This window comes from Alteromonas sp. H02 (assembly GCF_059682525.1).
Map to the genome: position 1 here is coordinate 5413540 of NZ_CM185021.1, position 115343 is coordinate 5528882.

The window sequence follows — 115343 nt, forward strand, 5'->3', positions numbered from 1 at the left end:
TTCGGCGCTCTTCAAAGTAATCGTGGCGGTCGTAGATACCCTCAACGCCTTTTAGCTTATGGTTAAGACAGCGTTCGGCTACGTTGCCTGCAATGCCCAAAGAGGCAGCAAGGCTGCGAAAGGTGCGGCGTAAATCGTGTACGGTGAAGTGTTCAAGCTTGCCCATTTTATTGGGAGGCTGTTTTTTGCGCCCAGGCTCGCGACCAAAGAGTTTAGAAATGGCGCGGTTTAGCGTATCTGGCCCCATATGTGGACGATGGCTTGCTCGTCTGGCTGGGAAAACATAAGGTGAGCCACAAGCGCGGATTTGCAGCTCGTTAAACCAGGCAATGGCTTGGCGCGGTAAGGGGATGCTGATCGGCACGCCAGTTTTACTTCGTTCCTTGGGTAGATCCCACACGCCTGTGGTTAAATCCATTTCACGCCACATGGCTTCGCAAAGTTCGCTTTTGCGCACGCCCAATACCAAAAACAGGCAGCAAGCGAGGTAATTGTCGCGGCCAAAGCTATTGATATGGGTATGAAACACGCTAAAGGCGTAGTGAATTTCCTCTTTGCTGAGCATCCTGTCTTTACTAGACTCCACGCCACCGGCATCGTCTACGGTAAATGCTGCGGCTGGGTTGTTCAGCGTTAAGTCGAGCTTTATCGCATGCCGAAACAGCTGCTTCATGTACATCAAGGTATCGTTGGCAATGGTAGGGCGGTTACTTTCTCGAATGCGCTCTAATACTTCGCGCACATGTGTGGGGCGCACAGCTTGGATAGGAAGTTGACCAATCACTGGTGCAATCTCTTTGGTAAAAACACGTTTGAGTATATTGGGGTGCTTTAACCGGCGACTTAAGTCTTTGGCATACCAGTCTTGAAACAACTGACTGACATTTTGAATCTCAGGTATGGTTTCAATAGCACGGATTGCTAATGGGTCTTCACCTTGCTGAAGTTGTAGCTGCATTTTAGACGATTCAAGTCGAGCCTCTGCTAAGGTCATGCTTGGATATTGACCGAGCGTGGCTTCTCGTCGTCCGTTTAGGCTGGTATACCTTAGCATCCAATACGGCATGCCAGATTTTCTTACGCAAAAATATAGGCCATTACCATCACTGTATTTTTTGTTTGCTGCTGCGGTGCGAGCATAAGATTGCACCTGAGTTGCGGTTAGTTTTGCCATCGTTTGTTACTCTATATTCCTAAGAAATCGTTAAAATTTGCTCACCATTGCCCACCACTGTTTGTTTATCGATTGGTTCGATAGTTGAGTGATTGAACAATCTGCAAGCAGCACGATAAGTGGAGATGGCATAAGGCGGTGGTGAGATAGATGCAAAAATCTGCTCACCAGATACCTTGACTTTTTGCTTATTGAGTCAAAAAAACAGGTCTTGCCCACCACTTAAACAGCAACTGGTAACGGACATCTGCAAACCGATTTGGACGGGGGAAATAAAAAAGCCCTTTATTTACAAGTAAATAACAGGGCTTCTAAGACATTCTTGGACGGGTGAAAAAACTATTCGATGTTTTGCACCTGCTCGAAGAATAATAATTTAAAATTCTTTAAAAACAGACGCTTGTCTTAGTTTTTGCATCGATCTTCGCCCAATACTACCCATTTTACTACCCATGGATAGAAACTTTATCTCTGATTGGCCCAATCGGTTACAACCCATGATTATAAACTGGGATAAGTGGGAAAATGGGAATTTCTGATCCTTTTCCGATTTACCAACACCTCGTCTAAACCGAAAAAAACCTTCTGGCAAGTCTAGCAAGAGCGTCACTCCCGATGCACCACTGCTGATACATCGAAGTTTGTACTGACAGAACAAACCTTTGATTTTATTAGGTATTTTTTTATTTTCTTCTTGCATATTTGAAACTTCGTGCGAGTATTTTAGAAAACGCAGGAGTTCAAAATGACCAAGTTGAAGACCATTTGTTTTGCTGTAACTACAGCCGCGCTCGCGGGTTGCGCTGCCATGCCTCGACACTATGACGACGAATCATCCCGCGCACTGAATCTGGCCCGCGCCGGCGGCGTCTACGATCAGGACCTGCGGGATTCACCAGACGGGACGCGCTCGTATCGAAAGGGTTTGTTGGTAAGCGCCCTCGACCTGGCCAGTCTGGCCACCTCATTAGATGCGCCGCTTCGTCATCTTACGGGCACCCAGACACTGTTATTTAACGCCACCGATATCATGATGACGCCGAGCAACCCCTCCGCAAGACCCAGCCTGATGGGCTGGATGCCGGAATCACTGGCGGCGAACGAGGATGACGCCTATGACCACTATGTTGCGGTCGTAGATGAGGCCATCACCCAGGCCGCCGAATCGATGGCAATTACGGCAACGAAACTCGCAGACGTGAAGACGCCGGAGATTGACGGGCACCCGCTCATGCTGTGGTCGGTAACAGCCGAGCGATATGGCTGTGCCGATAGCAACTGCATCATCGCCTACAACATCCAACAACCGAATCACTGGAAGACACCAAGCTATGTAATCGGCGGTGAAGCAGCCAGTTACAACATCGCTGCTAACCACCCCGAGAAATATTCCCGACTGGTATTTCGGCAGTCCGGCCATGAACTCACCTTTCCTGTAGATGAATTCTATGGCGCTGTCAGCGCCGGCATGCCTCCCTGGATAGTGATGTACTTTCCACCGAACACCGTGATCCAGGACGGCGAGCCGCTCCCCTATCCGGTGTTGTATGAAAAGGGCCAACAGCTGATGTTCAGGGAGCCCGACCATGAGTGACTGGCACGATGAACTTGAGTTGGCACTGCTGCCGCTGGAGGACCTTAGAGTCGATAGCGTCTACATGACTTTTGTGATCAGCAATGCCCTGAGCGAGCGAGGCATCTTCCATCAATGCCGGATCGGATACGCGGAGGACCGACTGAGCCGAATGACCACTGCTCCCCATTGCTGGGTCGAGCTCGAACAGGGTTGGTGTATCGATCTCCGGCTCAGACAGTGGCTGGGCGATGAGGACGACCTCCCTCATGGCGTATTCCAGCCATCCGACTACCCGCGAGCTCGATACCAAGGCACGGCGTTGCTGGTTCCACGCCTGGACGTGGAAGATTTGAAGGCGATGACGAATGATGCCTACAGCAAGGTGAAACTGCCGTGGCTGGCCGGGCAAGCCACAGCGGCCTGACGCCGGGCAAAACTTGCATTTTCTCAGGTTCTGGTAGCTTCGAAGTAAAGAACTATCGGGGACTGATGCCATGGTGAGAGTGGCAAAATCAGTAGCAGTGGGGCTCGCCGGGATCGGCGTTGTGGAGCTCGCCTTTAGGGGTACCGATGCTGCGCTTTACGCATGGTATCTATTGTTCGCGCTCTGGATGGTCGCACTGTTCACTCGCTTCACACTGGCCGCAGTCGATGCTTACAAGACGGTTTCCGCCAAGGGACCCGATGGGGAAATGACGTTTCCTGAATTCGAACAAAAGATGGCGTCGTTCAGTCGAGGCAGTGATGAGGAGGCAACCGGCGCGAGCAACAAGGCAACTTCCGGCAATGGGAGCAATGGCGGTACAGAGGGCTTCTTCGATGACGACAGAATCAACCAGATTTATCGAGCGGACGATCCGTTCGGGGAGTTTCTCGACTCTTGAGGTGGTTCCTTATGGGTACAGATTAGGAGAACCAGAGGTTCGAACCCGGTAACGGCCACCAGAACCACCTAAACCAGACCGGCCAAAGAGAACCACTTATAACAGACTGAGGAACCGACGATGTTTATTCGAGCCTACCTTCGGGCATCCACGCAAGAACAGAATGCGGAGCGAGCCCGGGAGTCACTGGTGCAATTCGCCGCTAACCACGGTCAGCGCATTGCGGCTTTCTACGTGGAGAACGTGTCCGGCGCTACACTGCACCGCCCCGAGCTGATGAAGCTGATCACAGATTCCGGTGAGGGCGACATCGTTCTGGTCGAACAAATTGATCGGCTGGCTCGCCTCAAACAGAGTGACTGGGACTCCCTCAAGCAAAAGCTGGCCACCAAGCGGTTGGCCATCGTCTCCCCGGAATTACCGACCAGTTGGCTCGCCCTGGAAAAGAAAGACGAGACCGGATTCACCGACTCCATTCTGCGAGCGGTCAACGCCATGATGCTCGACATGCTGACTGCCGTGGCCCGCAAAGATTACGAAGACCGTCGGCGTCGGCAGTTCCAGGGCATCCATAAAGCAAAAACGGAGGGTAAGTACCAGGGGCGGCAGCCAGACCTGAAGCGCAGGCAACACATCGCCAGCCTTCTCAAGAGCGGCCACAGCTACAGCGAAATCCAGGAGATGCTGAGCTGCTCCCGGCACTTGATTGCGTCTGTCGCCAAAGAACAAAGACTGGCCGATGCTGCGGCCTGAAACCAACAAAGCGCCCTGAAAGGGCAATCAACCATTGGAGACCTGAATATGCTGAACCTATCTGCCACACTGATTGCATTCCTGAGCTTTGTCGCGGTCGTACTTTTTATCTGCGGTATGGCCTACCGCAACGCCGATCGGCTGGAAACGTTCCTGGAGCGTAAGTTCCGGAAAAAAGCACCCCGCCAGAGCGGCGGTCAGAAATAAATCAGAGGCAAACCGGTGTTCTTGCCCAAAACGGGCAGTTTGAGAGCCGTGCCTACCGCGTCGTCCATGGCAGCATAATCGTGAGGTCGATATGAGGTTATGCACATGATGGACAAAACAGCCATGCTTCCCGACAGCTTTCTCCATTTATTGGAACAGGAAGAAAAGCGGAGGCAACAGCGGGAGGAGTCGGGGCTTCCTGCGTTAAAACTACTGATTGACGCAGCCCACAGCGGTGGTGGCCAGGCCCGGCATATCCGGCGATTCCTGCTTGGCCTATATAACGCCAGCCGCTGGCCATTCGAGCTGAACCGGCTGAGGGCCTTGGATACCGAACTGCAACAGGCTGCGTTGCAGGTTCTGGCGCTGGATTGGAATGGCCGGGAGGTTCACACCTATGCGCCGGGTGGTGATGAGTTGTTTCAGTCCTGGTGGGAGTGGGAATCGGGAGCTTGAAAACCCTCTGCCTGTTGCAAAGTATTGCGCTCCAGCTCGCCCAGCATCTCATTCGCTCGCCGAAAGGCGCCTAAGACCACCTCTGGCTTTTCCTCGTCTAGTATTTCTTCCAGCGTCTTCGCCATACCCCTCCCTTCACTCATCTATTTCAGCCGGCGTTTGATGAGTACCAAAAGCCACAAATAATACCGAAACGACAATATAATTACTTGTTATTCAACAACATAAACCATTATTGCAATCTTTTTGATGATAACCTATATGCAAAATCGTCGCAATATGGCACACTTTTTACCATTACGTATTTGAAATTCCTTTTATACCTCATTGACTGATAGGTGCGTAGATGGCCAAGGCCAAACTGGAAGACATCAGCCAGGCCCAGAAGGAACGCCTGTTTCACATAGACTTCCGGCTCCGCTTCCTTGGTGCGGTGTCCCGTGCTGACTTGGCTAGTCGGTTTGGCGTCAAGGCGGCTGCGGCAACAAGAGATTTATCGCTATATAAAGAATTGGCGCCTGACAATCTTGAGTACGACACCAAAGCTAAAATCTATAATCCATCTCAAAAATTCACGCCTCTATTCGGTTGTTCCCAAGGCCAGGTACTAGCCGCGCTCGGCCAGGGTTTGGGCGATGATTATGTCGGCACCCACCGCCCACTGATTACTTCGGAGTCCCCCACCCAGCTCAATCCTCCGCAACTTGATGTTCTGGCGACCGTTAGCCAGGCAATTCACCAGAAAAAAGCACTGCACATACAGTATCGCTCGCTCTCCAGTGGCCCAACCAGCCGAGAAATCGCACCGTTTGCATTAGTCGACAACGGCCTTCGATGGCATGTCCGAGCATTCGATCGCAAACGAGGACGGTTTACCGATTTCGTTATCAATCGCATTACCAAGCCGCGTCTACTGAAAGACAAGCTTCTAGGCAGCCACGAAAGCAAAGAAGCGGATATCCAGTGGAACCGCATCGTCGAAATGCACCTGGTACCCCACCCGCAACTAAAGCATGCGGAAACCATCGAGCATGAATACGGGATGCACCAGGGCATGCTGAAAGTGCAGGTGCGGGCAGCGGTCGCTGGCTATGTGTTGCGCCGGTGGAATATCGATTGTTCTGAAGACCATAGCCTGAAGGGTGCCGAGTACCATCTGTGGCTGCGTAATCACCAAACGCTCTACGGCGTCGAGAACCTGGTCATTGCGCCTGGCTTTAAATCTCCATCGACAGACCAAGTCCACACCAAAGACCAGGCTGTGATATCCACCATGGAATGGGGAGACGTTGAATGATCAAACTGGAAGACATCAAAAAAGACGCCCAAATTCGCGGCATCCAAGGCAGCGAAATTGTCCGGGTCGTACAAACTGAACCGGTCGGTGAGCATGCTCTCACCATCTACTACAAGGACACTCAGGGCCGCCTGAACGAACAGATGCTTTTCCGTTCCGACGAAGCACGCCTGGAACTGGCTGAAGCAGGCCGACCTTGGGCCTTTGATGCTCCGGGCGCTGACTTTAAGCTCGGCCTTGAAGCCTACCGTATCACTCAGGCCGCGCTGTTCGACCCCATGATGGCTGTGCATACATCCAACGTCGAGCCATTGCCGCACCAGATTTCAGCAGTGTATGAGGCCATGCTGCCCCGTCAGCCCCTGCGCTTCGTACTGGCAGACGACCCCGGGGCGGGTAAAACCATCATGGCTGGCTTGCTGATTCGTGAGCTGCTCATGCGTGCGGATGCCAAACGGATCCTCATCGTCTCTCCTGGCGGACTCACCGAACAGTGGCAGGATGAATTGCTGGAGAAATTTGGCGTCCAGTTCGAGATTTTCAGCCGTGAAAAACAGGAACAATGTGCGTCGGGCAACTTCTTTGACGAAGCCAACCAGCTTATCTGCCGTCTGGACCAGCTCTCCCGCAATGAGGATTTCCAGGAGAAGCTCAGAAACACCGAGTGGGATTTGATCATTGTCGACGAGGCACACAAGCTCTCAGCCAATTACTTTGGCAACAAGGTCAACAAAACCAAGCGGTTCCAACTCGGTGAAATGCTGGGCTCCATAACCCGGCACTTTCTACTGATGACCGCAACGCCCCACAACGGCAAGGAGGAAGACTTTCAGATCTGGCTCTCCCTGCTGGATGGTGACCGCTTCTACGGCAAATTTCGTGAAGGCGCACATAAGGTCGATGTCTCCGACATGATGCGTCGCATGGTCAAGGAAGAGCTGCTCAAGTTCGATGGTACTCCGCTCTTCCCTGAACGTCGGGCCTATACCGCCAACTATGAGCTGTCTGATGCCGAGGCCGAACTTTATGCCGAAGTGACGAACTACGTCCGTAACGAAATGAACCGTGCGGACAATCTTGATGGTAAGCGTAAAGGCACCGTTGGCTTCGCCCTCACTCAGCTCCAGCGCCGACTGGCGTCCAGCCCCGAAGCCATTTACCAGTCGCTGAAACGGCGCCGGAAGCGCTTGGAAGCCCGTTTGGACGAAATGAAGCTGGTCGCACGGGGCGAAGGGCTTAAAAAGGCTGGCCGGAATGGCGTGGCGGAAACCCTGGGCGAATATCAGGTCACCAAACAAATTGATGTGCCTGACAACATCGATGAGATGGATGAAGAGCTGAGCGCCGAAGAGTACGAAATGGTGGTCGATCAGGTGGTTGATCAAGCCACTGCCGCCGAAACCATTCCGGAACTGGAAGCCGAAATCGTCATCCTGAAAGATCTGGAATACCAGGCTATGACCGTGGTGCAGTCTGGCAACGACAAAAAATGGGAAGAGCTTTCCCATCTGCTGCAAGACCAGCCCGAGATGTATACCGCCGGTGGTAGCCGCCGCAAGCTCATCATCTTTACCGAGCATAAGGACACATTGAATTACCTTGTCCAACGCATCAGTGGGCTACTGGGTGACCCCGGTGCCGTGATTACCATTCATGGCGGTACCAACCGTGACGAACGCCGCAAAGCTCAGGAAGAATTCCGAAACAATCCCGACGTGCTGGTACTGGTGGCGACGGATGCTGCCGGCGAAGGTGTAAACCTGCAAAACGCCAGCCTCATGGTCAATTACGACTTGCCCTGGAACCCCAACCGGCTTGAGCAGCGCTTTGGCCGTATTCATCGGATCGGCCAAACCGAGGTTTGCCATCTGTGGAACCTGGTCGCCAATGAAACCCGGGAAGGCGATGTATTCCAGAAGCTGTTTGACAAGCTGGAAATCGAAAAACAAGCGCTGGGCGGTAAGGTCTTCGATATTCTGGGGGAGGCATTCGAGAACAAATCCCTGAAAGACCTGCTTATCGAAGCGATTCGTTACGGTGAATCGCCCGAGGTTAAGGACAGGCTCAATCAGGTGATCGACGGAGCGCTGGATACCGATCACTTGAAGGAAATCCTACGCCGTAATGCCCTCGTCGAGCAGCACATGTCATTGGAAGACCTTTATGCTGTTAAAGAGGAGATGGAAAAGGCCGAAGCACGTAAGCTCCAGCCCTATTTCATCCGCGCTTTCTTTACTGAGGCGTTTCAGACGCTGAGCGGAGAAATGCGTCCCAGAGAGGCAGGGCGTTACGAGGTCCGCCATGTGCCGGCAGCTATACGTGAGCGGGACCGTATTATTGGCGAAAGCCGTACTCCCGTACTGAAAAAGTACGAAAGAATCTGTTTTGAAAAGCAGCTTGTCCGAGTGCCGGGCAAGCCCATGGCCGACTTAATCCATCCAAGTCATCCGCTGATGCACGCCGCGACGGACCTAATTCTTCAGGCGCACCGCAGCAAACTCAAGCAGGGTGCCGTGCTTGTAGACCCGAACGACGAAAGCACTGAGCCGAAAATTCTGTTCATGGTGGATCACACCATTCGCGAGAGCATGAGCGACGGCGGCGATAAAGACAGCGGTAAATCCACCGTTGCCTCCCGTCGACTGCAGTTTGTGGAGATTGATCAGCATGGTAATACCACCCATGCCGGCTGGGCGCCTCACCTCGACTTACAGCCCATCGACGATTACGACCATAAGCTGATTCAGGACGTCCTGAACGCGCCCTGGATCACTGGCAACCTCGAAGGCCTGGCCCTGAACCACGCCTCCCAACACTTGGTGCCGGAGCACTATCAGGAAGTTAAAAGCCGTCGGGAGGCGCAAGCCGACAAGGTTCTGGCTGCCGTACACGAGCGACTGGTGAAGGAAATCAGCTACTGGTCTGACCGGTACATCAAACTCACCGACGATGTAACTGCAGGCAAACAGCCCCGCATGCAGCCAGAGATGGCCCGTCGCCGAGTCGATGAACTCACCGAACGCCTGAACCAGCGCAAGAGAGAACTAGAAGCCATGAAAAGCGTGGTCTCCAGTACGCCGGTCGTGATCGGCGGTGCTCTGGTCATCCCTCAAGGGTTACTGGCCATGCGCAAGGGCGAAACTACCTTTGTCGCCGATGCCCAGGCTCGCGCGCACATCGAACAAATAGCCATGAAGGCCGTTACAGATTATGAGCGGGCATTGGGGCATACAGTTAAGGATGTCTCCGCCGAGAAGTGCGGCTGGGATCTTACGGCCAGGCTCCCGGCGAAGCCGGACGGTTCATTGCTGCCTGATCGGCATATCGAAGTCAAAGGTCGCGCCAAAGGACAGGAAACCATTACTGTCAGCCGTAACGAGATCTTGTACGCCCTTAATCAGGCCGACAAGTTCTGGCTCGCCATCGTCATTGTGGATGGCGACAGCCACGAAGGGCCGTTTTACGTGAAAAACCCCTTCACAACCGAACCGGATTTTGGTGTGCCTTCGGTTAATTATGAACTCAAATATCTGCTATCGAAGGCAGAGCCAAAGGAGTCAAACGCATGAAAATCAACAGACTGCGTTTAAAAAACTTTCGATGCTTTTCTGAGCTTGAATTAGATCTCAACGAGAAGCTGACCGTACTGGTCGCCGAAAACGGTCAAGGTAAATCCACATTGCTCGATGCCATTCGTATAGCACTGTGGCCGTATGTGGCGAGTTTCGATCTGGCTCGCCCTGCTTTCAACGATCCAGGTAACGGCATAACCGTTAATGATGTACGAATGGTGCGAATGTCAGACAACGATATGGCGCGCCAATTACCCACCGAAGTGGCAATCAGCGGTGATTATGGAACGGGTGACAATCAAACTTGGATTCGTTATCGGGATAGTGAAGCTAAATCCACCAAGACCAAAGATAGTGGTGCCACGTCGAAACTGAAGAAGTGGGCCAGTCGTATCCAAACAAAAATACGGGAACCGGGGGAGTCAACAGTAAATCTCCCTGTCTTTGGGTACTACGGAACTGGACGGTTGTGGGCACAAAAGCGCCTGATGGAGAAAGTTAAAGGTAAAGACGACACCAAGGATCCAGACTTCTATATTCGCACCTTTGCCTATCAAAACTGTTTGGATCCGGCCTCTACTTACAAGCACTTTAAAGAGTGGTTCATATGGGCCTCAGAGAGCCTGAACGAACAACTACTGAAAGAACTGAAAGGCAAACATCAACCGGAGGATCTTCAACAAGCGCAAGACAGGGTGCGTGTCGTACAAGAGGCGGTCGATACATTTTTAAAGCCGCTTACCGGCTGGCACACGCTTGAGTACAGCATTACGAGAGAGAAGTCCCTGATCTTGCACCATGAAGACCAAGGCATTCTTGATGTGGAGCAACTCAGCGATGGAATAAGAAGCGTATTGGCTATGATCGGAGATATCGCTTACCGGTGTGTCAAGCTCAATCCGCATTTGGGAGCAGATGCGGCCCGGCACTCTGATGGTGTGGTGATGATTGACGAAGTGGACATGCACCTCCACCCGCGCTGGCAGCAAGTGGTGCTAGGCCAATTGCAGGAGGCTTTCCCTAAGGTGCAGTTCATCGTCACTACACATAGCCCTCAGGTGCTGACAACCGTCGCCCGTGGTTTCATACGTGTATTGAAATCCGTTGAAAGCGGGATAGCGGTTGAAATACCAGAATTCAGTCCGCTTGCTCACGAATCCGGTGATGCATTGGCTCAGATTATGGGTACCCACAGAGAACCTGAGCTCCCACTACAGGACGATATCCGGGCCTTTGAGCAATTGATAAGGGCTGGGCAAGAAGCCTCCACAGAGGCGCAGGAAATCCATGCCAAATTGGAAAACGCAGGCTACGAGTTCCATCAAAGTGACCTGACCACATGGCGCTTTCTGGCAGAACGAAAAAAGAGTAAGGAGTCTTAACTGTGGTTGAGCTGCAACATCGCCGAGGAGGTCTACCTACTCTGCATCTCTATTTAACGAAAACCCCTGGTGCTTCAGTAGCAGATTGGGATAGTCAGGCTTTCCACCCGATTAAACGAAAGGTAAAAGAGGCCCTGAACCAAGACCAACAGGGGCTGTGTGCCTACTGTGAGCGCAAACTTTCAGAAGAAGAAGGTCAAGTCGACCATATCAAACCCAAAGCCGGTCCTCACGCACACCCGTCACTGTGTTTTACCTATTCGAACTATGCCCACAGCTGCATTAACCCCAAAACCTGTGGGCAGAAAAAGAAGGATGGCCTGCTACCCATAGAGCCTGCGCCAGGCTGCAATGCCCACTGGTCACTGTCTACCGACGGGACAATCGAGCCAGTCGCCGCATTAACCCGCAAGCAAAAACATAACGTCAATCAGACACGGGATATGCTTGGCCTGAACAAAGACTCATCCCTGGTGGACGAACGCCAAAAATGGTTTGCCGGTGCTTTGGAAGTGCTGCACACATCGCCCAGCGATCTCGCTGATTTTCTGAACCGTTCACCCTTTCGCCATATTCTGGCGACGGCGCTTTAACACCGGATGATATTATGACTGCGATCAAAACGCCCAAAAAACTTATCGAAGTGGCCCTCCCGCTGGACGACATTAACGTCGCCGCCGCCCGCGAGAAGTCTATTCGGCACGGCCACCCCAGCACTCTGCACCTGTGGTGGGCACGTCGTCCACTGGCAGCGGCTCGGGCTGTGTTGTTTGCTCAATTGGTGAACGATCCCGGCTACCAGCGCGAGCTGGGTTATGGGGTAAACAAGAAAGAGGCGGAGCTCAAGCGCGAGAAGCTGTTCCAGATCATCCGTGACCTAGTGAAGTGGGAAAACACCAACAACGAAGAAGTGCTTGGTCGTGCCCGTGAGGCTATCTGGGAGAGCTGGCGTGAAACCTGCCACCTCAACCGTAACCACCCACAGGCAGCGGAACTGTTTAATCCAGACAAACTTCCTGCCTTTCACGACCCCTTTGCGGGGGGCGGTGCCATTCCGCTGGAAGCCCAACGCTTGGGATTGGAAAGTTATGCCAGCGATCTGAACCCGGTAGCGGTGATGATCAATAAAGCGATGATCGAAATCCCACCCAAGTTTGCAGGGCAGAAGCCGGTTGGGCCAAGGCCAGAATCCGACAAACAAACCAAAAAGTCAGCGACCAGCGACGCCTTTGAAGATTGGACCGGTGCCAAAGGCTTGGCCGAAGACGTGCGCCGCTATGGGTACTGGATGCGCGAGGAAGCCTTTAAACGCATTGGTCACCTCTACCCCAAGGTTAAAGTCACCTCGGAAATGGTTTCCGAGAGACCTGATCTGAAAATTTATGAAGGCGAAGAACTGACGGTCATTGCATGGCTTTGGGCCAGAACGGTAAAAAGCCCTAACCCGGCATTCAGTGATGTGAATGTACCGCTGGTACGTTCATTTGTGCTGTCAAGTAAGAAAGGCAAAGAAGCATGGGTCGAGCCGGTAATCGACGGTGGTGATTACCGCTTCGAAGTGCGAATGGGTAAGCAGCCTACTAACGCCCTGGAGCGCACAGTCAGACGAACAGGTGCAACTTGCATCATGTCGCAAACCTCCATGCCATTTAAGTATATACGTGAAGAAGGTAAAGCTCGCCGTATTGGTGAACGACTGATGGCTGTCGTTGCTGAAGGCTCTCGTGGTCGTGTTTACCTGTCACCAACAAAGGAAATGATAGAAGTTTCTCGGTCCGCTAAACCAGAGTGGAAGCCGGAGCACGCTCTACCAGTAAACCCGAGAGACTTCAAAACCCCAAACTACGGACTCAATACCTTTGGCGACCTTTTCACCTCCCGCCAACTCGTGGCGTTGACTACCCTATCAGGTCTTGTGGAAACGGCGCGGGAAAAAGCTATTGCCGATGCCAAAGCCGCCGGCCTACCGGATGACAGCCAGGGCCTAGCCCAAGGCGGTACTGGAGCTACAGCATATGGAAACGCTATAGCAACTTATTTAGGTATGGCCGTGAGTCGAAGTACGAACACCATCAATGCATTAGCGGTATGGTCTCAGAGTCGAGAGCAATCAGTAAATCTGTTTAGTCGGCAGGCGATCCCGATGAATTGGGACTTCCCGGAAGTTAATCCATTCGCCGGAGCAGCAGGAGACTTCGCATTAACTACCAACTCAATGAGCAAATCTTTGGCCAATGTCCCCGCTACTGGGTTTGGGAGCGTGAACCAGAAGGATGCTCAAACACAAACGATAAGTGCTAATAAAGTTATCTCTACGGATCCGCCGTATTACGACAATATCGGTTATGCAGATCTAGCGGACTTTTTTTACGTATGGATGCGCCGGTCTCTCCGAAATACGTTTCCAGAGCTTTTTGGAACTATGGCTGCGCCAAAGGCTGAGGAGTTGGTTGCTACTCCTTATCGGCATGGATCATCTGAACAGGCGGAAGAGTTTTTCCTCAATGGCATGAGTCAAGCTATTAGCAACATAGAAAAACAAGCTCATCCCGCCTTTCCCGTAACTATCTACTACGCCTTCAAGCAGGCTGAAACTAGCGCAGACAGCACATCAAGTACTGGTTGGGAAACGTTTTTGGAGGCAGTAATTAACTCCGGGTATGCAATTGATGGCACTTGGCCTATGCGCACAGAAAGACCAACAGGGGTGAAAGTAGCTATGAATGCTCTAGCCTCGTCAATAATTTTGGTCTGTCGAAAGCGCGAAGCTAGCAACGATTCCATTTCCCGCCGAGACTTCCAACGCCAGCTCAGGGAAGAAATGCCCGAAGCCTTGGAGACCATGATTGGCGGCCAGACCGGCCAAACACCGATTGCCCCTGTGGATCTCGCTCAATCCGCTATTGGCCCAGGAATGGCCATTTACTCCAAATACGAGGCTGTGCTGAATCAGGATGGCACCCGTATGAGCGTGCACGACGCTCTAGTGCTAATCAACCGCGCTATTACTGAATACCTGAGCCCGGATTCCGGCAGCTTCGATGCCGACACTCAGTTCTGCTCCAGTTGGTTTGAACAGTATGGCTGGAGCGCCGGTCAGTTTGGCGAAGCTGATACGTTGGCACGCGCCAAGGGTACCAGCGTGGATGGCGTCAAAGCAGCTGGCGTGGCCGAATCTGGGAGCGGCAAAGTACGCTTGCTGAAATGGTCTGAGTACGAATCCGACTGGGATCCCAGCAAAGACGATCGTACCCCCATCTGGGAAGCCTGCCACCAAATGATCCGCCGCCTGAACAATAGCGGCGAATCCGTCGCCGGTGAGCTGTTGGCCAAAATGCCGGAAAAAGGCGAAGCAATCCGCCAACTGGCCTACCACCTGTATACCTTGTGCGAACGCAAGAAGTGGGCCGAAGAAGCCCGCGCCTACAACGAACTGATCGGCTCCTGGCACGCCATTGTTGTAGCCTCTCATGATGTGGGGCACAAAAATGAACAGCGCGGTCTGGACTTTTGAGGAGGCATTCCATGACAAACACTGACTGGCCCTATCCTGGCTCTCGCTGGTGGAAGTTTGACTTTCACACCCATACGCCTGCCTCAAAGGACACAACCGCGTGGCAAAGGGCTATCGGGAGCCCTGATGAGTTAACAGCCGAAGCCTGGTTGCTAAAGTATATGGCAGCTGGGATCGACTGTGTGGCAGTCACTGATCATAACAGTGGTGCTTGGATAGACGAACTCAAAGAAGCCTATAGAGCCATAAAGGACCAAAGTGACCTGGGGCTTGCGCCAGAGGGGTTTAGAGAGCTGACATTGTTTCCCGGTGTTGAAATTTCTGTCAGCGGTGGCTTTCACCTGTTGGCTATTTTTGGTCCGGAAGCCTCTACGCGCACAATAACCGATCTGCTATCGGCAGTTCGTTATCAAGGCACGGACGGCGATAGTGATGGTGTCACGCGGGAAGGTCCGGAAGCGGTCATTGAGGAAGTTCTGAAAGCCGGCGGACTTCCAATTCCAGCCCACGCAGATCAAGAGAAGGGCTTGCTGAGGTGCCAGCCAGAGTCCAAACGAAGTCAGGTTGACGCCAATACACTTCGCCAGGCCATTGGCGTAAAAGGACTGTTGGCCGTGGAATGGTGTGACGGCAGCAATCCCTGGCCGGAGTGTGTGGCGGATGTAGAAAATCGTCTCGCCCGTGTGGTGGGTAGTGACTGTCACAGTTTCCAGGGCAATGCCGTGCCGGGCAGTCGGTTTACCTGGGTCAAAATGGCTACTCCCACCCTCGAAGGGCTACGTCTGGCGCTGCTTGATGGTAATGGTGTGTCGATTCGACGCAGCGATGAGGGTGAGTTTAACCCGTTCCGGGTTCCTCCCCACGCCATTACTGCCATAGATATTGAAGGGGGCCGCTATATTGGCAATGGCCGGACGGCACGACTTGAGTGCTCGCCTTTCTTCAATGCCATTGTCGGTGGGCGGGGTACGGGTAAATCCAGCGTGGTGCATGCTTTACGCCTAGCCGCACGCCGCGAACAGGAATTAACGCAACTCGGGCCAGACAGCGAACCCCGTGCTCAATTTGAAGATTTCCGCAAAACCGCCAGAGGACGTGATGACAAAGGTGCGCTGCGGGATGGCACCGAGATTCGCGTGGAATGGGAGCACGATGATACCCGGTTACGGCTGCGCTGGCGTGTAGATGGTCAAGGCGTCGTCGTTGAAGAGTGGGATGACAACCAATGGCTCGAATCTAGTAGCCAAAGCGTGAATGCGGCGCGCTTTCCGCTGCGCATTTTTTCCCAGGGACAAATTGCTGCAATGGCCGGAAGCGGTCGGCAAACCTTACTGTCGATCATTGACGAGTCAGCTAATGTCGAGCCATTGAAGCAGTCCTTTGAGGAGGCAAAACGCACATTCTTTACCCAACGCGCCCGGCTACGGGAGCTCGATGGCAAGCTCGCCGGAGAGCCTGAGGTGAAACGCAAGCTGGAGGAAACCAGCAGGAAGTTGGCCGCTCTATCCCAGACCGACCAGGCATCCGTACTACGGGCTTATGGTCAGTCGCAACATCAGTCAAGGGAAGTGAAAACTCTGTTTGAGCAGTTGCGGAGCGATGCTGGCCGTATTTCCGATCTGGCCGAACAAATCATGCTGGATGACTGGCCAACTCAATACTTCTTAGAACAGGACGCGGATATTCTGGCTTTGCGCAAAGAAATTGACGGCCAGGTCGAGCAGGTTCGAACCGGATTGCAGGAGCAGGCGAAAAAGCTCAATGCCATTGTCGAGTCCGTTCAGAAAGACTCCCGCTATTCACAATGGAGCGCTCGTGTTCAGGCTGCTCAGCAGGCCCATACCGAGTTACAACAAAAGTTGGCAACCCAGGGTGTCAGCGATCCGCAGGCATTCGCCCGTCTGACGCAAGAAAAGCAGCAGCTTGAAACGCAAAGCAAAGCTTTTACCAGGATGCGTAGCGATCGGGAGGAACTCTCCCGGCAGATCGATGCGCAGCGGAAATTGATAGGACAAAGGCGGCAAGATATCACCCAAGCGCGAAAGGACTTCATACAGCAGGCGCTCGCTAATAATGACCATGTGCGCATAACTGTTGTGCCTTTTGGCTACGATCCCAAACAAACAGAGCGCGAGCTACGCGAGCTGATAGACGTCATGGATGACCGTTTTTCAGACGACATTCTTAATGACGAAGCTACCGAAGGGATGGCTCTTGAATTAGCTCAGGCCAATGAATCGGATAAATCTGCGGCGCTGAAACTGCTTAAGCGAAAACTACTTGAGATGGACGACAGTCTGGGCGGACGCTTTCGCAACTACCTGCAGCGTAAGCATGAAAAGCCAGAGTTTGCAGATCATATTCTAGCTTGGGCTCCAGAAGACGACCTAAGTATTCAGTACAAACGCGAGAGTAATTGGCATGATATTCAGACTGGTTCGCAGGGCCAGCGTTCTGCGGCGTTACTGGCGTTTTTGTTGGCTTTCGGTGAGGAACCCATTGTTCTCGACCAGCCTGAAGACGATCTCGACAACCACCTTATCTACGACCTGATCGTGCGGCAGATTCGCGAAAATAAGTTGCGTCGCCAACTCATTATTATCACCCACAATCCAAACGTCGTTGTTAATGGCGATGCCGAACTGGTGCATGTGATGGAGTTCGGGCGCGGGCAGTGTTACGTGCAGCAAAGCGGTGCTCTTCAGGAAAACGACCTGCGAAATGAAGTATGCAGGGTGATGGAAGGTGGGCACGAAGCTTTTTCCCGGCGCTGGAAGCGATTAGGAACGGAGTTTTAGTATGTTTGGTACACGTAGCGAATTGCTTGAAAAAATCCGGCTGGGCGAAGACGGCTTTCTTGAGCTTAAAGAGGTCCGCTTTGCAGGCGACAAAATTCGGGGGCCTTCTCAGGTAGATCTCGCCGACGAAATGGCGGCCTTTGCTAACAGCGCCGGTGGCGTGCTGGTGCTCGGCGTTGAAGACAGAAGCCGTGAAGTCGTGGGCGTCCCTCTGGAACGGCTGGATGCACTGGAATCCTTGGTGCGTGAAGCGTGCGAGCAATCCATCAAACCACCATTGGCGCCTATTATTGAACGCATGACGTTGCCGGATACCGGCGGTAGCGAACAGCCTGTCATTCGTATTGATGTTTCTCGCAGCCTGTTCGTGCATCAGAGCCCTGGCGGTTATATGCAGCGGGTGGGGTCATCGAAACGCCCGATTCCGCCGGACCAACTCGCGCGACTGTTTCAGCAGCGGAGCCAGTCCCGTCTGATCCGTTTCGACGAAACACCGGTGACCAAGGCAGCAATGGCGGACCTAGATGAAACTCTGTGGAAGCGGTTTGTACCGTCGCAACATCACAGCGCGCCGGAGACTGTGCTGGACAAGCTGGCTATGGCGGCTCGTGATGATCAGGAAGTATGGCGGCCCACAGTTGCGGGGTTACTGATGGCCAGTCGTGAACCACAGCGCTTCTTGCCGGGGGCTTTTATTCAGGCCGTGGCCTACCAGGGAACACGCGCCCTGCCTGAAGCTGAAAAGGCTTATCAGCGGGATGCTCAAGACATCACTGGACCTCTGGACCAGCAAATATTGGGAGCCTGCGCTTTTGTGCGGAAAAATATGCAGGTTGCAGCTCGAAAACGCGCAGCAGGCGGGCGTGAAGATCTACCCCAGTTCGATCTACTCGCCATCTTCGAAGCGGTTACTAATGCCGTCGCCCATCGGGACTACTCAATGGGTGGTGCCAAAATACGGCTCCGTTTGTTCGATGACCGGCTGGAGCTGTACTCACCCGGTATGCTGCCCAACACCATGACACCGGAGAGTTTGCCATTCCGGCAGGCGGCACGAAATGAGACACTCACCAGCCTACTGGCTCGCTGCCCTATCGAAGATGACGCTTTGTCTGCTCACCGTCAGCACCTGATGGATAAGCGCGGTGAGGGTGTCCCCATTATTCTTGAAATGAGTGAGCGCTTGTCCGGCAAACGCCCGGAATATCAGCTCAGTGACGAGAGTGAACTGAAGCTGACGATATACAGCGCACAGACGGAGAACGAACTATGAGCCTGAAGCCATGGCGCGAAATCGCCCGCCCACACAAAGATGTTCTGGAAGGCTCGTTCAAGCAGTCTGAATTTGCCGCCGACATCTCACAGGTAGCCGGTGGAACCGCACCTGATGAGTACCAGAACGCCGAGAAATTTTTCTCACGGACCTACATCACCGAGGGGATGCGCCTTTTGCTGATTTCCGTTGCCCAGCGTCTGGCAGGTCATGGCGGTGATCCAGTTATTCAGCTTCAAACGGCATTTGGTGGCGGCAAAACACACACCATGCTGGCCGTATACCACTTGGCCAGCCGTGAAGTCAGCACCGACAAACTGATGGGCATTCCCCCAGTGCTGGATGAAGCGGGTATCAGTGAGTTACCCCGAGCGCGTATGGCAGTGATTGATGGCATTCGCCTGTCGCCCAGTCAGGCCCGAACCTACGGCTCGACAACCGTCAATACTCTATGGGGAGAGCTGGCCTGGCAGTTGCTCGGCGAAGAAGGCTTTGCGCTGGTCGCCGACAGTGATGCTGACGGCACTTCGCCGGGCAAGGAAGTGCTGAAAGAACTGTTAAGCCGCGCCGCGCCCTGCGTAATCCTGATCGACGAGCTGGTAGCGTTTACCCGGCAACTGGAGTTGGGCAAGCAATATAAAGCGGGTACTTTTGACAGTAACATCAGTTTTATTCAGGGGCTAACGGAAGCGCTAAAGGCCGTACCTAATGCGATTCTTCTTGCCTCATTGCCAGAATCTGAGCTGGAGGTGGGCGGCACCATGGGCCAGCGCGCTCTGGAATCGCTGGAGACATATTTTGCACGTGTAGAGTCTGTGTGGAAGCCCGTGGGCTCCCGTGAAGCTTTCGAAATTGTGCGCCGCCGCCTGTTCGAAAGCTCCGGTGAGCGTGCCGAGGTCGAAGGTATCAGCCGACAATTTTCGGACTTCTACCGGAAGCACGCGGATAAGTTCCCCGTGGAGACCCAATCCAACGAATACTTTGAGCGACTGTGCTCTTCCTACCCGATTCACCCGGAAGTGTTCGATAGACTTTACGAAGACTGGTCCACTTTGGACAAATTCCAGCGAACCCGTGGTGTACTTCAGTACATGGCCATTGTGATTCATCGCCTTTGGAACTCCGACAATCGGGACGCGCTTATCATGCCCGGTTCGTTGCCGTTGGAAGACACCAATGTACGCAACAAGAGCATTCACTACCTGCCCCAGGGCTGGGAGCCAGTTATTGAAAAAGAAGTAGATGGCCCGCGCTCTATTCCCGCTGACATTGATGGCCACCACACTTTGTTCGGTGGCGTCCAGGCCGCTCGGCGCACTGCACGCAGCATTTTTCTGGGCAGCGCCCCTTCAAGCCAGGAGCAGATGATACGCGGCATCCAGGCCGAGCGGGTCTTACTGGGTACTGTACAACCGGGACAAACTATCGGTGTGTTTGAGGATGTACTCAAGCGACTGCGAGATCGCTTGCACTACCTGTACGCCGAACTGGACCGTTATTGGCTGGATACCAAGCCCAATCTGCGACGGGAAATGGAAAGCCGAAAACAGAATATCAGTGAGCGCGATGATCTGATTCCCATGCTGAAAGAGCGCGTGAATCGGTCGTTTGGTAAAAATCACCACTTCGGTGGCATTCATGTGTTCACGCCGTCCGTGGATGTGCCCGATGATTACGGTTCTGGCCCTCGCCTGGTGGTACTGCCCACTCAAGCGGGTTACAGCCGAACCGAGACAAACCAGGCCTTTGGCGAGGCAGAAAAAATTCTGCGCAACCGTGGCGAGCAACCCCGTCAGAAGCAAAACCGCCTGATCTTCCTGGCACCGGATTTTGACGTTGTCAGCCGACTGAAGGAGCAAGGTCGGATTTTCCTGGCCTGGCGTTCAATCGTGGCAGATATTGAAAGCGGTACGCTCAATCAGGACCTTTCGCATCTGAACCAGGCCAAGCGTAATCGTGACGGCGCAGAACAATCGCTTACCCAGCTCATCCGGGAAACCTGGAAATGGCTCTTGGCGCCTGTTGAGGATTTTGTTAAGGGACGCCCCGAATTGAACTGGGAAGTGGTGTCTATTCCGCCAACCGCTCCGAACCTCATTCAAAGCATTGAGGATAAACTGCGTGAAGAAGAATGGTTGGTCTACGAATGGTCGCCGATTCACCTACGCAAGGTGCTCAATGACTGGTACCTGAAGGATGGTGTGACAGAAGTCAGTGCGCTGAAAGTCTGGCAAGACAGTTGCCACTATCTCTACCTGCCCCGGTTGGTCAACGACCAAGTGTTTCGCAACGCCATAAGCCAGGGTGTAGAAACTGAAGACTATTTTGCGTACGCCTCCGGAAAGGAAGGGGACCGCTACCTTGGTTTCAGCTTCGGGCGAGGATCCATTGCCCCGTTAGACGATTCATCGCTGCTGATAGAGCGTGAGGCGGCAGTTGCCTATGCTGAGAAGCAGCGTCAAGCGCAGCAACCCCAACCTCAGCCCGGAGTAGACATGGGCGGCCCTACAGGCGTTACTGGCGGAATAGGCGGCACACAAGGCGGTGGCGGCTCTCCGGTCAATACTCCACCCGGGATTATCGACGGTACCGATGGTGCCGGAAGCAGTGGTTCCAGAGTGGTAAAAACACATTTTTATGGAATCACATCGCTGGACCCAGTAAAGGCTAAAATAGACTTTGCCACCATCATGGATGAAGTAGTTCAGCAGTTCACAGCACAACTCGGTGTTGAGGTGACAATCTCGGTCGAAATCGAGGCCAAGAAGAAGGACGGTTTCGACGAGTCATTGCAGCGCACCATTAAGGAAAACTGCAATGTGCTGAGGTTCAGCTCTTCGGAGTTTGAAGAGGACTGATTGGACCCGCCAGTGAAGGCCGTAACTTGAGCTCGGTTGCGGCCTTCGTGCCTCCCTGACACTACTTTTTCGAGGTACCCGCTGTTTTGGCGGCCTTGGCGAGAGGGCCCAGTGTTTCCTCCAGGTAGACTTCCAATTCAGCCAGTAAATGGGCACTGGATTTCAACACCCTCCTGAGTTGCGTCAGATTAGCATTAAGCCTGCGAATCAACTCAAAGCCATCTTCGATATCTGCGATGACGGGCTTTTCCCAGTCCTGGGCGCGAGCGAATGCCGACTTGAAATGACGGTACCGACCGTCTTTGGAAATATGTTCACTGTAAACGGCGTGTCCGGTTCCGCGTTCTTTTGGCACGAATGAATTGTAATACCAGGACAGTTCCAGTTTTCTTCCCCTTAGCCTGGCTCGGCATCCATGATGGCCAGGGTAACCCTCCGTCTGATCGGTTCGGTGAGCAATATTGTGCTCCCAATGTACATCACAAATACGTTGGGCTAAGTATCGATATCTGGCCTGTTCAACGTCAATCAAGTCCATAAGCGTTTGCAAAAATGCTTTAGATTGCTGAGTCGCTGCCTGGGTGCCCCGTGTGTGATCAACCCCTTCAAGTCGACTTGCATGACACCAGTGGTCGACTACCTGCTGTTTGTTCAATCGCGTCATTCACTTACTCCTCTCGTTCTGAATGCACGAATGATGCTAACCGGATTTGATCATTACGGTGGCCCGTGCTTTTGCCCTTTTTGGGCGCAACGGCGAACTTGGGATGAAAAAGTCATAAAATGCCAAGGGACCTTCCAGTTCCTTTCCACATAACTATCTGATTTGGGACTTCTGCGCTATGCTCCCATCCCTCAAGGCATAGGAGGCATGGGCTAAAAGCGTGGATCTCCGTTATTTATTTGGGACCTACCGCCCCATTTGCTGGGAAGACTCAGGTATGCAACGGCCTGATGTAACCGGGCTGACTGTCGTCGCTACAACAATTCCCGCTACTTCCTCGGGGCACTTACAAGGGGCTTGGAAGAGGCCTTTTGGAGCCCCGGTGTGATACGGGGATAACCCGTGAAGTAACAGGGCCTCGAAAAGGCTCTTTAAGAGGCTGTTTTGATCACGTCCAGCATTGACTTTCACATGTGAAAGTTAATGAGCATTACCGCCTCACAAAATGATGCCGTGATGGTGGCGGGTGACAGCGGCCGTTCACATTTTCACCAGATTTTGCCCGTAAACCGATGAGATTCACATGAAAATCGCCCGAATAACAAAAAATAATCTTTAAGTTCCAATGGTTATAAAGTTTTTTTCTTTGCGCCCAAAATAGCCAATTCCACGGTTCTGGTCCCGACTTCTGATTACTAATAATCACTCCTGCCGTTAATCAACGAACCAGGAGTAGATAATGAAACACATGTTTTCTAGCGAGACCAACGAGCGCTTGCTCACATACGAAGAAGTGTGCGCCGTCACTCAGCTATCGCAAGCCACGCTGCGTCGGTACGTCCGATCAGGTCGCTTCCCCGCCCCCATCAAGCCAAACCCGCAGGGTCGAGCCGTCAGGTTTCGGATCCAGGATGTTAGAAACTGGCTGGATCGGTTGTGACGGAGGGACAAATGAAATTTCAATTGAGAGACTCTGGCCTGTACTGCCTCAGCACTGATGAATGGCAAAGGGTTGGTGGGTGGATTGAGGTTGTTGCCCGAACCCGCCTTTCCAATAAAAAACACGGCCACGGCGCGCTTCTGCAGTGGAAAAATATGGACAACGTCCTGCTGCGCGAGGTGGTGTATGCGAGGACTCTGAACGGCGATAACGCCCGACAGATACGAGAACTGCTCGTGGACAGCGGCTATCTGCTGGAGCCTGGCAATATCAGTTGGGCGCGACTACAACGCTACCTGCTTGAGGAAATGGCAAAGGCACCGCCGGCCACCACCGTCGACCGCACCGGTTGGCATGGCCCGGTGTTCGCGACGAGCAACTGGACGGCAGGTCAGGCGGATGAGCAGCACTATTTCGTCGGGCAGCTATCGACATCCCCTCTGCTACAGGAAAGCGGCTCTCTCCAGGATTGGCAAACTCAAGTGGGGAAACTGTGTGAGGGCAACCCGCTAGCGATGTTCAGCATTGGGGTAGCCCTTGCGGCACCCCTGTTGAAACATGCTGGGTTAGAAAACGGGGCTTTTCATCTTGTCGGCAATAGTTCCACCGGGAAAACGACACTATTGCAGGTGGCCGCCAGTGTTTGTGGGGCTCCAACCTTCGTACGAAGCTGGGTAGCGACTGCCAATGGACTGGCAGCGGTGGCTGCCGAGCACAACGATATAGCGCTCATGCTGGACGAAATCGGCTTGGCTCGGCCCGAGGATGTCGACGTCTCGATTTATCACATCATGAACGGTGCCAGTAAGCTGAGGGCGAATATTTCCGGAGATCTGGCGGCACAAACGCATTGGCGGACGCTGGCCTTGAGCACCGGTGAGATTTGGCTATCGGAAGTATTTCAGCAGTTGGGGAAACCAGTCAGGGCCGGCCAAGAGAACCGTTTGGTTGAAATCCCAGCGTTTGGGCGATTCGGCGCATTTGAGGAATTGCATGGGTTTGCCAACTCTCAGGAGCTGGTCGATGCGCTGAAAAGCCGCACCAGGCACTGCCATGGCACATTGTTCCGGCACTGGCTCGAGCGTCTTACAGAAGATGTGGATGACTTGCCCGAGTATATCCAGAGGGAGACGGCTCGGTTGACAGATCAGTGGACGACGTCGCACATGGCTTCGCAGGTCATCCGCGTGGTCAAGCGGTTTGCATTGATTACCGTTGCGCTATGTCTGGCGTGTCGAAATTATCTGCTGCCCTGGACGGAGGAAAAATCTGAGCGAGCAGTGCACCAAGTGGCCGACGCCTGGATAAAATCGAGAGGACATATATTCAATAAGGAAGAGCACCGGATTCTATTGAAGCTCAATGAATATATGAACTCACGGAGGTTCAGATTCGCTGATATAGAGAAGGGTATAGCTGAATCGCCCTACGACGGATTCAAGCGCACGGTGAACGGTGAAAAGCAGCTACTTGTGAAGAAAGCCAATTTCCTGCAGTTTTTCGGGCTCCAATCTCGATATATGCGTGAAATAGAGTTCCTGATCCAGAAAGATCTGCTCGAAACCAATGAAAGGAGTCGTGGCACACTGAGAGTTAAAGTAAATGGCAGATTTGAACGATTCTTCGCCTTATGGCCTGATCGCATCAGAAACTATCTGAATTCGCTGTCAGAACTTGATGGGTTATCCCAGTTTCCCACCTTTCCCTGCGGTAATCCGGAGGTGGCAGAGGATGATTGATAAAACCTTCAGTCCGCCTTCGGAAGAGGTGCGCACCAAGCTTCTGGCTCGTTCTGGACAGTGTGAGCGACTGGTCCGGGAGTGGGATCGCCGCGCGATTACCGGCGTCAGCCGAACTCAATGGTGGTCGCTGGAACGAAGGAAAGTTGCTCCGGCACGACTAAGGCTGGGTTGCAACTCGGTGGCGTGGCGGTTATCGGATCTGCTGGCCTGGATCGAGCAACAAGGGGCCTGATCTGGCCCCTTTACTCTCCAGAGCTGACTTCACCTCTCACGATGGGCGCCAGCCACTCGCAGAGCGCCTCGTGAGCCTCTTTTCGTTCTTCAAAATACGCATGCCGATTATAGATTTGATCAACCCGGTTGCCGGCCTGCTGGTTCAGGCAGCGCTTGGCCAGGTCATCATCGAATCCCAGCTTTCCAAGCATAGTTCTCGCGGTGCCACGCAGGTCATGGACCCGCCTTTTATCAAATGAGAAGAACCTCTCCTCGAACAGTTTCTTGAGTGCGTGGTTTAATGTGTTCTCGCAGACGTGAGGGGTGCGAGCCTTCTTGCTGATCCGCCTAGCCGGGAAGACCCACTCACTGCCACAAGACCGTACTTTCAGCTCCTCAAGCCATCCCATTACTGGCTCGGTCAACGGGATGTCAATCGCCCTGCGTTTCTTGGTTCGCTCGGCTGGCAAGTGCCAGACTTTGTTATCCAAATCGAATTCCGACCAAGGTGCTGCGAGAAGCTCCATCTTCCTTGTGCATGTGCCAATGAGCAGTGCACAAGCCAAGTAATTCTCCCGGGAGAACTTGGCGGGGATGTCTCTGAGCTTGTCGAAGAACTCTTTCACCTCGAAATCTGTCATTGGGTAGTTGGCCGCCTTTTCCTCTCCACCCGCATCCCTGGGGCGAAACGGAGTGGCCGGATTGAACCGCGTGACATCCAGCTTCATGCCGTGATCAAACACCCGCTTCAGCATTCGCATTACGTCGTTTGATATAGTTGGCCGAGGCGGGTTGTCATCGTACCCATTAGCGATATCCCGCAATATTTCACTAACGTCGACAGGCCGAATCCGTTCCAGGTCCGCCTTCCCGATGCGCCAAGCGACCTCACGATCGTAAAGGCTCTTCTCTTTTTGATGGGTCGCAATCTCCCGCTGGCGCAGCTGGTGATAGTCTGCATACAAATCATTCAAGGTCTTAAAGGGGTTTTGGTTGACCTTCTGCCGTTCCTGAACCGGGTCAGCACCCTCACGCTTGATCGCCAATCTCAGCTTCGCCGCCTCATCGCGGGCGTCGGCCAGTGACCAGTCGTCCACCTTGCCGATGGTATATTCGCGCCGGAGCTTGGTAGCTGGGGTGGTGTAGCGCAGCATCCAGTAGGCATCGCCGCGCTTCGGGGTCATGAGGTAGAGACCATTGCCATCGGCATGCCGCACGGATGGCTTCTCTTTGATCAGTTTCTTGACGGTCTTGTCGTGTAGCTTGCCCACTTTCCTGCCTTAAAAAAATTGGGGAGTACAATCTCGCCGATACAATATAGCGAGAAAATACTCCCCAATCTACTACCCACCACTACCCAAACTTGCCTGAATTTACACGAACGCCATGACCGCCAAAATTACATAACTCTTTGATTTATAATTCCATTAATAACAACGTCGAACACCCAAGAACATCATTCAATATTCTGGATCTGCTCGCGCATTTGTTCAATAAGCACTTTAAGCTCTACTGCAGACTGGGTGATCTCGGTGTTAATTGACTTTGAGCCCAGCGTGTTCGATTCGCGGTTAAATTCCTGCATCATGAAATCCAGTCGACGCCCACAGGCACCGCCTTTGTTCAGGATCTTGCGGGTTTCACCTACGTGAGAATTGAGGCGATCGAGCTCTTCAGCCACATCTACTTTTTGCGCTAACAGGATCATCTCTTGCTCAATTCGCGCGGCGTCCAGTTCCAGCTTGGCTTCTTCAAAGCGGGTCAGAATGCGTTCACGCTGCCAGTTAAGGATTTCCGGCATACGCTCGGCAACTTTCTTTGCTTCTACTTCGATGGCTTCGAGGCGCTGCTCAATCAGCGATTTGAGGTTTTCGCCTTCATCGCCCCGGGCAGTAATAAAGTCATCCATGGCTTTATCCAGGCCGGCCAGTAAGTCGGCCTGAATGGTGTCTGTATCGGCCTCTTCGGCAGCGATAACGCCAGGCCATTTTAATACATCGAGTGGGTTTACGCCGGTCGATTGACCGTGCGACTGTACCCAGTCGGCAGCATGCAATACCTGTTTGGCCAGCTCTTCGTTTAGGGTTAACTTAGTGACGGCTGCATCGTTGGCGGTAAAGCGTAAGGCGCACTCTACTTTGCCTCGTTGCAAACGCTTTCTGAATCGGTCGCGAAGCAGTGGCTCTAAACTACGAAACTGTTCCGGTAAACGAAAATAGGTTTCCAGGTAGCGTTGGTTAACTGAGCGAATTTCCCATACTGCGGTTCCCCAGTCTTTCTTTACTTCGCTGCGTGCGAAAGCCGTCATGCTGTAAATCATTGTATTGTCCGTCGGCATATTGCTTGTGTTGTATCCTATTGTACTACAGTCCGCATCTGAACCCTATGCCTTTGCTTTGTTGCCACAGTCGGGTTTCACATGGAACATTGCTTAGTCTGGAATGATTCAACGTTCAACTTATGCCATTAATTACGCTATACTAGCGCCGTTGAATTAGCCGAGTACCCAATTTCAGGAGATTACCATGCGCCCAAGTGGCCGAACTGCCAGCCAAATCCGCCCCGTTACTATTACCCGTAACTTTACCTGCCATGCAGAAGGTTCTGTGCTGGTGGAATTTGGTAACACCAAAGTCTTGTGTAATGCCACGGTTGAGGAAGGCGTACCGCGTTTTATGAAAGGTCAGGGCAAAGGCTGGATCACGGCTGAGTATAGCATGTTGCCACGCTCTACCCACACCCGCTCACAGCGTGAAGCGGCACGCGGCAAGCAAGGTGGACGTACCCTGGAAATTCAGCGTCTGATTGCCCGCTCTTTACGTGCTGCGGTGGATCTTAAATTACTGGGTGAAAATACCATTACCTTTGATTGCGATGTAATTCAGGCCGATGGTGGTACCCGCACAGCCTCTATCACCGGTGCATGCGTGGCGCTAATCGATGCGCTTACCTACATGCGAAATAAAGGCATTATTAAAGCCAACCCGCTTAAGCATATGATTGCCGCACTGTCGGTAGGTATTTACGAGGGCACTCCTATTGCCGACCTGGAGTACATCGAAGACTCTGCTGCTGAAACCGATATGAACGTGGTAATGACCGAAACTGGTAAATTAATTGAAGTGCAGGGCACGGCTGAAGGCGAACCCTTCTCCTTTGAAGAAATGCATGAACTGCTGGACATTGCCAAGCATGGTTTACGTGAATTGTTTGATATTCAAAAAGCGGCATTAAATTAAGTTTCGGAGATCCCATGAAAGCATTCCAACAGGCGTTTATTGAGTTCGCGATTGCCCGTGGCGTTCTGAAATTTGGTGAATTTACCCTGAAATCTGGCCGTAAAAGCCCGTACTTCTTTAATGCGGGGTTGTTTAATCGCGGTGGTGATTTGGCCAAATTGGGTCGTTATTATGCCGATGCATTAACCGATGCGGGGATCGACTTTGATGTATTGTTTGGTCCTGCCTACAAAGGGATCCCAATTGCTACCACTACCGCGGTGGCACTAGCCGACCATCACGATATGGATGTGCCGTATTGCTTTAACCGTAAAGAAGCCAAAGCCCATGGCGAAGGCGGCAATCTGGTGGGCAGCCCGCTGGAAGGCAAAGTGATGCTGGTGGATGACGTAATTACTGCTGGTACTGCGATTCGTGAATCCATGACCCTGATTGAAGCCAATCATGCTTCGCTGGCCGGTGTGCTGATTGCACTGGACCGTCAGGAGCGTGGTACCGGTGAGCTTTCGGCAATCCAGGAAGTCGAGCGCGACTACAACACTAAAGTGGTATCGATTGTTTCATTGAATGACGTGGTGACTTACCTCAAGTCTGCCGGTGGCTATGATGAAGCCATTACCGCTATCGAAGCCTATCGGGAAAACTATGGCATCTGAGCCAACGGTTAACTGGCAGGACGCCGATCATCAACTGGATGCGCTGGGCCTGCGGTGTCCGGAGCCGGTAATGATGGTGCGTTTGCAAATGCGTAAGCTCGAAGATGGGCAGACGCTGTGCATTACCGCCGACGATCCGGCAACGGTCAGAGACATCCCCAGTTTTTGCCGTTTTATGCAGCACACCCTGGTGGCGGCTGATACCGAACAACTTCCCTATCGATACTTATTGAAAAAAGGCCTTTAGCCTTCTGAGGCTGCCTGTAACACCAGTTGTTGCAGGCAGTGCTTGTGTTCCGGTGACGTGCTGTGAATATCACTCAAATGAATCTTCTGACCCTGCAGTAACTGCTTGAGCACTGATACCCTCAAGTGCACATTAACGAACTCCGGTTGTGGCTGAAATGTTTTCATTGGCACTTCCTTCCTGATCAATGCAGATGGGTTGAAAACTGCATAACATCATCGTGACGTAACCATTCCTTTAACTGGTGGATGGTCGACAGTAGTTGTGGCTCGGATGCATACAACGGCATAAGCGCTGTGAGCTGTTGCTGAGTGTCATTGAGCACATCCTTGCTGAACTCAGGCTGCGCTTTACTGCAGTCACTTACCGCCATAGCGGCCGCTACGAAACTCACCAGATCCTGATGGTAAATTTGCGATGCGCTGTCTGGGCGGCGCAGCGCAAATAATATGGACTGCGCAATTTCCCAGACCTGAGTGTAGAGCTTTCTGGCTCGTGATAGTTCGCCATCTCGCCGGAGTTGTAGTGCCTCAAGTTTAAGCTTTTGTCGTTCGAACCGGGCCTGCTCCGGATGCAGTTGTAACCATTTCCGATAGACCGGGCAAAGTAATGAGCTGCGCATAAACACTATCTCCTTTTATCCAGCAATGCATAAGAGTCATTACTAAGTTAATCTAAATGAGAATTATTATCAACAGTGGTTTTTAAGCTGGTTTCTAGCTGAGAATCAGCCACAGTCCTGCAGCCACAACGGTAATGCCGATCATGGCTTTGGTTTTGTAGCGACGAATAAAGCGTTCCGCTTTGTTGCCAAATACTTTTACTATCAGCGCCAGGCCAAAGTACCTTAGCGAGCGGGCGATAACAGTCGCCAGTAAAAACAGCCAGATAGAGTATTTGGTGGCGCCAGCGGCGAGCATAGCTATCTGAAAAGGTACCGGCACAATGCCCAGGGTCAGCACAAACCAAAAGCCCTGAGCCTCCATTTTCTGCGTAACGCGCTCAAACTGTTGTTCTGAGCCAAACCAGCTAATCAGGTCCTGGCCCACGGCATCAAACAGAAAATAGCCAATGGCATAGCCAAACAGCGCGCCGATAATACAGCCCACCGTGGCCATTAAGGCAATCAGCCAGAGTTTTTCCCGTTTGGCCTGCATTAACGGAATAAGTACCGCTTCCAGTGGGATGGGAACAATGGTGGATTCCAGAAAGGAGGCAATCGTGATCCCGCGCAGCATATGCTGAGAGTCCACGAGCGCCTTGGTCTTACGTTTTAGTGTCTCTTTCACCAAGGGAAAACGCCCCTATTGTTTGTAAATTTTTCCGCCTTTCATTACAAACTGCACGTTTTCCAGTGTCGTAATATCTTGTAGCGGATTGCCCTTAACCGCGACGATATCCGCGAATTTACCGGCCTCCAGGGTGCCTAGCTTATCTTCAATGCCGAGCATGGTGGCTGCGTTTATCGTAGCGGCTTGTATAGCTTTTGCAGGGGGCATGCCAGCTTCTACCATCAAACCAAATTCCTGACCATTATCACCATGAGCTGAAACGCCGCTGTCGGTACCAAAGGCTATGTTTACGCCGTTCTTATATGCCTTGCCAAATGTTGCCTGAATCAGGGGGCCGATTGCCGCGGCTTTAGGGCGAACGATGTCCGGGAAGTAGCCGTCAATTTTTGCCTTTTCGGCCACAAACTCACCGGCCAGAATGGTTGGCACATAATAAGTGCCGTGCTTTTTCATCAGGGCCATCACTTCTTCGTCCATATAGGTGCCATGCTCAATGGAGGTGACGCCGGCTTTGATTGCTCGGATCATGCCTTCTTTACCATGGGCGTGTACCGCAACCGTCATACCGTAGTCTTTTGCGGTAGCGACCACAGCTTCGAGTTCATCGTTCATAAACTGGGGGTTCTGGCCGCTTTTGGCTACGCTTAACACGCCACCTGTGGCGGTAATTTTAATCGCGTCGGCACCATCCTGATAACGCTGACGAACGGCCTGGCGAGCTTCGGCCACACCATTAATAACGCCCGCTGCCGGGCCGGTATCCGGACGAATTCGTTTAGCCATGCCATTGCTGGGATCGGCGTGACCGCCGGTGGTAGCCAGTGATTTGGCCGCAGTGTAAATACGCGGGCCGGTTGCCATGCCCTGATTAATCGCGTTACGCAGTGATACCGTTTCGTTATAGCTGTCGCCCAAATTGCGCACGGTCGTAAAGCCCGCCATCAGGGTTTTATTGGCGTAATGGGCCGCCGCCAGGGCGTAATCGGCTTCGTTGAGGGTAAACCGCTTCATGTACGACGAGGTGCCACTTTGCTGGGAGCTTAGATGAACATGCATGTCCATTAAGCCTGGCAATACTACGGAATCAGAAAGATCGATAAGCGTGTCGCTTTTGGCTACCTTAATATGACCTTTGCGGATCTCACTGATGGTGTGGTTCTCAATGATCAGCGATACCGGGCCGGTTAGTTTGTCGTCGGTGCCGGTAAAGGCGTTGCCCGCATGGATCACCGTGGCGGCCTGTACATAATTCACAGGGAGCAGGACTGCCGCCAGCAGGATGGATTTGATTGTATTCTTCATTACTCTTTGCTCTTGTTGTTGTGAAGTCACTTCACTTTATGTCATGACTGGCGCTCTTACAAAATACCCTGCACACTGACTGCAACTTACAATGCTCGTGGAAGAGCTACAGGAAACCACCAATAAATAAAAGGAACTCCCGCTATGCAACAAAGATTAAAGAAAATATCGGCGCATTCACTGGCTATTCACCTGGCACTGGTGTTTGCCATTCTGTCACTGATTTTTATGCTGCCGTTTACGTTTTTGATGACCTCAATGGTACCGAATATGCCTGAACAAAATGCCATGCCGTTTATGTTCACCGGCGCGATGACTTTTGTAATGCCGTTTTTCTATTTTGTTTTCACTTATATCTTCACACTGATTATGGCGTTTATTTATAACCTGCTGGCTAAACTGACCGGCGGTGTAAAGGTTACGCTGGAAGCGAATGACTAAGCGCTGATAAATAACAGCCAATAAAAAAGCCACCGTCAGGTGGCTTTCTTTAATACCATTTTGCAATGCGGGCTTACTGGGCCATCAGACTGTCTTTAAGCTCACGTAGCTTCGCTTTTATACGGCGCATGTTATCCGGACCAGTGCGCAGGAGTTGTTTCTGCGGGTCGGATAACCCTTCCAGACGTTCGTCAGCATATTTGTACATAACTGAATCGGTGTACACTTCCACTGGCATTTTCACTTCTGGTGTATCCAGCAGCGTGTCAATGGCTTCAATCAGTACCTCGGTGAAAGGCTGATCCGGGTCGCCAATTTCAGCATACTTGGTCTGAATCTCGTCCTGGTAGGTTTCGTACAGGGCAATCAGGTCTTCGTTGCTCATTGACTCCAATACGTCTACATAAGGGGTGTAACGCTTGTAACTGGCAGAATCAATCCACTCGCGGTCAGCCTGGGTATACACCCGGAAATCCTGATCCGGTGGTGTGAGTAAACGGTGGTTAGGAGCAGTTTCATCATCAGCCAGGTTAGTCGCCGTTACAACAAAGCGCTGTAATAACCCATCGTTAACCAGCAAGCGGCTAAGCGTTGGTGATGTCGCAATAGTTTCAAGAGCGGCTTTAATAGCGGTGTCGCTAACGTCCAGCGGCTCGGGCTCTGGCGCAGGTTCAGGCATGGGCTCAACGTCCTGATCCGGATCGATTTCTACCGGCTCTGGCGGAGGCGTCGCTTCAAAAGTATCGGCTGGCTCAGGCTCAATTGGTTCAGGTTGGGCAACTGCTGGCGTTTCTGGTTCAACAACTGGTTGCGGCTCTGGTTCGCTCGATGGCCACATCAGTACCACCAGCAACACAACAACGACTACGCCAATTACGATGGCATAAGGTAACCAGGATCGTTGTTCAGTATTTTCGCTCATATTTGTCTACCTTGATCATTGGCTGCGGAATTCCATACTATCAGAGTTAATGACAATCCGCTGAAAATCAATGCACTTTTGCAAATCTTTTCGATTATGAAAACTCACTTGCTGCGCTCATATTTATTGAATACAGGACTTGGCAGCAAGAGTAAACCGTTAACAGGTACGATTTATACCAATCCCCATAGGAGTTTACTCTCTCAGAGTGAGTCAAAACGACTTAGATCACGACGCGTTCTCTGTGGCATAGTCAATCTATGTCCAAAGGGCGCAACACAGATGTAAGTCGTTTTGGCCACTCCCTTCGGGCAAGGCTGGCAGGCTTTCTGGCGTTGTTACGCTTGCTTGATTTGGAGCCACCAAACCTGTGCAACCAAGCCTAGCCAGAAAGCCTGACAGTCTTGCTGAGTGGACAAACTCCTATGGGGCTTGGTATTTATAGATGCTTTGGGGGTAATTTGGTTCACTTCATCCTTTCTTTACTTTCCTGCGTACTAAAAGACGAATTACTGATTTCGGAGTGTTTATGCACAAGTTTATGAGTAGCGATATTGAAAAAGGCCCGCTGGAAATCGAGAACCTGGAAGTTCAGTCGTACGAAATGAATGTCTATCTGGTCCAGCTAACCATCGATGGCAATACCGGCCTGGTGTTTAGTGATAAGGACCAGCCCATGCGGTTTTACAGTGCCGGCCATATTCGTGAATTTTTCGCCCATTGTGAGGTGGACCACTCATTTATGACCCACGATACGCCGTATGATGAAATGATCGGCAACCCGCCAAAAGCCAAGCACTCCATGGCACTGCCCTTTAGTATGGATTTACCTTATTAAAGCCACTTCGCGGCGGCCTCGCGCAAATCCACCTGCGTATTCAGGCGTTTAGCCAGTAAATACAGGCCGCCAAGTTTGCGATGGATAAACACCGCGTCTATGGGCGGTACATGCCAGAAGTCCTGCTCGAAGCTAAGCGCCATGCCTGCTGATTGTAAACGTCCCAACAGGTCGCTGTTGCCAAAGTCATAGGCCCCGTCACAGTACAATGCCTCACAAGCCAGACGCCCCATGGCCAGCACGCTGGCTTGTTGTTCCTCGGTGTGAGTCTCCTGCATTAAGCCAATAGCTAATGCGGCTTCGGCCACACCAGGCATATCCTCTTCGGCCATACAGCGAAGTAGCTGTAAGTAGCCGTCAGAAATAGCCGCTGGGATTTCCCGGCAGGCTCCGAAATCCAATAAGGCGATCTGCTGCGAGTCGGGCATGTAGCGATAGTTTGCCATGTTCGGGTCGCTCTGGATAAGCCGGAAGGCAAACACCTCATCAAAGAACAGCCTGAACAGCTCCGTCATCAGATGATTACGCACTGTCTGTGGTTGTTCGTTAAGTGCTTCGACAGGGCTACTGATAATATGCGTCATCGCCAGTACAGTAGGCGTGCTGAGCGCTGCATACACCTCGGGTACCACAAAACTGTCAAAATCTGCTGCTGCCTGCTGGTAGCGGGTCATCATTTCCGCTTCGCGAACATAGTTAGCTTCATCATGCAGTTGCAGTTTGGCTTCGGCCAGCAGCGGCCTGATATTAAAGGAGCCAGGCAGCAGGCCGGAAAGTTTAATAATACTGGCGACATTGTCTACGTCGCTGTCGATACTATTACCAATGCCCGGATACTGCACTTTGACCGCCAGCGTTTCACCCTGCATGGTAATCACCTTGTGAACCTGGCCAATGGAAGCCGCCGCAATGGGCGCATAGGAAAAATACAGCAGCTTGTCGAACCAGCCTGTGCCCCAGGCTTCGTCGAGCACTTGTTGCAATTGCTCTTTGGGCATCGGGTCGGCGTCTTCCCGCAGGCGAGCTAAAATGGCGCTGAGTTCAGGCGGTAGCAGCTCGCCGCTGTCCATGGAAATGAGCTGGCCCAGTTTCATGGCGGCCCCTCGCAAAGACGCCAACTGGTCGGTAATGCGCTGAATATTTTTAGGGGTGAGAACCAGATCTGATAAAACCGGCCGTTGGCCTGAAAGCAGCTTGGTGGTGCCGTTAGAAATAACGCTACCGGCAATTTTGGTGGCCAGCGTACCGATCCGCGAAAGCCTGGCTATGCGTGAGCTGGGAACGGGTTTATTTTTCGGGGGCTGGCTCATACACCCTTAAACGAATTGCGATATAAACTGGATCAGCATGCCGGCGGCGCTGCCGAAACCAAAACCAAACCAGCCGTTTTTGCCCAGGTAACGGGCCAGTGAGGCGCCGAAAATACCGCACCATAGCATGCTACCGTAAATGGCCATTAAGCCTGTGCCCATGCCACTGTCTGGTAAGAACATCATTACAATAATGGTAAGCGCCATGGCACCGGATAAAATTACCCAGATAACGTTTTTCTTTTTTGCTTCGGGGGTGTCGGCGTGGTTGGTGTCGGTCATTCAGATTGCCCTGTCATTGTTTTGAGCATCATGACCATTTACGCAGGTCAGGTCAAATGCGACCTTGGTCTGAATAAAAAGTACCGCAAAGGTTCCTGCGGTACTTAGAATTAATTAAAAGTGGACTTCCAGTAATTCAACACTGTCGGTAAAGGTCAGTGTTTTTAAATCGCCGTTGCCTTCCACATTAATAGTATTCACTTGCTCCGGCCATAAGTCCCGCAACGCATCGTGGCGAATTTGCAGGCCTTCCAGTGCAGGGGGTTGGGCAGTTTCCTGATATATCCAGAAATGCTTGCCTTCTACCTCAAAACCCACCAGGTTAAGCGGCAGTGAGTCATTCTGAGCATTAAACAGCACAAAGCGATTCGAGACATAGCGGGCAAACTGGGTTTGCGTTTCCTTGTCATCCAGAATATCGGCAGTTTTCCTGAACAGCGCTTTAACGGCGTGCTCTGCATCATGCAGGTTAAACCGGTGCATGATTTCGATGTTCTCAGTGCGCGGATTAAATAACACCGTTGTGATGGCGATTTTTTGCTGATGTGCCACAGCCTGACCACAGGCCATAAAGAACAGCAGGGCATAAAGCCCTGCCTGCATGACACTTTTTACTCGATTGAGTTTAGTTGTCATCACCTTCTTTCTTCTCGCCGTCTTCGTCTTCGTCGGTTTTCAGCTCAGTTTTGATATCCTGCATGATATCGCGACGAGCACCAGTTGTTGAGCGCTTAGACTTGTACGCTTCGATCCGTGAAGGAATGATTTGACGCGGGTAGTGGTTGTTTTCCACATCAACGTCAGCCGTTTCCCAGCGCGGGTCAACGGTTACGCTTACCAGCTCTTTATCTTTGTCGGTCACCACCAGTTTGCTAACAGCCTTAGGGGTACGACGCCAGATTTCAGCCGGAATACGCATCATTTCCTTGGTACCGTCGGCAAAGGTCATTTCCAGAATAATTGGCATTACCAGACCGCCCACGTTAGAGAACTCCATCACGTAGTAGTTTTTGTCTTCTTCGATAGCACGTTCAAAGGCTTTACGTTCCCACGGCTCAAGCTTTTTCAGCCAGCTTTGGTACTTATTACGCTCTTTGTTAGTTACCGTAAATTGATCGTTTTCGTCGTAGAAGTCGGTGATATCAGGGAAGCGTTCTACCCACAGTTTACGGCCTTCTTCTTTATTACGTTCAACGGTCAGCGACATAGGCTTGTCTTTTTCGAACTGACGCTCACGGGCATAATCGATATCCGGATCTTCAGTATCCAGACGCAGCTTGTACACTTTGTCCAGTGAGATATCCACGTGATCAGTAGTGTAGAACCAGCCACGCCAGAACCAATCCAGATCAACGCCTGACGCTTCTTCCATGGTGCGGAAGAAATCAGATGGCGTAGGACGCTTAAACATCCAGCGCTGGGCGTATTCTTTAAAGGCAAAGTCAAACAGCTCACGACCCAGGATAGTTTCGCGCAGAATGTTCAGGGCAACCGCTGGCTTGGTGTAAGCATTCGGACCTAAACGCAGTACCGAATCAGACTGGGTCATGATTGGTACCTGAGTTTGTGACTTCATGTAACCTGTCACGTCGCGCGGCTCAACTCCCCATGGAATGTCTGGATCCCATTCGCGACCGGCAACGCCGTCGAGGAAGCTGTTTAAGCCTTCGTCCATCCAGGTCCACTGACGTTCGTCAGAGTTTACGATCATTGGGAAGTAAGTGTGACCCACCTCGTGAATAACCACGCCGATCAGGAAGCGCTTCTCAGCCAGTGAGTAAGTGCGAGAGCCATCGTCCTGTAATTCAGTGCGTGGGCCGTTAAAAGTGATCATGGGGTATTCCATGCCGCCCACCGGACCATTTACCGACTGCGCTGTTGGGTACGGGTAGTTAAAGGTAAAGCGGTTGTACACTTCCAGCGTATGCACGATAGACTCAGTAGAATATTTCTTCCACAGATCGCCACCTTCTTTCGGCCAGAAAGACATCGCCATTACGTGCTTCTGTGGACCACCCTGCTTAACGCCTTTGGCATCCCACATAAACTTACGTGAAGAGGCCCAGGCAAAGTCACGAACGTTGTCGGCTTTGAAGTGCCAGGTCTTGGTATCGCTGGTGCCTTCTTTTTCGTTTTCCAGCGCTTCTTCTGGTGTAACGATGAAGACCGGACGGTCAGCATCTTCGGCTTCTTCCATGCGCTCGCGCTGTTCACTGGTCAGCACGTCTCTGGGGTTTTGCAGCACACCGGTTGAAGACACGATATGGTCAGCAGGTACGGTCATGGAGACTTCGTAATCACCGAATTCCAGGGTAAATTCACCGCGACCGATAAATTCTTTGTTAGTCCAGGCTTCGTAATCGGTGTAAGCCGCCAGACGCGGGAACCACTGAGCCAGCAGGAAAATATCGTTGCCGCCTTCACGTTCGTCATCCGGGAAATGCTCGTAACCAGAACGGGCTGATACTGCATCTTCTTCAACAATGTTGTAGCCAAAGTCGATGTTTAATTCGGTTTTCTTGCCCGGCTTTAATGGCTCGGCCAGGTCAACACGCATCAGCGTACCAACAATCACGTAGTGCAGTGGCTTACCACGACCGTCGGTGACTTTTTTGATTTGGTAGCCCAGTTCGTTGTCGTCAACAAACTGCTGGCGACGAATGGCGCCCATGGATAATTTGGCTGGCGAACTGCCAGAAGCGGCAGAAGTTGCTGGGCCACGGTTACCAATACCACCAAAGGTAGTGGTCAGTGCCGACATGGAGTCGTCACGGAATTTGTTCTGGTCCAGTTGGATCCACAGGTATTTCAGCGTATCCGGCGCATTGTTGTGATAAACAATTTCTTCGCTGGCATCAATGCGACGCTTTTCTTCGTCCAGCGTCACATCAATATCGTAGTCAACTTGCTGTTGCCAGTACTGGTGGCCCGGTTCACCGGCGGCGTTACGATAAACGTTTGGTGTGGGTAACACTTCTTCCAGTTGGCGGAACTTATCCTCAAAATCACCTTTGGTTTGCTTGATTGCACCATCAGCAAAAGCTGGCGTGGCTGACATAATCGACAGCACTGGCATCAACCAAACTAACTTCGGCATACGCTTACTCATAGGTATTCCTTCGTCGTTAAGTGGAAAATGGCTCAGATTGACGAGAAGGAATTCCTTAACGCATCGTCACCTATATTTATTAGAAGATACATAGTTTAATTCTAATACGGTGAAATTTGCCAGCGATTGACCGTAAATAGCCAAAAACTGAACGCAAACACAGCTTCACAGGGCAAGATATTCATGGTTTTTTTGTTTGTTTTGTGGGCGCGTTGTAATATTCTTAACACCCCGTTTATCTATCGATTTCTCCAGATGAGTACATTTTCCTGGCAACGCGCTGTTATCAAGATAGGAAGCGCTCTGATTGCGCCAGACGGACAGCGATGCAGTGGCCGGTACTTACTTCCCATAGCGCGATTTATCAATGCCAGCCGTGAGGCGGGAAAAGAAGTGATTTTGGTGTCTTCAGGCAGTGTTGCCGCCGGAAGAGCTAAAATTCCGGTCAATCACGTGGCATCCATCGCTGAAAAGCAGGCCATGGCGGCCATTGGCCAGATTGATATGATGGCTAACTGGCAGCGTTTTTTTGATTTTCCCTGTGCCCAGGTGCTGCTGACCTATGACGATCTGCACGACCGTACGCGCTACGTAAACATCAAAAATACCATTCGTGAATTACTCAATCACCAGGCACTGCCTATCGTTAATGAAAACGACACCGTGGCAGTCAATGAACTGAAAGTGGGTGATAACGACAATCTGGCGGCCTACACCGCACTGGTGGGCGGCGCCGATACGTTGATCATTTGTTCCGACATTGATGGCCTGTACAGCGCAGACCCGCGTAAAAATCCCGACGCGACGCTCATTCCCGAAGTGGAAAATATTACCCCGGATATTTATGCCATTGCCGGCGGCGCCGGTACGTCAGTAGGTACCGGCGGGATGCGAACCAAAATCGAAGCCGCCGATAAATGCACCCGCAGTGGTATTCAGACACTGATTGTTAACGGCCGCAATGGAACGGTTTTTGATGCCTTGCACGAAGGGCAACTACCGGGCACGCTGTTTAAAGCGCAGCAGTCGCAGAAAACCGCTCGCCGTTTATGGCTCGAACACACGTTAAAAACCCGTGGACGCATTGAGGTAGATGAAGGCGCCAAAAAAGCCCTGGTTGATAAAGGTGCATCATTACTGCCATCGGGTGTGGTGGAAGTAAGTGGTCACTTTAGTCCTGGCGACGCGATCGAAATTCACTGCGGAAAACAGGTGCTTGCTAAAGGTATTGCGCTGTATGGCGCGCAGGAATTGCGACAAATCAAAGGCGCTAAGAGCGCACAGATCAATACTATCCTGGGCTATGACAGTGGCGAAGTGATTGTCCATCGGGATGATTTAGTGCTATTTAAGCCCTGAGACATTGTGCAGCGTACCGCTAATGACTGCGCCCCAGCACTGCTACAATTAACTGATCTGTTAAGCAAAGGGAGTCGGTATGAGTTTTTCAATTCGCAAAGCCGCCAGTGAGGCAAAAGTGGCCGCCAGACAGGTTGCCCGTTTGAGTGGCGAGCAAAAACGCGCTGTTTTAATGGCCATCAGTAAGCATCTGGTGAGTCAGGTGAGTAATATCTTAAGCGCCAACCAACTCGACCTGGAACATGCTAAAACAGTAGGGCTGGATGCCGCTATGGTTGACCGCTTAACCCTTACCGAAGAGCGGGTGATGGGCATTGCCAGTGCGGTAGCCTCTATTGCAAACCAAACCGATCCGGTGGGCGAAATCAAAGCGCTTAAAACCATGGCCAGTGGTATTCAGGTGGGCAAAATGCGCATCCCGCTGGGCGTCATTGCGATGATTTATGAATCACGGCCCAATGTTACCATCGATGCCGCGACGCTGTGCTTCAAGGCGGGCAATGCGGTGATCCTGCGCGGCGGAAAGGAAGCGCTGCACTCTAACCTGGCGCTGGCAGCCTGTATTCACCATGTGCTGCGCGAATTTGATATTGATACGGCGGCAGTTACGGTGATCCCCGACCCGAATCGTGAGATCATGAATAAACTCATGACCTTAAAAGAGTATATCGACCTGATCATTCCCCGAGGTGGTGAAGGCTTAATTGAATACGTCAGCGAGCGCAGCCAAATACCGGTGATTCAGCACTATAAAGGGGTTTGCCATTTGTATGTCGACAAAGACGCCGACCTTGATCAGGCCCTGGGGCTGCTGGAAAACGGTAAAACCCAACGTACCGGCGTGTGTAACGCGCTGGAAACCTGTTTAGTCCATCGCGCAGTGGCCGATACGTTTTTGCCCCGGGCGGCAGCCATGCTCAAGCAACATAACACCATGATCCACGCCTGCGACTCGTCGATTGGCCATTTTGCCGAGGCGATTTCGGCTACCCATGCCGACTGGCAGGCTGAATACCTGGCCATGGAAATTGCCGTACGGGTGGTAGATAGTTACGAAGACGCCGTTGCTCATATTACCGAGTACGGCTCCGGTCATACTGAAGTCATTGCCACGCAAAACTACACCACGGCCAACGCGTTTATCCGGGATATTAATTCTGCCGTGGTGATGGTGAACGCGTCTTCGCGGTTTTCTGATGGCGGTGAACTGGGACTGGGGGCTGAAATTGGTATCTCGACCAGTAAATTGCATGCCTATGGTCCCATGGGCGCTGAATCGCTTACCACCGAAAAGTTTGTGGTACTCGGACAAGGGCAGACCCGGGCGTAAACGTGGTTTAATCTCAACCATAAATGGCGTAGTGTTATATTTTTCGCGGCAGACGTTGTGTCTTCGTTGCCAGACAGTCAATAAAGGATGAAAGAGTATTATGACGGATATTACCCCGTCCCTCAGCGATTACCCTTACCAGGTGACATTGCCAACCCGTTGGCAGGATAATGATATCTACGGCAATGTGAATAACGTGGTGTTCTACAGCTTTTTTGATACCGCGGTAAACCGCTTTTTATGTGATGAAGCGGGGATGGATTTTCGTACCAGTCCGGTAGTGGCTCACGTGGTGAGTTCACAGTGTCAGTTTATTTCCCAGGTTGCCTATCCGGAAGACGTGGATGTGGGTGTTCGGGTTGCTAAAATCGGCCGTAGCTCGGTAACCTACGGGGTGTCTATTTACGCCGGTACCAATGAGCGTCGGGTGGCCCATGGTCAGTTTGTGCATGTCTTTGTCGACCGCACGACCGGCCGTGTTGTGCCTGTTCCGGCGCGAACCAAGTCGGCTCTGGAACGCATTATCGAGTCGTTATAATGCGGGCGGTTGTACTCGACAGTGATTCGCTGGGATCCGATCTTACCCTCAACGAATTTGAATCATTACCCGTAACTCTTACCCGTTACCCGACCACCACTCCCGAACAGGTTATCGAGCGTATTCGCGATGCCGAAATTGTGCTGGTGAATAAAGTCGTTCTCAATGCTGACGCATTAGGTCAGGCTGAAAAACTGCGCTATGTGGGTGTGCTCGCCACAGGCACCAATAATGTGGATACCGAATACTGCCAGCAACACGGAATTACGGTTAACAATGTCGAAGGCTACGGCACCGATTCGGTTGCGCAGCACGCCATGATGCTGTTGCTGAATCTGGCCACCTCGTTTGTGCCTACCATGCAACAGGTTAAACAGGGAGACTGGTCGCGCTCACCGTTCTTCTGTTTGCTGGATAATCCGGTAATGGAACTGGCCGGTAAACATCTGATTATTGTTGGTTATGGGACGCTTGGGCAACGCTTTGCAGAGCTGGCCCGCGCGTTTGGGATGAAAGTCTCGGTAGCGGCAAGGCCGGGAACGACCTCTGCTGAGCGCAGAGCGCTGGATGATTTACTCCCGGAAGCGGACGTAGTGAGTTTACATTGCCAGTTAAGCGCCCAAACCGAAAAGCTGATCAACGCCGAACGACTGGCCTTAATGAAGTCCTCAGCCTTACTTATTAACACGGCCCGTGGCGGCCTTATTGACGAGGCGGCACTGGAAACAGCGCTCAATGAGGGGCAGATTGCCGGGGCCGCGCTGGATACTTTATCAGTTGAGCCCCCTCCGGCGGATCATCCCCTTTTACAGCTTGGTTTACCCAACCTGCTGATCACGCCACATTCTGCCTGGTCTGCCAAAGAGGCTCGCCAGCGTTTGTTACAAATTGCTGCTGAGCGTCTGCAAGGGTTTATCGAGGGTTGCTAAACGGTTATCAAACCTTGGCAAAGTATTAAGCTACATCCCGTTATACCGGAAAGTGCGAATGCGTCAATCCAGTATCTGACCCCCGTCTTACCGGAAGATGCGAATACATCTATCCGGTATCTCCCAAAAAGTTTTACACACTCAATAAGATTGTTTCAGGTAGCCAGGCGGTTAAGGAGATCCCGGCTCGAAGGCCGATGTATGGACTCCTCCCCCGAAGGAGGATAGGTTATTTCTTCCACAAAAAAACCGGAGTCCATACATGTATCAAGATAACGTAATTGCCCTGGATTTAGCAAAAAATGTTATTCAGGTTTGTATTTTAGATAAGCAAAACCAAGTTAAAACCAATCGAGAGTTACGCCGTCAGCAGGTGCCTGGCTGGTTAGCCAAACAAGCGCCATCTGTTGTTGCCATGGAAGCCTGTGGCAGTGCCCATTACTGGGCGAAGCAGGCGCGCGCTTTAGGCCATCAGCCCGTACTTATTTCAGCCCGCTTCGTGAAAAAGTTTGTTGAGGGCCATAAAACCGATAAAAATGATGCGGTAGCGATTGGTATTGCCGTGCGACAACCTAACGTAAAACCGGTGGCCATAAAAAATAATGACCAGTTGGCACTGCAAGCACTCGAGAAAATGCGTAAGCATTATCAGGATATCGCGATTGCCACCAGTAACCTTATCCGTGCCATCGTGTTTGAGTTCGGCCTTGTGATACCACAAGGAGAAAAAGCCTTCCGGGAGCGTATCCCCGATATCCTGGAAGATGCCGAGAATGAGCTACCCATGATGCTTCGGGGACCGCTTCATCAACAATATCAGTTCTGGATAAGTTTAAAGCAACAAGTCAGGGAGGCTGAAAAGCAGCTCCGTGCTCAACTAAAAACACATGAGCAATGTAATGAATTACAGAAGCTCGATGGCGTGGGCCCGGTCAATGCCTTAAACCTGTACCTCGCACTCGGAACGCGAGGTGAAGCCTTTAAGAACGGCCGGGAGGCGGCAGCCTGTATTGGCCTGACGCCCAAACAGCACAGCAGCGGTGGCAAAGTCGTCATGCTGGGGATTAGCCAACGCATCGCCAAGAAGCAGCTCAGGGCCAATCTTATTCAGGGCGCGCTGGCAAAAATAAAAGTCGTCGCCAAACGTCCACCGAAAAATACCCGCGAAGTCTGGATGAAGCAATTAATAGAGCGACGAGGACTACGGCGAGCCGCCGTGGCATTAGCCAATAAAACCGTCAGGATGGCCTGGGCCATGGTGCACTACCAACAGCCCTATCAAGCCCCTGACTCTGTAGCAATTTAGCCAGGTTCTGCAATACCAGTAATGCGACGTTAATCAGGTCAGACCGTCCCCCAAGCGCCTGTTCATCCCGGCGGTTGGAAAAACCTTAAAGCCGTAAAAGGCATGGGGGAGCGAGCACATCAATGGACAAGGCTAGCTACCTGATAAGAGTCCGAATATAAGCACGCATCTCACACCTGATAGCATCGCAAAATAGGTATTGCATGACAAGAGGAGTCCATATACGGGATGACGAGGTTAAATTTGGCCGGTATGACAGAAAAATGAGTGCCCTATGGGAATTTCCACCTTACCGTCTTCCCGGAAGTTTCGTAGAAACTATCCGGGATCTCCTGAGTAGTGTTGCTCACTCAACAAGGTTGTTTGAGGGAGCCAGGCGGTTAAGGAGATCCCGGCTCGAAGGCCGGGATGAAGAGGTTAAATTGGGCCGGTATGACAGAAAGGTGAGTGCCCTATGGGAATTTTCACCTTACCGTCTTCCCGGAAGTTTCGTAGAAACTATCCGGGATCTCCTGAGCAGTGTTGCTCACTCAATAAGGTTGTTTCAGGGAGCCAGGCGGTTAAGGAGATCCCGGCTCGAAGGCCGGGATGACGAGGTTAAATTTGGCCGGGATGACGAGGTTAAATTGGGCTGGGATGATGAGGTTAAATAGGGCCGTGATGACGGCTCTTTTTTACCGGCACAACTTACTTAATTCCTGATTTAGCTCATACGAAGGTTCGGTAACGATTTTCTCCAGCACTGCGATACGCTCTTTTAAGGCCGCAATTTCAGCGTCTTTTTGGGCGGAGGTTTGCGAGTTTGCCTGCTCTGTTTTCTTAAACGGATTTACTGGCTTGCCGTAAAACCAGGCGCTTAGCTGCCATTGATATTTGGCATCCAGGTAATGACAAAATAAACCCAGGCCAAGCATGGCTGTTACCAATAAAATTATCTCTGTATGTGTCATGGTGATTTCCTCTGTAAGTACTAACCAAATGGCGTTGTTACCGGTATAGTCATGAGCCATTAAAAAAAATTACACAACAGTGTTATTTTTTTTGCCTAGGGCAGACTAAAAGAAGTAAGCAAAGTCATTTAACCTTTCATACCAGGATTTTTGTGCACAAGGACTTTAAGCAAATACTCGCTGAACATCAGGCCCTGTTGAGTCGCGTAGCGTCGAGCTACGAGGCCAATGAGTCCGTGCGTCAGGAGCTGTTGCAGGAAATAGCGCTGGCAGTATGGCAAGGGTTAGAGCGCTTTAATGGCGACGCCAGTCTGAAAACTTACATCCTGAAAATTGCCCATAACCGGGCAGTGACTCACGTGAGTAAAGAAGTTAAGAATCGCGATCTGAGTCAGCCGGATGACGACGATATCGTTGGTACAGCAGGGGCGATTGATGAAGAACCTGAATATGTGGCGGCTCGCAGTCGGCAGGTGACCTCTCTGTTGGAAGCCATTCGTACCCTGCCGGTTACCATGCGTCAGGTAATGACACTCACCCTGGAAGGCCTCAGCTATCAGGAAATTGCCGAAGTGTGTGGCTTAACTAAGAATCACGTTGGTGTATTACTGCAGCGGGCGAAAACCACGCTGCAGCAGAGGATGAACCATGAATAACGAAAAACCAGAGCAGGATTTAACCGCACTCTGGCAACAGCAGCCAGTGAGTGAAATCGATCTGAGCGATGTAACCCGGCGCCTCAAGCATCAGCAACGCCTCCAGCGCTGGTACATTGTTTCAGATTTCACGGGCTTTTTAATTGGCCTTGGGATGCTTATTTACAGCTGGGAAAAGCTGCCGTTATATATGGCCCTGGTATTGTGCTCCGTTATGGTATGTGGCGGTATATATACTGGCTTTGTTATCTGGTTGCGTCGGCATGCCGTACTGGCCTCGTTTGAAGATACCAGTCATTACCGCGAAACGTTAAAAAAGCAATATATCAGTAATCAGAGAATTGCGCGGATCACCCTGCATTCTGCCTGGAGCAGTGAATTAATATTATTGGTTATATGGGGAATTGCTGCCGTGGTTGGCGATCTCAGCTGGGAGTCGTTTGTGGATAAAGGCGGTGTGGCCACCTTTATTATAATCAGTGTGCTGATGGCCGGATTTGGCTACTGGGCGTACAAGCGGGAGCAGAAATTTAAACAGGAATATGCGCGACTGGTCAGTCAGGAGCAAAACGACTTGTTCCCTTAGGCGTGCAGGCCTACACTGCCCGCTCTTTTCCCGTTTAAACAGGCCACCGGCTGCATGGATGATATTAAAAAATTACTCGATAACAACGCCCACTGGGCTGCCCGAACTCATCAGGCCGACCCCACTTTTTTCGATACGCTGTCTAAGCAGCAGGCGCCTGATTATCTTTGGATAGGCTGCTCAGACAGCCGGGTGCCGGCTAATCAGATTGTCGATTTACTGCCCGGCGATATTTTTGTGCATCGCAATGTGGCCAATATGGTTATCCACACCGACTTTAACTGTTTATCGGTGCTGCAATACGCGGTGGACGTGTTAAAGGTTAAGCACATTATTGTTTGCGGGCACTATGGTTGCGGTGGTGTGGAAGCGGCAATGAGTGACAAGCAGTTTGGCCTGATTGATAACTGGCTTGGCCATATTAAGGATATCTATCAGCAACACTACAGCGAAGTGCGGGCATTGCCAGAGAATAAACGTTCTGCGCGCTTGTGTGAGCTCAATGTGCTGGCCCAGACCGAGAATGTAAAGCGCACTACCATCGTAAAAGATGCCCTGGCCCGAAATCAGGCTTTAACCATCCATAGCTGGATTTACAGCCTTAATAATGGCCGGATCACCGACCTGGGCCTGAATGTGTCATCCGCCGACTAGTCTTTGTTGCCTTTTTCAGCGGTGTCTTTGGGCTTGTTATCTCCCAGCGTGAACTGGTAGTAAAGATCGACCGTGGTATACAGGCTGCGCACAATCTCCAGGTACAGGTTAGACAGGATTTGATAGCGTAATGCAACTTCCTGACCGCCGCTATCTTCGTCAGAAAACATCCCCACGCCGTAGCGAACGGTAAGGTTTGAGGCGATCTTGCCAGAAATAGCTACCTTGGTATCACTGCCCTGGCCAGTGGTACTGAGCGATAAATCCTCAATGCCCAGTGCGTTACCCACATTACTGGTGAGTGATTCGGAGCTGGATAAACCAAAACCTATCAGCATGGCAGCATAGGAGTTTTCATCCATCTGGCCGCCGCCGAGCCCGCCGCTGCCGTTTAACAGGTAGGCCAGGTTTCGGGCCTGATCCATACCAGGCTCAGAAAATAACGACACGCTGGGTTGATTGACCGGACCTTCAACCCGTACACCTGCAATCACATCGTCTTCAGTCAGATCGGGATCGCGAATGGCCTCTACCAGCAGAATGGGCTGGTCTAACGGGCCGTTAAACTGCACTTCTCCGGTGCGGATGATTAGGTTTTGACCATAGGCCGCGTAGCGCCCGTTAATGATACGCAGGTCGCCATACCCGGTAAGTGCTGGCTGGGTTTGCACATTCACGCCGCCACTCAGTGTCGCCTTTAAGCCAAAGGCATCGAGTCGCACTTCCTCGCGCTCGTCTTCATCGATGGTCACCATGATGTTGGCATTAATATTATCTACCAGTGCTTCGCTTGGCGGCTCACCACGCAAGTGAACATCCCGCGACGGAGACACCGCACTGGGCGGGAGTTCGTTAATTTTCACCCGGGCATAGGGAATATCAATGTCTCCTGAAATATCCACGTTTTGTGGGCTCAGGTTAATCTGTAGGTCCGGCGAGACTTTAACCCGGCTGTCGTCGTAATTCACGGTAAAGGCATCGCCTTTCACCGCCAGATCGACCAGCAGGCTGTCCTGCCAGTCTACCGAACCGTTCAGGGTACCCGGGCCGTCACCAAGCAGAAACTCCCCTTCAAAGTCGGCACTGGCACCATTGAGATTAATGGTTTGCTGCCACTGACTCACCGCTACCGGCAGGTCTTCACTGTTTATCTCACCCTGTTTAAGCGTTAACTGACCATTCACCTGGGGCAGGCTTAACGGCCCGTCCAGCTTAAGCTCACCATTGATATTGCCGTTAAGTTCATTCATGCGTGCAATCAGTGGCTTAAATGGCGCGAGCTGCCAGTCGGCAATGGTAATGTGAGCTTCGATGGAGGGCTGTTCGGTAAACGGAAATACCGTGGCCTGAGAAGTAATTGCACCAATTTGCGGACTGGTAATAGTGCCAGTCAGGGCCACCTGCTGCTCATCAAACTGGCCGTCAAAGCTTATCTCATCAAGGTCAATGGTGACTGGCTCATTACCCGCTAACTGCCATTTATCCGGGCTTACGCCTATTTGCAACTGACCGGCGACTTTTTCACTGGCCGGGTCGAATTTACCTTTGGTTGTGATCTTAAGTGTTGCACTGTTGCGCTCCACCAGTAATTCAGGCATCAGCTCATCAATCCACAGACCGATAGGCAACGCATTGGCCTGAACATCCCAGATGACCTGCGCTGGTGTATAATCCACCGCATTAATACACAGGTTGCCTTTTTCTCTGGCTTCCCAGCAATGCTGACTCACCGTGAAATGTTGCGGGCTGGCTTCATAACGTAACGCCACATCCGATTGTAATTCCCAGACCGTATTGAGCAATGCCAACTGCGTGTCTGATAACTGCCCCTGCCATTGCTGATTTTGCCACTGACCGTTCAGGTTCAGGGTGGTGGTGTGCTCAGGCAACTGCAGATTGGCATTAAGGGCATGCTCGGCTAATGAGCCAGTAATGGTGATTTCGCCATTCAGCGGGCCCTGATTAGCGGCAGCCTGACTCAGGCGGGTAGTGGCAAGGATATCGGTCAGTAATAGTTTTGTATCGATCACCGGTGCGTCCCAGGGACCTTTTACTGCCACTGTTCCAGCCAACTGGCCGGATATTTCGGGGTACAGAGCCGTCAGTTTCTGCAGATCGATGGCTACCAGAGCATCCAGATATTGTTGATTAAACACCTGTCCGACGGCTGAAAAATGGTTCGCAGCCAAGGCGCCGTTGAGGTTGGCGACCATAATATCACTGTTCGCCGAATACACCGCATCGCCGGTAAGGGTATACATCTCCTGGAGGTGCTCACCGCTTAAGCGAATATCCGATACCAGTACGTTAGGGCCTTTATCACTCAGGCTCACCTGCGCTTTTACCACCCCGTTAACATTGGTTGGGGCGAATTCAGAGAAGCCTTGCAAATCAACCCGCGTTAAGCGCGATATGCCCTCCCAGCTCAGTGAATCGCTAAAATAAAGCACGCCACTGTTGGTCAATTCGCCTTCAAGTAACTCGCTGTTAAGGGCCGAAACGGCCAGCGAACGTTCGCTTAACAGGGCTGTCAGACTGACTTTTACCGGTGAAACATCGGGGATGGTGGCACCACCGTCGAGCTGTATGACGTATTCTCCCATCTGGCCCTGCACCGACAAAACGCCGCTATCGAGTTCAATATCAGCCAGCGGGTTAAGGGCCTGTGCAGGCCATCGGCTATGTAATGATACCGGCAGGCTGTCACTCAGCAGGTTGGCTTTGCCGGTGAACTCTGCACTGACCAGTCCGCTGCTATTGATAGTAAGCCCAAGGTCGCTCAAATCCCCTTCGGCGATAAGCTCTATGTGCTGGGTAGTCTGCTCAACAGGAAGGTCTGCAATGAGAGTTAAGTTGAGCGGGTACTGACCGCTCAGGGTGACTTCACCGTCTAGACTCGCATTAACCTGCTCCATGTTCACACTGAGTGCCTGTAAGGCTATCCGGCTGTCCTGTATTTGGGTTTGTTGCACGGCTACATCCAGTGCGGCGATTGCCTGTTCACCCTGCACAACCCGGATATTTGAAATCTGTACGTCATTGGCCTGCAGGGTGAGCGGAATGTGCACTTCCGGCAAGGCTGGCGCCTGATAAGTGATTGCCACTGGCGACGGCGGCTGTGGCTCGCTCTCAGGCAACATCAGGGTGAGGCCGTTGAGTGTCAGATGGTTGATTTGTAGCGAGTCTATCCACTGAGCAGAGCTGGTTAACTGGTCGGCCTGCACAGTAATAGCAGGGCTCTCAAAGCGCGCGTCACTGATTTTCAGTTCATTCAGCGCGATGACCAGCGGCAGAGTAATTTCGCCGCTCGGTTCAGATGGCTCCTCATCGGTGCTTTCTGCACTAGCCAGTTGTTTTACATGCGGTGAGCTAACCTGCAGCGAGGTAATACAGGCTTTGCTGTTTAGCAGGCAGGTCCATTCGTGGGCCAGAATGACTTTGCTTACGGTCACCTGCCACTGTTCGTTCTGCCAGTTGACTTTCTCCAGTGTCAGCTCACTTAACGGGCTTCCTGATACCGAATCAACCGCCAGACCGGGCACATATTTGTTAGCGGCGTAGTTAATCAGCGGTGCGCCCAGCGGCGATAGCACAACCGCGATAATAAGCAGCAGAGTGAGCAGCAGTATTAAGAAGCCTTTTGCCAGGCGATTAATACTCATAGCTCAGGCCCCAGCGAGAAGTGGAAGCGCCATTGTGTTTCGAAGTCATTTTTACCCTGGGCAATGTAAAACCGTACCGGGCCAATCAGCGTTAACCAATGGGCACCAATGCCCAACCCCCGGGACAAGCCATCAGAGAAGTCATTGGTGGCGGTACCTACATCGGCAAACACCGCTGCCCGCCAGTTGTCGGCTACCGGATAAGCATACTCAACGCTGGCAGTTGCCAGATAGCGCCCCCCGGTCAGTACCGAATTGCCCTCTTCATTGAGCACCTGTGGGGAAATTTCCTGATAACGGAAACCCCGAATACTCTGATCGCCACCGGTAAAGAAACGCAGTGTCGAAGGTACCCGATCAAAGTCATCGGTACGAATGGCGCCGGCATCGGCGCGCAGGTAAATTCGGTGGGTATCATTGATAGTGGTAATTACCTTGGCGTTGGCGGTAATTTTAAACAGTGAGATATCACTGCCTGCACTTTCATGACCGCCCTGCACTGCCACAATATATTGTTGGCCCTGATTGATCGTGAGTTCCTGATCAGATTTGGTATATCCAATGGAATAACCGGGCATCAGCAAATTAATGGTTTGCGGGTCGCTGATACCCTGAGTAAACATTTCCCGTTCAAAGGTTAACGACACGCTGCGTTGCCAGGGCGAACCGGCCTCTTTCCAGAAACGATGCCCGGAGATACTTAAGGTTTCACTTTTAGTATCGCTTATGGAGTTGTCTTCAAACTCATAACTGGTTTGAACACTGGCGTAGTCGTTATTAACGTCTTCCAGTGGAATGCGGTAATCGAGGCTGGCTGCCTGTTCGAGCTTGGAGACAAACACCTGGCCGGTTACCGAGTGCCCGCGGCTATTGACCCATGGACGCTCCCAACGCGCTCGAACTCTGGGACCCTTATCGGAGTTGGCGCCGCCACCGACATTAAAAATATCCCGCGGCAGGTGGGTCAGTGTCACTTCGATGGGCACCCGGGCTCCTTCGGCGCGACTCACAATGGGGCGGGCAATGGCGCGGGCAAAATAGCCCGTTTCATTCAGGCGGCGGTTAAATTCAGTCAGTTTGGCGGAGCTGTACTTCTCACCGGCAGTGAAATTCCTCAGGCGGCCAATAATGGCTGCAGCCCGGTCGTCACCCACCAGTTCGACTTCGCCAAATTCATACTGACGACCACTTTGTGCAATAAGCAGAATATTGGCTTCGTTCTCTTCGCGTACCAGGTCAAGCCGGGTGGCCTGCCAGTAAAAGTCAAAATAGCCGTTTGATAGTGCATAGTTAAACATCTCTGACTTAAACTTTTCGTAGGTGGGTTGATGTAACACGTCGCCCTGTTTGAGCGGGAAGGCATTATACCGTTGCCGAAAAGCATCATCATTGCGCCCGTCACCAATGATTTCGCGGGTAACGTTACTTACCTTAAGCGGTGTACCAGGAGTAACGTCGATAACAAGCTCTTCGTCCTCAAAATAGAGAGTGACTTCAGCATTGTAAAAACCGAAAGGCTGCACGGCAGTTTTTACAGAGCGGATAATGCGTTCTTCGGTGGGTTCATCGAGAGTGTTGTTAGCCAGTTTCACCTGTGCCAGGTGCAGTTCTATGTTGTCTTCTAAATCATCCCGTTCCACCCCTTTTAGCTCGTAGTCCAGAGCCCATGCAGGATAGCAGGTGAAAAGCAACAGCGAGGTCAGCGCCAGCCAAGCACGACGGAAAAAGAAAAACATACCAACAGACATTAACGGACGGTGTGCTCCTTGCACTACATACAAACAAAAGGGTCAATTCTTAAAGCAGAATCTACGCCAAAAGTGTAACGCCTTAAGCGGTTTGGCTACAGCGTTTTTAGCTAATTTCCTGCTTGTTGCGACAGGTATCGTCTTTCGTTTATATTAAGGGCAAAATTTTATTATAAAAAACAAGGAACGTTGGATGTCTTGCCTGATAAAACCACTGGCAGTGCTGCTGTTCAGTTGGATGGTAATGCTGCCTGCTGCTCAGGCGGCAGAACCGCAACCTGTCGAAGTTTTTAGCCGCCTGCCGCAGTTTTACGGCGTATCGATGTCACCAGACGGACAACGTTTCGCGATGGAACGAAACTCTGCCGAAGACGATTTGGCTGTATTGATGACGCTGGACCTCTCAACCGGCGATGCTTTCTATCTGCTTAAAGCTGACAATAAGAAAGTCAAAATTAACTGGTATCGCTGGGCAAATAATGAAGACCTGTTAGTCAGTGCACGGTACGAAGTGAGTCGGGCAGGCCAGAAGTTTTTCCGCACCCGCTTGTACCTGATGAAGTACAACCAGCAAGGGGGCGACCCTGAAATGGTTATCGACTGGCGGCATATCCAACGTTACCAGAACGATGTGGGTTATGTGCCACAGTTTCAGGATGATGTCATCGATTATCTGCCTGATGACCCGGACCATATCCTGATGGCTATCGATATCTCCCGACCTTTTGAAAAATCGATTTTTAAAGTCAATCTAAAGAACCGTAAAATTAGCCGACTCATTAAAGGCAAGAAACGTATTCGTGATTGGGTAACCGATCGTCAGGGCAATGTGCGAATTGGTATTTCACTGAATTATGAAACCGGCGACCGCGAGATCTTCCTCCGCGATGAAGACGATAACTACGAAGAGCTGTATGCATACAATGTATCAAACGATAAACCGGTTTACATTTCGGGGTTTGCCGCCGATCCCAATATTCTGTATATCAAAAAATACCTTGGTGAATACAAGGCGTTGTATAAGCTCGATTTAACCACACGCGAAGAAACGCTGGTATTCTCTGATGAGAACTATGATGTGGATGGCGGTCTCATCTACTCCCCTGCTACGAATGATGCCATTGGTGTTTATCATCCACAGGCGCCAGGTGGCCGTTTCTATTGGAACGATCGTTATGCGCCGCTGCAGAAAGGACTCGATAAATTATTCAAAGATAGCCATAACTCGTTAAGGGCGTTTAGCCAGAACGAAGAAATTTACCTGCTTTATTCTGAGAGCGATACGCAACCCGGCCGTTATTACATTGGTAATCGGAAAGCGGTGACGATTGACCTTTTGTTTGCTCAATACCCGGATATTGACACCGCTGCGCTCAGTGATCACGAGCGGATTAGGTTCACGGCCCGCGATAAAACGGAGATTGAAGGCTACCTTACGTTACCCAAAAACGGCGAAGCGCCATACCCAACGGTAATCTTTCCTCACGGCGGGCCGGGTGTTCGTGAATACAGCGGTTTTGATTACTGGACAGCTTACTTTACCAGTCGTGGTTATGCGGTGCTGCGGCCCAACTTCCGTGGTTCTTCCGGCTATGGTTATTCGTTTAGTGAATCACAAATGCAAAACTGGGGCATGGCCATGCAGGATGATGTGGTAGATGGTACTCAATGGATGATTGACCAGGGTTATGCCGATAAAAACAAAATTTGTATTGTAGGCGCCAGCTACGGCGGGTTTGCCGCGTTAGCTGCAACGGTAAAAAGCCCTGAAGTGTATAAATGTGCAGTGAGCTTTGCCGGTGTGAGTGACTTGGATCGCATCGTTCGGCGTGCACGAGGCTTTTTAGGTTCGAAGTTAGTTAAAAAGCAGATCGGTGAAGACGATGATGACCGCGAAAGACGCTCACCCATTAACTATGTGGAAAATATCAAAACGCCTATTTTGCTGGTCCACGGCGAAGAAGACCGAGTGGTTCACGTGGAGCAGAGTCGCCTGATGGCCGATGAGCTTGATGACGAGGACAAGGAATACCGCTATGTTGAATTGCCTCTCGGTAACCATCATCTGGAAATCCAGTCGAACAGGATTAAGCTCTTCAAAGAAATGGATAAATTCCTCGCCGAATATCTCTAACCACAGACTGTAAAACCATGTCCGGGTGAGCGGCTCTAAGAGCGCCCGGACTGGTGCTGAATTAACCGGTTGATCCAGATCAGCCGAGCTTTGATTAAGCGGGGATTAGCCCCCTAGTTGTGGCTAATCGGCGTACAATAACTCCGTAACGAAGGAGAATTGAACGTGACCGATAGCCAAAAACTTACCGCTGTACCTACCCCTGAAGATGCCCACGAGCATCCGCATTCACTGTCTGAAATGCGCCACGACGAGCAGTATATTGCTGAGTCTTTCCGTTCCGGCGAATATCCTTACAAGCGCAAAGTAACGCGTCAGTTCTACGAACAGCATAAGCATCAGCTGCAAGTAGAGTTACTCAAGGTCCAGAAATGGGTTAAAGAGAGCGGCGAGCGGGTGGTCATGTTGTTTGAAGGGCGCGATGCGGCAGGTAAAGGTGGTACCATCAAGCGCTTTATGGAACACCTGAATCCTCGTGGTGCCAGAGTGGTGGCGCTGGAGAAACCGTCGGAAGAAGAAAAAGGGCAATGGTATTTTCAGCGCTACATTAAGCATTTACCTACCGCAGGCGAAATAGTTTTATTCGATCGCTCCTGGTACAACCGCGCCGGCGTAGAGCGGGTAATGGGCTTTTGTGAGCCCAATGAGTACCTTGAGTTTATGCGTCAGACACCTGAGCTGGAGCGCATGCTGGTAAACAGCGGCATTCGGGTATTCAAGTTCTGGTTTTCGGTCACCCAGGAAGAACAAACCCGCCGCTTCCAGAAACGAGAAACCGACCCGCTCAAGCAATGGAAATTAAGTCCGATTGATAAACTTGCACAAGCGAAATGGGATGACTACACCGAAGCGAAAGAAGCCATGTTTTTTTACACCGATACCAATGACGCGCCCTGGATGGTGATCAAGTCGGACGATAAAAAGCGCGCGAGGCTCAATTGTATGCAGTATTTCCTGCACAGCATGCCATATCCGAATAAAGACCGCCGTATTGCCAAAGCGCCGGATCCGCTGATAGTCGGCAGGGCCTCAACCGTTATCGACCGGGACAACCATATTCTGGGTAAATCTCTGCACCCCGACCAACAAAAAGCCTGAATCTTCAGACCCTGATAACCGTGTAAAAGTGTCTGCCTGAGCAGACACTTTTACCAGGGGAACCATCTCCATTCTTACATTTTTAATGCTAAGTTATTGTTAAGTATGACTATTTAAAAGCTGGCAAGGTATTCGCTATACCATGTTGTAAAGCCGCTGAAGCGGTGCAGTATTTAAAAAGGAATGGCTAATGATGATTGTCATCTTACTGGGACTCACCCTACTGGCAACGGTTATCAAATTTCAGGGCGCATCGCGCCTGATGAATCGCTTGGGTAAATTCATCATGATTGCCGGAATTTATGTGGTATTTTTAAGCAAAGTCGTTAAAGCATTATTGTTCAGACATCATTAAAAAAAGGGCGTACAACATGAAAAAAACTAAACATATTCTGACTCTGGTTTTTATTGGCTTATTTTCGCTGGTATTAACCGCTTGTAGCGAAGAAAAGAAAGAACAGGCTGAAGACTCTTTAAGTGACTTTAAAAATGCTGCCAGCCAGGCAATGGACGAAGCTAAGGATGCCGCCTCTGAAGCTGCTGATAAAGCGAAAGACATGGCAGAAGATACCGCCGACAAGGCTGAAGAAATGGCTGACGATGCAGGTAATGCACTCGAAGATGCCTGCGAAGACGCAAAAGAGAAAATGGACCTGGAAGATAAAGACTGCTAATCAGACTTTTTCTCTCGTCGATTCCGGTTTATCTTCTCCCAGATGATGGCGTTATGCCGGATAGCCGTTTTTGCGCTATCCGGTGTGCTAATCAATAAAACCTCAGGCGCTTTACTGCCCTTGCCAGCGACCCGGCTAAATTTTCTACGGCATTTTACTGTTAATTCACCCTTATCTGAGCGCAGTTGTCTCAATCTTCCGGTATAATCACCCGCTGAATTCGTTTTCTTCTCTGAGGCTGGCTTGTCCGGCCTGTAATACCCTTTAACCGGAATATCCTTTTGTTATGACGCAAAAAAGTACTCATGTGAAACCCGCTCTCGGCTTGCCGGAGTTTATTGCTCTGATGGCGTTAATGACGTCGTTGGTGGCGCTGAGTATTGATGCCATGCTGCCCGCGCTGGATGCTATCGGCTCGGCGATGGGTGCGAAGGATATCCACGAGAGCCACTTAATCGTGTCGTTGTTTTTTGGCGGCATGGCAATAGGCCAGCTATTCTTTGGTCCCTACTGTGATACCCGTGGTCGTCGTGAGGCGATTATGCTGGGGCTGGGTATATTTGCCGTTGGCACTGTGGTGTGTATGCTGGCCAGTGATATGCAAACTATGCTGATAGGCCGCGTGATCCAGGCCTTTGGGGTATCAGGACCGCGCATAGCTTCTACCGCCGTGATCCGGGACCAGTTTGCCGGCGAGGCGATGGCGCGGGTTATGTCGTTTATTATGATGGTGTTTATTTTGGTTCCAATGCTCGCGCCAATGGTGGGTCAGTGGGTGCTGAATATTGCCTCTTGGTTGCATATTTTTACGCTGTTTCTGCTGGTGGCGGTGTTCACCGGCGCCTGGTTCTGGATCCGGCAACCTGAAACCTTGCCCGCCAGTCGTCGCAAACCGTTTTCATGGGCGCAGTTTTTCCGCTCATCGCGGTTTATACTTACCCATAAGCCAGTGATTGGCCCGACGCTTGCCATGGGCTGTGTGTTTGGAGGCTTTCTGGCCTATTTAAGCGCTTCGCAAACTATCTTTCAGGGCTTCTATGGCGTGGGCGAAATGTTCTCCTATATCTTCGCTACCCTGGCCTTCTCGATCGGCCTGGCGTCGTTTATTAATAGCAAAATTGTTATGCGACTTGGCATGTACCGGGTGACTCAGGTGGCATTAATTGGTTCGGTAGTCTTTGCCATAACTTTTCTGGGGATTATTGAGCTGTTTAATGGTCTGCCGCCGCTGGTGGTTACCATTGGCTCTTTGTTTATCGGCTTTTTCTTTGTGGGTTTGTTGTTTGGTAATCTCAATGCCATGGCGATGCACCCGTTAGGCGATATGGCAGGGCTGGGCGCAGCCATTATTGGCTCACTATCGAGTATTATTGCTGTGCTGGTGGCCACCACTGTAGATTCTTACCTCACGGTAGACCTGTTCCCCATTGGCGCCGGCTTTCTGGTGTTCTTCACGCTGGCCTTTATTATTATTCGCCTGAGTCTGCAACGGCCGGACAAACCGGTACAATCGCTTTCTTAGCGAAAGCGATTGCCGTTAACCAACTGAACCACTGCCCGTGGGCGCTGGTTTTCAACGATTTCTACGTTGCGTGAATGGCGTTCACCATTACGTAATTTGTCGTATTGCAGCTGTTTCATTTCCAGCTGTTTGGCAAATTCGTAAAAGGCCATACAGTCTTCCCGACTCAACTCATTGTGCTGGCGGGTTAGCTGTGTATCGATATACATGCTTTCCCCGTTAGCGGTCAGTGTTGCCACTGCATCATAGGGCTCACCGTAATTTTCGACTCGCAGAGCTCTGACCATTTTGACTTCGAAGATCCAGTCGCCAATTTGCGTAAACCTGGAAATGCCTGACTGCATGAAATTCTCCCCTCAGGATGACATTAATTATTATGATTGCTTTTTTCAGATAACCAGTAGTTACTACAAGCATTGTGCCAACTATTATGTAAAGTATTATCAATTACTTAGCGTTCGCGAGACCAATTGGGGCAAAGCGATCTGTATGCAGTTGGTAACACATTTTCAAAAGCCAGCCCTGAGCAGTAAAACCAGTAAAGCTGAGGGAGTACGTATGACGTATGCTTTCGATCGGGCATGAGTATTTCAGAGGACCAGTTCTGTTTTTGGCAGGTTGCGTCGGTGGTCAGGAGGCGCTGCCTTTTCACAACAGTACATAGCTTCACAACGAACGTTCCACTTCGTTGTTGGTGGGCGATACACCAATGTGTTTGAGTTTCATTGCTCGCTTTTTATCCACCTGTAAATATGAGGTTTTTCTCGTGTAAAGCTTCTTGAGTTAAAGATGCACTAAAACCAACAATCATCATATTTTCAATTATTAACACAGGTATTTGATTTATGTTGTCTTCTCTTAGTGCTTCGAATGACCTTGGCTGTGTTTTAAGTTCGAGATATTTATATTTCACACCATACTTTTGTAAAACTGATTTCAATTCTTGGCATGCTGGACAGTAATCCGCACCATATAAGATGACTTTGTGTTCGTCTGTAACTCCATACTTTTCAAAATTGCCTCTTTGCACAATTGTAGAAACATCTTCATTTCTGTGTGTAAACCACGCTGTTGCAATAGCAATAGCAATAGCAGCGATAACACCATAAAGTATAACTTCACTTATGTACTTTTTTGATTTCATCGTCATTTTCTACTCTAATTAAATAAACCATCCAAATCTTCCGAAGGAACCATAATTGTTGTTGAATTTTTACTTGGAACCATAATAATTTGAACTGCGTTGATATTTTTATGAGCTAGTTTCTCATGGATTTTGAGTAGCATATCTTCATGCTTCTTACATGGTTTGCAAGCGTCATAGTTATCCAGTCTAATTAGCACAATTGTATAATCACTTTCATTAAAATCGTAATTTTCAGGTAAAAATGGACTTAGTGTTGTAATCTGTTCGTTGCTTGACTCTAAAACTTCTTTATTTTTGAGATGTTTCACTAAATCAGGAGCCAGGGAAGATGCGAATAAGTCCCCGATGTGAGATCATAGCTGCATAGTAAATCACAGCCATTACCGCCCATGAGCCAACAGTTAACTTTTGCCGATAGTGAGTTTTCCAGCAAGCGCCGTCAGACCCGTAAAGAGATTTTCCTATCCCGGATGGACAACTTGTTGCCGTGGACTCAACTGCTGGAAGTAATTGAACCCTTTTATCCTAAAGCAGGCAATGGCAGACGTCCGTATGCGCTTGAGACCATGTTTCGCATTCACTGTATGCAGCAATGGTATAGCCTTGGTGATGAGGCAATGGAAGATGCGTTATATGAAATTGCCTCGATGCGTCAGTTTGTGCAACTGTCATTGGATAAAGCCATTCCAGACCGCACTACCATTATGAACTTTCGGCACTTGCTGGAAAAGCACAAGCTGACTCGCAAATTATTCAAAACGGTCAACCAATGGCTGTCTGACTGCGGTGTGATGATGACGCAGGGTACACTGGTGGATGCCACGATTATTGAAGCACCCAGCTCCACTAAAAACAAAAAGAATGAACGTGACCCGGAGATGCATCAGACCAAGAAAGGCAATGAATGGCACTTCGGTATGAAAGCCCATATTGGTGTGGATGCCAAGAGTGGCCTCACCCATACGCTGGTGACCACCGCCGCCAACGAGCATGACCTGAACCAGTTGAAGAACCTGTTGCATGGCGAAGAAGAATTCGTTTCCGGCGATGCCGGTTATCAGGGCGCTTCGATGCGGGAAGAGTTGCAAGATACGAATGTGGAATGGCTGATTGCTGAACGCCCCGGAAAAGTCCGGGCACTGAAAAAGCATCCTCGCAAAAACAAAACGGCCATTAACATCGAATACTTAAAAGCCAGCATCAGAGCAAAAGTGGAGCATCCGTTTCGGATCATCAAATGTCAGTTTGGCTTTATCAAAGCACGTTATAAAGGGCTGATGAAAAATGACTCACAGTTAGCCATGTTATTCACCTTAGCGAACCTGTTTAAAGTAGACCAGATGTTAAGGCGACAGCCAAGATCTGTCTGAAATCCGGGAATAACCCGGAATAAGGCCGAAATCAGGCCTAAAAAGGTAGTATATTGGCCTAAATTGAGAATTTAGCGTTCAAAAATTAGGCGGCGAATGCAAAGGCTGGTTCAAGAACTAAATTGCAGGACTTATTCGCAGTTTCCCTAGCACCAGCATGACAATCAAAGACTGAGCTATCCCCACGAATAGTAAAATAAAGTCAAAGAGTTAGGGAACATTCATGGCATTTGGTGATCAGATCTTTCGCCTGCGTATTCTGATGTTCTCGATCGCTGATTCTGGCTAGCCCGATCAACTCTATTCCGGTCATTCGATCACAGACTTTTTCTTCACCACCCGATCAGTCTTTTATGCTTGTTAACTTCTTTTAATTTTAAAGAGGAAACAAGTATGTCAAAACCTACTGACATAGAACGCGTTAAAGCGGTTCTCTATCTTAAGCTTGATGAAAACCTCAGTAACCGGGACATCGCCAGGAGACTGAATGTGGGGGCTGCCACTATATCTGATATTCTCGGTAAATTCAGAACCCTGGATTGTGGCTGGCCGTTACCTGAGCATGCCTCCGATCAATGGCTACATCAGTCACTTTATCCTGACAGGAAAGCGGGCCGTATTAAACCTGATTATGGCCTGATGGATATTGAACTGCGGCGTAAAGGTGTAACTAAACTGCTGCTCTGGGAGGAATATCAGGCTAATTACCCTGATGCTTGCTATAGCTACAGCCAGTTTTGCGACAATTATCGTGAATGGAAATCCCAGCAAAAGCGCTCGATGCGATTTACGCATAAAGCAGGCGAGAAGCTATTTATCGACTTCTGTGGGCCGACATTACCGATTGTAAATCCCGGCACCGGAGAAGTGCGTAATGCCCAGGTCTTTGTTGCGGTACTGGGCGCGTCAAACTACACCTTTGCGATTGCCACAGAAAACCAGAAGCTCGAAAGCTGGCTGGAGGCGCATGTGGCTATGTTTGCCTTCTTCGGCGGCGTGCCGCAATTGCTGGTACCGGACAATCTCAAGTCAGCGGTCACCAGAGCCTGTCGATTTGAACCTCAGTTGAATACAGCTTACCAGTCATTAGCGAATCATTATGGCTGCGCCGTGATGCCTGCAAGACCTCTGAAGCCAAAAGATAAAGCGAAAGCAGAAAATGCCGTACTCATTGTGGAACGATGGATAATGGCAAAATTGCGGCATCAGGTCTTCCATACCTTATCAGGCCTTAATGTTGCTATTCGGGCGTTACTGCATGAACTGAATCAGAAACCATTCCAGCGATTACCGGGAAACCGACAAACCTTGTTTGAATCGCTGGATAAACCAGAGCTGGCCCCGTTACCCACAACACCATGGGAATACACTGAAATCCATATTGCCAGAGTCGGTATTGATTACCATGTCTTGTACAAAGACCATTTCTACTCAGTTCCTCACCTCTTTGTCGGCAAGTCAGTTGAAATACAGGCTTCTAAGCGGCTTATTCGGATTTACTACCAACGCGAGTGCATTGCACAACACATGCGTAGTGACCGAAAAGGTGGCTTTACCTGTGTTGATGAGCATATGCCTGCCAATCATCAGCATCAGAAATGGTCACCCGGAAGACTCAAGAACTGGGCAAAGCAGATCGGCCCTTCCACACTTGAAGTCACCGACGCCATTCTGCAAAGCAAACCACATCCAGAGCAAGGTTATCGGGCCTGCCTTGGGCTACTTAACCTTGCAAAGAAATACGGCGAAAGTCGCCTGGAACAAGCCTGTCGCCGGGCTATTGATATAGGTAATCCCTGTCGAGCCAGCGTGAAATCGCTGTTGCACACCCACCTTGATAATGCCCCGAAAGTGGATGACGTTGAAACGCCCAATCTCACTCATCACAACATCCGCGGCCCTAAATATTACAAATAAGGAACTCAAATGAACGATCTACTCATCCAACAATTACAGCAACTGCGCATGACAGGGATTGCGGATATGTTAAAACAGCAACGCGCTCAACCCAACACCTACTGTGAATTAGCCTTCGAGGAACGGTTGTCCCTGCTGGTTGACCATGAAATGAACCAAAGACGGACAAACCGCATCAACCGACTTCGTAAACAGGCACGACTCAGGTTAAATGCAACACCGGAAGAACTGTCATACGACAATGGCCGCGGATTACAAAAGCCAAGAATGGCCGATTTATTAAATGGCGGATATCTTAGTCATCATCAGAATATCATTGTTACCGGAGCCACAGGTGGCGGTAAAACCTATGTAGCTTGTGCGCTTGGTGAACAAGCGTGTCGCCAGGGAATACGTGTTGGTTACTGGCGATTACCACGATTAAACGAGCACTTACACATCGGCCACGCTGATGGCAGTTACACCAAGCAGCTAGCAACGATAGCGAAACAACAGCTACTGATCCTGGATGACTGGGGACTGGAAAAACTCACCGTCAAACAGGCAACTGTAAGATAAGCCAATAGATGCGATTATGACGACTATGAATCAGTAGGTTAGCGCTGTTTTAAATAAATATATGCAATGGAAATCATAGGAATAAGCGCAACGAGGACCAAAATGTATATGAATAACTGCAATGAAGCTCGGGTTAAGCAGGTTCGTAAGATCAATCCTACCCGCAGAAGTGTGTCTGGCGTTTACGCTTTTCGTGGGGAGTCATCCGTTGCATACGAATCCACGTTAGAGCGTGACTTCCTGATTCGTACCGAATTTTGTATTGATGTGCTGGACGTGGTGCCTCAGCCAACGGCTATTCCTTTTACTGGCATCAACGGCCAGTCGTACACCTACACCCCTGATTTTCTTGTCTATTATCGTCTTGGTAACAGACATTACGAGAATTACCCTAAGCCTATGTTGATAGAGGTTAAGCCTGAGCAGGAGTGGCGTAAACACTGGCGCAAATGGTTGCCGAAGTGGAAGGCGGCTTGGAGTCATGCCAAGCATCAAGGCTGGACGTTCCACATCCATGATGAGTCGCGCATTCGGGACCAGGTCTTCAACAACATCAGGTTTTTGGAGCGCTATAAGCGGATGTCGTTCCCGATGGAGGAAACCAGTGCAGTGTTGACAAGCGTTCGCGACATGGGGGCAAGCACACCAGACTACCTGCTGGCTCGGCATTTCATGGGGATGTACCGGGCAGAAGGTGTTTCACACATCTGGCATCTGTTGGCCACCCGCCAATTGGATTGCGACATGAGCCGCCCCCTCAACGAGTTCTCCGAGCTATGGATTCCTGATTATGACTGAAGACGACGACATCAAAATGCCGAACGAGGCCTTTGAGCCGAACCGCATGCAGGTCAAGGTTGATATAGGCTCCTTGGTGCAGAATGGAAATACGGTTTACAAGATCTCGCAGATTCTAGACTTCGACTCGCTTGTAGGGGTGGCGGTAGAAACAGGGCGCAGTGCTGTGTTGAGAGTCGGTGACCTACGCCCCGTTGCTGGAGCACCAGACTTGCCTGCAATGACTCAGGATCTGGATGAAATAGCTGATGAGGATTGGAAAATAGCTCAGCAGCGTTATGCAGCCATTAAACCGCTGCTTGGTCAGCATCAGATTGGCCGTGAGCAAGCAGAACACCGTGCGAATGAGCTGAATATTGACCCTGCTACGCTTTACCGCTGGTTAAAGCGCTATAACGCTTATGGTTCGGTTATAGCGCTCATCCCTCATAAACGCGGCTGGAAGGCAGGGAATAGTCGTATTTCTGCTGATGTTGAAGCTGTCATAGAGAAGGTCATACGCGAATTCTATCTCACACCTCAGCGCCCTACTGCCAAGAAGGCAATCATTGAGGTCCAGCGGATATGCGCTGAGCGAGGGATGACAGCACCGAGCCACATGACTATCCGTGCCAGGATCAAGAAAATCGCGGAGCGAGACCACTTACGTGGCCGGGGGTTTAAGGAAAAGGCTAAAAACCGCTTTCTTCCAGCGCCTGGACGTTTCCCCAATGCGGACTATCCGCTCGCTGTCGTCCAGATCGACCATACTCCGGTAGATATTATCCTTGTAGATGATGTCTATCGAAAGCCGATCGGTAGACCTTGGGTTACGCTTGCGATGTGCCTGAATACTCGGATGATAACCGGCTATTACTTGTCTTTTGATCCCCCCTCTGAAACCTCTGTAGCGATGTGTGTTGCTCACTCGATGTTGCCCAAAGACGAGTGGCTCCTGCTGCACAAGGTGGATGCGTCATGGCCAGTATGGGGTATGCCAAGAACTATTCATGTTGATAACGGCGCTGATTTTCGCTCGAATAATTTCCAGCAATCCTGCTTGGCATACGGTATCAATCTGGAGTTCCGGCCTGTCAGGCAGCCGCGCTACGGTGGGCATATCGAGCGAGTGCTGGGTACCCTCCTGAAAGAGATTCACAACCTGCCTGGCACCACCTTTTCCTCCATAAAAGATCGTGAGGGTTATGATTCCGAGAGGCATGCGGTAATGACCAAATCGGAGTTTGAAGCTTGGTTAGTCACGTTCATTTGCAAGGTTTATCACCAGCGACTTCACTCGTCGCTAGGCATGGCGCCGTCTAAAAAGTGGGAGATCGGGATCTTTGGAAATGGTGAGGAGCCTGGCGTAGGTGTTCCTCCTCGAACAGCTGATCGGCTTACCACCTTGCTCGACTTCCTTCCGTCATTTCGGCGGACTGTACAAACTTTCGGCGTCACTATTGATGGAATGAGTTACTACGCGGAGGCCTTGCGCCCGTGGATCAATGCCAAAGACTCAGAGACGGGGAAGAAGTTGGAACTCGTGTTCCGCCGCGACCCCAGGGATATCAGTGTTATCTGGTTTTTTGACCCTACGCTCAATCAATACTTCAAAATTCCCTTTGCGGACCAAGGGCTTCCGTCAATGAGCATATGGGAGTACCAGCAGGCCAAAGATAAGCTGAAGCGTGAAGGAGCTAAAAGCGTCAATGAGCACGAGATTCTTCGGGCTATCACTGAGCTGAGAGCGCATGTTGATGAAGCGCAGGAGCGCACCAAAAGGGCGCGTCGGCAAGCGCAGCGTCGGAAAGAGCATGAGAAGAAGGTTTCACCAGCAGCGCCTTTGCCAGCGAAGCCCGACAAAAAGCCGGTTGCCGAGCTGACTGCCTTTACTGAGCTAGTCGATGGAGATATTGATGGCTTCGGAGATATCGCATGAGCGCTTACGATCACGTCCATCCAGACTTCCAACACATTTTGCTGCTGTCCAATCAGGAGCGATTGGAGTTTCTCGATGAGCCCCGCTGGATTGGTTACCACACAGCGCTTCAGATAGTGGACACTCTGCAAGGCCTGCTGAGCAAGCCGGTACGACCACGCATGCCCAACCTGCTTCTCGTCGGCGATTCGAACAACGGCAAGACAACGATCATCCGACGCTTCGTTGAGTTATGCGGACAAGGTTACGTTAACGAAGAATCTGACCCAGTAAAGCCAATTATTCTCGCTGAAGCACCGCCCACCGCCGATGAGAAAGGGCTCCTTATTTCCATTCTGGAGCGCTTCTTCACTCCCTATCGAGCCAGTGACCCCGTATCCAAGCTGCGATACCAGGTGATTCATCTTTTCCGCGCCTGTCATGTGAAGATGCTGATTATTGATGAGTTTCATTCGTTACTCACTGGTTCCGGCGTAAAGCAACGGGAGGTGATGAATGCGATCAAACTGCTTTGTAATGAGCTGGCCATTCCTATCGTAGGCGTGGGTACGCGTGAAGCTGTTCGTGTTCTCCACACTGACCCTCAACATGCGAGCCGTTTTGACGTAATCAGCTTACCAGCGTGGGAGCTGAATCAAGACTTCCAAAGACTACTAGCTGGATTTGAGAAGGTACTCCCGCTGAAAGCCCCTTCACGCCTCCACCAGCCGGAACTGGCAATGCTGCTGCATGCTATTTCTGAGGGGAATATCGGTAACCTTCATCGGCTCCTGATCGAGTGCGCCCGAGAAGCGATAACCAGTGGTTCGGAGCATATTAATAAGGCGATTATTGAAAGTAAAAGTTGGGTCAGGCCGACTCGTGGCATCAGAGAAGTAATGACATGAAACCCGGCTGGGCCGTTCCTGTGCCGCTACAACCGAGCGAGCTGTTCTCGTCCTGGTTAGCAAGGGCCGCTCTGACTCAAGGTTGTGATCCACTGGTGTTGACGGGTGACGTTTGGCCCCGTTGGAGAGCGTGGATAAGAGATCTTGATCGTGGGGTCAGTGCGGAGCGACTTACGGCTTTGGAAAGCGCATCAGGTATCCCAGCCGTGATATTGGATGCGGCGAGCCTCCGGGGTACGGTCGAATCTATCTCGGCAGACTCGCTCGATAGTCGCGCTGTCTGGCCCTGGGTGCTCACACTGGGCAGCAAGAACAGAGTTCGCTTGGGTGGGCTGCAGTATTGCCCATCCTGCCTCGCTATCGGTCAAGTGCCTTATTACCGCCTGGAATGGCGGCTCGCTTGGCATGTGGGCTGCTCTGCGCATGGTGGACAATTATATGATCGCTGCTGGAGCTGTAAGCTCCCCGTGGAACCCCACCGACTGCAGGCGGAGGATAAGCATTTGGCGATATGTGCGCACTGTGGGCGGGATCTGAGGGATGCGAACTTAATTGCGTTCTCAGAAGCAGCAGTCGCGTTTCAAGAAGCGGCTGATCGGGTGATCCAGGATGGCTATGGGTATTACGACCAGGTAAAGATCACCAGCCACGAGTGGTTCCGACTTGCGCGGTATTTTCTTTTGGTTATACGCCGGGTTGCACAGGGACAAGCTGGAGGTCTTCAGGCGTTTATAAAGACCTTGGGGGTAGCTCCGAGCGCCGTAGTGTCTCCGTCCACTGGCTTGGCGTTTGAGCTCATACCCGTCCAGGAGCGGACTCCCTTGTTGTCGGGGGCTTGGCAAATGCTCAACGCAGGGTCTGAACGCTTCAGGGAAGCTGCTACTCAAGCTTCACTTACTCGCGCCACATTTTTCGGGATATCCCGGCCGTTGCCCCGAACGATTGCAGAGATGGTGGCGTCATTGCCCGATGGTTCTACTCCTCGGACGAAGGCCGCTCAGGCTAACGAAGTGCGCCGACCACGGTCGCGACAAACAGTTATGCGTATGTATGCGCGCTTGCAGCGTAAGTTAGCCAGAGTGCCTTGATGACTACCTACCGCTACATTTGTGATGAATGTGGGCGGCAGATGGTTAAAGCACATCGTTTCTATCGAAATCGGCGCTACTGCCCGCGCTGCTACAAGCGTGAATTCAGACCCCGGGTCTGCACTCGTTGTGGGTGCAGCGCGCCTATTTTGCGGACTGATGCCGTTGCAGTGTGCCGCAAGTGTGAGTATGACCGGCCTTGTGCTCGTTGTGAGAAGACGGACTACTCAATAGGGAAAATCACGCCCTATGGCCCAGTCTGTAACGCATGCAGCCCTTATTTCAGAAAGCCAGAGCCTTGCGAGGTGTGCGGCGCTCTTTCGTCCAGGCTATCCAGATCAACAGCTCAAGGACATGATTGGCGGATGTGTTCCAAGTGCTTCACTACAGACCATGGGACATGCCAGGCCTGTAAACGCCATCGGAAGCTGCAGTTGGCATCCAGCGGTCAGATGTTATGCCGGAAGTGCGTTATTTATGGGACGCACCCCTGCACCCAGTGCGGGCAGTCTATGCCTGCAGGGTATGGCAATAGGTGCGAGCGTTGCTACTGGCGGAGTTTGTTGGAGAAGCGGGTACGGCTGGACTGCGCTGCCTTCTCAACTCGGGTGATGGCAGAGCACTTTACTGCATTTGGGCAATGGCTACTGGCGGAAGTGGGAGGAAATAAATCGGCGCTGACTATTCATCGTTATCTCCCGTTCTTCATTGAGATTGAGCAGCAGTGGGGAGATATCCCTGAGTACGCCCCGTTGCTGGGGCGATTTGGGGCTGCTGGGCTTCGGCGAATGCTGTTGCCTATGCGCTGGATCGAGTCGGTTGGCCTTGCCACTCCTGATGAGGAGGCAAAGGCTGAAGATTCTGAGCGCAGGAGGATCGCCGCAATACAAGACAAGCTTGCCCCAAGGTCAAATGAACGAAAGCTGCTGGACAGTTATTTGCAGATGCTTTTGGGTCGCTTGGCGGCAGGTAAGACAACCTTGGTGTCTGTCAGATTGGCGTTGACGCCAGCGGCAGAGTTATTGAGCGGTTTCGCTGAAGGCGATCAGGGGTGTTGGCTACCGGGTCAGGAGCAGTTGAACGCATACCTAGCTAAGAAGCCAGGCCAAAGAGCAGCGATTTCGGGGTTTGTGCGGTATTTGCGAGAGGTGCACAGCGCTGAAGTTAGCTTGCCGAGCGCAAACCAAACTGAAGCAAAGCGCCTGCGCAGAAAGAACCTGGAAGCAGAGCTGCTGGCATTGATGCGATATGGTGACGGTAGCGAGCCCATCAGAAGACAGTGGATCTCTGCTGCGCTGGCATACTTTCATGGGCTGGACAGAAATATTGACAAAAAAGCTCTGGTTGGGGTTGCGCAATTCCATGGAGGGGTCGTGATTACCTGGCACGGCCAAGCCTTCTGGCTGCCCGTTCCTGCGTGGTGGGTATTGAAGTGCCCCCCCTGCGTATTCCGGCGAACGTGACCGGTCATTCCGGGGATCGTGACCGATTTGCACACGGCCATCACGCTGGAGTGAGTTTTGTACTCTGAGCGGTCACGATGGGTCAACCGATTCCGTATTTTGTGCTTTTGCTTTTCGCAGTGATTCCCCCTTCAGATTGAGTCGATGAGCGCCGTGCAGGAGTCGGTCCAGGATGGCGTCGGCGAGCGTGGCGGAGCCGATGTAGTCGTGCCAGTGTTCGGTTGGTAACTGGCTCGCGATGAGCGTTGAGCCTCGCCCGTGCCGGTCTTCGATCACCTCCATTAGGTCTTGCCGTTGTTGCGCCGTGACCTTCTGCATACCCCAGTCGTCCAGGATCAGCAGGTCGGTTTTCAGCAACTGGTTCATCAGCCGTGCGTAGCTGCCATCGCCGTGGGCAATGCGCACCTGCTCGAACAGGCGCGGTACTCGCAGGTAGCGAACCGAGAGCCCCTGCCGGCAGGCCTGGTTACCCAGAGCGCACGCAAGCCAGGTCTTGCCGCAACCGGTTGGGCCGGTGATGCACAGGTTCAGGGATTGGCGGATCCAGTCACAGCTTGCCAGACCCGCCATGCGGGAGCGCTCCAGCCCCCGTGGATGGCGGTAATCGACGTCTTCCACGCAGGCCGGGACCCGCAACCGGGCTGCCTTCAGCAGCCTCTCCAGCCGTCGGTTTTCTCGGTGCAGCACCTCCCGGTCGATCAGTAAGGCCAGGCGTTCCTCGAACGCCAGGTCGTGGGTGTCGGGTTGTGCCCGTTGTTGTTCCAGGGCATCGCACATGCCGGTCAGCTTGAGCTGGCGCAGGGTATCGAGGGTGTTTTGAGTCAACATCAGTGTCTCCGGGATCAGTGGTAGTAGCGGGGGCCGCGAACGTTGGTGTGAACAGGCAAATCGGTCAGTTCCGGTTCTTCCTCGGTCAGTGGCAGAGGCAACTGATCCAGACCCTGCTTCAGGATCGAGGTGATGCTCTGGTAGCTGGCCGAGTTGATGGACAACGCCCGGGCACAGGCTTGCTCCAGCCGATCACGGCTGTAACGTCGACTCAGGTTCAACAGCCCCAGGCAGGCCCGGTAGCCATGTTCGGGATGAGGACGGTCCTTGAGCTGGCGCTGCACCACGTCGAGCGTGGCGGGGCCGATGTCCGTGGCCCAGTTCAGGAAGCGGCCCGGTGACCAGTTCTGGTGGGCCTGATGGGACTTGGGCATATGCTCGGTCAGGGTGACGAAGCGGCCCTTGCCGTGACGGGAATGAAGGGCGACCCGCTGGCCCTTGTGCATCACCTCCACGGACGTATCGGTCACCCGAACATCCAGCTTCACGCCCACGAGTGCGTGAGGCACGCTGTACAGCCGTTTGTCGATCTCGATGTGGTAGTCGATGCCCGGTCGTGCCTTGCGCCACTCGGCGTAGACGTAGGGCGTTGCGGGGAGCGGCCTGAGCGCGGGTCGGTCCAGTGCCTCGAACAGGCTCTGGCGGCTCTCGGAGCGCCCCTGGAACGGGCGCTGGTTCAGCGCCGGTAACAGTCCGGCGATGGCTGCGTTTAGCTCGGCCAGTGAGAAGAACGTCTGATGCCGCAACCGGGCCAGGATCCAGCGTTCAACCAACAGTACGCCGGCTTCGGCCTTGGCTTTGTCCTTGGGCTTGTAGGGGCGTGCCGGCAGTACCGCCGTCTGGTAATGGGCCGCCAGTTCCGCATAGGTCTCGTTGATCTGGGGCGTGTATCGGTCTGCTTTGGTGACCGCTGCCTTGAGGTTGTCCGGAACCAGTAGTTCCGGTACGCCACCATAGAACGCCAGCATCCGCTGGTGAGAGGCGATCCAGTCCGGCAGGGACTGGCTCCAGGTGGCCTCGGCGAAGGTGTAGCTGGACGCCCCCAACACGGCCACAAAGACCTGGGCCTTGCGCATCTCGCCGGTGCTACGGTCCACCACTGGCACGGTGGGACCGCAGTAGTCGATAAAGATCTTCTCACCGGCCCGGTGGACCTGGCGCATGCTGCGCCGCTGCCGACCACGCCAGAGCCGGTAGTGGTGGCAGAACTGGCTGTACCGGCGAGCCTTGTCGCCGTGGCGTTCCACATATTCGGCCCAGAGCAGTTGCAGGGTGACGCCCTTGGTCTTTAGCTCCTGATGGACCTGGAAGTAGTCGGGCTCGGCAAAGCGTGAAGGCGGCGTCTTGGCCGGGAACAGCTGGGCCTCCAGCCGTGCTTCGTCCGTGCCTTCCGGCAACGGCCAGGTGATGCCCTGAGCGGTGGCCAGGCTGACGTACTTACCGATCACACCCTTGGAAAGGCCACAGGCGCGGGCAATGCGCTCATGGCTCAGGCCCGCTTCGTACTTGAGGCGCAAAACCTCGATGATCTGTCGCATGGAAATCCTCGCTGCCGGCATCCGCCTTTCCTCGTCGTAAAAAAGAGGCGGGTATGCCGGAAAAAGTTGCAGAATTCCAGCGAGTTGGGTGTGATTCCGGAGGAACGTGACCGATGATTCCGGCATCGTGACCGGCGATTCCGGAAAACGACCCGAAATCGGTCACGATAAAACGGAATGAGCGGTCACGATCGCCCGGAACAGGCGGTCACGTTCAAACGGAATGGGTGGTCACGATGGGCCGGAATATGCACCTGCTATAGACGTTAGGATGTAACCGTCCGGGGGCCCCATCTTGAGCGTAACGCTGGCGGCGTCAAAATAGTGTCCACTTATTTTTTAGTGGACACTATCCATGGGCTCCTTAAGCGTGATCACTTCTAAGCGGACATACCGCCGTTTTCTCCGAGGTATGCTCCTGGCTATAAACTGACCGTTTGAATATTGTATTTTTAGTGGCTTACGCTCTTTTAGCGAGAGCCTATTGGATGGCTGGGAGAGATAGACACGTTCCCGAACGGTTACTGCACGGGTAGATTTCATTACTCTATTGGTCATGCAAAGAACACTCCCATCTTGCCCAGCGCATTCCGTGCCGCTGATACACATGGAATGTAGTCTCCACTGGAAGGGGCGTGGTTAAAGCTGTCGGCCTTTCCTGGGCAGCTGACTGCTAAATGTTTCACGACACCCGTTTTATACCTAACCTCCGACAATAGGAGGGTAAGCCAAGGTCTGAGGTCATCCGGGGTGGAAAGTGCGAATATTAAACCTTGGAATGACTCTTCAGTATCGCTGACCAGCCCATCTTTATCTTTCTTTTTGATAGGGCGCCGCTGAATTTCCACGATGTGGACTTCTTTATCCCCGGCCTTGATACGCATAACCAGTGCTCCCCGCACCTCCAGCATGGTTTTGGGGTCGAGATATGGCCATCGCCAGATCTTGCTCGACATCCCTTCTTCACGGTCTTCGAAGGGCTGGATAGCGATAAGCTTGGGCTCCGTATCGGCTTGGTAGCCATCATCGAACGTAAACCACTCAACGGATTGGATGATATGTGGGTATGTTTTTTTGAAAAAAAGCATCGCATTCCACATGTCTCTCAGCGTGCCCTGGGACTCCAGCACTGGTTTTGCATGTATCGATGCATAACCGACCCCTTTCCCGCTTCCATGGGGATCGCCACTAGAAAAAGTCGACGCGTCCGTTGCCTCCACCCTTGCTTGCCCTGAGAAGTTATGTGGGTCTGATCTCCACAATTGGTGGATAACCCGAGGCGTCCCGAGTATCTCAAAGTCCGGGTCTTCAATTTCAACCAATGATGCGTCGCCATCAGGGGCTTCAGCATCCGTGAGGTCAATAATATCCGGTATTTTACTAAGCCGTTTGATCGGCGCACCAGATCCGGCCGGCCCGCCTTCACCCGCCGCTAGCGAGCCGGTGGTCTCCCTATCCTTCCAGATAGGAACACCTAGGGGATCGCTACTACCTTTAATCTCAAGTGCAAGAAAGGATCGGTTTTGATCGAACCATATTCCCTTCACTTTAAGTTTTGCCGGGCCATCGAACCAAGGTGCGATTTTTATAAAAGCAGGTTTTTTTCCCTCGGGATCATAGTTTACTTGTATATCAGAGTGAATTCTCTTAACTATCGATTGGGTATAGGGACTGTACTTCGCATGAGCGAGAAGAATGGAATCGCCACCAACAAGGCGCTTCCTGAGTTTTATTTTCCATTTCCCCTTTTCTTCCGGCTCGTTGAGAGGGGCGTACAGCCGATTCTTGGTGAGTTCCTCCCAGTCATAGGTAGCCAGACAGCGTCTTAACTCTGCTGACCTGCCATAACACCGGGTAAAGAATTCCAGGCATGGAACGATCAGTTTCCCCCCTGTCTCTAGCGAAAACTCCAGCAACCAATTTTTATCCCGCCCATAGTGGAGTGGGTGGATTTCGGACGGGTACGGTGGCGGAAGGTCTAAAACATGCCTCCGTTGGAACGAAGTTAGAGCCCAGCCATGTTGGGTAAAATCGACATCAAATACCTGAGATTCGAAACTCATGCTCATCCAGCATGCTCCATCTTCCCACACAGTACCGATTCTAAATTGGCCCAGTGCAGTAAGGGGGATGCGCTGATAAACGATTTCATCGGATAGACTCTGGGAGTCCATGAGTTTCCGGAATGCGACGAGCACTAGCGGCTGGGTGCTATCCTGCAGGTTTTTGTAGAGGCCGCAATACCACCAAACGACGAGAGGGCCCGGATAGCGAAGGTCGTATCGAACGACTTTGTTACGTTTGAGATGGGGTGTCAGGCTGATTGGCATGAAGTTCCCCGGACTTTGTGTTACCTGGGCCTGTTGTGGCGGATAAAACTTTATAGCATCTATTTCTATATTATCGCAACCAAGCGTTCGACCAACTGGGGCTGAGTTAGGTTGGCGGCATTGTGAACCGCCAGCATTTTCCTCAACTAATACCTCAGCACGCAGGGCGGTTTGTGACATATCGCCGATAAAACTGCTGTCCGGATTGCTGTAGCTATACCAATCTCTATGCTTCGATAGTAAAAAACGCTAGCTTTCACTATCTTTCGAAAAACGGAGGAGCCAGGATTCTGATTTTACTGCCATTTCCGGACTAGATCACTGCCAAAAGGCCAGCCATCTTGAAAATCCGGCCTTCAAAGACTCAGTTTTAGCAGTAATCAGCTGCGTCATTAATCATTCTTCGAGTTTAATTCAGAATCAACGGGGTCATTCTGGCTGTCTGTTGGCGGAAGATCGATCGAGAATAGCTGGTACCGTTTGTTCTCCCCCAACTTCTGAGCGTCAGTGGCCCGCGGACCAAGAACCTTATCTACCGCATCGTTTGGAATTGCGGCAAAGACCCTGGCGTACCCGTCAGCGTCCAGCAGACTGTCGAATTCTGTGGAGGTGATTTCGACAGCGTCGCCCAACGAATAAAAACGTGCGGAAAATGGCATCTTGCCAATGTAAAAGATTGGACCGTCTCCCGCTTGCTGAATGCTCTCATACCGGCCTATCAATTGCTTCTCGGTTTTTAGTGGTTTTACTCCGCTCACACCTATGAACACAAAAAGGGTAATGAGAACGGGTGCAAGTAATACAGCACCCGACCTGATTCTGGACCAGGGACGTAAATTGAGCTGCGACACCCATCCGGCAATCAGAATGGCCGAGAACGGCAGAGAAGGAAGTATGTAAGTCCAGAGCGTGTTGCCTGCCAGGGTAAAGAACAGCATTGGCGTTATCGCACAAAACAACAGATACAGCGTTGAGGCGTCTTGAACAGCACCAGTGAATATATCCTTTGTTTTGCCTCGCGCCGCAGCAAGGCCAAAGCCAACCAAGCCAATGATACCCCAGGGGAATGAAGCCCAAATCCAGAATATCCAGATCATGCCCTTGGGCCGGTCATGGGCACTACCGTACAAATCGCCGGCCCACCCGGGGTCCAGAAACCGGCTAAAGTGTTCGCCAATGATGAAATAGTTGAGGAACCCGGGCGTTTTCAATTCAGCGAGCACGTACCATGGCACGGCAATCGCCAGTGTCAGAAGTGAGCCAAGAAGCCAGGGTAATTTTTTTAACGGTTGTAACTGCTGCCTGAAAATAGCAGCCCATAGCACCAGGGGGGTAACGGTCAATACAACAGCCAACGGTCCCTTTGACAACAAGCCGATAGCCAGGCCCACGAAAAACCACCAGCGCCAATAGTCAGACCGGCCCGAAAGCACGAACCACATGCTCACCAGAGAGAGGGTCGTTCCAAAAACCAGGAATGTATCCGTCATGACTGCGCCAGCACTGATATAAGTGAGTGCCATCGTGGAAAGCACAAGAGTAGACCACCGAGCGACCGCAGCACCGCGCGCATGATTTGCGAGGCACCACGTCAGCCATACGATTCCAATCGTGGCGAACCATGCCGGTAGCCGCAATGAGAATTCAGACAGTCCAAATATCTTTAGAGAGGCCGCTTGAGCCCAGAATGACAGGGGAGGCTTCCCCCAGAACGGAACGCCGGGTTCAAACCAGGGCGTTATCCAGTCCCCGGATTCAGCCATTAACCGAGCGATTTCAGCGTATCGGGGCTCCGTTGTATCCACGAAGGGATACAGCGTCATTCCGATAAAGCGACTGAACAATACGGCAGCCAGTACCCAGAACCAGGGCTCAAATCGCTTTAGCATTCTTGACGCCTCTGAAGTTGCTGATTTGGTCTCGGCTTGATACCTCTTTGTTCTCGACCACTTCTTCGGTCAGATACAGTGGTCGCTGTTTCGATTCGATGTAGGTTTTGCCCACATACTCACCAACGATACCAACGCTCACCAGTTGTATGCCGCCCAGAAAACTGATGAGGGCGATTAACGATGGGTAGCCGTCAGTCGGATCGCCGAGCATTATTGCCTTCGCTACAATCCAGACACCGAACAATCCACCAACGGAGGCGGTCAGCAAGCCGACAAGCGTTGCCCATCTGAGAGGTGACACTGAGAAGGAAGTCAGGCCTTCAAGGGCCAGGCCGACCAGGCCCGGGTAGTCCCACTTACTCTCGCCAGCCACTCTCAATGCCCGGTCGTATTCGATGATCGTCGTTGGCATACCAACCCAGGCAAAGAGTCCCTTCATGTAGCGGTTGCGCTCTCCTAACCGGAGAAGGGCATCAACTGCCCGCCTGCTCATCAATCGGAAATCACCCGTGTCGACCGGGATTTCAGTGCGACTGGTCTTATTCAGCAAGCGATAGAAAAGGTGCGCACTCCAGCGCTTGAGAAAACTCTCGCCTACACGTGATCGACGTTGCATCAGAACGACATCAAAGCCGGACTTCCAACTCTTGACCATCTCGGGAATGTATTCAGGTGGATCCTGAAGGTCCGCATCCAGAACGATCACCGCATCCCCCTTGGCATGCTCCAGCCCTGCTGTTACCGCTGCCTCTTTGCCAAAGTTGCGGCTTAGCTTGACGAGACGGATGCTCGATTTCCTTTTAATGAAAGTCCTAACAAATTCGGCACTGCCATCCTCGCTACCATCGTCCACAACCACGATCTCCGAGCGAATATCGAGGCTCGCAAGGATCGGCAATACATGCTCAAAGAATAGGGGAAGCATCGAACGCTCATTGAACACCGGAACCACCAGGGAAAGCAGCTCTGATTCATTCGGCGCACGGGAAGTCTCAAGAGGTTTGTTCATGAAATACCAGCCTTTGGTAGACAACATAGTTAAATACAGCGACAGCCGCAGTGGTTAGAAGCTGAGCAGGCACAACAGAGATTTCAAACAGTTGATGCAGGACTAAAAAGATCAGAACGTTCAGGAGAGCTGCGAGTGAACAGGAAAAGGCATATCGCCAGATGGCCTGGATGTGTGGGCGTGCGTTTGGAAAGGCCAAAGTTCGCTGCAACCAGTAGTTGGTAACCGCTCCTACAACGCTTCCAGAAAAGGTGGCTGCTACGGGGGCCATGCCAAGCAGAACCAGGCCGGACATGGCCGCCCAATGGAAAAGGGTTGCCATTCCTCCGGCGGCAATAAATCCACTTATTCTTTTAAGGCTACTCTGATTAATTCCGACGTTCATTTATAATGGATCCAGTCCCGATAACGAGTTAAACCTCATGCGCCAAGATTCCTTTTCCGATGCCGGATTCGAGAAATACCGGAATAAGGAATCAGGGATGTCCCAGTTAAGACAGACAGATTACTGGATAGTTCATATCGGGATCCAAGCATCAGCTCACGCTTTTTCAGACAGCAAGAGTATTCTATTTTCGGTTCAGCCCCGGATAAGACATTTTAATCATATAGGTATACGACACAGGTGCTCGGCGAGTCGCAGCCAGTTGTATATCTCACACATAGTGCGGAGGATTCTATGAGTAAAGACGAAAAAGGCCCACCTTTCGGTGAGCCCTTCTTCTCGCATGTCCCCAGGGGGAGGCTTTCGCCAACAAGTCCCAGAGCTAACGAATAAATCCTATTGTTTATATTCCAACACGTCAAGAAAGTAGGCGGTTGGTGATGGAGAGCGCGATAGGGGCGGGCAGCTATTTCTATATTCGCGCAACAATTAGTATATCTTACAGCAACAGACTTACTGGAGGTGGTAGAAGACAGGCACGGCGTAAGTAGCACCATCATCTGTAGTCAGCTACCTGTAGAGCAATGGCATTCAATGATAAGTAACGGCACGGTTGCCGATGCGCTACTAGATCGCCTCATCCACAATGCTCACCGGATAACCCTCACTGGGGAGTCAATGAGAAAGCAACAAACCATGAGGTAAATACCTGTGGCAGACTGCGGTCTGCCACAACTACTGATCGGGCAAGCCATAATACCAGTGATCGGGTGTATCAGAATTGGGGTGATCGAGAGGCCGGAATTAGTGATCGGGAAATGCCTAATACGCATCGCCAAAAAAAACCAACACAGAAAACACCATGAATGCACGCTCTATATTGAACAATCTTGTCTCTTTTGTCAGCCATAAAATGCATAAAACCCGCAAACAGGCCGTTGTCGCCTGTGTGCGAAGCTTGATTGAGAGCGGTTCGGCCACTGTGACCAGTATGGGGCGCGGTAACCGTTCCAATGCCTATGAGAAACACCGTATTAAGCGGGCTGACCGGCTGTTATCTAATGGTCACCTCCAGCGTGAAGTACCGTTTATCTATGCAATGATTTGCCGGTTATTTTGTACCTGTAAACATCCTGTCATTGCCGTTGACTGGTCAGATTTGGATAAGTGCAAAAAGCACTTTTTACTTCGCGCCGCAATTGTCGTTAAAGGGCGGCCTATTACCCTTTATCAGGAAGTGCATGATAGAAAAGCCAGTGCAAAAGCGACTACACATAGAGACTTTTTAGAGATATTGCACACGCTCTTACCGGATACCTGCCAGCCCATTATTGTCACTGATGCGGGCTACAAATCGCCGTGGTTTCGTGAAGTGCAGGCATTGAGATGGCATATTGTCGGACGTGTGCGAAAGCCACATTTATATTCGCTGGATGGCGGTAATGAATGGCAATCTATCGCTGAGCTTTATCTAAAGGCTACAACACGACCCAAGCGATTTGATAACGCGCTTATCGTCAAGTCACGACCTTTTGCCTGTACCTTGGTGTTGGTTAAAGAGAAAGCGAAAGGTCGACGAGCGTTTAATGCCACTGGCTCGCGCCAACGGGATACCAATTCATTGAAATATGCTGATGGCGCAAGAGATCCGTGGCTACTGGCGACGTCATTGCCCTACCATCGTCACTTATCTAAACAAGTCATCGATATTTATCGCCAGCGCATGCAAATAGAAGAAGGCTTTCGGGATATGAAAAGCACGCGCTTTGGTCTGGGGTATGAAAATAATCGCAGCACAACCAAGACACGCATTACTGTTCTGGTCTTGCTTACCACACTGGCTTCGTTAGTGGCTGTACTGTTGGGCATGCTATTAGTTGTCAGTAACAAGCATCGACGCTTTCAGGCAAATACCGAAACAAAATCCGTACTATCCTTTCACTTTCTTGGCTTGAGAGCTTTTAACACCTCAATGCGATTTACCCTGCATCAGTGGAAAAAGACGATCCGCTGGCTTGATGAACTCACCGCTGAAGCTTGCATGAGCAAGATTACATGCTAAATTCGTGGGGATCCCTCAGAATCAAAGACATTGAAAGAAGCGCTACTTGTGGGGATTGTTGTTCTTCAATAAGGGCGGTGACATTAAACAGTTTTGGATTCTGAAATGAGTTGTCTATACTTTGAATCCCTGTATTAACACTTTGTAATACCTCCGGAGCGGTTGCTTTACTCCTTAGTAAAATACTTTCAAACCCTGTTATTGTAGGAACTAAGCCGTAAACTAAAGATGCAGGATCATCATCTAAACTTCCGTAATAAACATCTGCAGCTACGCCTACTACATCTATTGTTCGTGTTGTGCCGTCAACATATTTGCCAATTAGCTTTACTTGAGTAAGAGGCTGGCCGTCAAAATACTTCTTGTACAGTGAATGACTAATCACTACATCGTTGTACCGCCCCCATTCCATATTTTCTCCGATGAGTAACGATATACCACTGGCGTCAAAAAAATTGGGGGAAATGCTTGAAGTGAGTACAGCGGCGCTCCCGGTTCCACCCAGGGGCTGCATAGAAGGAGTGAAGAGGTTTTCGTAAGATGAACGCCCCATCATAAATGGCATTGTTGTTAATGCAACAGAATCGATATGCTCTTGTGTCTCCAGGCTTTCTACAAGTAGTTTTGGAAGTTCATTGGCATAAAACGTACCTCCTTGGCGTGGAAAGTCAAAATTGACCACGTACAAGTCAGTTGAATCAAAACCTCTATCTTTTTGATAGTAATCTAACTGAATCTGAACAAGTTCTATTCCTCGGATAACGCTAATGCAACTCAAACTCACCATTACACTGAGAATCACAAAGGTTTGTAGCTTTTGTCCTCGCGACGCGGTATCTCCTCTTCCCAGACTGGTATTTAGAAAATGATTTTGCAAAAAAAATGTTACGTTCGACATAATAAAGAAAAAAGCCAGTACTAAGCCGAAAATAGTAAAAAGTGTGGTAAAGCCTGTATCGGTCGTTGTATCTAGCGTCGGAATTACCAACCTAACGAGTATTTTAGAAACGGGAAGCATAAAAAGAAGCAAAATAGCTAAGGAAATAAAATTCAATAAATTCTCAACCGTTGATTGAAGCGTTAACTGATATCGATTCGCTCCTAAGTAAGTACGCAATGTCCGCTCATTTTGTCGATTTTGATTGTCATTTATTTGATGGCTCAAAAAGGCAATAAAACTGAAAACAAATAATACGGTAAATAGTTGAATTAGTCGGCCTAAGCGAGCTTGAACTTCATTATATTCCTTAATCGTATATCCAAATGCACTGGAAACTATAAGCTCCTCATTATCAGGCAGTAAAAGTTGATCTTTAAAATACTGGTTTATAGTATCTAAGCTTTTACTATTCAATAAGCTATCACTTACAATATATGATAGTACATCAGGAGATAAATCTTCGAGCGAGCTTAAAGTCAATCTTGATAGATATGAAAATGGAATAATAATATCGACGGCGTTCTGTTGTCGAAAAGATTTGAACTCTGGCTTCAATATAGCATCTACGATGACAATCTCACCGTTTATGATGAGTGTTTTACCTAAGATAGGCTTAGACTTTAAGTGATTTTTCCAAAATCTATGGCTAATTGCTATATGAATCTGTGATGTTTGGTGAGGAAAGTCTAAATTATCCAAATTTCCGAACGCAGGTGAAATTCCAAACGATTCATAATCACCTGAAAAAAAACTGGCCTCAACGTCTATTACGTCTGTTTCACCAATCTCAACCCATTGGTTCTTTTCATAAACAATATTATATTGAAAGTTTGGAATTGATTCTTCAGCCAAATAAACAGGAATTGGCAAATCTGTAGAGCCAATGAGTCGAATTTGTTGGACATTTTCCGGCTTGTCTACACCAATGAACTGGGGGGTGTTATATGCTATATTTATTAGGTAAGCGTGAACATAAAATGACATTGGAAGAGCTAATAAAAATAAAGAAATCCAGAAACCAGTATTTTTCTTATACTGCTGCCACCAATTAATAGCAAAGTTTACGCCCAATCTAGGCCATACTGGATTCACTGATCTTTCCTATTTTTTTTGTCTCGATCTGGCCATCCTTTATAACCAATTGTTTTTCTGCTTTATTGGCGTAATTCATATCATGTGTAATCACACAGACAGTGCAGCCGCCTACATTCAATTGTTCTAAAATGTTAAAGATAATTTCCGAATTATTACTATCGAGGTATCCTGTCGGCTCGTCAGCCAGAATAAGAGAAGGCTGATTAACAATCGCTCTTGCAATTGCGACGCGTTGCTGTTGTCCACCAGAAAGCTGATTTGGAAATCTGTCGATAAAAGATTCCATGTCTACTTCTTTCAAAGCTTGTAACACTTTGTTGCGATACTGCTTACGCTGAACCGTTGTGTTGTAAGTCAATGGTAAACATACGTTTTGATAAACGGTTAGATGCGCCAACAAATTAAAGTTTTGAAAAATAAGACCAATTTCCTGGTTTTTCAATCTGGCAATAGATGCCTCGGTAATATCCTGAACGTCAGTTCCGTGGAGATAATAAGTTCCCTTTGTTGGCTTATTTATCATACCCATAATGGAGAGCAGTGTACTTTTACCTGAACCAGATGTCCCCACAATTGACAAGTAATCGCCTTCCTCAATTGAAAATGAAATATCGCGGAGCACTGCAGTCGTTTCATTCGGGTAGCAATAACTTACTTTTTCCAAACGAATAATTCCATCCATGTAATTTACACCTAGTTAAACCAAACGCTTTGCTTTGCAATGGGGACGAATACTATTTGATCGCCACTTTGTAGCTCTCCATCAAGCACCAAGCTATCATTATTGGCACTTATCACTTTTATATCAGTTGCGTATCGTTGCCCATTAATAACATGATGTATCTCCCAGGCTTGTTCATCAGTATAAAAATCCGGTCTTTCCACGGAGGCAATACTCATAGGGGTAGACATATTGATAGCCGCTTTAACCGATTGCTCCATTGTTAGCCAATGGGGGAGATCATTCGGTAATTGAATTCTAACTAGAACAGCGCCCTGTCTTACAATTGGATCTACAAATTCTACCGTAACCGTTCACCAAGGCCCTATTGACAGGCAGCTTTGAAGTCGTCGAGCAGAGGATAGGACGTTTTGTTCAGCGTCGCTTCGAGAATGGCGCGGAGCCAATTCAGTGGATTCAGCTTTTGTTTCCGGCAGGTTTCGACGATGGTGAGTATACGTTGTCTGAACAGTTCCCCTCGGTGAGACCACACACCATAGCTGCCTTTTCGCCACAGCACATAGCTTCGCAATGAACGCTCGGCTTCATTGTTAGTGAGAGGGACGCCATCGTGACTGAGGAATACCCAGCACATGTCATCGTGTTTTAGCAGTAGCTTACACCGGTTCTGATAGCGGGGAGTCACACAGCGTCTTGATGCCAGTTCAAGTTGCTCTCGCCAGGCGATGCGTAGTTTTTCCATCCGGTCCAGGTATCGCTTTTCACTTAGTGCGTTACTCTCATACCGGTGTTGCAGCCGGAACAGTATGCGAATGAGCCTGACTAACGTTGTTCCATAGGTTTTATTCGTACCCCAGCTTTCCGCCAGCGCATTCATGTTTCTTAAGATATGCGCCCAGCACAATTGACGGTGGTCTGAATCGATGTAGTGATAACCGGCATACTGGTCAGTCACAACAATGTTTTCCGGATTATCGCCGAGTAGTTTCTTTGCCGCCCAGGCGCCACGTGAGAAGTGCGTCATAAAGCATGATAATTCTGCTGTGCATACCTGCCACATCCAGCGGTTTTCATTGCCCCGCTGATGACGGGTTTCATCACAATGAACCACTGCCTCATTATGCATAGTCTCTTTAATATCCTGATAGGCAGGCGTCAGCACCGCACTGACGCGGCCTTGTGCTTCAGAGATAGCACCGCGACTGAACGATAAACCAAAGTTTTGCTCGAGCTGTTGCTGGATTTTACTGATACTCTGGTGAAACTGACCCGACTGCATCGCCACATACGCCAGCAGGTTATTGCCCATCTGCCCTTGATTCACGTTGTCGGGTAGTGTGGCTTTTACCGTTTTACTGCACTGACAACACTGGCCCTGATGCAACTGATGTTCGACTACAGAGAATGCCTGGCTGGGAATATCAAATACCTGATGCCGACGATAAGGGGAATCATTGATAGCAATGTCACCACCGCAAGCACAAGTATCGTCGGGATAATAGGTGCGCGTCTCATCAACGGTATCGGCCAGCATCCGCTTACTACCTTTATGGCCGGATTGCGCACCGCGCTTACGGCCTGTCGGCTTTTTAGCTGGCGCAGAAGAGGACGCCCCCGGCCCATTAGACGATGGCGGGCGCGATGAATTACGACTGTTTTGATTCAGTCGGTCTTCGAGGTCATTTAGCCTGTCCCAGAGTGTACTAATGAGCTCATTGGCATCATCGAGATTAGTAGCGACGGGTGGCTTTGTGGGCTGCTTTTTACGTGGCATAAAACCACTCTGACAGACTGGCGGGATCAATCAATAGGATCCCCACGATCATTGAAAATAAATATTACTAACTGTCAATAGGGCCCTGGTGAACGGTTACATTCTACCTGCCCACTAATCTGACCATTAGGTGTTTCAACTGTTGCAATGTATGACTCGCGAATTTTGTCGCCCAGGTATTGTGGTACGGTAATCTCAGCAACCAATTGTGTATTGTCAACGATATCTAATAGCTTTGCTCCCTCAGTTACTGCTTCCCCCTGAGCAATAGGGAGTTCTCTTAAAACACCGGCGATAGGTGATTCTATTATCAAAGAGTCAATCCGTTTTCTGAAGTATAAAACTCTATCAGTTGCTGCTTGCTGCTGTGCCAGTAAAGCGTCCTGCTGACTCTTTACTATTGGTTCCATTAGGGTTAGCCGATGTTCAAGATTGTTAACATCCATTTGGGCCTGTTCGGCAGTTAGTTTTAATTGTTCGAACTTAACTTTAGATATGATCCCTGACTCTTTGAGCTTTTCATTTGCTCTTAACTCCAACTGGACACCTTTTAAAACTGACCGAGAGCGCGCCAAATCTGATCGCAATGCTTCCAACTCTAAATCTAACTGGCTATGCTGATAACTCGTTTGGGCTATTACTTCGTTTGCGGTAAATTCCGCTTCCCGGGATTCTCTTAATAGAGTGGGGTTATTAATTTGAATAAGCGGTTGGCCTACTTCTATCGATTGACCTTGCTTAACAAAGATCTTTTCGACGATCCCGGACTCGTTAGCTGATAATACGCGATGGTTAACTGCAGTAATTTTTCCATTCCCCCGAGCTAATGAAGGTTGCTCAGTGATAGAAACAGTAAATTTTTTGTGTATATCGGTATCAGCGTCTGACTTCAAATACAAACTGAATACGATGCCACAAAAACAAAGTAAAAAAACTGGGATTAGAAATTTTCTCTCAGTAAAGAATGTGTGTTTCTTTGTTTTAATTAAATCATGCACCCGAAAAAGATTCCCGAAATATATTTACCTGTTATTCAACTTTAAATACTAGGAACATCAGGTACAGGTGGCGTTGGGTCAGGGTGACAAATTCTTATGGTGATACATCTCCCTTCTGAATCACATTGCTTACTGTTAAAACAACCGGCTACCGCAGCGAATTATGCAATAGCGACTGTCGCTCCGATAATGAGTTTTCGTAGATTTGTTGCAGATCTTTTCATCAATAATTTCCTTATATCAAGTGAGAGTCCTTCTCTGATGCTTTTTCACTATAATGACTAAGTAGCTTGGGGTCAACATTACATATGTTAGTTCATACTAGTCTACAGCTTCGGGACGAATTATCAGCACTCTTCTAATAGCGACGCATTGTACGAGATTGCCCAGTGCACCAGTTTCCACGCCTAGATAAAGCGATAGGTGTCCGCACCATTTTAATGAACTTTAGGCTCCTGCAGGAAAAGGACAAGCTAACTCGCATGTTACTTAAGAGGGTCAATCAATGGCTGTTGTGTCTGCGGTGTGCCGAAATACTGCCAGGGGCGAGGAAACTTGCCTTGAACAAGCTTCGTGCGGAGACAACTAGAAAAGTGAGTGTGCTATGGAAACAGAAGCGTGCGCAGGGTAGCACTGATTACTTGAAAAAGATGTTAGCGGCAGGTTTGGTAGCGTTGAAGGATATTTGAGCGCTTATGCTCTCGCGCTAGCAACTGGGGCCGTCAGTTAAATATAAAAAAGCCCGACCAAACTGGTCGGGCAAAAGGGCTTGGTTAAGCACCTAACGACAGAAACTGTCTACGCTTCGATGATGGCTTTCATATCCGTCATGTAACCGCGTAATTCTTTACCAATGGCTTCAACGCCAGTGTTGCGAATCGCTTCGTTAACCTCGGTAAGACGCTTGTTGTCTACCTGGTTAGACGTTACGTTCAGACCTTTACCGATAACCGAAGTATCGATGTTAGGCATGAACTTCTCGCGCAGTAATGGAACTGCTGCGTTCGCAAATAAATAGTTACCGTACTCTGCAGTGTCAGAAATAACCACGTTCATTTCGTACAGACGCTTACGCGAAATGGTGTTCGAAATCAGTGGTGTTTCGTGCAGTGATTCGTAGTAAGCCGACTCTGGCAGGATGCCCGCTTCAACCATTACGTCGAAGGCCATCTCTACACCGGCTTTAATCATTGCTACCAGCAAGATACCCTTGTCGAAGAATTCCTGCTCTGAGATTTCGCCGTCGTAAACCGGGGCATTTTCAAAACCGCTTTCGCCGGTTTCTTCACGCCATTTCAGCAGGTTTGCGTCGTTGTTTGCCCAGTCAGCCATCATGGTGCGGGAGAATTCGCCGCTGATGATGTCGTCCTGGTGTTTTTCAAACAGTGGGCGCATCAAAGAAGTCAGTTCTTCTGACAAATCATAAGCTTTTAACTTCGCTGGATTAGACAGGCGATCCATCATGTTGGTTACGCCGCCGATTTTCAGCGCTTCAGTAATGGCTTCTAAACCATACTGGATTAAGGCTGCTGCATAGCCGGCATCGATGCCGTCAGCAGTCATTTTTTCGTATGCCAGAATCGCCGCAGTTTGCTGCATACCACACAGGATAGTTTGCTCACCCATGAGATCTGATTTAACTTCTGCAACAAAAGACGACTCCAGAACACCAGCACGGTCGCCACCCGTGGCGCTTGCCAGTGCTTTAGCGATTGGCCAGCCTTCACCTTTCGGATCGTTCTCTGGGTGAACCGCAATCAGTGTAGGCACACCAAAGCCACGCTTATATTCTTCGCGTACTTCTGTACCCGGGCACTTAGGCGCACACATAACAACAGTGATGTCGCTACGGATTTGCTGACCTTCTTCAACAATGTTGAAGCCGTGTGAGTAACCTAAGGTTGCGCCTTCTTTCATTAGAGGCATTACCGCTTCTACCACACTGGCGTGCTGCTTATCAGGAGTGAGGTTATAAACCACATCCGCAGTTGGGATCAGATCCTGATAGGTACCTACTTTAAAACCATTGTTAGAGGCGCGTTGGAATGAGTCACGTTTCTCATCAATCGCAGCCTGACGCAGCGCATAAGCGACGTCTAACCCTGAATCACGCATGTTGAGTCCCTGGTTAAGGCCTTGTGCACCGCAGCCAACGATGACAATTTTTTTACCTTTAAGAAACTCACAACCCTCAGCAAATTCGTCGCGATTCATAAAGCGACAACGACCTAACTGGTCCAGTTGCTGACGTAAAGACAGAGTGTTGAAATAATTAGCCATAAAAAAATATTTTCCGAACTTCTTTTTGTCGTTATCCCTTTGCTTCACTCAGCTGGGATGACCTCGTCATTGACGACTTGTAGCAAAGATACGCTACCCCTTTCGTTTTGAAAAATGATATATTTGCAAAACAGTGTTGCAAAAAGTGAAATCACCATGGATTTTCGCAGTCTACAGCTATTTAATCATCTCGCAAAAAGCTTACATTTTGGTGACACGGCCGATGCTATGTTTGTGTCGCCGTCCACCTTGAGCCGCGTGATCCAGCGCCTCGAAGAAGAGTGTGGATGCGTGTTATTTAAACGGGATAATCGCTCGGTGGCGCTCACTCACGGCGGCCATAAGTTGTTGAATTTTAGCGAACAAGTGCTTGGTGAATGGCAGCAGGTTCGGCAAGAGCTACGCGACGATGGCAAGGCCCTGCAGGGTGAGTTGAGCCTGTATTGTTCTGTAACAGCCAGCCAGAGCCACCTGCCATCTGTACTCTCTCGTTTTCGCCAGCGTTACCCCGGCGTCGATATCCGTTTGGTGACCGGCGATCCGGGCCTGGCAATTGAACATGTAAAGCATAAAAAATCGGATGTCGCTATTGCCATTCACTCCCCGGAGTTTCCAACTGACCTGTGTTTTTCCGGATTAGACTTTGTACCCCTGGTATTAATTGCCCCCCGTGAACGGCGTTTAACCCAGTTGGCGCAGGTAGACTGGCGGGTTAATCAGGTCATACTGCCCGAACAGGGGCCAAGCCGCCGTATTGTTTATCATTGGTTTGCCGAACACGGCATCCGGCCTAATGTGTATGCTTCGGTAGGGGGGAATGAAGCCATTGTGTCTATGGTGGCGCTAGGCTGTGGGATTGGCTTTGTGCCCCAGGTGGTGCTCGACCACTCCAGCATGTCATCCAGCGTTACCCGCATTCAGGTAGACGATATCGGCTCCTACGAGTTAGGCCTGGCCTGTTTACAGGAACGCCGTCACGAGCCGTTAATTAACGCGCTGTTTCAGCTTGAGTTAAACTGACGAATTAAATTATCCAGCGCCCGGTAACCTAATGCTTCGCCAATATGGTCGGTATTAATTTGTGCCTGGTTTTCAAGGTCGGCAATTGTTCGGGCGACCTTAATAGTGCGATGAAATACCCGCATAGACAGCTTTAGTTTGGTGGCAGCGCGCTGCAGAAAATCCTCAGTTTCTGCCGGCATGGCGCAATAGCTACTGAGCTCTGCCACACTTAGCGCAGCATTGCTTTTCCCCTGACGCTGCTGCTGAATTTGGTGGGCTGCCATAACTTGTTGTCTGGCCAGCACTGCAGAATCTTCACCCGACACAGGCGAAGCAAACGCGTAGGAGCCCGGCCGACGCACTTCTATCTGAATATCAATACGGTCGAGTAACGGGCCAGAAAGCTTACTTAAATAGCGCTGGATCTGCTGCGTGGTGCTGCGGCCATCATCTATATCGCCGGTCGGGCTCGGGTTCATTGCCGCTAATAATTGAAATCGGGCGGGATACTTTGCCTGACCAGATGCGCGGGACAGGCAAATATCACCGGTCTCCAATGGTTCGCGCAGTACATCGAGCGCCTGGCGACCAAACTCAGGCAGCTCATCTAAAAACAATACCCCATTATGGGCCAGCGACACTTCGCCCGGCTGTGGGTGCGCACCACCGCCCGTCAGGGCAATGGCTGAGGAGGTATGATGAGGAGACCGAAACGGCGGTGTTAGCCACTCTTCGGTGTCACGCTGCTCACCCTTAACCGAATAGAGCGCGGCAGTAGCCAGCGCCTGTTGATGGTTCAGTTGCGGTAATAAACTCACCAGGCGACTGGCGAGCAAACTCTTTCCGGTCCCTGCTGGCCCTACCATCAGCAGATTATGCGAACCCGCAGCCGCGATACAAAGGGCGCGTTTAGCCTGCTGCTGACCGATGATGTCATCCCAGTGCGGGCTCGGTGGTGGCAGGGCAATGTTATTTTGAGTGTGTTTAAGCTCAAGCGTTTGTTGTCTCGTGAAGTGTAAGAAAGTATTTAACAGTGTGGCTGGCAGTAAATATTCCAGATTATCCACCAACTGTATTTCCGCTTCATTACCCGCCGGAAGCACCAGGGTATGGTTGTTTTCTGCACAGCGCATAGCCACCGGCAGCAAGCCGGGTACCGGGCGAATATCGCCATTTAAGCTCAGCTCTCCGGCAACTTCGGTATGATTAACCGGTGACTGTTCTATTAGCCCCATAGCAATCAGGATCCCCAGCGCGATGGCTAAGTCGTAGCGTCCACCGCTTTTGGGGATATCAGCCGGTGCCAGGTTTACCGTGATGCGCCGGGCCGGATATTCAAACCCGCTGTTTATTAAAGCGCTGCGTACGCGCTCTTTGGCTTCCTGCACGGCGGTTTCGGCCAGGCCGACTAACTTAAAGGAAGGCAGACCGTTGGATAAGTGCACTTCCACCTTTACTTTTGGTGCGCTGATCCCGGCGGCACCGCGGGTATATACAATTCCCATTCCCATGATGTTCTGCACTGTTGGGGCGTTTTAAAGAGCAGTTTAGTGAGGATGGGTACTCAAGAACACTGAGCCTTGGTGCAGATTCGTCGAAAGAATGGCGGGTTTGGTCGGTCAAAAGGTTAATTTTTATGCCCTGCCCTTGATCAGGCCCCGGGATCCGTGGTATTTCTACGCCCCTGAAAGGTCAACGTTATAGCCAGGCGTTAATTTTCCTTTCAAAAGCCAACCAAAAACTTCCGAATCTGTGTCTGTATCTCGTTATTGTCTGCCAATAAACTATCGGCGATAACGGTGTTTATTATTCCGTGCAAATTGCACCGCGAGTGCCGAAGCGCTTTACGCGCACCTTAATTGCACGAGTTTACACTGTTTATCTGCGAAAAATGCCGCTGTGCATTGGGTCGCAAGCCCGCGTCATGTATCATTTGACGCGGTATTAATTATGGTGGTCAGTTAGCAACTGGCTACTCTTTAGGGTTATCTGAAACCCGCTTGTTCTTAAGGAAACGTCATGGCTAAGCAACTTGCTGATTATATCTGGTTTAACGGTAACATTATCCCCTGGAAAGAGGCTACCGTTCATGTAATGACTCACGCTATTCACTACGGTTCATCGGTCTTTGAAGGTGTGCGTGCTTACAACACACCGGATCAGGGTACCTGTGTCTTCCGTTTACAGGAACACACCCGTCGCTTGTTCGACTCAGCCAAAATCTATCGCATGAACATTCCATACACGATGGATGAATTAAATCAGGCGCTAATCGATATCATCGTTAAAAATGAGCTTAAATCCGCTTACATCCGTCCGATTGCTTTCTTTGGTGATATTGGTATGGGCATTAAAGTACCTTTGGATGCGGAAGCTGAGGTATCGATTGCGGCCTTTGAATGGGGCGCTTATTTAGGAGAAGAAGCGCTGAAAAACGGTGTTGATGCCGGTATTTCTTCATGGAACCGTCTGGCGGCTAACACTATGCCGACTGGCGCGAAAGCGGGTGGTAACTACCTGTCTTCACAGCTTATCTCAATGGAAGCCCGTCGCCACGGCTACGGTGAAGGAATTGCGCTGGACCGTAACGGTTACATCAGTGAAGGCGCTGGCGAAAACATCTTCGTGATCCGCGATGGCGTTATCAGCACTACGCCTAAAACCGCGGCAATCCTGCCGGGTATTACCCGCGACACGGTCATGACGCTGGCCAAAGAACTGGGTTATGAAATCCGCGAAGAGAACATTCCGCGCGAAGCCATGTATCTGGCCGACGAGATCCTGATGTGCGGCACCGCTGCCGAAGTAACGCCGGTAAACAGCGTTGACGGCATTACCGTTGGAAAGGGTGGTCGTGGGCCAATTACTAAAGAAATTCAAGACATGTTCTTCGGCTTGTTTAACGGCAAAACCGAAGATAAATGGAACTGGTTAACCCCGGTTTATAAATAAGATTTACCCAAACGGGACGAGAGTTTTTTATGCCTAAGTTAAGATCTGCAACCACAACACAGGGACGCAACATGGCCGGTGCGCGCGCTTTATGGCGGGCCACCGGTATGAAAGACGGTGATTTTGGTAAGCCTATTATTGCCATTGCCAACTCCTTTACCCAGTTCGTGCCAGGCCACGTTCATTTAAAAGACATGGGCCAGCTGGTGGCTCGAAGTGTTGAGGCTTCAGGTGGTGTGGCAAAAGAATTCAATACTATCGCGGTAGACGACGGTATTGCTATGGGGCACAGCGGCATGCTGTACAGCCTGCCGTCCCGTGAGATTATCGCCGACTCAGTTGAGTATATGGTTAACGCGCACTGCGCCGATGCCATAGTGTGTATCTCTAACTGTGACAAGATCACCCCGGGAATGCTGATGGCGTCAATGCGTCTTAATATTCCGGTAGTGTTTGTTTCTGGCGGACCGATGGAAGCGGGTAAAACCAAGCTGTCTGATCAAATCATCAAGCTCGATTTGGTGGATGCCATGGTGGCTGCTGCAGACGATAAAGTCTCCGACGATGATACTAATGAGATTGAACGTTCAGCGTGCCCGACCTGCGGTTCCTGCTCTGGTATGTTTACCGCTAACTCCATGAACTGCTTAACCGAAGCGCTGGGTTTATCACTACCGGGTAATGGCTCTATGCTGGCTACTCACGCCGATCGTGAAGGCTTGTTTAAGCGCGCCGGTGAACTGGTGGTTGAGTTGTGTGAGCGTTGGTATAAAAACGATGATGCCTCAGCGCTACCACGTAATATTGCCAATTTTAACGCTTTTGAAAATGCCATGAGTCTGGATATCGCCATGGGCGGTTCTACCAATACTATTCTGCATTTACTGGCCGCGGCAATGGAAGGCGAAGTGCCATTTACCATGGCTGATATCGACCGCTTGTCGCGCAAAGTGCCGCATCTTTGTAAAGTGGCACCCTCTACGCCGCAATACCATATGGAAGATGTGCACCGCGCCGGTGGTGTATTAGGCATTCTCAACGAATTAAACAAAGGCGGTTTGCTGCATGGTGATTGTGCTCATGTGCTGGGTAAGCCTATCGAAGAGGTCATTGCCGAGTGGGATATCACCAATCCGGATAATGCCGATGCCACAACTTTTTATCGGGCAGGCCCGGCGGGTATTCGCACCACTAAAGCGTTTAGTCAGGACTGTCGTTGGGACGAAGCCGATGCCGACCGTGAAAAAGGCTGTATCCGTGACTTAGAGCATGCTTACAGTCAGGAAGGTGGTTTGGCCGTACTGTTTGGTAACCTGGCAGAGAACGGTTGTATTGTAAAAACCGCCGGGGTGGATGAATCCATCCTGACATTTACCGGCCGCGCGCGTATTTATGAAAGCCAGGACGAAGCCGTTGCCGCTATACTGAACGATCAGGTGGTTGCCGGAGATGCCGTCATTATCCGCTATGAAGGCCCGAAAGGCGGCCCGGGTATGCAGGAAATGCTCTATCCTACTTCCTATCTGAAGTCTAAAGGTTTAGGTAAAGATTGTGCGTTGATCACCGATGGCCGCTTCTCAGGTGGTACATCGGGCTTATCGATTGGTCACTGTTCGCCAGAAGCTGCCAGTGGCGGTGGTATTGGTTTAGTGCAGGAAGGCGATACCATTGAGATCGATATTCCCAACCGGTCGATTAATATTGCCATTACCGATGCAGAATTACAGGCCCGTCGCGCCGCGATGGAGGCCAGCGAGCGCCCATGGCGCCCGGTTAGCCGCCAGCGTGAAGTGTCGCTGTCACTGAAAACCTTTGCCATGCTGGCCACCAGCGCCGATAAAGGCGCAGTAAGAGACCCATCCAAACTGGAAGATCTATGACCGTTACCGATCACGAATACCTGAAAAAAATCCTGTTAGCGCCGGTTTATGACGTGGCGGTTAACAGCGATTTGGTATTGTTATCGCGCTTAACCGCCGAGCTGGGCAACGACGTTTTCTTAAAGCGTGAAGACCAGCAACCGGTTAAGTCGTTTAAACTGCGCGGTGCCTATAATCGCATCGCCAGCCTGTCGCCTGAGCAATTAGATGCCGGGGTTATTGCTGCCTCGGCGGGTAACCATGCTCAGGGCGTGGCTTACAGTGCCAATATGAAAGGCATTAACGCCACTATCGTGATGCCGGAAACCACGCCGGACATTAAAATTGAAGCGGTACGCCGTTTTGGCGGCCAGCACGCTAACGTTGTGCTGCACGGCACCAACTTTGATACGGCCAGTGCCCATGCCCGGGCGTTAAGCGCTGAACATGGCTACACGCTGATCCCACCTTTTGACGATCCGGATGTGATTGCCGGTCAGGGCACTATTGCCCGCGAATTGCTGGAACAAAACCCAAACCTCGACATTCTGTTTATTGCTGTGGGCGGCGGTGGTTTAGCGGCGGGTATCTCGGTATACCTTAAGCAGTTAAAACCTGAGATCAAAATTATTGCCGTAGAGTCGGAAGAATCCGCCTGTTTTAAGGCAGCTAAAGACGCCGGTGAACCAACCAGCTTGAGCTCAGTGGGCATCTTTGCTGATGGCGTGGCCGTTAAACTGATGGGCAGTGAGACCTTCCGCCTGTGTAATCAGTACGTCGATGAGATCATGACGGTCACCAACGATGAGATCTGCGGTGCCATTAAAGACATCTTCGACGATACCCGCGTGATTGCTGAACCGGCTGGTGCGATGTCGGTAGCAGCGATTCGCAAGTATGTGAAGCAAAACGACATTCAGGGCAAAAAGCTGGGTGGCATATTGTGTGGCTCAAACACTAATTTCCATACTCTGCGATATGTGTCTGAACGTTGTGAGTTAGGTGAGCAAAAAGAGGCGGTATTCGCGGTTAAGATCCCTGAGCGCCAGGGTGCCTTTAAGCAGTTTTGTGAATGTTTGGGTGGCCGCACCATCACCGAGTTTAATTACCGCTATGCGTCGCAGACCGAAGCGCATATTTTTGTTGGCATTAAGCTGCGGGGCGGCAAGGCCGAATTTGAAGCCCTCACTGCTGAACTGGGTGACAAAGGCTACGATTGCTTTGATCTCTCTGATAACGAATTAGCCAAACTGCACGTGCGCCATATGGTGGGTGGTCGTCCGCCAACTATTCTTAACGAAGTGGTATTCAGCTTTGAGTTTCCTGAATACCCGGGCGCTTTGCTTAACTTCCTCAACACCCTGGGTGAACGCTGGAACATTACCTTGTTCCATTATCGTAACCACGGGGCGGCAGAAGGCCTGGTGCTGGCCGGGTTTGATATTCCGCCAGAAAGCCGCAAAGCCTTTGATGAGCACGTTACTGCGCTCAACTATACCTGTCAGGATGTCACAGATAACCCGGCTTACCGGTTCTTTTTATCAGAGCCCAAGTAATTCCGAGATAATCTTAAGTACCCGGCATCAGCCGGGTATTTTTTTGCCTGATGAAATCAGGCTGGTTGAAAATTGGCCAATTTAGACTCGCCACTCTATACTAATATCAATCAGTGTTCATAAGGAGTGTGACATGTTTAACCCTTTTTCCTTTCCGCCCTTTGCCTGGAATATGCCGTTAAGCGGTGATGTAAAAGATATTTCGCCGGTGACAAGTTGGTTTTCCCCTCAGTATGAATTCAATATCGCTGGTAATGCGGCCCTTGAGAAGCAGGTGATCACGAAAGTGGCCAGCTATGGTAAGCAACTGGGCAAACTCACCAATGCTGTACTGGAACTTGCCGATGGCGAGCCCGGAGCAGCGGTGGAATCGCTAAGAGCCATGGCTAAGGAAATCGAAGATTTAAAAAACAAAACGCTGGTTGATAGCATAGAGGCCGATCTGGCTAAACTGAAAAGTCAGGATACAGCGGCCTATCAGGAATTATTGAAGCGTCTTTCCAGGTAATCACAAAAACAAATTAAACTAATCAGTTTTAATTGTTTTAAATCTTTCTGGTCGGCAGCCATACTTTGCTCAGAACAAATGTTGAGGAAAGTCTGATGCAGCAAATTATTAATCACCTTCTAAACCGCAAGCCCACCACCCATGCTGAGCAATCCCAACGCGACTGTAATTTTCGCGATAACTATTACGGCGATCAGCTATGCAAAGAGGTTGTGACAAAACAGGCGCCTGAGGCTTAACAGGAGGCGGCGATGTTACTGTTACTACTCACTGCCACGCTGTGTTGCATTCCACTGTGCTTATCGGTGTTTATGACCAGTAAAACCCGCTCGCAACTGTATCAGGATGCCGCCAGGCGGGGGGACGTTGCCATGCTCCGATACTTTCGCTACACCGGTAATGATATCGCGCTGCAGGCGCACGAAAGAAAGGCCGCATTATCGGCCGCCCAACAGCACAACCATCAACAGGTGCTGGCGTTTCTTAATCAGTCTGACTGATAGTTGTTATCCGATTTAATTGTGTTATCCCAATCCTTGCTTGCCCTTTAAGCTATGGCGGGAAGTTTCCCCCGCCATTTTTTATAGTCTCTCGACGATCTCCTTTACATGCATAATCTTATGTGGGATAAAAAGTATACAGAATAATATTCAGGCGTAGTAACTACCGCTATGGCGGCGTTACGGCAGCACAGCCACGGGATCTTCATGCACAAAACGCGATTGCCTTCTCTGACCGAAATTCTCATTCTCACCCTTCTGCTGCTGGCCATTATCTTTGTGGCGGTACATCAACTTGGCCTACCCATTCAACTGGCCTTTATTGGCTGTTGGTTTGTCGTAATGGGCTTTGGTAAGTATCTAGGCTATCACTATCATCATTTGCAAAAAGGGGTGATTGCAGGCGTTACTCAGGGCATGGATGCGATTATGATTTTGATCGCTGTGGGTGCACTTATCGGTAGCTGGATGGCTGGCGGAATTGTTCCCAATATTATTTATCTGGGTCTTTCAGTAATGGATCCGGCGCTGTTTCTGCCGGCTGCGTTTATTATTTGTGCCATTACCTCACTGGCAACCGGTACCTCGTTCGGTACGGCTGGCACTGCTGGCATAGCCATGATGGGCATTGGTGCCGGCTTTGATTTACCGCCAGCGCTGGTGGCCGGTGCTGCTATTTCGGGGGCTTACGTTGGCGATAAGCTTTCACCGCTTTCTGATACCACGGTGATGACCGCCTCCATGTGTCAGGTAAACCTTATTGCGCACATTAAATCCATGCTGTACGTCAGTGTGCCTGCCTGCATCATTGCCTGTATTGCATTTTTGCTGGTCGGCCTGGGATTTGATCATGATGGTGGTACTGGTACCGCTCAACAGGTAATGGATGCTATTGCCGTTCATTACACTATTGGCTGGTATATGTTGTTACCGGCGCTGATTGTCATTGGTTTATTGATGATGCGCCTGCCCTCATTTCCGGTTATCTGCCTGGGGGCATTGCTTGGTGTGATTTGGGCAATGCTGTTTGAACAGGTTTCTTTGGTGAGCGCTTTCGACAGTCTGTATAACGGCAACTTTATTGATACCGATGTAGAGTTCCTGCAGATCCTGCTCAATCGGGGCGGTATTACATCGATGTTGTCGGTGATCCTGCTGGTTATTCTGGCGCTGGGGCTGGGTGGACTGATGGAATCTATTGGTGTACTTACGGCGGTATGTAATGCCCTGCAAAATTGGGCCACCACCACCGGCCGTCTGGGGCTTTCCACTATGCTAAGCGGTATTTTAGGTAATGCGCTCGGCGGAGCGGCCTATGTATCGATAATGACCGCCAGCACCATAACATCCCGTAACTATGAACAGATGGGCATTGATAAACGGGTACTTTCGCGCAACGTTGAATCCGGCGGTACGGTAACTACTCCTATGATCCCCTGGACCGACGGCGGTATCTTTATGGCGACTACGCTAGGGGTAAGCACGCTGAATTACCTGCCGTTTTTGTGGTACCACTGGCTTGTACTCGGCATTACCCTGCTATACAGCTACGCAGGCTGGTATCACTTTGCCCCCGTTGAGTATGATGCAGAGGGCACGCCGCAACCGCAGTCGGCAAGCTAGGTCATACTCATTACAAAATTACAACGGCTTCAGAACGCTATATACTGCCTGACGATTACATTTTGCCTGAGGAATTATTGTGTTCACTGCTAACCTGGTTATTGAGAAAGCGTATCAGTTTTCCCGGTTCGATAGTGCAAACCCACTTTCTACGTGTTCGGCACATCCCATTTTTCTGGATGAGCAGAACTGGCTGACCTGCGAACATTATGTTCAGGCCAAAACCTTACGCAGCGCCCGGCATGCCAGTAAAGTGGTTGCACTGCCGAGCGGTGAGAAAGCCAATGCCTATGGTCAGGCCTGGTTTCGTGGCAAAATCGCGGACTTTAAAGTCACTGCGCCGATCCTGATGAAACGCGCTTTGTACACCAAAGTACAAATGTATGACGAAGTCCGCGAAGCACTGTTTGCAACCGAAGACAGATTGATTATTGAAACCTCACAATATGATTATTTCTGGGGCATTGGTCGCGATCAGCGCGGCCTGAATCATATTGGTAAAGCGTGGATGGACATTCGTCAGAAACTACTCGGCGATTGATCTAACCAAAGCCAGGCTAACAGCGCACTGGAAGGCTGCCGGGATTTGTAAATATGCCCGTCGGCTGTGATGGCCGCTTGTTAGCACCATTGGGCAATTCCTTCGCTATCACTACGCTAAATTCTTCACTTTCACCGGCGGGTGCAATCGCTTCCTTTCAATGAGTTTCACATGTGAAACAAACCTGCGGTATTTGGCGCTTTCGCCATGCATTACTTGCTTCAATTCAGGCCTGACAATCACACTATAGGCTCATTTGCGAAAGTTAGCTGACAGGAGAACGGGTATATGACCTCCCCCGATTTTGGATTAACCAACAAGGTTGCTTTAGTCACCGGTGCCAGCCGTGGCATTGGTCAGGCGCTGGCTACAGGGTTGGCGGGTGCCGGTGCAAAAGTCATTTGTGCCAGCAGTCGTGAAGGCGGTTGTGCCGACACCGTCAGCAAAATTACCGATGCAGGTGGTGAGGCCACAGAACTGTTTGCCGATTTATCAGACGCCACGGCCGTGCAAGCTCTCGCTGATAAAGCCAAAGGCGTTTACGGCGAGGTCGATGTGCTGGTGAACAATGGCGGCACGATTTTTCGCAGTCCGGCGGTGGAATTCCCATTGGAGCAATGGCAGCACGTGTTACAGGTAAACCTCGATGCCACTTTTATTTTGTGTCAGCAAATTGGTAAGGATATGGTCGCTCGCCAGCAGGGCAAAATTATTAATATAGCGTCCATGCTCAGCTACAGCGGAGGCATTACGGTGCCAGCGTACACCGCCAGTAAGCATGCGGTGGCAGGCTTAACCAAGGCACTTGCCAACGAGTGGGGGCAGCATAATGTGCAGGTCAATGCCATCGCGCCGGGTTATATCCGTACCGACAACACCCAAGCGCTGCAGGATGATCCTGAGCGCAGTAATGAAATTCTCAAACGTATCCCGGCCGCGCGCTGGGGCGAAACCGCAGATTTACAGGGTGCGGCCGTATTTTTGGCCAGTGCCGCCAGTAACTACATTAATGGGCATGTACTCGCCGTCGATGGCGGGTTCCTGGCCCGATAGCAACGAATTGATTTAAGGACTTATTATGTCTAACAAAACTGAATATGAAGTCAGGTATGCAGTAGGGCAGTGCGAAGTAAAAGGTTACGACACGACCGAGCTACGCGACACCTTTCTGGTCGACAAACTGATGACACCCGGCAAGGTTTATTGGGTATACAGCCATTACGAGCGATTCATGCTGGGCAGCGCAGTACCCACAGACTCACCGCTGGTGCTGGAAACACTGGATGCCCTGAAGGCTGAGCATTTTCTTGACCGCCGTGAGCTGGGCATTATTAACATTGGCGGCGACGGCACCGTGGTAGCCGATGGCGAAGAGTTCAACCTGGCCCGCGAAGAAGCGCTGTATATCGCTAAAGGGAATAAAACGGTAACTTTTTATTCCAACGATCCGGAGAAGCCTGCCAAGTTTTATTTAAACTCAGCGCCGGCCCATCATGCTTACAGCAATAAAAAAATTGGTAAACGTGATGCCAGGGTGTTGCACCTTGGAGGCCAGGAAACGTCCAATGAACGGAACATTAATCAGCTAATGATTAACACCGTGGTGGAAACCTGTCAGTTACAAATGGGGCTTACCCGCCTGCTGCCAGGCAGCGTGTGGAATACCATGCCTGCCCATCAGCATGACCGCCGTAATGAAGTGTACTTCTATCTTGATCTCGACGAAGGTCAGGCGGTTTGCCACATCATGGGAGAACCCCATGAAACACGGCATATCTTTGTGCAGAATGAACAGGCCGTGTTGTCACCACCCTGGTCTATTCACTGCGGTGTGGGCACGTCAAATTATGCCTTTATCTGGGGCATGGCGGGTGAAAACCTCGACTACGGCGACATGGACAGCTACCCGCCGGATCAACTCCGTTAGTAGCTATTTCGCCTGAGTCCTATACTATGATTAATGATGTAACCCGGAAGTGATTATGGAACGTTATCTGATCCCCAGTGTTAACCATGCCTGTCAGATTTTCAGAATTCTGGCCAATGCGCCGGAGGGGATGACCATGCACGAGATGGAGGTGGCGCTGGAGTTACCTCGTACCACGCTGTTCAGGTTACTGCGTACGCTTTGCAATGAGCAGATGCTGGAGAAACGGGGCAAACGCTACTTTTGCGGTACCGACCTGATGAAGCTCGTGTTACACATTATCAACTCCGATCGAATGCACCAGTTGGCGATCCCGCACATTCAGCGCCTTGCCCTGAAAAGCGGCCATACGGCCCATCTGGCGGTGCCCAATAACGGCAGTATTCTGATTGTGGAAGTGGTGGACAGTCCCAACCCCCTGATGGTTTCTAAACGCCCTGGCGTGCAGGCCCAACTGCATTGCTCGGCCGGCGGCAAAGTGTTTCTGGCGTTTCTGTATTACGACAATCTGGAGTTAATCCTGCAGGAACACCCCATGGAGAAACACACCGAATATACCATTACCGACATCGATAAACTCCGCGAGGAGCTCAAACGCGTAGAAGCCTTGGGCTATGCGGTAGATGAGCGCGAATACAATAAAGATGTGCGTTGTCTTGCCGTACCGGTAAGAGACAACCGCGGCGTAGTAGTGGCTTCTGTAGGGGTTACCGCGCCAGCAGTGACCTTCCCTAAATCGCAAATTCCGGCAGTGGCTGAGTTTGCCAAAGAAGCGGCCCGGGGCATTTATCGCGATACTTATCAGCTATCGGAAAAACGCCTGGGTGCTTAGGGTTGTCGCTCTCCCGCCGGCATTTCACTGACAGTTATCTGATATCGGCTGAGCAGAAAGCCAAGCAGAAGGAAAATAACCCCTGCCACACTCATGGCTAATACCGCATGAAAGGTATGGCTGTTGAAGCGATCGGTAATTTCTCTTATCACTTCACTGTGCAGCACTACTTTACTTTGCTTTAAGCCGAGGCGGGTATATTGCTCGTTTTGAATATCGTGCAGATTGAACAGGTAATCAGACGTACCTTCGATCATGGATGAGACGTAAAAAGCCTGAATAAACAGTAAAAAGCCAGCGGCGAAAAAGAAAGTACTGATCCCTTTGGTGCTGATAGTCAGGTTCATCATAGTGCCTCCTTGCACTGCTTAACTAAAGTGTTGCTCCATTCCTGAGCCGTAAGCGGCTAACCTTGCCGCCCATTAAATATAGTCTAAAACCCGCTAATTTCTCCAGTGTACTGAGCGCAAAAATACGCTTTTCATGCAAGCCACAATAACCGTGGGAAATTTAAGGGTTTGAGCGGCGCGGCGTTATTGGGTAGTCTCTGGTTAATTCACTTTTTCTTATAAACAGCATGATAAAAACACTTATTCTGAGCAGCGCACTGCTTTGTACGTTTGCCAGCGTCGCGGCTACACCTGCGGATATCGGCAACAGCATTAATCTGGATAGTTACCGGCAGGCTGTGAAAACCCTTGCCAGTGATGAATTCGAGGGGCGTGCACCGCTTTCCGATGGCGAAACTAAAACCGTGGCGTATCTGGTAAAACAGTTTCGCGAGATGGGCCTGCAGCCGGCATTTGATGATAGCTATATCCAGCCAGTGCCTCTGGCTAAAATTGCCGCCAGTCAGGACATGTCGTTATCTGTTGGAGATACCAGCTTTACCAATGGCGAAGACTTTGTGGCCCGTACTGAGCGTATTATCGATGAAATCACGCTGGATAGTGAGGTTGTGTTTGTCGGCTATGGTATTAATGCGCCGGAGTATCAGTGGAATGATTATGCCGGGGTTGATGTTAAGGGCAAAACCGTGGTCGTACTGGTTAATGATCCGGGCTTTACCTCTGGCGACAAGACGTTCTTCGATGGCCAGGCCATGACCTACTACGGTCGCTGGACTTACAAATATGAAGAGGCCGCCCGTCAGGGGGCTAAGGCGGTGTTTATTGTTCATGAAACCATGGCGGCCGGCTATGGCTGGGGCGTGGTGAAAGCCGGTGGCACCACGGCAAAATACACCCTGGTAGACAAGAATCATAACCTATCGAAAGTCGGTGTGATGGGCTGGATAACACTGCGCGCGGCCGAAAAAATGTTTGCCGCATCGGGTTTGGATTACCGGCAATTAAAAACGCAGGCGGGTAAGCCAGGCTTCAAAGCCATCGAGCTGCAACAGCGCGCCAAACTGACACTGCGCAACACCATTGAACACAAGGCATCACAAAACGTTGCCGCGATTTTGCCCGGTAGCGAAGCCCAGCATGAGTGGGTTGCCTTACATGCCCACTGGGATGGCCTGGGTAAGGGCACAGAGAATGGCCAGCAAGTGATCCTGAACGGTGCGGTGGACAATGCTTCTGGTGTAGCGGGTGTGTTGGAGCTTGCCAGGGTCTTTAAGCAAAGAGCCGAAGCCGCACCCTTTAAACGTACGCTGATGTTTGGTGCTTTTACCGCTGAGGAAACCGGCTTAATTGGTGCAGAGCATTTTGCTAAACACCCGCCTGTGCCGGTTAAGGATATCGTCGCATTTTTAAATATTGACGGCATGAACGTCAATGATGCCACACCCTATACGCTGCAATATGGTGAGAATATCTCTGAACTGGAAGACTATGTTGCCCGGGTGGCCAAAAGCCAGGGGCGCTTTGTTAAGCCGGATCCACGGCCGCAAAATGGCCTGTTTTTCCGCTCCGATCATTTCGCAGCAGCCCGCCAGGGGATCCCGTCTTACTTGTTTATGAGTCTGGGAGATACCGATCCGCAATTTATCGCCAGTCGTTATCATAAATCCGGTGATGATTACTTTGATAGCTGGTCATTAGGCGGGGTGGTTCAGGATCTGGACCTGATTGGGCAGATTATGGCTGAGCTTGCCAATAACGGCGACTGGCCGGGCTGGAAAGCCGACTCGTCCTTTAAAGAAGCGCGGATTGCTTCGGGCCGCGGGAACTCGTCTGTCGAAGATTAATCGGCTGGCGTTACCATTTTGCTAACCAGTGCGGCCATGGTGCCAGCGTCGATGGCCTGCATATCAATCAGCCGTAACGCTTGTACCATATGCAGGGTGGCCTTTTTATACTTTAAAAAATGAGCGGTCTTAAGGCGTTCCCTGGCCGCAGTGTTTTCATACCGGCCAGAAAAGCCGGAACATTGTCGTCGCCCTCAGCCGGCGCCCAGCCTGCAAAGTCCTTATCGTCAGTCACTTCGTAGGGGCCTTGTTTTACTTCGACAAAAGTAACCGGCTGGTTACACACGGTTGCATGCCATGTGTTAGGCGGTATTTCCACCCCCAGACAATCACTGCCCGGTCCCAGAGCAACGCGCTCGGTGAGCACGCCGTGATCGTCAAAAAACAGCAGTTCAAGGCAGCCGTCCACCACCATAAAAAACTCCCATTTATGTGGTTGGCTATGGCGATGAGGCCTGACATAAGAGTCTGGCAGCATACACACAAACAGGCGCTGTACCGGCTGCTGGTAGTCGTCATGCACATTATGGTGAGCGCGACGGCGCGGGCTGGCTTCTGCCCGGGTTCTTAGTTCACTGAGTAATTCAAGATCAAACTTCTTCATCGGCGCCTGCTTCCCTGTCGGCCTGCAGAATATCCTGTTGTAAATGCTGCACTATCTCCGGCCAGACTAACGCCATGATATCTTTACGCAGGGCCGAGGCTTCCTCGGAATACTTCAGGCTGCCGTCTTCGTCTGCATCCAGCCAGTGATTATCCCGTAACGCGCTGATAAAACTCGACAGCACATTTTTATCGTAAAACTCCGGCGAGTGCATGCCATACAGTTTGGATAAACGCTCGGCCACGGTTTTGCTTTCCCGCTCCAGGGCATTGCGGCTAATCGATTTGTCGCGTTTAAGAATGGTCAGCACTACCGCGTAGCGCTGCAGGGTTTCCTGCATACAGCGACTCAGCAGCCAGCTTGAATGGAATTGTTCGCTGTCGGCTTCCGGCAACGCCAGATAACGTCCCTTTTGCTGCAACATGCCGGTTTGTTTGAATGCATCAATCAGCTGCGCGGTGTAAGCCAGCGCTTCATCCTGCGAAAGGTGCAGGAATAGCTCGCGCTGCAGCAGCGGATAAAGCGCCGCAATTAACTGCAGAATGTTGGTTTTCTCCAGTTTGCCATGGGCAAAAATGGCCGTCATGACAATGCCCGGCAGTGCGAACAGGTGAATAATATTATTCCGGTAGTAGGTTAAAAACACCGCATTATCCGGCATCGGACTAATCAGCGTGCCGTAGTTGTCTTCGCTTACCTGTAACCGTTTTAACGATAAGGTGTGGTCGAGCAGCGCGTCGGCATCATCTTTGGGCAGAGTGGCATTAGCGCTGTACGGGGCCAGCTCAAACAGGGCGAGATAATCCCGCATCGCCTGGGCCAGCTCCGTTTTACTCATGGTCTGGGTTTTTGACGCCAGCAGGCATAGCGCGGTGAGCGCCATACCATTAATCGCAGCTGCGCTATTTACCCGAGTCATTAACTCATTGGCCAGGCCGTTAACCGTGGGTGTTAACCAGGCGGGTTTTTTCTCAGGGTTTAACGTCTGACTCTCACGCCAGTCAGGAGCTTTATTGTCGAGAAATTGATTGAGCGGCAGTGGCTCGCCAAAATTCACAAAGCCGTGGCCGTAATTTTTGAGCTTTTTAATGGCTGAAAACACCTGCCAGTTGGACTCTTTCTTTTTCGCGCCGCCCTTGAGCTCGCTCAGGTAGCTCTTCACTTCCATAACGTTTTCGTAGCCAATGTACACTGGCACCAGACTGATTGGGCGGTTGACGCCTTTAACCGCGGCCTGAATGGTCATGGCCAGCATGCCGGTTTTCGGCGGGATCAGGCGTCCGGTACGGCTGCGGCCGCCTTCCGGGTAATACTTAACGGCGTAGCCTTTTTTAAACAGTAACTCAAGATACTCGCGGAATACGGCGGTGTAGAGCTTGTTACCGGCAAAACTGCGGCGCAGGAAGAACGCGCCGCCGCGCCGGAAAATACCGCCTACCGGCCAGAAATTAAGATTAATACCTGCTGCGATATGCGGTGTGACGAGGCCTTCGTGGTAGATCACATACGTCAGCAACAGGTAGTCCATATGACTACGGTGGCAGGGTACGTAGATGATTTCGTGGCCATTATTGGCCAGTTCACGAATACGGTTAGCGTGACCAACGCTGATACCGTTATAAATTTTGTTCCAGATACGGGTTAACAGGCGATCACCAAAGCGGATCAGCCCTTCCCGGTAATCGGCGGCAATTTCAGTCAGGTAGCCTGCGGCAACCTGGCGTGCTTCATCGGCACTGAGCTTTTTAGCGCGCATCTCTTCGCCAATGGCATTGCGAACCATTTCAGCGCCGAGCACCGCATTGTTCAGTTCCTGACGTTCCAGCAGGGTTGGGCCGGTCATGGCCTGGCGCTTACGATGAAAGTGAGTGCTTGCTACACGGGAAAGCTTATGGGCCAGCTTTTCATCGGTACTGTGCTGATCGGCCATTGCCCGTGATGACACCGCCTGGCTGTAACTGATAAAGGTGTCGCGACCCAAAAACAACACGATAAAGAATTTGCGTAACCAACTTGGCGCGGCTGACAGGGTGAGTAAATCCGCCAGGCCCGGCTTGCCTTTGCCTGGCGCCCTGCCCCAGGTGATAAATACCGGCACCACCTGAACATCGAGGTCGGTGTGATCGCGGTGCAAATGAAACAGATCGGTAAAAACCGGCTCAATATCAGTGTTTTGATTGCGTTTGCGCAGCAGTGCTTCAGTACGACGCAGAAACAGGCTGCCCGGATAGTTTTTATTTGCCAGCGTCACCGGCTCAATGGGGTCAGGCAGACCCATCTTTTGCGCGGACATTTGCAATGCCAGCTGATCGGTGACCGAATCGGATGGCAGTAAATAAATTATGGGGCGTGATTTATCGATGCCGAGTTCACTCTCAACATCAGAAGGAATACTGTTGGTTTTCACCAGCCACTTAACCGGTAGACGAAACACGTTAAGCAAAGCCTGACGCATCCAAGTCATGAATTGGGTGTCCTGTTTAATGAAATACCTGCATAGTGTATCACGATTTCAGGCAGTTATAGCGTGACAGACCCTGCCTGGCGCTAATCCTTAAGTTTTATAGCCAGTGCGCCGCTGGTGCTGATTAAGGCGGTAGCCACAGTGCCCCAGGTCCAGTCTATCAGGGTAATCAGTAACGGCCAGTCGGCGACGATGGAATAATTGGTGAGGTTATAGGCACCATAAGCCGTGGCACCCACCACAGCGCCGTTGAGAAACGCTTTGGCCAGGTTTTGTCTGGCCGGGAGCACCGCCAGATATAAACCCGCCGCGCAGTAGCCAATATAAAACACCAGCCAGGGCCAGGTGATAAAAGAGTCGCGCAACAAGCCAGACAGACTGCCGAAATACCATTGATTTGCCACCACGCCCAGCCACATGCCATCGAGCACGCCAAACACCAGCAGCATCGTGACATAAGCCAGTAACAGCTGACTAACACTGGTTTTAGAAGCGTAAGGGGATGTCATGGTGTTTCCTTAATATGGTGGAGTTCCGTTACAAATTGATATGACAGTAAGCCTGAAACAGATCGCTTTGTGCAGATTGATCTTTTTGTAAATGTAAATTATTCTTATTTGCGTTTTAGGGTCAGGCCTCTGCCTGACAAAATCAAACGGTGTAATAGCGGTTAATCAGGCACTAACGTGCTAAACGCTGCATCAGCTGAAAATAATAAGTAAGGTTTATGATTTTAGAAAGTTTTCTGGCTTTGGTTGGGTCAACCGTGGCGGCCGGTGGTATCTACCTTAGCTGGCGTAACAGTTCAGCGGTGTATGCCTGGTTGGGCTGGTTAGCCGCGGCTGGCAGTGTGTATTGTTGGTATTTGGTCCTCGGCGTGGAATATGGCCTGACCATTGGCTTGTGCTTGCCTGCGCTGACCGTGTGGGCCGCTATCGCGGTTGAAGCCAACCCCCAACGTCAATCTACAGCGCGTATTAAGCCGGCGCATCAATGGCGACTTGCCCCGCGCCAGATTGCCCTGCAAACCGGGCATATTCTGTACGTCTTACCCGGGCAGCTGTTTATCTGTGCGCTCATTATGATCGCCGTGGTGTATCAGCTGCCTGTCTCGGAGCCCAAGCAAATGGCTATTGGTGTGCTGGTGATGCCAGTGTTGTGGGGCCTGTTGGCTTACTGGTATGGGCTGTCATCGCGTAAGTGGCTGCATATTGCTATATCTTCAGGCGCAGCGGTTGTGGCTGGCTTGTGGTTATTTGGAGGTGCTCATGGCTAAACCGGTTTCTGCAGGCAGTCTGGCAAAACGCTCGCTGCAGTCTCACACCTGGCTGGGGCTCGTTGTTAGCGCGGTGATGTTCCTGATTTGTTTATCCGGCACCATTGCCGTATTGCATAAAGAGTTTGAGCGCTGGGAGCAACCTAACATCCCGGAAACAACAAGCTACACTATCGAACAGGTGGAGCGCGCCTATACCAGCTTTACAGAGCAATACAATGATGACACCCATCACTACTATTTTGTGTTCCCTGGTACCGGCATCCCGCGGCTGGTGATGGAGGATGATCACCGGGCTCACTTTGTGGATGATCAGGGCACACTTATTGAGCAGGAAAATGTTACCTGGTCGCGGATGCTGGTGGATTTGCATTTGTACCTGCACCTGCCTCATTCGTTTGGCATGATCCTGGTGAGTGCCTGTGGCGCCTTATTGTGCGCGTTGATTGTATCGGGCTTAATGGCGCATCCCCGAATTATCAAAGACGCCTTTAAGTTTCGTTATGGGGGCGACGGGCTGAAGGAAAACATCGATCTGCACAATCGCCTGAGTGTATGGGGCACGCCGTTTCATCTTATGATAGCAATCACCGGTGCCTATTTTGGCCTGGCCGGGGTGTTTGTAACCCTCATTGCCCAGGCGTTCTACGATGGTGATACCCAGGCAGTGTACGACCGCGCTTTTACGCCGGAGCCTGAGCTGGTGCAAGAGATTGCCCCGCCTGACATCGGCACCGCCATGCGCGATCTGCAGGGCCGGGTAAATACCGAAGGCAATTTGCTGTTCTTTACGGTGCACGAACCCCATACACCGCAGCAGTTTCTGGAGTTTTTTGTGAAAACCCCTGAGCGCCTGATTTACTCAGAAAACTACCGCTATGATTCGGCCGGCAACTATTTAGGTAAAGCCGGGTACTCTGATGGTGACGGCGGCATGCAAACCCTGTATTCCGTTTTCCGCATCCATTTTGGTGACTTTATCGGCATGCCCGTAAAGATACTCTACATTATACTGGGCATGATGCTGACTGTGGTGTCTGCCACCGGCATGAATATCTGGCTCAAGAAGCGCCAGACCCGCGACGCACTTAATCTGCTCTGGCCAGCATTTGTGTGGGGTACACCCGTAGCGTTGGTGGCTAGTGCGGTGAGCTATTTTGCGGTGGCACTCTCACCTACCCTGCTATTCTGGGTGGCAATGGCTGTGCTTGCCGGTGTGGCGTTACGCCTTAATGACGAAGCGCGAATTGTGCCCTTGTATAAGCAACTGCTGGCAGTAGTGATTGCTTTGTTCTGGCTGGTGTATCTGGTGCGCTTTGGCACTGCCGCATTTTCTGTGGCAGCATTACAAATTAATTTGCCGTTGCTCGCCGTTGCCGTGTGGGCTATGTGGTCTGCACGTCGCAATAAACGAAAGGTGATGCAGGTCGCAGCACTAAGCGCTGGTTAAACAGGAGAAGCCATGTTTATTGTTATGTTTGAGTTCGTTCCCAAAACCGGTAAGGAAGCAGTTTTTCTGCGCGCCTGGCCGAAAGTAACTCAGGGCATTTACCTGTTTCATGGCAGCCTTGGCTCACGCTTGCATAAGGATGAAGAAGGGCGCTGGATTGCCTATGCTCAGTGGCCCGATAAGGCTACCTGGGAACAGGCCGCAGCCAACAGCATGAGTGAAGACTACGAACAGCAACGTATGCAGATGCATGATGCGCTAAATCTTGAGGCCACCCGTATTCTGTATAAAATGGACGTTGCCTGCGATTATTTGCAGCGCCGCCCTTTTGCGCTGGATAGCTAACAGCCGTTAGCGTCTTGTGCAGTTAGCAGTTTGGTTGTGGTTAATGAGGAGTGGCCATGGAACATACGTTCTGGCATGACAAGTGGGAAAAAGGTGAGATAGGCTTTCATCAGAGCGATATCCACCCAATGCTGGCAGGCTTTGCCGATAAATTCGGCATAGGCGATGGATGCCGGGTGTTTGTCCCGCTTTGCGGTAAATCCAACGATATGACGTTTTTGCTCGAACGTGGTTGCGAAGTGGTGGGCGTTGAGCTAAGCCAACTGGCCGTAAGCCAGTATTTCGAGAGCCTTGGCGTTACACCGGTGATTGAAGAATGTGGCAAATTAATGCGATATACGGCACCGGATATCACTCTTTACTGTGGCGACTTTTTTGCGCTTACTCCTGAACAACTGGGCACCATTGATGTGGTTTACGATCGCGCCGCGTTGGTGGCCCTGCCCCAGGATATGCGTAAGCAATACAGTCAGCGCTTGTGTTCACTTACTCCCGGCGCAAAACAGCTGTTGGTGACTTTCGAGTACGATCAATCATTAATAGGCGGCCCGCCTTTTGCCATTCCCAGTGAAGAAATCCAGCAAAACTATGGTAAGTACTGCGCAATAACGCTACTGCACAGTGAAGCGCTGAAAGGCGGCTTAAAAGGTAAAGTCCCAGCCGTTGAAAATCTATGGTCGCTTACCAGTAAAGGATAACGGGTTACCGTTAAAAAAGGTCGGCAAAGTGCCAGAAATTTGCACTTTACCAACCTTGCACCAGTGAATTTTGAAAGCAATCAGTAAGGCCCGTCAACCACGGCATCTGGTTGCCATAGCGCGTGATAAACCAGGTTACCGCGAAGATAATAAATATGGCCATTGTGCAACACGCTGCGATCCTCATAGCTGCCAATGTAATAGTCGTCCTCTGTTGTCGGAGTTATCGAATCAATAAGGCTCAGCGTCCGATCTGCTTCATTGACCTCCAGCGTCTGCAAGGCATTATGGGTAAACCAGTAACCGGAGTCGTCGAACCCCCAGGTTTGTGAGGGTAGTGCAAACTGGTAGCCGGACTCCGTTTTCAGCACCGACAGTGAGCGGTGGTCGTATTCCACCGGGGTATAGGCTTGCGGCCAGACAAATTCACCCAGTACCACCGGATTGGCCGGGTCGAGTACATCAAATAAACTGACTTTCATGCCTTCCTCAATGGGGGTTTCCAGCGGGGTGCTGCCGCTTACGGGGATCGCATCATTCCTGACCTGTTGGCCTACGCCCAGTAACAGCCCGTTTTCCATGGGATGCAGGTAGCTGGAAAAGCCTGGTATCTCCAGTTCGCCGGCAACCATTGGCGCGTAAAGGTCCGTTAAGTCAATCACGTACAAGGGGTCAATCTGTTCAAAGGTAACGATAAAGGCTCTGTCTTCAAAAAAGCGCACCGCATAAATGGCTTCACCTGGCTTACCAATGGGCGCGGGTTGAGATTCGTTGGGCAGGGTGGCAATTTCTACCAGCTCACTGCCCTGTTGCTCAAGGATATGCAGCATATGCTCGGGATCCTGTGACCAGGCGCCCACTGTAGTCACAGCCAGTAATTTGCCGTCGCGCTCAGCCAGTCGGAATTGCGCTGAACTTTGCCGACCCAGAGTGCCTACCACACTGGCAGTTGCCTGATAGCGGATCTCATTGCCCAGAGCGACTTTATGCACAACCGTTTTTTCTTCGCTACTGGCATGTAAATACAGGTGATCGGCCGAGGCGAACAGGCCATGGGCTTCGGTCAGCATGCACAGCGAGGAATAATCCATAGGGTTATCCAAATTAATTTTAACCACGCTAACCATTTGCGTATGACCATTCTGTTTAGTGGCACGCTGGGGTAACAAGCAATCAGTTAACTGATAAAGATCACTGGTTTGGCCGTTAATGGTGATTTTGGGAACCAGCTCACTGCTGTCTTTTGCCTGGATTGCGTTGTACAGATCAACCAGGCTGCGGTTGCTGGTGCCGGCATGAGGCAAGTCTTCCAGATTAGGCACAAACTGCGTGGCGATAAACAAATGGTTGTCGATACGTCGAGAGTTAATCAGACCGCCATCAATACGAATGTTACTCACAGAACTGGGATTGGCAGGGTCGGCGACGCCGTAAATATCAATATATGTATCGTTCTCTGGTTGTTGCCAGGGGCTTGAGTCGACCAGAATATCGGCCATGGCGTAATACTGGAAAGAGTGACTAACCACGCCGAGGGTATCTTCATACAGGTACATGCCCGCTACGTTAAGGTTGTCCTGCAATGATATTGTCGCGGCTTCGGTTAAAGAATAATCGTTCTGGCGCGCCAGAATGTGCACTTTTTTGACTTCTCCGTGGTCCGCGGTCCACACCGGTAAATCGGCCACAAACAGATAGTCACCGTTGTATTCAATACGGTCCGCCTCATCGACACCGGCAATCTGGGTGTTGGTGGTCGAAAAGCTGGCCGGCGCCGCAGTATCATCGGCGGCTCTCTCCACCGCCGTTGCCTGCGATTTTTTCATCAGATAGATGCCATTTTTAACATAGCGTTCGGCACTGACCTGTTGCGCAGTGGTTAAGGCTGAGTCCGTCGCTGTCATGTAGCTGAGCGTCGGCGGACTCTCGTTACCGTCGTTGCTGCAGGCGGTAATTGTACAGGTTGAAAATATCGCTACAGCCAGGCACTTCCACATCAGGTCGGTTTTTTGCTTCAGGTTCATATCCATGTCCTTTTAAGCGGTGAGGTTGATTACTACCCTAGTGCTTGTTTAAGGAATAATCCGATCCAAACTATGTAGAAATGTGACAATTTGTAATCGGGTGCTGTGCAGGCTCTCAGGGTTTGATAATCTTAAAAATCTGAATAACCTGCCGGAGCTATGGTGTGCGGATCCCTTTGCTGTGCTGTTTATTGCTGTGGCTGTCAGGCCACGGCATTGCGTGGGCCTGTGAGAGTGACGATGCCTGCATAGCACCCAACTCCTGGAAATTAGGCATCGCGGTGGGCATTGGCGCCAGAACCAATCCACTGGTCGATGGCGATCCTATCCCGCTGGTGGTTTTACCCGATGTAGCCTGGTATGGCGAAAATGCTTATTTCGACAACGGTGAGGTTGGCTATCAGTGGCTATTGCGCAGTGATGTAACCACCGAATTGTTCGTGAGAGCGAACCGAGAGCGTTCCTACTTTGCGTTCTGGCACCCGGCAAATATCGTTTTGTCTGTTAATACCAGCGCGGCGGATGTTATTGGCAGCCCGTTGCAACCCGGCGATAGTGACGGTGAATCCCCCGCCCCCCGGGATTCAATATCTATCAACGACATCAGCAGCCGAAAGTGGACCGCTGATGCTGGTTTCAGAGTCAACTGGAATGGCTCCGACAGCCTGTTATCTGCTGCGGTAGCCGGCGACCCGCTCGGCGTACATCAGGGGTATTATGCACAACTAAAATACCAGTACCGCTGGCAGTGGGACGACTGGCGCTTTGCCGCTAATGCTTCAGTGACCTACAAGAGCGAGAAGCTGATAGATTATTATTACGGTATAGATGGTGAGGATACGGCTAATAGCAGCCTGTGGTACGCCGCAGACCATGCCCTGCAAACCAGTGTCGGGCTGCTACTCAATAAATCTTTAAGCAAGCACTGGCGCTGGGTGGGCCGGGTGCAGTTATCCACCCTGGGCAGCGGCATGACCGACAGCCCGCTGGTGTCTAAAGACTACGTTGCCAGTGGTTTCATTGGCTTCGGCTATCAGTTTTAAGGGGTTTGGGTGCGTTTATTCTGCTTACTTCTGCTGCTCTCAGGGGCATTGTTAATGCCGGCAGAAGCTGAGGACGACGCCTTTTCAGCCACGCCCAGTGAGTGTATCGCTGCAGAACAAGGCGATGAATGTGTTATGTCAGTCACGCTGCACTATCCACCGCTTCCTGACGACAGATATTGCCTGACGCTGAACACCGAGCCGCTGGGGTGCTGGCCTCATAGTGGCATGCCAGGTGCTGTGAAGGTTAGGTTAAAAGAAGAGTCAGAGCTTAGCCTGGTGAGAGAAAGCAATACGTACCAGGCTTCGGTAATACTCACACTGCGTTATCGCAGCGCTTCGATGCTCAGACGCCGCGTTAAAAATCCCTGGAGTTTATTCTGATGAAGTCGCTTATCCTGGTTGAAGACGATGAAAGACTGGCTGAGCTGGTTAGTCAGTACCTGACGGCCAATGATTTTAGCGTGGACCGGTTTGCCGATGGTGAAGGGCTCGTAGAGCGAGTGAAGGATGCACCACCGGATGCCATTATTCTGGACGTCATGCTACCGGGGGATGATGGCTTTAACTTATGCAATCGATTACGTCAATTTTATACCGGGCCGCTGCTGTTTATGACGGCGAAAAGTGAGAGCTTTGATCAGGTGCTGGGACTGGAAATAGGCGCTGACGATTATGTGGTTAAGCCGGTGGAACCGCGGGTGCTACTGGCCAGGCTGAATGCCCTGATGCGTCGCGCCGCCTCGGCTGAAGCGCCGGTTCAAAGTGGCTCGGTAGTGACTTTTGGCAAGTTGAGCATTGACAAGCTGTCGCGCAGAGTCAATCTGGGCGGCGAGGATATCACTTTAACCAGCCACGAATTCGACCTGCTGTGTTTATTGGCCGATAACGCCTCACATCTGGTAGAACGCACCACCCTGTATAAAGAGCTGATTGGCCGTGAATATGACGGCCTCGACCGTTCGGCTGACGTCAGGGTGTCCCGCTTGCGTAAAAAGCTCAAAGACAATCCGCAAAACCCTTACCGCATCAAAACTATCTGGGGCAAGGGATTCTTTTTTGTGGCGGATGCATGGAGTGACGAATGACCCGCCTGTTCGTGAGCTTTTACCTGTTTATGGCGGTCTCTCTGGTACTTATCAGCAGCACGCTCGAACTGATTTGGCCTGACGAAGATTACCGCGAGCCGGCCGACATGGTGTTGGCAAAGGCCTTATTGCCGTTGACATTAAAAGATCAAAAGCAACTGCTGGCAACACTCCGCCAGGCGGGTATCGATTACAAGCTGAAAGACAGTGCGGCGATCAACTGGTCTGCTGCGGAGCAAGCCGACCTGGAGGCCGGCTTGCCCGTCACCTTGTATACCGACACTGCAAGGTTCATTTATATACCGGCCAGTGAACGCCGTTTGATTGTGCTTTCGTTGCCGTTTACCGAAGTGTCCAGGCCCTATTTACTGATCTATCTTTCGGCGTTCCTGCTGTTGCTGGGTGTGATGCTGGCAATCTGGTTGTGGCCCCTGTGGCGGGATCTGGCTTATCTTACCCGCAAGGTCAATCATCTTGGTCAGGAAAGTGAAAATGTCGCCATCGCGCTTAAAAAGCGCTCTGTTATCCAGCCTATCGCTAACAAGCTCAATATGCTCAGCGAGCGGGTTCACGGTTTACTACGTGACCAACGCGAACTGACCGGTGCTGTGGCTCATGAATTCAGAACGCCCATTGCCAGATTAAAGTTTGCCCTGGAAATGAAACCTGAGCCGGATAGTCAGGCATGGCGTGGCATTCAGGCCGATCTGGATGAGCTTGAGGGGCTGGTGCAGGAGATGCTCGATTACACCCAGTACGATGCCATGACGCCGGAGCTCAACATCGCCGATATTCCGCTAAATACGCTATGCAGTGAAGTGGTGGCCAGGTTAGCACTAACCACCAGTAAGACCTTGTTGGTGAGTGGTAACGAATTTACCGTGCGTGGGGATGGTCACTTTATAGAGCGGGCTGTTATTAACCTGCTGAATAATGCTATCCGCCATGCTAAGTCGCAGATTATTATTGAAGTTTATCAAACCGATACTGCGATAAACATTGCCGTAAACGACGACGGTACCGGCGTAGAACCCGCCCAGGCCGCGCGTATTTTTGAACCGTTTTTCAGGCCTGACAACAGCCGCGTACGTTATGCTGGCGGCGCCGGTTTAGGGCTGGCCATTGTAAAACGAATTCAGCTCTGGCACGCAGGGACGGTATCGGTGATTTCCAGCAACTCGCTGGGGGGGGCCTGTTTTATTCTTTCTTACCCCCTGTAGGTGACTGGCGAACTGCGGGTATAAGCATTGCTATGCTGCAATTTCCCTTAAGGTTTGCTTAAGATTTAACTGCTATACTGGGGTTAACTTAAATTTCACGTTATCAATAACATGCGAATACTTCTTGTTGAAGATGACCAGCCGCTCTCGGCCGCGCTGAGTAAATCGCTGCGGGACGCCAGTTATGTGGTGGACTGTGTTTATCGCGGCAGTGAGGCGCTGGCAATGCTGGCGGCAGAGCAAACCGATATTGTAATCCTCGATCTTGGCCTGCCGGATATGGATGGGCTGGAAGTGCTGCGCCAGATTCGCCACAAAGTGAAAGACATGCCGGTGATCATTCTGACCGCCCGGGATAAAGTGACCGATAAAATACTGGGTTTAGACGCTGGTGCTGATGATTATTTACCCAAGCCTTTTGATATGGACGAACTGTTTGCCCGCTTGCGTGTCCTTGAGCGTCGTTTAGGTACGGCCAGTACTGCCATAGTAAAAATTGGTGAGGTGGCCTTAAATACACAAACGCTGGAGCTGAGCGTGGCCGGAGAAGCCGTTTCGCTGCCTCGACGGGAGCTGATGTTATTAAAGGTG

At 50.9% G+C, this 115343-nt stretch carries 104 protein-coding genes and 1 pseudogene (2 of these 105 only partly in view); 67 read left to right on the forward strand and 38 right to left on the reverse strand.

The window, feature by feature from the left end; all coding sequences use genetic code 11:
• Together AC566Q_RS24955 and AC566Q_RS24960 are read right to left on the reverse strand one after the other, a co-directional pair.
• Nucleotides 1-1174 carry the 5' portion of a tyrosine-type recombinase/integrase gene (locus tag AC566Q_RS24955; RefSeq protein ID WP_499612257.1) on the reverse strand. It extends 83 nt beyond the left edge of the window, so 1174 of the gene's 1257 nt are visible here — the first part of the coding sequence; the start codon lies at nt 1172-1174; its stop codon lies beyond the left edge, outside the window.
• A gap of 376 nt (nt 1175-1550) precedes the next feature.
• A complete protein-coding gene (locus tag AC566Q_RS24960; protein ID WP_499612259.1) occupies nt 1551-1874 on the reverse strand; it encodes a hypothetical protein in 324 nt (107 codons plus the stop codon).
• Between the two features lie 45 nt (nt 1875-1919).
• On the opposite strand from AC566Q_RS24960, the gene AC566Q_RS24965 reads away from it, so the two are divergent.
• From AC566Q_RS24965 to AC566Q_RS25030, 14 genes are all read left to right on the forward strand, one after another.
• Complete coding sequence (locus AC566Q_RS24965) at nt 1920-2768, forward strand: hypothetical protein (RefSeq protein ID WP_499612261.1); 849 nt, start codon at nt 1920-1922, stop codon at nt 2766-2768.
• On the forward strand, nt 2761-3174 hold the full coding sequence (locus AC566Q_RS24970; RefSeq protein WP_289125175.1) for a hypothetical protein: 414 nt from the start codon (nt 2761-2763) through the stop codon (nt 3172-3174). The genes AC566Q_RS24965 and AC566Q_RS24970 overlap by 8 nt, the downstream gene beginning before the upstream one ends.
• 70 nt (nt 3175-3244) lie before the next feature.
• Complete coding sequence (locus AC566Q_RS24975; protein WP_499612263.1) at nt 3245-3634, forward strand: hypothetical protein; 390 nt, start codon at nt 3245-3247, stop codon at nt 3632-3634.
• A gap of 120 nt (nt 3635-3754) precedes the next feature.
• The gene (locus AC566Q_RS24980) at nt 3755-4387 is read left to right on the forward strand and encodes a recombinase family protein (protein ID WP_499612264.1); all 633 of its coding nucleotides are present in this window, start codon (nt 3755-3757) and stop codon (nt 4385-4387) included.
• A gap of 48 nt (nt 4388-4435) precedes the next feature.
• Nucleotides 4436-4594, forward strand: coding sequence for a hypothetical protein (locus tag AC566Q_RS24985; RefSeq protein ID WP_475311915.1), 159 nt, complete (start codon nt 4436-4438; stop codon nt 4592-4594).
• 105 nt (nt 4595-4699) lie between these two features.
• On the forward strand, nt 4700-5050 hold the full coding sequence (locus AC566Q_RS24990; protein WP_499612266.1) for a DUF7673 family protein: 351 nt from the start codon (nt 4700-4702) through the stop codon (nt 5048-5050).
• A 346-nt stretch (nt 5051-5396) separates the two neighbouring features.
• On the forward strand, nt 5397-6347 hold the full coding sequence (locus tag AC566Q_RS24995) for a helix-turn-helix transcriptional regulator (RefSeq protein WP_499612268.1): 951 nt from the start codon (nt 5397-5399) through the stop codon (nt 6345-6347).
• Nucleotides 6344-9916 (forward strand): helicase-related protein, encoded by a 3573-nt coding sequence (locus AC566Q_RS25000; RefSeq protein WP_499612270.1) that lies wholly within the window; start codon nt 6344-6346, stop codon nt 9914-9916. Before AC566Q_RS24995 ends, AC566Q_RS25000 begins: the two co-directional genes overlap by 4 nt.
• Nucleotides 9913-11301: an AAA family ATPase gene (locus AC566Q_RS25005; protein WP_499612272.1), complete on the forward strand. Its 1389-nt coding sequence runs from the start codon at nt 9913-9915 to the stop codon at nt 11299-11301. The genes AC566Q_RS25000 and AC566Q_RS25005 overlap by 4 nt, the downstream gene beginning before the upstream one ends.
• 2 nt (nt 11302-11303) lie before the next feature.
• Nucleotides 11304-11894: a retron system putative HNH endonuclease gene (locus AC566Q_RS25010; RefSeq protein ID WP_142947827.1), complete on the forward strand. Its 591-nt coding sequence runs from the start codon at nt 11304-11306 to the stop codon at nt 11892-11894.
• 14 nt (nt 11895-11908) lie between these two features.
• Complete coding sequence (locus AC566Q_RS25015) at nt 11909-14815, forward strand: DUF1156 domain-containing protein (RefSeq protein ID WP_499612274.1); 2907 nt, start codon at nt 11909-11911, stop codon at nt 14813-14815.
• A gap of 11 nt (nt 14816-14826) precedes the next feature.
• Complete coding sequence (locus AC566Q_RS25020) at nt 14827-17613, forward strand: TrlF family AAA-like ATPase (protein ID WP_499612276.1); 2787 nt, start codon at nt 14827-14829, stop codon at nt 17611-17613.
• Nucleotide 17614: 1 nt separating this feature from the next.
• Nucleotides 17615-18886 carry an ATP-binding protein gene (locus AC566Q_RS25025; protein WP_499612278.1) on the forward strand — a complete coding sequence of 424 codons (1272 nt, stop codon included), beginning with the start codon at nt 17615-17617 and terminating at the stop codon, nt 18884-18886.
• Nucleotides 18883-21744: an ATP-binding protein gene (locus AC566Q_RS25030; RefSeq protein WP_499612280.1), complete on the forward strand. Its 2862-nt coding sequence runs from the start codon at nt 18883-18885 to the stop codon at nt 21742-21744. Before AC566Q_RS25025 ends, AC566Q_RS25030 begins: the two co-directional genes overlap by 4 nt.
• Before the next feature lie 61 nt (nt 21745-21805).
• Here the strand turns inward: AC566Q_RS25030 and mobI are convergent, their stop codons facing one another.
• On the reverse strand, nt 21806-22408 hold the full coding sequence (gene mobI / locus AC566Q_RS25035; protein ID WP_499612282.1) for a conjugative transfer protein MobI(A/C): 603 nt from the start codon (nt 22406-22408) through the stop codon (nt 21806-21808).
• A gap of 748 nt (nt 22409-23156) precedes the next feature.
• Here mobI and AC566Q_RS25040 point away from each other — a divergent pair.
• Genes AC566Q_RS25040 through AC566Q_RS25050 form a run of 3 tightly spaced genes read left to right on the forward strand, consistent with a single transcriptional unit; the run spans nt 23157 to nt 25322 of the window.
• Nucleotides 23157-23348, forward strand: coding sequence for a helix-turn-helix transcriptional regulator (locus AC566Q_RS25040; RefSeq protein WP_031209892.1), 192 nt, complete (start codon nt 23157-23159; stop codon nt 23346-23348).
• Nucleotides 23349-23359: 11 nt separating this feature from the next.
• Nucleotides 23360-25087 carry a DUF927 domain-containing protein gene (locus AC566Q_RS25045; protein WP_499612284.1) on the forward strand — a complete coding sequence of 576 codons (1728 nt, stop codon included), beginning with the start codon at nt 23360-23362 and terminating at the stop codon, nt 25085-25087.
• Complete coding sequence (locus tag AC566Q_RS25050) at nt 25080-25322, forward strand: helix-turn-helix transcriptional regulator (RefSeq protein ID WP_499612286.1); 243 nt, start codon at nt 25080-25082, stop codon at nt 25320-25322. The genes AC566Q_RS25045 and AC566Q_RS25050 overlap by 8 nt, the downstream gene beginning before the upstream one ends.
• A gap of 10 nt (nt 25323-25332) precedes the next feature.
• On the opposite strand, the gene AC566Q_RS25055 is transcribed toward AC566Q_RS25050, so the two are convergent.
• The gene (locus tag AC566Q_RS25055; RefSeq protein ID WP_499612288.1) at nt 25333-26574 is read right to left on the reverse strand and encodes a tyrosine-type recombinase/integrase; all 1242 of its coding nucleotides are present in this window, start codon (nt 26572-26574) and stop codon (nt 25333-25335) included.
• 185 nt (nt 26575-26759) lie between these two features.
• Nucleotides 26760-27623, reverse strand: a complete 864-nt coding sequence (locus AC566Q_RS25060) for a YicC/YloC family endoribonuclease (protein WP_499612290.1) — start codon at nt 27621-27623, stop codon at nt 26760-26762.
• Nucleotides 27624-27828: 205 nt separating this feature from the next.
• On the opposite strand from AC566Q_RS25060, the gene rph reads away from it, so the two are divergent.
• From rph to tusA, 3 genes are read left to right on the forward strand one after another with little or no spacing between them, the layout of a single operon-like run.
• Nucleotides 27829-28542: a ribonuclease PH gene (rph, locus tag AC566Q_RS25065; RefSeq protein ID WP_279319493.1), complete on the forward strand. Its 714-nt coding sequence runs from the start codon at nt 27829-27831 to the stop codon at nt 28540-28542.
• Between the two features lie 14 nt (nt 28543-28556).
• Nucleotides 28557-29198, forward strand: coding sequence for an orotate phosphoribosyltransferase (pyrE, locus tag AC566Q_RS25070; RefSeq protein WP_499612292.1), 642 nt, complete (start codon nt 28557-28559; stop codon nt 29196-29198).
• Nucleotides 29188-29445, forward strand: a complete 258-nt coding sequence (gene tusA, locus AC566Q_RS25075; protein ID WP_499612294.1) for a sulfurtransferase TusA — start codon at nt 29188-29190, stop codon at nt 29443-29445. Before pyrE ends, tusA begins: the two co-directional genes overlap by 11 nt.
• Here the strand turns inward: tusA and AC566Q_RS25080 are convergent.
• From AC566Q_RS25080 to AC566Q_RS25095, 4 genes are all read right to left on the reverse strand, one after another.
• Nucleotides 29442-29612, reverse strand: a complete 171-nt coding sequence (locus AC566Q_RS25080) for a hypothetical protein (protein ID WP_170308475.1) — start codon at nt 29610-29612, stop codon at nt 29442-29444. The two genes, tusA and AC566Q_RS25080, sit on opposite strands and share 4 nt — an antisense overlap.
• Before the next feature lie 17 nt (nt 29613-29629).
• Nucleotides 29630-30067: a hypothetical protein gene (locus tag AC566Q_RS25085; protein ID WP_105934891.1), complete on the reverse strand. Its 438-nt coding sequence runs from the start codon at nt 30065-30067 to the stop codon at nt 29630-29632.
• A 94-nt stretch (nt 30068-30161) separates the two neighbouring features.
• On the reverse strand, nt 30162-30683 hold the full coding sequence (locus AC566Q_RS25090; protein WP_105934905.1) for a YqaA family protein: 522 nt from the start codon (nt 30681-30683) through the stop codon (nt 30162-30164).
• 66 nt (nt 30684-30749) lie between these two features.
• Nucleotides 30750-32039: a metal-dependent hydrolase family protein gene (locus AC566Q_RS25095; RefSeq protein ID WP_499612296.1), complete on the reverse strand. Its 1290-nt coding sequence runs from the start codon at nt 32037-32039 to the stop codon at nt 30750-30752.
• A 144-nt stretch (nt 32040-32183) separates the two neighbouring features.
• Between AC566Q_RS25095 and AC566Q_RS25100 the strand changes: the two genes are divergently transcribed.
• Nucleotides 32184-32480: a DUF3566 domain-containing protein gene (locus AC566Q_RS25100; RefSeq protein WP_105934893.1), complete on the forward strand. Its 297-nt coding sequence runs from the start codon at nt 32184-32186 to the stop codon at nt 32478-32480.
• 73 nt (nt 32481-32553) lie between these two features.
• Here AC566Q_RS25100 and AC566Q_RS25105 read toward each other — a convergent pair whose 3' ends face one another.
• Complete coding sequence (locus AC566Q_RS25105) at nt 32554-33402, reverse strand: DUF3014 domain-containing protein (protein ID WP_499612298.1); 849 nt, start codon at nt 33400-33402, stop codon at nt 32554-32556.
• 529 nt (nt 33403-33931) lie between these two features.
• Between AC566Q_RS25105 and AC566Q_RS25110 the strand changes: the two genes are divergently transcribed.
• A complete protein-coding gene (locus AC566Q_RS25110) occupies nt 33932-34240 on the forward strand; it encodes a DUF6482 family protein (RefSeq protein WP_499612300.1) in 309 nt (102 codons plus the stop codon).
• Here the strand turns inward: AC566Q_RS25110 and AC566Q_RS25115 are convergent.
• The 4 genes from AC566Q_RS25115 to AC566Q_RS25130 form a co-directional block, all read right to left on the reverse strand.
• Nucleotides 34237-35550 (reverse strand): ABC1 kinase family protein, encoded by a 1314-nt coding sequence (locus AC566Q_RS25115; RefSeq protein ID WP_499612302.1) that lies wholly within the window; start codon nt 35548-35550, stop codon nt 34237-34239. The genes AC566Q_RS25110 and AC566Q_RS25115 overlap by 4 nt on opposite strands.
• Nucleotides 35551-35556: 6 nt before the next feature.
• On the reverse strand, nt 35557-35832 hold the full coding sequence (locus tag AC566Q_RS25120) for a hypothetical protein (protein WP_279319502.1): 276 nt from the start codon (nt 35830-35832) through the stop codon (nt 35557-35559).
• Nucleotides 35833-35946: 114 nt separating this feature from the next.
• Entirely contained in the window at nt 35947-36435 is a 489-nt protein-coding gene (locus AC566Q_RS25125) for a DUF6702 family protein (RefSeq protein ID WP_499617618.1), read from the reverse strand.
• 22 nt (nt 36436-36457) lie between these two features.
• Entirely contained in the window at nt 36458-38908 is a 2451-nt protein-coding gene (locus tag AC566Q_RS25130; RefSeq protein WP_499617620.1) for a M1 family metallopeptidase, read from the reverse strand.
• 288 nt (nt 38909-39196) lie between these two features.
• On the opposite strand from AC566Q_RS25130, the gene proB reads away from it, so the two are divergent.
• From proB to AC566Q_RS25155, 5 genes are all read left to right on the forward strand, one after another.
• Complete coding sequence (gene proB, locus AC566Q_RS25135) at nt 39197-40300, forward strand: glutamate 5-kinase (protein WP_105934907.1); 1104 nt, start codon at nt 39197-39199, stop codon at nt 40298-40300.
• A gap of 79 nt (nt 40301-40379) precedes the next feature.
• Entirely contained in the window at nt 40380-41630 is a 1251-nt protein-coding gene (locus tag AC566Q_RS25140; RefSeq protein ID WP_499612304.1) for a glutamate-5-semialdehyde dehydrogenase, read from the forward strand.
• Nucleotides 41631-41730: 100 nt separating this feature from the next.
• Nucleotides 41731-42168: an acyl-CoA thioesterase gene (locus AC566Q_RS25145; protein ID WP_105934901.1), complete on the forward strand. Its 438-nt coding sequence runs from the start codon at nt 41731-41733 to the stop codon at nt 42166-42168.
• The gene (locus tag AC566Q_RS25150) at nt 42168-43097 is read left to right on the forward strand and encodes a D-2-hydroxyacid dehydrogenase (protein WP_499612306.1); all 930 of its coding nucleotides are present in this window, start codon (nt 42168-42170) and stop codon (nt 43095-43097) included. The genes AC566Q_RS25145 and AC566Q_RS25150 overlap by 1 nt, the downstream gene beginning before the upstream one ends.
• Before the next feature lie 262 nt (nt 43098-43359).
• Nucleotides 43360-44403, forward strand: coding sequence for an IS110 family RNA-guided transposase (locus AC566Q_RS25155; RefSeq protein WP_499612308.1), 1044 nt, complete (start codon nt 43360-43362; stop codon nt 44401-44403).
• A 674-nt stretch (nt 44404-45077) separates the two neighbouring features.
• Here the strand turns inward: AC566Q_RS25155 and AC566Q_RS25160 are convergent.
• The gene (locus AC566Q_RS25160; protein ID WP_499612310.1) at nt 45078-45353 is read right to left on the reverse strand and encodes a hypothetical protein; all 276 of its coding nucleotides are present in this window, start codon (nt 45351-45353) and stop codon (nt 45078-45080) included.
• 152 nt (nt 45354-45505) lie between these two features.
• Between AC566Q_RS25160 and AC566Q_RS25165 the strand changes: the two genes are divergently transcribed.
• Genes AC566Q_RS25165 through can form a run of 3 tightly spaced genes read left to right on the forward strand, consistent with a single transcriptional unit; the run spans nt 45506 to nt 47249 of the window.
• Nucleotides 45506-46009, forward strand: coding sequence for an RNA polymerase sigma factor (locus tag AC566Q_RS25165; RefSeq protein ID WP_105934985.1), 504 nt, complete (start codon nt 45506-45508; stop codon nt 46007-46009).
• A complete protein-coding gene (locus AC566Q_RS25170; RefSeq protein WP_105934986.1) occupies nt 46002-46595 on the forward strand; it encodes a hypothetical protein in 594 nt (197 codons plus the stop codon). The genes AC566Q_RS25165 and AC566Q_RS25170 overlap by 8 nt, the downstream gene beginning before the upstream one ends.
• 54 nt (nt 46596-46649) lie before the next feature.
• Nucleotides 46650-47249 carry a carbonate dehydratase gene (can, locus tag AC566Q_RS25175; protein WP_105934987.1) on the forward strand — a complete coding sequence of 200 codons (600 nt, stop codon included), beginning with the start codon at nt 46650-46652 and terminating at the stop codon, nt 47247-47249.
• On the opposite strand, the gene AC566Q_RS25180 is transcribed toward can, so the two are convergent.
• Nucleotides 47246-50911, reverse strand: coding sequence for a translocation/assembly module TamB domain-containing protein (locus AC566Q_RS25180; protein WP_499612313.1), 3666 nt, complete (start codon nt 50909-50911; stop codon nt 47246-47248). The genes can and AC566Q_RS25180 overlap by 4 nt on opposite strands.
• Nucleotides 50908-52659: an autotransporter assembly complex protein TamA gene (locus AC566Q_RS25185; protein WP_499612315.1), complete on the reverse strand. Its 1752-nt coding sequence runs from the start codon at nt 52657-52659 to the stop codon at nt 50908-50910. Before AC566Q_RS25185 ends, AC566Q_RS25180 begins: the two co-directional genes overlap by 4 nt.
• Nucleotides 52660-52852: 193 nt before the next feature.
• On the opposite strand from AC566Q_RS25185, the gene AC566Q_RS25190 reads away from it, so the two are divergent.
• The 5 genes from AC566Q_RS25190 (at nt 52853) to AC566Q_RS25210 (ending at nt 58087) form a co-directional block, all read left to right on the forward strand.
• A complete protein-coding gene (locus AC566Q_RS25190; RefSeq protein ID WP_499612317.1) occupies nt 52853-54793 on the forward strand; it encodes an alpha/beta hydrolase family protein in 1941 nt (646 codons plus the stop codon).
• Nucleotides 54794-54958: 165 nt separating this feature from the next.
• Entirely contained in the window at nt 54959-55891 is a 933-nt protein-coding gene (ppk2, locus tag AC566Q_RS25195) for a polyphosphate kinase 2 (RefSeq protein WP_499612319.1), read from the forward strand.
• Between the two features lie 190 nt (nt 55892-56081).
• The gene (locus AC566Q_RS25200; protein ID WP_499612321.1) at nt 56082-56246 is read left to right on the forward strand and encodes a hypothetical protein; all 165 of its coding nucleotides are present in this window, start codon (nt 56082-56084) and stop codon (nt 56244-56246) included.
• 16 nt (nt 56247-56262) lie between these two features.
• Nucleotides 56263-56565 carry a hypothetical protein gene (locus AC566Q_RS25205; protein WP_499612322.1) on the forward strand — a complete coding sequence of 101 codons (303 nt, stop codon included), beginning with the start codon at nt 56263-56265 and terminating at the stop codon, nt 56563-56565.
• Nucleotides 56566-56851: 286 nt separating this feature from the next.
• A complete protein-coding gene (locus AC566Q_RS25210; RefSeq protein WP_499612323.1) occupies nt 56852-58087 on the forward strand; it encodes a multidrug effflux MFS transporter in 1236 nt (411 codons plus the stop codon).
• Here AC566Q_RS25210 and AC566Q_RS25215 read toward each other — a convergent pair.
• The 3 genes from AC566Q_RS25215 to AC566Q_RS25225 form a co-directional block, all read right to left on the reverse strand.
• The gene (locus tag AC566Q_RS25215; protein ID WP_105934993.1) at nt 58084-58431 is read right to left on the reverse strand and encodes a hypothetical protein; all 348 of its coding nucleotides are present in this window, start codon (nt 58429-58431) and stop codon (nt 58084-58086) included. The genes AC566Q_RS25210 and AC566Q_RS25215 overlap by 4 nt on opposite strands.
• Nucleotides 58432-58823: 392 nt before the next feature.
• Complete coding sequence (locus AC566Q_RS25220; RefSeq protein ID WP_499612325.1) at nt 58824-59231, reverse strand: glutaredoxin family protein; 408 nt, start codon at nt 59229-59231, stop codon at nt 58824-58826.
• Between the two features lie 14 nt (nt 59232-59245).
• Entirely contained in the window at nt 59246-59542 is a 297-nt protein-coding gene (locus tag AC566Q_RS25225; protein ID WP_499612327.1) for a hypothetical protein, read from the reverse strand.
• An 81-nt stretch (nt 59543-59623) separates the two neighbouring features.
• Here AC566Q_RS25225 and AC566Q_RS25230 point away from each other — a divergent pair, with 81 nt between their 5' ends.
• From AC566Q_RS25230 to AC566Q_RS25265, 8 genes are all read left to right on the forward strand, one after another.
• The gene (locus tag AC566Q_RS25230) at nt 59624-60604 is read left to right on the forward strand and encodes an IS5 family transposase (protein WP_499612329.1); all 981 of its coding nucleotides are present in this window, start codon (nt 59624-59626) and stop codon (nt 60602-60604) included.
• Between the two features lie 393 nt (nt 60605-60997).
• Entirely contained in the window at nt 60998-62521 is a 1524-nt protein-coding gene (gene istA / locus AC566Q_RS25235; protein ID WP_071979583.1) for an IS21 family transposase, read from the forward strand.
• A gap of 9 nt (nt 62522-62530) precedes the next feature.
• On the forward strand, nt 62531-63079 hold the full coding sequence (locus AC566Q_RS25240) for an ATP-binding protein (RefSeq protein ID WP_499612331.1): 549 nt from the start codon (nt 62531-62533) through the stop codon (nt 63077-63079).
• A 102-nt stretch (nt 63080-63181) separates the two neighbouring features.
• The gene (locus AC566Q_RS25245; protein WP_499612332.1) at nt 63182-63877 is read left to right on the forward strand and encodes a heteromeric transposase endonuclease subunit TnsA; all 696 of its coding nucleotides are present in this window, start codon (nt 63182-63184) and stop codon (nt 63875-63877) included.
• Nucleotides 63870-65795, forward strand: coding sequence for a transposase (locus tag AC566Q_RS25250; protein ID WP_499612334.1), 1926 nt, complete (start codon nt 63870-63872; stop codon nt 65793-65795). Before AC566Q_RS25245 ends, AC566Q_RS25250 begins: the two co-directional genes overlap by 8 nt.
• Nucleotides 65792-66682: a TniB family NTP-binding protein gene (locus AC566Q_RS25255; RefSeq protein WP_499612336.1), complete on the forward strand. Its 891-nt coding sequence runs from the start codon at nt 65792-65794 to the stop codon at nt 66680-66682. Before AC566Q_RS25250 ends, AC566Q_RS25255 begins: the two co-directional genes overlap by 4 nt.
• Nucleotides 66679-67770, forward strand: a complete 1092-nt coding sequence (locus AC566Q_RS25260) for a TniQ family protein (protein ID WP_499612338.1) — start codon at nt 66679-66681, stop codon at nt 67768-67770. Before AC566Q_RS25255 ends, AC566Q_RS25260 begins: the two co-directional genes overlap by 4 nt.
• A 563-nt stretch (nt 67771-68333) precedes the next feature.
• Nucleotides 68334-69233 (forward strand): hypothetical protein, encoded by a 900-nt coding sequence (locus tag AC566Q_RS25265; RefSeq protein ID WP_499612340.1) that lies wholly within the window; start codon nt 68334-68336, stop codon nt 69231-69233.
• Between the two features lie 72 nt (nt 69234-69305).
• On the opposite strand, the gene istB is transcribed toward AC566Q_RS25265, so the two are convergent.
• The 6 genes from istB to AC566Q_RS25295 all read right to left on the reverse strand — a co-directional run bounded on the left by istB (nt 69306) and on the right by AC566Q_RS25295 (nt 77215).
• On the reverse strand, nt 69306-70061 hold the full coding sequence (gene istB, locus AC566Q_RS25270; protein WP_499612342.1) for an IS21-like element helper ATPase IstB: 756 nt from the start codon (nt 70059-70061) through the stop codon (nt 69306-69308).
• A 14-nt stretch (nt 70062-70075) separates the two neighbouring features.
• Nucleotides 70076-71620, reverse strand: coding sequence for an IS21 family transposase (gene istA / locus AC566Q_RS25275; protein ID WP_499612343.1), 1545 nt, complete (start codon nt 71618-71620; stop codon nt 70076-70078).
• Nucleotides 71621-72153: 533 nt separating this feature from the next.
• A complete protein-coding gene (locus AC566Q_RS25280) occupies nt 72154-74109 on the reverse strand; it encodes a hypothetical protein (protein ID WP_499612345.1) in 1956 nt (651 codons plus the stop codon).
• Between the two features lie 212 nt (nt 74110-74321).
• Nucleotides 74322-75818, reverse strand: coding sequence for an ArnT family glycosyltransferase (locus AC566Q_RS25285; protein WP_499612347.1), 1497 nt, complete (start codon nt 75816-75818; stop codon nt 74322-74324).
• Nucleotides 75802-76830, reverse strand: coding sequence for a glycosyltransferase family 2 protein (locus AC566Q_RS25290; RefSeq protein ID WP_499612349.1), 1029 nt, complete (start codon nt 76828-76830; stop codon nt 75802-75804). The genes AC566Q_RS25285 and AC566Q_RS25290 overlap by 17 nt, the downstream gene beginning before the upstream one ends.
• Nucleotides 76814-77215, reverse strand: coding sequence for a GtrA family protein (locus tag AC566Q_RS25295; RefSeq protein WP_008930568.1), 402 nt, complete (start codon nt 77213-77215; stop codon nt 76814-76816). The genes AC566Q_RS25290 and AC566Q_RS25295 overlap by 17 nt, the downstream gene beginning before the upstream one ends.
• Before the next feature lie 510 nt (nt 77216-77725).
• On the opposite strand from AC566Q_RS25295, the pseudogene AC566Q_RS25300 reads away from it, so the two are divergent.
• Nucleotides 77726-77920 (forward strand): annotated as a pseudogene (locus AC566Q_RS25300) (ATP-binding protein); the annotation flags it as partial.
• Nucleotides 77921-78077: 157 nt separating this feature from the next.
• Nucleotides 78078-79277 (forward strand): IS4 family transposase, encoded by a 1200-nt coding sequence (locus AC566Q_RS25305; RefSeq protein WP_499612351.1) that lies wholly within the window; start codon nt 78078-78080, stop codon nt 79275-79277.
• On the opposite strand, the gene AC566Q_RS25310 is transcribed toward AC566Q_RS25305, so the two are convergent.
• From AC566Q_RS25310 to ilvC, 6 genes are all read right to left on the reverse strand, one after another.
• Nucleotides 79267-81309, reverse strand: a complete 2043-nt coding sequence (locus AC566Q_RS25310) for an ABC transporter permease (protein ID WP_499612353.1) — start codon at nt 81307-81309, stop codon at nt 79267-79269. The two genes, AC566Q_RS25305 and AC566Q_RS25310, sit on opposite strands and share 11 nt — an antisense overlap.
• Complete coding sequence (locus tag AC566Q_RS25315; protein WP_499612354.1) at nt 81290-81994, reverse strand: ABC transporter ATP-binding protein; 705 nt, start codon at nt 81992-81994, stop codon at nt 81290-81292. Before AC566Q_RS25315 ends, AC566Q_RS25310 begins: the two co-directional genes overlap by 20 nt.
• Before the next feature lie 11 nt (nt 81995-82005).
• The gene (locus AC566Q_RS25320; RefSeq protein WP_499612356.1) at nt 82006-82224 is read right to left on the reverse strand and encodes a hypothetical protein; all 219 of its coding nucleotides are present in this window, start codon (nt 82222-82224) and stop codon (nt 82006-82008) included.
• A 134-nt stretch (nt 82225-82358) separates the two neighbouring features.
• A complete protein-coding gene (locus tag AC566Q_RS25325) occupies nt 82359-83768 on the reverse strand; it encodes an IS66-like element ISAma4 family transposase (RefSeq protein ID WP_458730159.1) in 1410 nt (469 codons plus the stop codon).
• Between the two features lie 74 nt (nt 83769-83842).
• Entirely contained in the window at nt 83843-84766 is a 924-nt protein-coding gene (locus AC566Q_RS25330; RefSeq protein ID WP_499612357.1) for an HlyD family secretion protein, read from the reverse strand.
• 798 nt (nt 84767-85564) lie between these two features.
• Entirely contained in the window at nt 85565-87046 is a 1482-nt protein-coding gene (gene ilvC, locus AC566Q_RS25335) for a ketol-acid reductoisomerase (protein WP_499612359.1), read from the reverse strand.
• 156 nt (nt 87047-87202) lie between these two features.
• Between ilvC and ilvY the strand changes: the two genes are divergently transcribed.
• Nucleotides 87203-88066 (forward strand): HTH-type transcriptional activator IlvY, encoded by an 864-nt coding sequence (gene ilvY, locus AC566Q_RS25340; protein WP_105935034.1) that lies wholly within the window; start codon nt 87203-87205, stop codon nt 88064-88066.
• Here the strand turns inward: ilvY and AC566Q_RS25345 are convergent.
• Nucleotides 88048-89559, reverse strand: coding sequence for a YifB family Mg chelatase-like AAA ATPase (locus AC566Q_RS25345; RefSeq protein ID WP_499612361.1), 1512 nt, complete (start codon nt 89557-89559; stop codon nt 88048-88050). The genes ilvY and AC566Q_RS25345 overlap by 19 nt on opposite strands.
• A gap of 508 nt (nt 89560-90067) precedes the next feature.
• Between AC566Q_RS25345 and AC566Q_RS25350 the strand changes: the two genes are divergently transcribed.
• The 11 genes from AC566Q_RS25350 (at nt 90068) to AC566Q_RS25400 (ending at nt 100346) form a co-directional block, all read left to right on the forward strand.
• The gene (locus tag AC566Q_RS25350; RefSeq protein WP_105934996.1) at nt 90068-91000 is read left to right on the forward strand and encodes a branched-chain amino acid transaminase; all 933 of its coding nucleotides are present in this window, start codon (nt 90068-90070) and stop codon (nt 90998-91000) included.
• 29 nt (nt 91001-91029) lie between these two features.
• On the forward strand, nt 91030-92880 hold the full coding sequence (gene ilvD / locus AC566Q_RS25355; protein ID WP_105934997.1) for a dihydroxy-acid dehydratase: 1851 nt from the start codon (nt 91030-91032) through the stop codon (nt 92878-92880).
• Nucleotides 92877-94415 carry a threonine ammonia-lyase, biosynthetic gene (ilvA, locus tag AC566Q_RS25360; RefSeq protein ID WP_499612363.1) on the forward strand — a complete coding sequence of 513 codons (1539 nt, stop codon included), beginning with the start codon at nt 92877-92879 and terminating at the stop codon, nt 94413-94415. The genes ilvD and ilvA overlap by 4 nt, the downstream gene beginning before the upstream one ends.
• A gap of 133 nt (nt 94416-94548) precedes the next feature.
• Nucleotides 94549-94923, forward strand: a complete 375-nt coding sequence (locus AC566Q_RS25365) for a hypothetical protein (protein WP_105934999.1) — start codon at nt 94549-94551, stop codon at nt 94921-94923.
• Nucleotides 94924-95018: 95 nt separating this feature from the next.
• Entirely contained in the window at nt 95019-95162 is a 144-nt protein-coding gene (locus tag AC566Q_RS25370) for a hypothetical protein (RefSeq protein WP_499612365.1), read from the forward strand.
• A gap of 12 nt (nt 95163-95174) precedes the next feature.
• Nucleotides 95175-95423 carry a hypothetical protein gene (locus tag AC566Q_RS25375; protein ID WP_499612367.1) on the forward strand — a complete coding sequence of 83 codons (249 nt, stop codon included), beginning with the start codon at nt 95175-95177 and terminating at the stop codon, nt 95421-95423.
• A 207-nt stretch (nt 95424-95630) separates the two neighbouring features.
• Nucleotides 95631-97046, forward strand: a complete 1416-nt coding sequence (gene nhaC / locus AC566Q_RS25380) for a Na+/H+ antiporter NhaC (protein ID WP_499612369.1) — start codon at nt 95631-95633, stop codon at nt 97044-97046.
• Between the two features lie 79 nt (nt 97047-97125).
• Nucleotides 97126-97587, forward strand: coding sequence for an NADAR family protein (locus AC566Q_RS25385; protein ID WP_105935002.1), 462 nt, complete (start codon nt 97126-97128; stop codon nt 97585-97587).
• A gap of 288 nt (nt 97588-97875) precedes the next feature.
• Nucleotides 97876-98640 carry an SDR family oxidoreductase gene (locus AC566Q_RS25390; protein WP_499612370.1) on the forward strand — a complete coding sequence of 255 codons (765 nt, stop codon included), beginning with the start codon at nt 97876-97878 and terminating at the stop codon, nt 98638-98640.
• Nucleotides 98641-98665: 25 nt separating this feature from the next.
• Complete coding sequence (kduI, locus tag AC566Q_RS25395) at nt 98666-99514, forward strand: 5-dehydro-4-deoxy-D-glucuronate isomerase (RefSeq protein ID WP_499612372.1); 849 nt, start codon at nt 98666-98668, stop codon at nt 99512-99514.
• A 55-nt stretch (nt 99515-99569) separates the two neighbouring features.
• A complete protein-coding gene (locus tag AC566Q_RS25400) occupies nt 99570-100346 on the forward strand; it encodes an IclR family transcriptional regulator (RefSeq protein ID WP_499612374.1) in 777 nt (258 codons plus the stop codon).
• Here the strand turns inward: AC566Q_RS25400 and AC566Q_RS25405 are convergent.
• Nucleotides 100343-100696 carry a hypothetical protein gene (locus tag AC566Q_RS25405; RefSeq protein WP_499612376.1) on the reverse strand — a complete coding sequence of 118 codons (354 nt, stop codon included), beginning with the start codon at nt 100694-100696 and terminating at the stop codon, nt 100343-100345. The genes AC566Q_RS25400 and AC566Q_RS25405 overlap by 4 nt on opposite strands.
• Before the next feature lie 227 nt (nt 100697-100923).
• Between AC566Q_RS25405 and AC566Q_RS25410 the strand changes: the two genes are divergently transcribed.
• Nucleotides 100924-102540, forward strand: coding sequence for a M28 family metallopeptidase (locus AC566Q_RS25410; RefSeq protein WP_499612378.1), 1617 nt, complete (start codon nt 100924-100926; stop codon nt 102538-102540).
• Between the two features lie 112 nt (nt 102541-102652).
• Here AC566Q_RS25410 and AC566Q_RS25415 read toward each other — a convergent pair whose 3' ends face one another.
• The 3 genes from AC566Q_RS25415 to AC566Q_RS25425 form a co-directional block, all read right to left on the reverse strand.
• The gene (locus AC566Q_RS25415) at nt 102653-103144 is read right to left on the reverse strand and encodes a WbuC family cupin fold metalloprotein (protein WP_499612379.1); all 492 of its coding nucleotides are present in this window, start codon (nt 103142-103144) and stop codon (nt 102653-102655) included.
• Nucleotides 103131-105608 (reverse strand): glycerol-3-phosphate 1-O-acyltransferase PlsB, encoded by a 2478-nt coding sequence (gene plsB, locus AC566Q_RS25420; protein WP_499612380.1) that lies wholly within the window; start codon nt 105606-105608, stop codon nt 103131-103133. The genes AC566Q_RS25415 and plsB overlap by 14 nt, the downstream gene beginning before the upstream one ends.
• Before the next feature lie 83 nt (nt 105609-105691).
• Nucleotides 105692-106117: a DUF2177 family protein gene (locus tag AC566Q_RS25425; protein ID WP_499612382.1), complete on the reverse strand. Its 426-nt coding sequence runs from the start codon at nt 106115-106117 to the stop codon at nt 105692-105694.
• Between the two features lie 218 nt (nt 106118-106335).
• Here AC566Q_RS25425 and AC566Q_RS25430 point away from each other — a divergent pair, with 218 nt between their 5' ends.
• From AC566Q_RS25430 to tmpT, 4 genes are read left to right on the forward strand one after another with little or no spacing between them, the layout of a single operon-like run.
• Entirely contained in the window at nt 106336-106884 is a 549-nt protein-coding gene (locus tag AC566Q_RS25430; RefSeq protein WP_105935008.1) for a hypothetical protein, read from the forward strand.
• The gene (locus tag AC566Q_RS25435) at nt 106877-108334 is read left to right on the forward strand and encodes a PepSY-associated TM helix domain-containing protein (RefSeq protein WP_499612384.1); all 1458 of its coding nucleotides are present in this window, start codon (nt 106877-106879) and stop codon (nt 108332-108334) included. Before AC566Q_RS25430 ends, AC566Q_RS25435 begins: the two co-directional genes overlap by 8 nt.
• 12 nt (nt 108335-108346) lie before the next feature.
• Nucleotides 108347-108679, forward strand: coding sequence for an antibiotic biosynthesis monooxygenase family protein (locus AC566Q_RS25440; RefSeq protein WP_105935010.1), 333 nt, complete (start codon nt 108347-108349; stop codon nt 108677-108679).
• Between the two features lie 56 nt (nt 108680-108735).
• Nucleotides 108736-109377 (forward strand): thiopurine S-methyltransferase, encoded by a 642-nt coding sequence (tmpT, locus tag AC566Q_RS25445; protein WP_105935011.1) that lies wholly within the window; start codon nt 108736-108738, stop codon nt 109375-109377.
• An 80-nt stretch (nt 109378-109457) separates the two neighbouring features.
• Here the strand turns inward: tmpT and AC566Q_RS25450 are convergent, their stop codons facing one another.
• On the reverse strand, nt 109458-111401 hold the full coding sequence (locus AC566Q_RS25450) for a beta-propeller domain-containing protein (RefSeq protein ID WP_170308486.1): 1944 nt from the start codon (nt 111399-111401) through the stop codon (nt 109458-109460).
• Between the two features lie 164 nt (nt 111402-111565).
• On the opposite strand from AC566Q_RS25450, the gene AC566Q_RS25455 reads away from it, so the two are divergent.
• The 5 genes from AC566Q_RS25455 to AC566Q_RS25475 all read left to right on the forward strand — a co-directional run.
• Complete coding sequence (locus tag AC566Q_RS25455; RefSeq protein WP_170308487.1) at nt 111566-112444, forward strand: MipA/OmpV family protein; 879 nt, start codon at nt 111566-111568, stop codon at nt 112442-112444.
• A 54-nt stretch (nt 112445-112498) separates the two neighbouring features.
• Entirely contained in the window at nt 112499-112828 is a 330-nt protein-coding gene (locus AC566Q_RS25460; protein ID WP_105935014.1) for a DUF3019 domain-containing protein, read from the forward strand.
• Complete coding sequence (locus AC566Q_RS25465; protein ID WP_499612388.1) at nt 112828-113532, forward strand: response regulator; 705 nt, start codon at nt 112828-112830, stop codon at nt 113530-113532. The genes AC566Q_RS25460 and AC566Q_RS25465 overlap by 1 nt, the downstream gene beginning before the upstream one ends.
• The gene (locus tag AC566Q_RS25470; RefSeq protein WP_499612390.1) at nt 113529-114752 is read left to right on the forward strand and encodes an ATP-binding protein; all 1224 of its coding nucleotides are present in this window, start codon (nt 113529-113531) and stop codon (nt 114750-114752) included. Before AC566Q_RS25465 ends, AC566Q_RS25470 begins: the two co-directional genes overlap by 4 nt.
• Nucleotides 114753-114863: 111 nt before the next feature.
• On the forward strand, nt 114864-115343 hold the 5' portion of the coding sequence (locus AC566Q_RS25475; RefSeq protein ID WP_105935017.1) for a response regulator. Its footprint extends 186 nt past the window's final position; the window shows 480 of its 666 coding nt (coding positions 1-480); its start codon is at nt 114864-114866; the stop codon falls past the right edge of the window.

Bases quoted from the DNA above. Each gene is read 5' to 3' on its own strand.
- AC566Q_RS24960 (WP_499612259.1), bottom strand. From the start codon at position 1,874: ATGCAAGAAGAAAATAAAAAAATACCTAATAAAATCAAAGGTTTGTTC.
- AC566Q_RS24965 (WP_499612261.1), top strand. From the start codon at position 1,920: ATGACCAAGTTGAAGACCATTTGTTTTGCTGTAACTACAGCCGCGCTC.
- AC566Q_RS24970 (WP_289125175.1), top strand. From the start codon at position 2,761: ATGAGTGACTGGCACGATGAACTTGAGTTGGCACTGCTGCCGCTGGAG.
- AC566Q_RS24975 (WP_499612263.1), top strand. From the start codon at position 3,245: ATGGTGAGAGTGGCAAAATCAGTAGCAGTGGGGCTCGCCGGGATCGGC.
- AC566Q_RS24980 (WP_499612264.1), top strand. From the start codon at position 3,755: ATGTTTATTCGAGCCTACCTTCGGGCATCCACGCAAGAACAGAATGCG.
- AC566Q_RS24985 (WP_475311915.1), top strand. From the start codon at position 4,436: ATGCTGAACCTATCTGCCACACTGATTGCATTCCTGAGCTTTGTCGCG.
- AC566Q_RS24990 (WP_499612266.1), top strand. From the start codon at position 4,700: ATGATGGACAAAACAGCCATGCTTCCCGACAGCTTTCTCCATTTATTG.
- AC566Q_RS24995 (WP_499612268.1), top strand. From the start codon at position 5,397: ATGGCCAAGGCCAAACTGGAAGACATCAGCCAGGCCCAGAAGGAACGC.
- AC566Q_RS25000 (WP_499612270.1), top strand. From the start codon at position 6,344: ATGATCAAACTGGAAGACATCAAAAAAGACGCCCAAATTCGCGGCATC.
- AC566Q_RS25005 (WP_499612272.1), top strand. From the start codon at position 9,913: ATGAAAATCAACAGACTGCGTTTAAAAAACTTTCGATGCTTTTCTGAG.
- AC566Q_RS25015 (WP_499612274.1), top strand. From the start codon at position 11,909: ATGACTGCGATCAAAACGCCCAAAAAACTTATCGAAGTGGCCCTCCCG.
- AC566Q_RS25020 (WP_499612276.1), top strand. From the start codon at position 14,827: ATGACAAACACTGACTGGCCCTATCCTGGCTCTCGCTGGTGGAAGTTT.
- AC566Q_RS25025 (WP_499612278.1), top strand. From the start codon at position 17,615: ATGTTTGGTACACGTAGCGAATTGCTTGAAAAAATCCGGCTGGGCGAA.
- AC566Q_RS25030 (WP_499612280.1), top strand. From the start codon at position 18,883: ATGAGCCTGAAGCCATGGCGCGAAATCGCCCGCCCACACAAAGATGTT.
- mobI (WP_499612282.1), bottom strand. From the start codon at position 22,408: ATGACGCGATTGAACAAACAGCAGGTAGTCGACCACTGGTGTCATGCA.
- AC566Q_RS25040 (WP_031209892.1), top strand. From the start codon at position 23,157: ATGTTTTCTAGCGAGACCAACGAGCGCTTGCTCACATACGAAGAAGTG.
- AC566Q_RS25045 (WP_499612284.1), top strand. From the start codon at position 23,360: ATGAAATTTCAATTGAGAGACTCTGGCCTGTACTGCCTCAGCACTGAT.
- AC566Q_RS25050 (WP_499612286.1), top strand. From the start codon at position 25,080: ATGATTGATAAAACCTTCAGTCCGCCTTCGGAAGAGGTGCGCACCAAG.
- AC566Q_RS25060 (WP_499612290.1), bottom strand. From the start codon at position 27,623: ATGATTTACAGCATGACGGCTTTCGCACGCAGCGAAGTAAAGAAAGAC.
- rph (WP_279319493.1), top strand. From the start codon at position 27,829: ATGCGCCCAAGTGGCCGAACTGCCAGCCAAATCCGCCCCGTTACTATT.
- pyrE (WP_499612292.1), top strand. From the start codon at position 28,557: ATGAAAGCATTCCAACAGGCGTTTATTGAGTTCGCGATTGCCCGTGGC.
- tusA (WP_499612294.1), top strand. From the start codon at position 29,188: ATGGCATCTGAGCCAACGGTTAACTGGCAGGACGCCGATCATCAACTG.
- AC566Q_RS25080 (WP_170308475.1), bottom strand. From the start codon at position 29,612: ATGAAAACATTTCAGCCACAACCGGAGTTCGTTAATGTGCACTTGAGG.
- AC566Q_RS25085 (WP_105934891.1), bottom strand. From the start codon at position 30,067: ATGCGCAGCTCATTACTTTGCCCGGTCTATCGGAAATGGTTACAACTG.
- AC566Q_RS25090 (WP_105934905.1), bottom strand. From the start codon at position 30,683: ATGCTGCGCGGGATCACGATTGCCTCCTTTCTGGAATCCACCATTGTT.
- AC566Q_RS25095 (WP_499612296.1), bottom strand. From the start codon at position 32,039: ATGAAGAATACAATCAAATCCATCCTGCTGGCGGCAGTCCTGCTCCCT.
- AC566Q_RS25100 (WP_105934893.1), top strand. From the start codon at position 32,184: ATGCAACAAAGATTAAAGAAAATATCGGCGCATTCACTGGCTATTCAC.
- AC566Q_RS25105 (WP_499612298.1), bottom strand. From the start codon at position 33,402: ATGAGCGAAAATACTGAACAACGATCCTGGTTACCTTATGCCATCGTA.
- AC566Q_RS25110 (WP_499612300.1), top strand. From the start codon at position 33,932: ATGCACAAGTTTATGAGTAGCGATATTGAAAAAGGCCCGCTGGAAATC.
- AC566Q_RS25115 (WP_499612302.1), bottom strand. From the start codon at position 35,550: ATGAGCCAGCCCCCGAAAAATAAACCCGTTCCCAGCTCACGCATAGCC.
- AC566Q_RS25120 (WP_279319502.1), bottom strand. From the start codon at position 35,832: ATGACCGACACCAACCACGCCGACACCCCCGAAGCAAAAAAGAAAAAC.
- AC566Q_RS25125 (WP_499617618.1), bottom strand. From the start codon at position 36,435: ATGCAGGCAGGGCTTTATGCCCTGCTGTTCTTTATGGCCTGTGGTCAG.
- AC566Q_RS25130 (WP_499617620.1), bottom strand. From the start codon at position 38,908: ATGCCAGTGCTGTCGATTATGTCAGCCACGCCAGCTTTTGCTGATGGT.
- proB (WP_105934907.1), top strand. From the start codon at position 39,197: ATGAGTACATTTTCCTGGCAACGCGCTGTTATCAAGATAGGAAGCGCT.
- AC566Q_RS25140 (WP_499612304.1), top strand. From the start codon at position 40,380: ATGAGTTTTTCAATTCGCAAAGCCGCCAGTGAGGCAAAAGTGGCCGCC.
- AC566Q_RS25145 (WP_105934901.1), top strand. From the start codon at position 41,731: ATGACGGATATTACCCCGTCCCTCAGCGATTACCCTTACCAGGTGACA.
- AC566Q_RS25150 (WP_499612306.1), top strand. From the start codon at position 42,168: ATGCGGGCGGTTGTACTCGACAGTGATTCGCTGGGATCCGATCTTACC.
- AC566Q_RS25155 (WP_499612308.1), top strand. From the start codon at position 43,360: ATGTATCAAGATAACGTAATTGCCCTGGATTTAGCAAAAAATGTTATT.
- AC566Q_RS25160 (WP_499612310.1), bottom strand. From the start codon at position 45,353: ATGACACATACAGAGATAATTTTATTGGTAACAGCCATGCTTGGCCTG.
- AC566Q_RS25170 (WP_105934986.1), top strand. From the start codon at position 46,002: ATGAATAACGAAAAACCAGAGCAGGATTTAACCGCACTCTGGCAACAG.
- can (WP_105934987.1), top strand. From the start codon at position 46,650: ATGGATGATATTAAAAAATTACTCGATAACAACGCCCACTGGGCTGCC.
- AC566Q_RS25180 (WP_499612313.1), bottom strand. From the start codon at position 50,911: ATGAGTATTAATCGCCTGGCAAAAGGCTTCTTAATACTGCTGCTCACT.
- AC566Q_RS25185 (WP_499612315.1), bottom strand. From the start codon at position 52,659: ATGTCTGTTGGTATGTTTTTCTTTTTCCGTCGTGCTTGGCTGGCGCTG.
- AC566Q_RS25190 (WP_499612317.1), top strand. From the start codon at position 52,853: ATGTCTTGCCTGATAAAACCACTGGCAGTGCTGCTGTTCAGTTGGATG.
- AC566Q_RS25200 (WP_499612321.1), top strand. From the start codon at position 56,082: ATGATGATTGTCATCTTACTGGGACTCACCCTACTGGCAACGGTTATC.
- AC566Q_RS25205 (WP_499612322.1), top strand. From the start codon at position 56,263: ATGAAAAAAACTAAACATATTCTGACTCTGGTTTTTATTGGCTTATTT.
- AC566Q_RS25210 (WP_499612323.1), top strand. From the start codon at position 56,852: ATGACGCAAAAAAGTACTCATGTGAAACCCGCTCTCGGCTTGCCGGAG.
- AC566Q_RS25215 (WP_105934993.1), bottom strand. From the start codon at position 58,431: ATGCAGTCAGGCATTTCCAGGTTTACGCAAATTGGCGACTGGATCTTC.
- AC566Q_RS25220 (WP_499612325.1), bottom strand. From the start codon at position 59,231: ATGAAATCAAAAAAGTACATAAGTGAAGTTATACTTTATGGTGTTATC.
- AC566Q_RS25230 (WP_499612329.1), top strand. From the start codon at position 59,624: ATGAGCCAACAGTTAACTTTTGCCGATAGTGAGTTTTCCAGCAAGCGC.
- istA (WP_071979583.1), top strand. From the start codon at position 60,998: ATGTCAAAACCTACTGACATAGAACGCGTTAAAGCGGTTCTCTATCTT.
- AC566Q_RS25240 (WP_499612331.1), top strand. From the start codon at position 62,531: ATGAACGATCTACTCATCCAACAATTACAGCAACTGCGCATGACAGGG.
- AC566Q_RS25245 (WP_499612332.1), top strand. From the start codon at position 63,182: ATGTATATGAATAACTGCAATGAAGCTCGGGTTAAGCAGGTTCGTAAG.
- AC566Q_RS25250 (WP_499612334.1), top strand. From the start codon at position 63,870: ATGACTGAAGACGACGACATCAAAATGCCGAACGAGGCCTTTGAGCCG.
- AC566Q_RS25255 (WP_499612336.1), top strand. From the start codon at position 65,792: ATGAGCGCTTACGATCACGTCCATCCAGACTTCCAACACATTTTGCTG.
- AC566Q_RS25260 (WP_499612338.1), top strand. From the start codon at position 66,679: ATGAAACCCGGCTGGGCCGTTCCTGTGCCGCTACAACCGAGCGAGCTG.
- istB (WP_499612342.1), bottom strand. From the start codon at position 70,061: ATGTTGACTCAAAACACCCTCGATACCCTGCGCCAGCTCAAGCTGACC.
- istA (WP_499612343.1), bottom strand. From the start codon at position 71,620: ATGCCGGCAGCGAGGATTTCCATGCGACAGATCATCGAGGTTTTGCGC.
- AC566Q_RS25280 (WP_499612345.1), bottom strand. From the start codon at position 74,109: ATGTCACAAACCGCCCTGCGTGCTGAGGTATTAGTTGAGGAAAATGCT.
- AC566Q_RS25285 (WP_499612347.1), bottom strand. From the start codon at position 75,818: ATGCTAAAGCGATTTGAGCCCTGGTTCTGGGTACTGGCTGCCGTATTG.
- AC566Q_RS25290 (WP_499612349.1), bottom strand. From the start codon at position 76,830: ATGAACAAACCTCTTGAGACTTCCCGTGCGCCGAATGAATCAGAGCTG.
- AC566Q_RS25295 (WP_008930568.1), bottom strand. From the start codon at position 77,215: ATGAACGTCGGAATTAATCAGAGTAGCCTTAAAAGAATAAGTGGATTT.
- AC566Q_RS25305 (WP_499612351.1), top strand. From the start codon at position 78,078: ATGAATGCACGCTCTATATTGAACAATCTTGTCTCTTTTGTCAGCCAT.
- AC566Q_RS25315 (WP_499612354.1), bottom strand. From the start codon at position 81,994: ATGGATGGAATTATTCGTTTGGAAAAAGTAAGTTATTGCTACCCGAAT.
- AC566Q_RS25320 (WP_499612356.1), bottom strand. From the start codon at position 82,224: ATGTCTACCCCTATGAGTATTGCCTCCGTGGAAAGACCGGATTTTTAT.
- AC566Q_RS25325 (WP_458730159.1), bottom strand. From the start codon at position 83,768: ATGCCACGTAAAAAGCAGCCCACAAAGCCACCCGTCGCTACTAATCTC.
- ilvC (WP_499612359.1), bottom strand. From the start codon at position 87,046: ATGGCTAATTATTTCAACACTCTGTCTTTACGTCAGCAACTGGACCAG.
- ilvY (WP_105935034.1), top strand. From the start codon at position 87,203: ATGGATTTTCGCAGTCTACAGCTATTTAATCATCTCGCAAAAAGCTTA.
- AC566Q_RS25345 (WP_499612361.1), bottom strand. From the start codon at position 89,559: ATGGGAATGGGAATTGTATATACCCGCGGTGCCGCCGGGATCAGCGCA.
- AC566Q_RS25350 (WP_105934996.1), top strand. From the start codon at position 90,068: ATGGCTAAGCAACTTGCTGATTATATCTGGTTTAACGGTAACATTATC.
- ilvD (WP_105934997.1), top strand. From the start codon at position 91,030: ATGCCTAAGTTAAGATCTGCAACCACAACACAGGGACGCAACATGGCC.
- ilvA (WP_499612363.1), top strand. From the start codon at position 92,877: ATGACCGTTACCGATCACGAATACCTGAAAAAAATCCTGTTAGCGCCG.
- AC566Q_RS25365 (WP_105934999.1), top strand. From the start codon at position 94,549: ATGTTTAACCCTTTTTCCTTTCCGCCCTTTGCCTGGAATATGCCGTTA.
- AC566Q_RS25370 (WP_499612365.1), top strand. From the start codon at position 95,019: ATGCAGCAAATTATTAATCACCTTCTAAACCGCAAGCCCACCACCCAT.
- AC566Q_RS25375 (WP_499612367.1), top strand. From the start codon at position 95,175: ATGTTACTGTTACTACTCACTGCCACGCTGTGTTGCATTCCACTGTGC.
- nhaC (WP_499612369.1), top strand. From the start codon at position 95,631: ATGCACAAAACGCGATTGCCTTCTCTGACCGAAATTCTCATTCTCACC.
- AC566Q_RS25390 (WP_499612370.1), top strand. From the start codon at position 97,876: ATGACCTCCCCCGATTTTGGATTAACCAACAAGGTTGCTTTAGTCACC.
- kduI (WP_499612372.1), top strand. From the start codon at position 98,666: ATGTCTAACAAAACTGAATATGAAGTCAGGTATGCAGTAGGGCAGTGC.
- AC566Q_RS25400 (WP_499612374.1), top strand. From the start codon at position 99,570: ATGGAACGTTATCTGATCCCCAGTGTTAACCATGCCTGTCAGATTTTC.
- AC566Q_RS25405 (WP_499612376.1), bottom strand. From the start codon at position 100,696: ATGATGAACCTGACTATCAGCACCAAAGGGATCAGTACTTTCTTTTTC.
- AC566Q_RS25410 (WP_499612378.1), top strand. From the start codon at position 100,924: ATGATAAAAACACTTATTCTGAGCAGCGCACTGCTTTGTACGTTTGCC.
- AC566Q_RS25415 (WP_499612379.1), bottom strand. From the start codon at position 103,144: ATGAAGAAGTTTGATCTTGAATTACTCAGTGAACTAAGAACCCGGGCA.
- plsB (WP_499612380.1), bottom strand. From the start codon at position 105,608: ATGACTTGGATGCGTCAGGCTTTGCTTAACGTGTTTCGTCTACCGGTT.
- AC566Q_RS25425 (WP_499612382.1), bottom strand. From the start codon at position 106,117: ATGACATCCCCTTACGCTTCTAAAACCAGTGTTAGTCAGCTGTTACTG.
- AC566Q_RS25430 (WP_105935008.1), top strand. From the start codon at position 106,336: ATGATTTTAGAAAGTTTTCTGGCTTTGGTTGGGTCAACCGTGGCGGCC.
- AC566Q_RS25435 (WP_499612384.1), top strand. From the start codon at position 106,877: ATGGCTAAACCGGTTTCTGCAGGCAGTCTGGCAAAACGCTCGCTGCAG.
- AC566Q_RS25440 (WP_105935010.1), top strand. From the start codon at position 108,347: ATGTTTATTGTTATGTTTGAGTTCGTTCCCAAAACCGGTAAGGAAGCA.
- tmpT (WP_105935011.1), top strand. From the start codon at position 108,736: ATGGAACATACGTTCTGGCATGACAAGTGGGAAAAAGGTGAGATAGGC.
- AC566Q_RS25450 (WP_170308486.1), bottom strand. From the start codon at position 111,401: ATGAACCTGAAGCAAAAAACCGACCTGATGTGGAAGTGCCTGGCTGTA.
- AC566Q_RS25460 (WP_105935014.1), top strand. From the start codon at position 112,499: ATGCCGGCAGAAGCTGAGGACGACGCCTTTTCAGCCACGCCCAGTGAG.
- AC566Q_RS25465 (WP_499612388.1), top strand. From the start codon at position 112,828: ATGAAGTCGCTTATCCTGGTTGAAGACGATGAAAGACTGGCTGAGCTG.
- AC566Q_RS25470 (WP_499612390.1), top strand. From the start codon at position 113,529: ATGACCCGCCTGTTCGTGAGCTTTTACCTGTTTATGGCGGTCTCTCTG.